We start from the raw sequence: 98,397 nt of genomic DNA on the forward strand, positions 1-98,397 counted from the left end.
CCCTTCGGGCGGGGTGGCGGTCCGGGGTGTGGACCCGGGCTGGGCGTCGAGGCGGTCAGACATTGCGAGCCTCCGCGATCCGGAGTTTGCGGGCGGATCTGACACCGGCGATACGGTCGATGACGACGGCGGCGAGGATCAGGACGCCGACGATGGCCTGCTGCCAGAACTTGTCCACGCGCAGCGCCGTCAGTGCGCTCGTGATGGTGGTCAGGAGGAGTGCCCCGATCGCGGCGCCGAGCACGGTGCCGCTGCCGCCGAAGATCGCCACCCCGCCCACCACCGCGGCGGCGACGACGTCGAGCTCCAGGCCCGTTCCCGTCGTCGCTCCCACCGAGTTGAAGCGGCTGGCGTACAGGACGCCGGCGAGTCCGGCCAACAGCCCGTTCACGACGAAGGCGAGCAGGACGCGGCGGGTCACGGGGATGCCGAACAGGTGGGCGGCGTCGGGGTCGGATCCTATGGCGTACAGGTCGCGCCCCTGGCGGGTGCCGAGCATGTAGACCGCGACGATCGCGACGACGCCCACCGCGATGAGCGTGATGAGGGGGAACCCGAGGAAGGTGTCCACGGACAGGTCGCCGAACGCCTGCGGCCGGTCACCGGCGAAGTACTGGGTACCACCGGCCCAGGCGTTGTTGATGCCTCGATAGATGTAGAGCGTGCCGAGCGTGATGACGAGGGCCGGGACCTTTGCGATGGTGATGAGGAGACCGTTGAACGCCCCGAGCGCCGCGCCGAGGAGCATCCCGAGGACGAAGACCACGACGATCGGCAGATCGGGCGCGGCGGCGAACAGGCTGCCGGTCCCGAAGGCGACGAGTCCGAGGATGGACCCGACGGAGAGGTCGATGTTCCGGGTGATGATCACGAGGGTCTGACCGACAGCCAGGATCATCAGGATGGTCGCATTCAGCAGCAGATCCTTGATGCCCTGCTCGCTGAGGAACAACGGATTCAGGGCGGCGGTCACGGCGACGAGCACCACGAGGGCGAGGATCACCGGGAGCTCGCGGAGCTTCAGGAGCGAGGCGAGGACCGAGGTCCTCTCGTGTCCGGCGGCCGGGTGTGGGGGCGCGTTCCTGCTGTCGAGGCTCATCGGGAGGACCCCACGGATGCGGTGGCGGCGTGCATGACGGTTTCAGCCGTGGCGTCCGCGCGGTCGAGCCGGCCGGTGATCCGGCCCTCCCGCATGACCAACACGCGGTCGGCCATGCCGAGCACTTCGGGCAGCTCGGACGAGATCATGAGGATCGCGATGCCTCGTCCTGCCAGTTCGGAGATCAGGCGGTGCACCTCGGCCTTGGTGCCGACGTCGATGCCGCGCGTCGGCTCGTCGACGATCAGGAGCTTCGGGTCGGTGGCCAGCCACTTGGCGAGGACGACCTTCTGCTGGTTGCCGCCGGAGAGGGTGGAGACGGCGTGTTCCGGGGAACCGGCCTTCACCTGCAGCCGCTTGCCCCAGGTCGAGGCGGCCTCCCGCTCGGCGCGGCCGCTGATGATGCCGAACCGCGCCAGGGAGTGACGGAGCGTCAGGGCCGTGTTGCGCTCGACCGACAGATCCATGACGAGCCCCTGCTTGCGGCGGTCCTCCGGGACGAAGCCGATCCCGGCGTCGATGGCGGCTCGCGGGTCCTTGCCCCGCAAGGGCCTCCCGAACATCTCCACGGAGCCCGACTCGTAGCGGTCGATCCCGAACACGGCGCGCGCTACCTCGGTGCGTCCGGCTCCCACCAGGCCCGACAGTGCGACGATCTCGCCCGCCCGTACCTCGAAGCCGACGTCGTGGAAGACACCGGGCCGGGTCAGCCCCTCGACCTTCAGGACGACGTCGCCCGGCTCCGTCTCGGTCTTCGGGAACAGTGCGTCGATGTCGCGTCCCACCATCTCCCGGACGATGGCCTCGACCGACGTCGACCGCGTCTCGTGAGTCGCGATGTAGGCGCCGTCCCGCATGACCGTGATGCGGTCGCACAAACCGAAGACCTCGTCGAAGCGGTGGGAGATGAAGAGGATGCCGCTGCCGGCGTCCCGCAGCCGGCGGGCGACGGCGAACAGGCGGTCCACCTCGACGCCGCTGAGTGCCGCGGTGGGCTCGTCCATGACGAGGATGCGCGCGTCGAGGGAGATGGCCTTGGCGATCTCGATGATCTGCTGGTCGGCGATGGACAGTCCTTCGGCCACGCGGTCGGGGTCGATTGGGACGCCCAGCTGGCTGAAGAGCTCACGGGCGCGTCGCCGCATCTCGACCCGGCTGATGAGGCCGAAGCGGCCCCGCGGGTGGCGCCCGATGAAGATGTTCTCGGCGACGGTGAGGTCGGGGAAGAGCGTGGGCTCCTGGTAGATGACGGAGATTCCGGCGGCCTTGCTGTCGGCGACATTGCGGAAACTGACGTGCTGCCCGTCGACGAGGAAATCTCCGGCATCCGGGTGGTGGACCCCGGCCAGGATCTTCACAAGCGTGGACTTCCCCGCGCCGTTCTCGCCGACCAGCGCGTGGATCTCACCGGCCGCCAGGTCGATGGTCCCGTCGGCGAGCGCGACGACCGGGCCGAAGGTCTTCAGTGCCCCGCGAAGCGCCAGCACGGGAGTCCGCCCCGGTGCGGACGGGTCCGTGGCAGCACTGCCAGGGCCATCAGGTTGCGTCACTGCAACTCCTCGAGAAGAAATGAATCGTTTCAGATTCGATGTCCTCGAATAGTAGGCGCGACCCACAGGGCCGTCAACAGCCCGAGATCGGACTGTGACCCCGGCGCGGCGGGGGTCGAACCGTCAGCCGGTAGCGTGCACCCGGGCCTGCGTGCTGCGGCGCTCCACGAGCTCGGGATCGAAGATCACCTGGCGGCGGCGAGCGGCGGGCCCCTCGATCTCCTCGAGGAGCAGCTCGACGGCGGTGCGTCCCATGAGTTCGGTCGGCTTGCGGACGCTCGTCAGCGGGACCACGGTTGAGGCGGAGAAATCGATGTCGTCGTACCCGATGAGGGCGAGATCCTCGGGGATCCTGAGGCCGCGGATGAGCAGGACCGCCTGCATGACGCCGATCGCGAGGAGGTCGTTGGCGCAGAAGATGCCGTCCGGCAGCTCCTCGTGCCGGCGCCGGGCGATCCCCTCCCCGACATCCCGGCCGGCCAGGACCGTCATGGCCTCGGCTTCGAGGACCTCGAGCACGGCGCCGTCGTGCTCGGCGATCGCCTGACGGGCACCGGTCAGGCGATCGGCGACCTGGCGGTAGTCGGCCCTGGTCCCCACGAACGCGATCCGCCGCCGGCCCGCCTCGAGCAGGTGCCGGACGGCGATGTAGCCGCCGGCGACGTCGTCGACGGACACCGAGCTGCAGCGCCGCTGCGGATCCACGCGGTCCACCAGCACCACGGGCATGCCACGCTGACGCAGCGCCTCGACGCGTGGCCCCACATCCCCGACCGGCGAGATGAGCATGCCCTGCACCCGCTGCTGCTCGAAGACATCGATGTACCGGGCCTCGCGCTCGGCGTCCTGTCCGCTGTCGCCGAGCACGACGGTGCTCCCGTTCTCGGCAGCGCAGTCCTCCGCCGCACGGGCGAGGGATGCGAAGAAGGGGTTTGCCACGTCGAGCACGACCAGGCCGATGGTGCGACTCTGACCCGCCCGCAACTGCCGGGCAGCATCGTTCCGGACGAAACCGAGCTCGTCGATCGCGCCCTGCACCCGCTCGCGGGTCACCGGCGACACGCGTGAGGGATGGTTGAGCACGTTCGAGACCGTCCCGACCGCCACTCCTGCCCTGTCCGCGACGTCCTTGATGCTGACTGGTCGGTTGTTCATGGGGACTCCGGGCCGTCTCGGAGAGTCTGGTCCCGCAGACGGGGTGCCCACAGGACCATTGACACTCGGTCTTCAGCAAGGATAACTTTGAAACGTACTAATGAAACGATTCAACTACATGGCTTATCAACTCCCGTGCCCGAGCCCTTCCGCGCGGGCACTCGATCCCAAGATCATCGCCGGAGAAGTACCCGGCCCGCACGCTGGAGAAAGTACATGACTGTCATCGACGACATCGCAGCAGAGTTGGACCGGCTCGCCATCGAGGTACCGTCCTGGGCCTACGGCAATTCCGGAACCCGGTTCAAGGTCTTCGCAACCCCCGGGACCCCCCGCACGGTCCAGGAGAAGATCGCGGACGCCGGCATGGTCAACAAGCTGACCGGCCTCGCCCCGAGCGTCGCCCTCCACATCCCGTGGGACCGGGTGGACGACTACGGGAACCTGGCGTCCTTCGCGGGAGAGCACGGCGTGAAGCTCGGCACCATCAACAGCAACACGTTCCAGGACGACGACTACAAGTTCGGCAGCCTCACGCACAGCGACGCCGCGGTGCGGAACAAGGCGATCGATCACATGTACGAGTGCATCGAGGTCATGAACGTCACCGGCTCACGGGATCTCAAGATCTGGCTCGCGGACGGATCCAACTATCCCGGGCAGGCGGACATGCGATCCCGCCAGGACTGGCTGCAGGACTCCCTGCGGAAGGTCTACGACCGCCTCGGCGAGGACCAGCGCCTGGTCCTGGAGTACAAGTTCTTCGAGCCGGCGTTCTACCACACGGATGTCCCCGACTGGGGTACCTCCTACGCCCACTGCCTGCAGCTCGGCGAGAAGGCCCTGGTCTGCCTCGACACCGGACACCACGCGCCCGGGACCAACATCGAGTTCATCGTCGCGCAGCTGATCCGCCTCGGGAAGCTCGGCTCCTTCGACTTCAACTCCCGTTTCTACGCGGACGACGACCTGATCGTCGGGGCGGCGGACCCGTTCCAGCTCTTCCGCATCATGGCGGAGGTGATCCGCGGAGGCGGCCTGGACCCGTCCAGCGGCATCGCGCTCATGCTCGACCAGTGCCACAACCTCGAGGAGAAGATCCCCGGGCAGATCCGCTCGGTGCTGAACGTGCAGGAGATGACGGCCCGCGCGCTGCTCATCGACCGTGCCGCACTGACCGCGGCGCAGGAGTCCGGCGACGTCCTGGCCGCGAACGCCATCCTGATGGATGCCTTCTACACGGACGTCCGGCCGGGCCTCGCGGCATGGCGCGAGTCGAAGGGGCTCCCCGCGGACCCGATGAACGCGTACCGCGACAGTGGATACCAGGACCGGATCAACGCCGAACGGCAGGGCGGCCAGCAGGCCGGATGGGGAGCATGACAGTGACGACGACGACAGGGCAGGCATCGGCCTCCACGAACGGCCCGACCGACACATCGGTCAACCCGACAGTCAGCGACCTCATCGGACGCTCCAACCGGCTCGGCGCCGACAAGCGCAACACGAACTACGCCGGCGGCAACACCTCGGCGAAGGGCACGGGCTTCGACCCGGTCACGGGCGAGGACGTCGAACTCCTCTGGGTCAAGGGCTCCGGCGGTGACCTCGGGACGCTGAAGGAGTCCGGGCTCGCCGTGCTTCGCCTGGACCGGATGCAGGCCCTGCGCTCCGTGTACCCGGGGGTGGAGCGCGAGGACGAGATGGTCGCGGCCTTCGACTACACGCTGCACGGCAAGGGCGGCGCCGCGCCGTCCATCGATACCGCCATGCACGGGCTCGTCGATGCCGCTCATGTGGACCATCTGCACCCCGACTCCGGCATCGCGATCGCGACGGCGACCGACGGCGAGGCACTGACCTCCACGATCTTCGGGTCGAGGGTCGTGTGGGTGCCCTGGCGCCGGCCCGGCTTCCAGCTCGGACTCGACATCGCGGCCATCAAGGAGGCCAACCCGCAGGCCATCGGCACCATCCTCGGTGGGCACGGTATCACCGCCTGGGGCGACACCTCCGCGGAGGCCGAGGCCAACTCGCTGGAGATCATCGAGACCGCCGAACGCTACATCGCCGAGCACGGCCGGGCCGAGCCCTTCGGTCCCGCCCTTAAAGGCTACGCGGCCCTGCCGGAGGAGGAGCGCCGGGCCAAGGCCGCAGCGCTGGCCCCGACCATCCGCGGGCTCGCCTCCACCGACAGGGCGCAGGTTGGCCACTTCACCGACGACCCCCGCGTCCTGGACTTCCTCGCGTCGGCGAACCACCCCCGCCTCGGTGCGCTCGGGACGAGCTGCCCGGACCACTTCCTGCGCACCAAGGTCAAGCCGCTGATCCTCGACCTCCCGGCGGATGCCGACGTGGAGAGCTGCCTGCTGCGCCTCCGGGAACTGCACGCCGAGTACCGGGCGGACTACGCCGCGTACTACGACCGCCACGCCACGGCCGATTCGCCTGCGATGCGCGGCGCGGACCCCGCGATCGTGCTGGTGCCCGGCGTCGGCATGTTCTCCTTCGGAGCCAACAAGCAGACCGCCCGCGTCGCCGGGGAGTTCTACCTGAACGCGATCAACGTGATGCGCGGTGCCGAGGCCATCTCGACCTACTCCCCCATCGAGGAGAGCGAGAAGTTCCGCATCGAGTACTGGGCACTCGAGGAGGCCAAGCTCGCGCGGATGCCGAAGCCCAAGTCCCACGCCGGACGCATCGCCCTGGTCACAGGTGCTGCGTCGGGGATCGGCAAGGCCATCGCCACGCGCCTTGCCGCCGAAGGCGCCTGCGTGGTCATCGCGGACCTGAATATCGAGAGCGCGAGCACGGTCGCCGAGGAGCTCGGTGGCCCCGACGTCGCCATCGGCGTGCGGGCCGACGTCACCGACCCTGCCCAGGTGCAGGAGGCCGTGAAGGCGGCCGTGCTGGCCTTCGGCGGACTCGACCTCGTGGTCAACAACGCGGGCCTGTCCATCTCCAAGCCGCTCCTGGAGACCACCGAGAAGGACTGGGACCTGCAGCACAACGTCATGGCGAAGGGGTCCTTCCTCATGTCACAGGCCGCCGCGAAGGTGCTCATCGAACAGGACATGGGCGGGGACATCATCTACATCTCCTCGAAGAACTCCGTGTTCGCCGGCCCCAACAACATCGCCTACAGCGCCACGAAGGCGGACCAGGCCCATCAGGTCCGGCTCCTCGCCGCCGAGCTCGGGGGCTACGGGGTGCGCGTCAACGGCATCAACCCCGACGGTGTGGTCCGCGGCTCCGGCATCTTCGCCGGCGGCTGGGGTGCCAAACGGGCTGCGGTGTACGGCGTGGAGGAGGACAAGCTGGGCGAGTACTACGCGCAGCGGACCCTGCTCAAGCGCGAGGTGCTGCCGGAGAACGTGGCGAACGCCGTGGCGGTCCTGACCTCCGCCGAGCTCTCGCACACCACGGGACTGCACATCCCCGTCGACGCGGGCGTCGCCGCCGCGTTCCTGCGCTGACATGGCTGCTGGCTCGACGCCGGTGTTCGTGGCCGTCGACATCGGGGCGTCCTCCGGACGGGTGATCCTTGGAAAGCTCACGGACGCCGGTCCGCACCTCACCACCGTGCACCGCTTCCCCAACGGTGCGCAGTTCCTCGGGGGCGCCCTGCGCTGGGATGTCGAGGGCCTGTTCGCCGAGGTGTTGACCGGTCTGCGGTTGGCCGGTGAGGCCGCGGCGCGGACAGGTGACACCGTGGCGAGCATCGGCATCGACACGTGGGCCGTGGACTACGGGCTCGTCGACGACGCCGGCACGCTCCGCCACCTGCCCTTCAGCTACCGGGACGGGCGCACGGAGGATGCGGTCGACGTCGTGCACCGGGCCGTGCCTCCCGAGCGGCTGTACGCGCGGACCGGTCTGCAGTTCCTGCCCTTCAACACGGTCTACCAATTGGCGGCCGAGAAGTCCCTCGACGGCGTGCAGGCGCTGCTCATCCCCGACCTGCTCGCCTACCGCTTGACCGGCGAGCGCCGCACCGAGTCGACGAACGCCTCCACCACCGGGCTGCTCGACGCGACGACCGGCACCTGGGCCGCTGACCTCTTCGCTCCGCTCGGCCTGTCCCCAGATCTGTTCCCGCCGCTCATCGAACCCGGCACGGTGATCGGCCACCTGCTGCCGGCCGTCGCGTCAGCGACGGGCCTCCCGGCGGACGTCGTCGTCGTCGCCGTCGGATCGCACGACACCGCCTCCGCCGTCGCCGCGGTCCCCGCGACCTCGGGTTCCTTCGCGTACATCTCCTCGGGCACATGGTCCCTTGTGGGTGTCGAACTCGACGCCCCCATCCTCACCGAGGAGAGCCGCACCGCGAACTTCACCAACGAGCGAGGCGTCGACGGGACCATCCGCTACCTCCGCAATACCGGCGGCCTCTGGCTGCTGCAGGAGTGCCTGCGCCACTGGAGTGTCGAAGGGCCGGAGCCGGACCTCGCCGCGTTGTTGGCGGCCGCGGCGGCCCTGCCGCCCGGTGGGCCCACGGTCAACCCGGACGACCCCTCGTTCATCGCGCCCGACACCATGCCCCGGCGCCTCGTGTCCGCCGTCGCGCGCGCGGGCTCCGAGCTGTCGATCGAGCGGGCCGCGATCGTCCGCTGCATCCTCGACAGCCTGGCCGCCGGGTACGCCCGCACGATCGCCGACGCCGAGAGGCTCACCGGGACGACCGCCGAGGTCATCCACGTCGTCGGGGGCGGCTCGCAGAACGGCCTGCTCTGCCAGCTGACAGCCGACGCGACCGGACGGAACGTGCTGGCGGGCCCGGTGGAAGCCACGGCACTCGGCAACATCCTCGTGCAGGCGCGTGCAGCAGGCCACCTGGTGGGCGGGCTGTCGGAACTCCGCCGGCTCGTCGCGGCGGGAACAGTACCTGCGGTGTACGAACCGAGCCGTCCCGGTAGTTCCATCACCGTTCCCGCAGTCGAAAGGATCACCCCGTGACCAAACGCCAACTTCCGGTCCCCGCGGAAATGCTCGAGCTGATGCAGTTCAAGAAGTTCGAGCTCAACGGCAAGAAACGCCGCCTCGACTCCGCGCTCACCATCGCGGACCTGCGAACCATCGCCAAACGCCGCACCCCCAAGGCCGCCTTCGACTACACCGACGGTGCTGCGGAGGGCGAACTGTCCCTGCACCGTGCGCGGCAGGCCTTCGAGGACATCGAATTCCATCCATCGGTCCTCCGCCCCGCGGAACACGTGGACACTTCGGTGGAAATCCTCGGCGGACCGAGCGCCCTGCCCTTCGGCATCGCTCCCACCGGCTTCACCCGCCTCATGCAGACCGAGGGCGAGACGGCAGGTGCCGGCGCGGCGGCAGCCGCCGGGATTCCCTTCACGCTCTCAACCCTCGGGACCACGTCCATCGAGAACGTCAAGGCGGCCAACCCGACCGGACGCAACTGGTTCCAGCTGTACGTGATGCGGCAACGGGACATCTCCTACGAACTCGCACGCCGCGCAGGCGAAGCGGGCTTCGACACGCTCATGTTCACCGTCGACACCCCCGTTGCCGGTGCCCGCCTGCGGGACAAGCGCAATGGATTCTCCATCCCGCCGCAGCTCTCCATCGGCACCGTTCTCAACGCCGTTCCCCGCCCCTGGTGGTGGATCGACTTCCTGACCACCCCGAAGCTCGAATTCGCGTCCCTGACCGACACCGGCGGAACCGTGGGCGATCTGCTGAACGCTGCCATGGACCCCACCATCGGTTACGACGATCTCGCGGTGATCCGCGACCTCTGGCCCGGAAAGATCGTCATCAAGGGTGTCCAGAACGTCGAGGACTCCGTGCGCCTCGTCAACTTGGGCGTGGACGGAATCATCCTGTCCAACCACGGCGGCCGGCAGCTGGACCGCGCGCCCGTCCCGTTCCACCTCCTGCCGAAGGTGGTCCGCGAGGTCGGCAGCGACGCCACGGTCATGGTGGACACCGGCATTATGAACGGAGCCGACATCGTTGCGTCCATGGCCATGGGTGCGAAGTTCACCCTCATCGGCCGCGCCTACCTGTACGGGCTGATGGCCGGAGGGCGCGACGGCGTCGACAAAGCCATCGCGATCCTCCGGGACGAGATCGAACGCACCATGCGCCTGCTCGGCGTCTCCTCCATCGGCGAGCTCGAACCGCGGCACGTCACCCAACTCACACGTCTAACTCCGGTCAGCCTCGAGCAGCGGGACGCCATGGCGCCGCACTGAGGCCGACTTCGATCCCTTGGACGGCGAAGTACCTAAGCCCGATGTCAGGTCCACGATTTCATGCTTTCGATTCGGCTGCAGAGCCTGCATCCTTGACTGGATTGGTGCAGGCCTTTAGGTTGAAATCTGAGACGCAGATCACACAAGTCACGACTCTTCCCACCATCCGCTAAAGAAAGTCAATGCGGCGGCGAAATTGAAGCGCTTCAATTATTTTGAGTGTCAAGGAGGACATATGCAAAAGTCGTATCAGAAACAAGGCAGGATGCTTACGGTCGTAGCGTTGGCGGGGCTGTTGGCATCACTGCCACTTGCACCCCTAGCTCAACCCGCCAGTGCGGACAGCCGGCCAACCTACCCCCCTGAGTGCCCCTGGATGGACACTTCGCGGTCGCCTGACGAGCGCGCACGTATCTTGCTGGATGCCAGTTCGCTCGGGCAGAAGTACCGCTGGCTTGTAGAGCAGCCCGCGAACGATCCGGGTACGACGACGTTCAGTGGAGTTCAGTACGAAGCTCAGCTCCCCTGCACTCCGAAGGTCGTCTACACCGACGGACCGGACGGCGTTCGTTTCACCTCCGGCGTGACAGCGTTCCCTGCACCCATCGCCTTCGGGGCGACCTGGAACCGCGACCTTGTCTTCGACAAGAGTGCCGCACAGGCGGCCGAGGCTTTCGACAAGGGCAAGAACGTCGTCCTCGGCCCTGGCATTGCCAGCGGTCGCACCCCGCTCTCCGGCCGCACCGCGGAGTACTTCGGCGAAGACTCCCTCCTGAGCGGCACCCTCGCCGGAGCGGCGATCCGCGGAATCGAGGAAGGTAATCCCGACAAGCCCGTCCTGTCGAACGTCAAGCACTACGTCGCCAACGAGCAGGAAGTGTCCAGGAACGCGAGCTCCTCGAACATCGACGAGCGAACCTTGCGTCAGGCCTACGATCTGCCGTTCGAGATCACCATCGCCGAGGGCGAACCCGAAAGCATCATGTGCTCCTACAACCAGATCAACGGAGTTTACGCTTGCGAGAACCCGCTGCTGAAGGACACCCTGCGGGACAAGCTCGGCTTTGACGGGTACGTCATGTCCGATTTCGGGGCAGTGCACTCAACCGGGCCTTCCCTGAACGCGGGGCTGGACCAGGAACTCAACCGACCGATCTACTACACACCTGAACGTCTCAATCAGGCGCTGGCTGCCGGCGAGATTACTGAGCAGACCGTCGACGGTGCGGCATTCAACGTGGTGCGTTCCTACATTCGAGGCGGATTGTTCGACACTCCGCTTCCCGCGCCGGCCGCAGGCTCGGTCTCGACCACCGCGCACAAGGACCTCGCGCGGCGGGCAGTCGAGGAGGGCTCGGTCCTTCTGAAGAATGATGGGATCCTTCCACTGTCCTCGAAGCCCAAGAGCATCGCAATCATCGGCCCGACGGCATCCTCGACGCCGACCAACGGCATAGACGCAAAGTCGACCTGCAGTATGGTCTGGCCATTCGGCTCCCCCAATACGCTCACCTGCGAAAGCATCGTCACCATCGAGGACGCAGTGCGAGAGCGCGCCGCAGCAGAAGGTTCCACCGTCGTCTTCGACAACGGGGCCGACCCGCAGCGCGCGGCTGCCGTCGCAGCGAAGGCCGACATCACCATCGTCGTCGGCTACTACAAGTCCGGTGAATTCAATGACTTGCCGAACCTCCGTCTCGCCGGAAACGGCGACGCCCTGATCGACGCCGTTGCCTCCGCCAGCGAAAGGACCGTGGCGATCCTACAAACAGGAAGTGCCGTGGAAATGCCCTGGCTTGGAAAGACCGAAGCTGTCCTCGAAAGCTGGTACCCCGGTGAACAGCAGGGGCCGGCCCTGGTGAACCTCCTGTGGGGGGACGTGAATCCGTCGGGCAAGCTCCCGATGACCTTCCCGGCGTCCCTTGCTGACACTCCGACCAACTCCCCTGAGCAGTACCCCGGCGTCTTCTCAAACGGCTCTACGACCGCTCCGGCAGGTTCGCAGGAGATCCGGCAGGTCAACTACACCGAAGGCCTTGCTATCGGTTACAAGTGGTACGAGTCCCAGGGCATCAAGCCCCTGTTCGGTTTCGGTCACGGCCTGTCCTACACCGACTTCGAGTACCGGAACCTCCGTGTGAAGCCCGTGGTAGACAAGAAAACCGGCACCACCATCCTGGACGTGAAGTTCCAGATCAAAAACACCGGCAAGACAGCAGGAGCCGAAGTGGGGCAGGTCTACCTGACCCTGCCCGGTGCCGCCGGCGAACCTGGGAAGCGTCTCGTCGGATTCGAGAAAGTCAGTCTCAAGCCGAATCAGACAACGCAGGTGCACCTGGTTATCGACGCCAACGGACCGGATCACCCGCTGTCGATCTGGGACGCAGAACGCGATGCCTGGACGACGCCGACGGGTGAGTTCATCCTCGAGGTCGGCACCTCGTCGCAGGCATTGCCGCTCAGCTCCACAGTGACCGTGCGCTAGCCCAGCACTACCGACAGAGCGCTGAAGACAGAGGGTCCGCCCCACCAGGAGGGGCGGGCCCTTCGTCATGTTCGACCCCTCTGACGACGCTTATCGGCCGTGATGAGGCCCGAGATGGGAGAAGCACGATCGGCATCTGATGTGACTGTTGACACAGGTTCTTTCGACCCCTACCCTCAGTAATTGAAACGCTTCAAAAATGGGGCGCACACTTTCAAGGAGGAAACGTGGCCACCACGGGTAACAAGTACCGGATGCTGCTCCTGGGCGTAGGGCTCAGCACTGTATCGCTCCTGCTGGCAGGCTGTGGAGCCGGCAGTTCGAACGACGGCGGCAGCGAGGGTGACGCCGGCGAGTTCACGACCCTGTCCGTGGTCGAGAACACCACCATCCCCGCTGTCCTGGAGACCCTGGCGGGGGATCAGTGCAAGACCGCCGCGGATGCGATGCCACTGAAGGTGGACACCGTCCCGCAGACCAACCTGGACCAGCAGCTTCAGCTGCAAGCCGGCCAGGGCGCACTGCCGTCCCAGTTCGCCGCAGGATCGGCTCCGGCCCTGACGAAGGAACTCGCTGAGTCCGGCAACGTTCTCGACCTCGAGGCCACGCTGACCGACCTGGGCGTCATCGACCAGGTGGAACCTGCAGCCATCGATACCGTCAAGGCGCTCTACGGTGGCTTCAACGTGCTGCCCTACGAGTACAACGTCGAGGGCATCTGGTACAACAAGCAGCTCTTCGCCGACAACAACATTGAGGTACCCGCGACCTGGGACGAATTCACGGCGGCCGCCGAGACCCTCAACTCCTCGGGCGTCACTCCTCTCTCCGCGTCCGGTGAGCAGGGCTGGCCTCTGACACGCCTTATCAGCGGATACCTCTTCAGCGACCTCGGCAAGGACGCCCTGCAGAAGGTCGCGGATGGTGAAGCCGAGCTCACCGATCCCGAGTACGTCGAGGCAGCCGCGGCGGTCGCCGACCTCGGTGCGAAGGGCTACTTCGGTGAAGGCGTCGGTTCGATCGACTACGACACCGCCGTCAACCAATTCCTCACCGGGGAAGCCGGCATGCTCTACATGGGCAGCTGGGTCCTCGCAAACTTCAATGACGAGGCCGCCAATCAGATCGGCGCCGAGAACATCGGCTTCATGCCCTTCCCGAAGGTCGACGGCGGCGCGGGCATCGACAATCAGTACGCAGCGAACGTCGGCCTGCCCATGGCGATCTCCGAAAAGGCGTACAACGACCAGACCGGCGAATGGCTGAGCTGCATCACCGAGAACTACGGAAGCGTCGGCCTGTCCGAAAAGGGCGCCATCTCCGGTTTCAAGGTCAACGAGGAAGTCGACGTCGATCCCCTGACCCAGACCGTCCAGGACACCATCGCCGACACCAGCGAAAGCGTTCTGTGGTTCGAGGCTCTCTTCGGTACGCAGGCAACCACTGCAAGCCAGACCAACGCCGCTCCCCTGGTGACCGGCAGCATGAGCCCGGAGCAGTTCATGGAGACGGTGCAGTCCGCCCTCAAGTAGGGTACGAGCGCGCCGGGGAAGGAAGGAGACGGCTTCCTTCCCCGACGTTCACCCCGTCCTGGGCCACCGACTGGCCCACAGGCCAGACGTAGACAAAAGGACCTACCATGCAGTCAGTACTGGGCGATAAGAAAGCCCTCATCATCCTCCTCGGCCCAGCTCTGCTGGTGTACACCCTGGTGATGCTGGTGCCCATCATCTGGTCCATGGGGTACACCTTCTTCTCCGGCAACGCGATCTCCGGCTTCACCTTCGCGGGGACGGACAACTTCACGCGGCTGTTCACAGACCCTGAAGTCCGTACCGCGCTCTCCTTCACCGTCCGCTACGCGATCGTGATCACGATCGGCCAGATCCTCATGGGCTATGCCCTGGCGCTCATGTACGTCTTCATCCTGAAGAAGTCCTCGAACATCATTCGCACGCTGGTGTTCTTCCCGGTCGTGCTCCCCACGGTGGCCGTCGCCCTCCTCTTCCAGAAGATGTTCGAGATCGCCCCGCAGAACGGACTCGTCAACAGCCTCCTCAACGGAGTCGGCGTCGAATCGGTCGACTGGTTCGGCAGCGCCTCCAGCTCGTTCTGGGTCATCGTCCTCATGGACATCTGGCGATCCATGGGCTTCTACGCCGTCCTGCTGTACGCCGGCCTCGTAGACATCCCCGAAGACATGCTCGAATCCGCACGTCTCGACGGTGCCACCGGATGGCGGCTCATCAAGAACATCGTCCTGCCCCTGTCCATGCCCGTCCTGCTGTCCTCGATCATCTTCAGCATCAACGGCACCCTCAAGGTCTTCGATTCCATCGTCGCTCTTACCAACGGCGGACCCGGATCCTCCACCACGCCGCTGACGCTCTACATGTTCCGCACCTCCTTCGCCTTCGGCGACTACGGGTACGGCAGCTCGATCGCACTGCTACTCACACTGCTGTGCCTGATCGTGACCATCTTCATCTTCCGGTCCTCACGCCGCGACCTCACCAAGGACTGACGCCATGAGCACACAGGCACCCGAACAGAAAATGCCCCTCAAGGCGCTGAAACGTCAGGAACCGCGCCGCGCACGGTCCCGCGCAGCGAAACGCTGGGCGAAACTTCCCGTCCACCTGCTGATCGCCCTCCTGCTCGTCGTCGTGCTCTACCCCCTGCTGTGGCTGGTACTCGGGTCGTTCAAGACACAGCAGGAATTCCTCAATGACCCCGTGTGGTCGTTGCCGGGATCGTTCAACTTCGACAACTACGTCGAGGCCTGGACCACAGGCAACCTCGCGGTGTTCGTCGCCAATTCACTGATGGCCACACTTCCGTCGCTGGCCCTGATCATCGTCTTCGGAGTTGCCGCCGGATTCGCGCTCGAGGTCATGGTCTGGAAGGGACGCAACGGCGTCCTGCTGATCTTCCTGACCGGCATCATGGTGCCCGGTCAGATGATCCTGCTCCCCCTGTTCTCCGCCTACTTCAACACCGGCCTCACCGGAACGCTGTGGCCGCTGATCATCACCTACACCGCCACCGGCCTACCCCTGACGGTGTTCATGATGGCCACCTACTTCCGTGCCGTCCCCCGCGAGGTGTTCGAGGCCTCCACCCTCGACGGCGCCAGCATCATCCGGTCCTTTATCTCCATCGGCTTCCCCATGGTCCGCAATGCCGTCTTCACCGTGGCCCTCGTCCAGTTCTTCTTCATCTGGAACGACCTCCTGATCGCCCTGACCTTCGCCAACAACAGTGAACTCAGCACCATCCAGGTCGGACTCCTCAACTTCACCGGACAGTTCGGAGCAGTTCAGTACGGCCCGCTCTTCGCAGCCATCTGCCTCAACGTCTTCGGGACCCTAGCCATCTACCTTTTCCTCAACCAGCGCATCATGAAAGGCCTCGCCGCCGGCTCCGTGAAGGGCTGACAACCCCGCCCTTTCTTGCCCCACCGCTTGTCCTCCGCTTCCGCGGCTCCACACTAGAAGGACCTCAATGCCGATCACCGTCAACCCCGTCACGTTCGAACACCACCGGGAACCCCTCGGAATCGGTGAGCGTCGACCCCGGCTGAGCTGGAAGACCACGGCGGACCCCGGGTGGACACAGGAACGGTACGAGATCGAGGTGACGGAGGCGTCCGGTGCAGGATTCTCGCGAGTCATCTTCTCCCCTGACTCGGTTCTCGTCCCCTGGCCGGGAGAGGACCTCGTCTCACAGAGCGTCGTCTCTGTGCGGGTCCGGGTCTGGGGGGCCGGCACGGAGATACCGAGTGACTGGAGCCCGGCCACTACCGCGGAGACCGGGCTCCTCGGATCCTCCGACTGGCAGGCACAGGCTATCGCCCCCGCTTGGGACGAGGATCCGGAAGCCCTCCGCCGTCCCCCGCTCGTCCGTCGTGAGTTTGACCTGACCCGCCCCGTCCACGCTGCGCGCCTCTACGTCACCGCACACGGGCTCTACGAGGTGGAGATCAACGGGCGACGCATCGGTCGCGAGGCACTCGCCCCGGGCTGGACCGTGTACGGGGAGCGGCTGCGCTATGCCACCTACGACGTGACCGAGAACCTCGGCCCTGGCGCGAACGCCATCGGTAGCTGGCTCGCTGACGGTTGGTACCGGGGCCGGCTCGGCTTCCATGGGGGCCACCAGAACCTGTACGGAACGGACGTGGCACTGCTGGCCCAGCTGCACGTCACCCACGACGACGGATCCACCACGGTGATCGCGACCGACGGATCGTGGCGGGCCGGTTTCGGGCCGATCCTGACCACGGGCCTGTACGAGGGCGAGCACTACGACGCCCGCCAGGAGGATCTCGGGTGGTCCTCGCCCGAATTTGACGACTCCGAGTGGACGCCCGTGCGCACGGTTCCCCGCGACCCCGCCACGCTGGTTGCCCCCGACGGTCCGCCCGTGCGCTGCACGGAGGAACTCGCGCCCGTCTCCGTCACCACGTCGCCAACTGGCAGGACCATCCTCGACTTCGGCCAGAACCTGGTGGGCCGGCTCCGGCTGCGCCTGGCCGGGCTCGAGCGTGGCCAGGAGATCACGCTGCGTCACGCAGAAGTTCTCGAGGACGGCGAACTGTGCACCCGTCCGCTCCGAGGAGCGGCATCCACCGATGTGTACATCGCAGCGGGCAGGGATGACGTCGAATGGGAGCCACGCTTCACCGTCCACGGCTTCCGGTACGCCGAGATTTCGGGGTGGGACGGCATGGATCCCACCACGGACATCAAGGCACGGGTCTATCACACCGATATGGAACGCACCGGCTGGTTCGAATCCTCCGACGACGACGTGAACCGGCTGCACGAGAACGTCCGGTGGAGCATGCGCGGCAACTTCGTGGACATCCCCACCGACTGCCCCCAGCGTGACGAGCGCCTGGGCTGGACCGGGGACCTCCAGGTGTTCGCCCCGACAGCCACGTTCCTGTACGACTGCTCCGGCATGCTCGGCTCGTGGCTGAAGGATGTCGCCATCGAACAGCTCGACGACGGAACTGTCCCCTGGTACGTGCCCGTCATACCCGGTGGGGAGGAGTGGACCCCGATTCAGCCCGGCGCCGTCTGGGGGGACGTCGCCGTCCTGACGCCATGGACGCTGTACGAGCGGTTCGGTGACACCGGCGTGCTCGCCACCCAGTACAGGAGCGCGAAGGCCTGGGTGGACCTCATGGCCGCCCGGTCCGGGGACTCGCACCTCTGGAACACGGGCATGCAGCTCGGGGACTGGCTCGATCCCGCCGCACCGCCGCACGACCCGGCCGACGCCACCACCGACCGCTACCTCGTCTCTACTGCGTACTTCGCGTGGTCCGCCCAGCACCTCGCCGACATGGCGAGCATCCTCGGACACACCGCGGATGAACTGCACTACCGGGAACTGGCGCGCAAGGTACGGGAGGCCTTCGCCCGGGAATTCATGTCCCCCTCGGGCCGCGTGGTCAGCGATGCACAGACGGCCTACGCCCTGGTCCTCGTCTTCGGCCTCGCAGCGACCGAGGAGCAGAGGAAGCGCAGTGGGGCACGGCTCGCCGAGTTGGTGCGCGGCGCGGGCAATCGCATCGCCACCGGTTTCGCCGGCACGCCGCTCGTGACGGATGCCCTCACGAGCGTCGGAGAGATCGAGACCGCGTACGCGCTCCTGATGGAGAAGGAATGCCCGTCCTGGCTCTACGCGGTGGGACAGGGCGCCACCACCATCTGGGAGCGCTGGGACAGCATGCTGCCGGACGGTTCCATCAATCCCGGGGAGATGACTTCCTTCAATCACTACGCCCTCGGAGCTGTCGCGGACTGGATGCACCGCGTCGTGGCAGGGATAGCTCCCGCCGCTCCCGGCTATCGGTCCATCCTCTTCCGTCCTCGCCCCGGCGGCGGACTCACATCGGCCGAGGCACGTCACGAGACACCCTACGGTCCTACGTCCATCTCGTGGACGCTGGAGACCGGTGCTCTGTCGGTCGAGGTCACCGTCCCCACGGGGTGCGCTGCCGTCGTCGACCTCCCCGGCCGGCCTCCGGTCACCGTCTCCTCCGGCACGCACACCTTCACGCAGGTATCCGTTGCATCCTGAGGGTCGCTTAGCATGAGGGATGCCCTGCGAAGGTGCCGCCCCGCCCAGGGCGGTGTCCTGCGCCGAACCCCGATCGAGGTGCCGTGACAGCCGTCCATCCAACGAGCGATGCTTCCTCCGTCGCCCCCAGCATGAACGATGTCGCGCGCCTCGCGGGCGTCTCGCTCGGCACGGTGTCGCATGTCCTCAACAAGCCGGAAATCGTGTCGGCGAAGACCATCGCGCGTGTCACCGCGGCGATCGACGAGCTCGGCTTCGTCCGCAACGATGCCGCGCGATCACTGGCCGCTGGTAGGAGCAACACGATAGGGCTGATCCTCACCGACGTGGGGAACTCCCTCTTCGTCGACATCGCACGCGGGGCGGAGGGCGCTGCGAGCTCCACCGGAAGGTCCCTGCTGCTTGCGAACAGCGACGTCACCTTCGAGAAGCAGGAGTCCTACCTCGACATCTTCGACGAGGCGCGCGTGGCGGGTATCATCCTCGCCCCGCTCGACGCCGGGCTCGGCGGTGTGGACCGCGTGCGGCGCCACGGACGCAACATCGTGCTCGTCAACTACGCGGGCGATCGGACCGACTGCTGCAGCGTTGTGGTCGACGAGGAGCACGGCGGTTATCTCGCCGCCCAGCACCTCATGGATATCGGCCGGACGCGCCTGCTGTTCGCCGGGGGCCCCGAGGACCTGCACGCCGTCAACGCCCGACGCGAAGGGGCACGGCGCGCAGTACGGGAGCGGGGCGACGGAGTGAGTCTCGACGTGATCGTCAGCAAGAACCTGAAGAGCACCAGCGGGCGATCGATCGCGCGGAACCTGCTTGGCGCGGGTCCGCTGCCCGACGGAATCCTCGCCCCGGCCGACCAGCTGGCGGCCGGGCTCATCCACGAACTGACGGATGCAGGCGTCTCCGTGCCGGGCGACGTCGCCGTCATCGGATATGACAACAACCAGTTCGCCTCCGAGGCTGCCATCCCCATGTCCACCGTGAGCCAGCCAGGCCACGAGATGGGCGAAGAGGCCCTGCGACTGCTGATCGACGAGATCGACAACCCGCGGACACACGAACACCAGCGCATCGTCCTCGAGCCGACACTGATCGTCCGCAGAAGCACGAGCGATCCACACGTCTCCGACCCCTAGTTCATGCCAGAGCCCGATCGCTACCTTGCCTCAGCTTGGCTTGTCGTAGCATCCATTATCGGCACTTAGTCGGCGTGCCAAAAGCTCACTCCGATACCTCGCGCGGTTTCTTCAGAATCTGCTGGTGTACCCGGTTGATGCCACCGCTGTTGAAAATATCGGTGACCAGTCCTTTCAGCTGAGCGAGTAGTACGTCGGGATCCTCTGCAACAGTGAAGACAGCGTCGATCGGCTCAGGATTGACGAGGGGCAGCAGCTCATTCTTGTCCATCGCGAAGCCTCCCCGCGGCTGCCGGATCCACATTCCGCTGAATGGTTCGACGGGCTTCAGGCCCCGCTCGGAGTGCAGCCCCAGCTCGATCAAACCGAACTGCTTCTCGAGGTTCCGGGCGGTTGTCTGTGCCTTCGGGAAGTCTGACCAGTCGCTCCACTTCGTGCCGTCTTCACGGACGCGTGAGGCGACGATGTGGATGTGGTCGTTGCCGTCGGTGCTGGTGCCGTGGTGTACAGCGACCCATTGGCACGCTGTCTTGCCGCTTGTCTCGGTGAAGCCCATGTCGTCCATGGACTTCTCTGCCATGTCCGCCCACTCGCGGTCACAAACAGGCCGCTCGTCGGCCCGGAGCGACAGGGAACAGTGCCAATCGTGCTGGTCCAGCTCGACGTCGTTGATGCGCTTGTTCAGGTCGATCTCGTCCACGACCAAAACCGCGGACTGGTCATTAAGCTGTGAATCATCGAACCACGACAAAATGATCGGACTGCCCGTCACGAGGTGCGGGTCGGTGTGCCCGTTGCGCTTGCCAGGACCGACCAGGTACTTCATCAGACCCACGGTGCGGGAGCCCTGGCGGAGGGGATGAACTGGTTCGTCTTGCGCTGTGCCGGGACCCTTCTCGGGTTGACTGTTCTGGGTGTGGTGTTCGATGTGGTGGCGCCGCTGCCCAGTGCTGCGGGTTCCTCGGTGGGCGGGTTCATTGATGTGCTGGGCGGCGGCGCGAATTTTGTGGCGGAAATCGCAGCGCAAATCGGATGGTTGATCCTGCCGGTCGCGGCGGTGTGGCTGTTGATACGCGCTCTTCAGGGGCTGGCGGTATATGTGGCCACCGTTGCGGTGGGGCTGGCCGTCCTCGCCGGCGGCGGGATGCTCCTGATGACACTCGATCCCCTGACGAGCGGTGCGAGTTCGGGAGGCGGAAGCGTGTTTTCCGCCGGGTCTATACAGCTCACTGTTACGTGCGGGGTCCTGCTGCTGGTCTTCCTACCCGTCGTCCCGGCGAAGGGACGGGTCTTGGCACTGGTCGGCGCGGCAGCCGCTGTAGGCGGCTTCGACGTTGTTCGGGTCCTTGCAGGGATTGTCCCATTGGGACCGGTGCTCGGTGGCTGGCTGCTAGGGCTAGCCTGGCTGGCGGCTACCGTGTGGGCCTTCCGGAGGTGGCAGCAGGCCCCTGGGTTGAGCTCGCGGTGGTGGTTCGTGCTGCCGGTCCAGGACCGGGCCGCGTTGGCCCTGGCACCAGCAGACGAACGACCGCTACCTGGCGGACGGCGCAGCGCCCTGAAACTCGCGGCTCTCTGGGTGCTCATTGCCGCCGGTGTGACCGGTGCGGGATTCCTCATCACCAGGGTCCTTACCCCTATTTCACGCATGGATGAGGCAGCGGTGCGCTGGTTCGCCGAGCACCGCACAGACACGTTGAACGCTCTGGCAACGGCCGCCGGGTCATTTGGCACCACCACCGGAATCATTGGGGTTCTGCTGATCACCGCAGCACTCGCCCTGGCCATTACCAGGCGCACCGCTCCGGCGGTGTTCCTGCTCGTCCTCGTGATCGGCGAGACCGCGTTGTATCTGATCACTGGAATGATCGTCGGCCGACCCCGGCCCGAGGTTGATCACCTGTCCGAAGGGCTGCCACCGACCTCATCGTTCCCTTCCGGGCATGTGGCGGCCGCGGTCGTTATGTACAGCGGCCTAGCGCTCCTGGTCGGAGCATGGTCACAGTCCCGGCTACGCAACCTCGGCTTCATCCTCGCCCCACTCATCGTGCTGAGCGTCGGCATCTCCCGCGTGTACTGGGGCGTTCATTACCCGACCGACACAATGATCAGCGTGATCTTCGCCGTTCTGTGGGTCTATATCTGTTGGCGGTACTTCCAACCAGCGCGCGGATCGCACCCCGGCGCCGAAGAAACACCTACGCCCGTCTCCCAACCCGCTGCGCGGCAAACCGGAAGGTAACCGCCCATGACCAATCCCATGAGAAATGCACGACGAAATCGGACCACCGGCAAGTATCAGGCAAGGCATAGGCCGCGACCCTCGACAATGGTGTTGTCCTCCTACGACGCCGCAAGGGCACCGTCCAGCAGCCGCTCCGCACCACCAAACGAATCATCGGTGCCTGGCCGTGCGCACCTGGGAAACTGCTGAGGGCTCGATAGCCGGCCGACTGCAGCAGTGGTGGTGGGGACTCCTGAGGGCGGGCTGACGGCCAAGGCGGGCGCCGACCAACACTCGACCTTCGAGCTCGGGTCGATCTCGAAGGCACTCACCGGCATCGTTTTACCAGGACGCGCTCGAGCGCGGGCTCGTCTCGCCGACACAACCCTTTGCGAGGTGCTTCAATTCGAGTGTTACGGGGAGGTCGGAACGGTCAGCGTGGAATCTCTGGCCACACCTTTCTGGCAGGGCGAGATCAGGCTACTGGCAGTCGCACGACGGCGTGATCCGATACCGCGGGCACTCCCTTCAGCGAGGTGAGCGGAGAGCCACCGGCCCTTTCGCCGTCGACGGGTCGACGACGGCGCCGCGCTGCACCATCTCCGCGAGGCCACGGTTCACGAGACGGCGAGCAGCATTCCGGGCGGGTTCGTGCAGGAGGTCTCCGGCGTCGTCGGCGAGCGCCCGCGCGGCGTCCGCCGGGTCGACGCCCTGTCCGCGCGGCGCGCTCCGGAGACGCGTCAGGAGCCAGTCCTCGAGGGCCGCGTCGATCGGCCTCACCTTGCGCGCCCGGCATGCGTCGCTGCAGTAGAGCACCGAGTCCCACGTCCGCTCCCACTTCTTCCGCCACTCCATGCGGCGGCCGCACGACCTGCAGTACTTCGGCTCGCGTCCCGCAGCAGGCCCCTCGCGCGGCGTCACCTGCGTCGGGATGCGGCGCGGAAGGTGGCGGACCGTATCAACCCAGCGCTATCCGGGGAGCGTGTGTCAGAGGCCCACTCGTCGACGTCGTCCGCTCGACCCACCCTGCGCTGTTCGTCCGCGCTGATGCCCATTATCACGGCGTCCTTCCTGTCATCCCTGCCGGTCCTGCGGAGAACCGACGCGGGGAAGGGCCGCAACTCCGTGGTGCGTCAAGCATAGGAGACGCGGTCGCACCCACCCCGGTGCTGTTCGCGCTGTCCGACGCATCGAAACCCGTGGGCCGGGACTCTTGAGGTGATGCCCTCAGCACGGCAGACTGAGCACACCAGCCTCATCCGTCACATCAGCGCACCACCATGGTCTCGTTCACGCTCCACGGTCAGCAGGACAGCGCTGCCCCGACCCCTGGAGCCACACCATGAATGACGCCGTGATCGAGAGCGGTTCCCTCCGCCTCGCGCAGGAGAGCGACCTCATCGCCACCCTCGAGACCGTCGAGGTCAGCGCGGATCTCCCCCGCGCGGTGGCGGACGCCGCCGAGATCAGGGCCTTCGCGGAGACACTCGGGCGGCTCGACGTCGCGTTCTGGGCGGAGGTGACCGGGCTCGACGCGCTGGCCCGCACCGATGGCGCGCCCGGCGCGAGGACACGCGGCCAGGAGATCCTCGAATGGGCCACGGAGCAGGGCGATGCTCGGCTCGCCAGCCGCTGCCATGCGCTGATCGCGATGATGGACCTCATCGCAGGCCACTCCGGGTCCGGCGCGGAGCAGGCGACGATCGCCGTCACCCTGCTGGACGGCACCGAGCTGCCCCGGCTCCGGGCGAATTTCCTGACACGCCAGGCGCTCGGCCTCCTGGTCGCCGGGCTCCTGCAGCACGGCTTCGACGTATCCCGGCGGGCGCTCGCCCTCGCGGACCAGCTGGCCGACCCCGAACTCCTGGCCCGGATCGCATCGAACGCGTTCCACTCAGCACTCGACGAGTCGATGCCGGACGAGGCCCGCTTCTGGATGCGGCGGCTGGAAGCCGTGATCGCCACCTCCCCCGACCTCGAAGCCGAGCTCTCGGATGTCCTCGCGCGCGGCCATCTGGCGGACAACCGTCCCTGGGACGCCCTCGACGTGCTGGAGCGGGCCGGGGACGACGACGCCGCAACGTCCCAACCGGAGACACGGGCCACCCGGATGCTCCTGCTCGCGCAGGCCCACCACGGGGTCGGCAACCTGCCCGCGGCGCGGCGCGCCCTCGACCGGGCGGAGCAGATCACCGTGCGCCATGCGCTCGAGGAGGTCGCCTCCACCGTTCTCGAGGAGCGCGCCGCGATCGCGGCGTCCGCGGCCGACTTCCGGCTCGCCTACGAACTTCACCGGCAGTTCCACCAGGCGGCGCGGAGCCGGTGGATCGAGGCCCGCCGTTCCCGGGTGGACCACCTGTTCGCGGAACAGAACGTCACCGAGGCGCTCGAGCGCGCGGAGCAGGCGGAGGCGGCCGTCGCCGTGGACCCTTTGACGAAGGTCCGCAACCGGCGGTGGGTGGAGGACACGCTGCCCGACGTCGTCCGGACCTGGCAGGTCGGAGGACCGTGGACCGCGTCCCTGGCCATCCTCGACCTCGACCACTTCAAGCTGGTCAACGACCGCCACGGCCATGCCGCGGGCGACGACGTGCTGGTCGCCGTGGCCGCGGCCCTGCAGACGTGTGGCGGGATCCAGCACGTGGCCCGGATCGGGGGCGAGGAGTTCCTGCTGGTCCTGCAGCAGGACGCCGATCAGGAGCACGTGGCGGAGCGGGTGCTGTCCGCCGTCCGGGCGCTCCGGTGGCCCACGATCGACGGCGACCTCCGCCTCACGGCGAGCATCGGCTTCGCCGGCTGCGAACCGGGCACGACGACGTCCGAGTTGCTGCAGGAGGCGGACCGCCGCCTGTACAGCGCGAAGCGCGCTGGCCGGAACAGGTCGGTGGGCCCCTGGTCGGGGTGAGCGTGCACTCCGCGGCACCGACGAGGGTTCATGGTTCGGCTGCGCCCGGAGGTGGAGACCGAACGTCACGCTTCGTGGTCACGCCGCAGCCGGCAGGGCCGATGTCGATGTCACCTCGGTGCCCACATACCCCGGGCCCGCGTCAGGGCGCGTGCTCGTCCTTCGTGGCCTGTTCCTTCTTGAGGAGGCCGCCGGCGATGACGCTCGCCCGGGCAAGAACGTCGAGCTGTGCCGGGTTGTACAGAGCCGTGAGCGATTCGACGACCGTGTTCTGGGTGACCTCCAGGCTCTTCGAAAGGTGCTCCTTCGGGTCCAGGAGCCACGGATAGTCCCTGAGTGCGTGTGCAATGGTGGGTGCGTAGCGTTCTGCGAGGTCGGCGCGGGCGGTCTCGTCGGCGTCAGGGGGCAAGTCGTCGAATTCCTTGGTCACCGACTCCGGCTCCGCCCTGACCATGTCCCGCAGATCCTGCATCGCGTCGTCGTCGTACAGCTGGGAGTAGATCAACATCAGCGACTGGTCCTGCTTGGACAGGCGGGGTGCCACGTCCTCGAATCCTGCCGGGACGCCCGTCACCGAGGACCCCTGCAGGATTGCCTGGATCTCCGCCCTGGCCCGCTGCAACCTCTCGATGCTCACCGCGAGGTCCGCGTCGATCACCTTCAGCGCCTCGAACGATGAATCACCCTCGAGGGTCACTTCGTCGATCTGGTCGAGCGGGACGCCGAGATCCCGCAGACGGCGTATCTTCAGGAGACGGACGAGGTGCCGGACCTGGTACTGCTTGTAGCCGTTGGACATCCTGTCCGGCTGCTCGAGAAGTCCGACCCGGTGATAATGGCGAACGGTGTTTACCGTCGTCCCGGCCAGCTCGGCGATTCCTTGGGTGCTCCAGGTCATGCTCATCGGTCCTTCGTCATTTCTCGTCACCGGTCCCGTCGCGACGCGTACGTCATGCGCCGGCGATCCGGAAGCCACCGTTACCAGCCGAGAGCTCCGACCAGCCCGGTCGCGAGCACCGAGATGACGACGGTCCACACCACGATGGCGATCGCCTGCCAGAACAGGACCCGCTCCGTCCTGACGCCGGACGCCGCGAAGAACGTGGCCGTGAGCTGTGTGGGAAGGGCAAGTGGGGCCAGGAGGCTCGCGCCTGGCACACCGAACCGGGAGAGCCAGCCCTGCAGACGCCGCTGCCCCTTCGCGCGCCTGGCCGACGGCGCTGCGGCTGCAGAACCTGCCGACCCATCCCCGCCTCCTCGACCGGCTACGACCTTCTCGCGGACACGTGAACTGATGGTGACGACGGCGAGCACGCTCAGGAAGTTGCCGATTATGGCAGCAACGGCCGCCATGACCGGGTTGATTCCGAGGAGGATACCGATACCGGCAGCACCCTCGCCTTCGACGTAGGGGATCATGCCGGCGACGGCAACGCCCAACGGCTGCACGATCTCGGGTAACTCCTGCACCCACTCCTGCACTCCCTCATAGGGGTTGTTCATTGTGCTCTGTTCTCCTTCGTGGTCCCGGCGGGGAGCACTGGTTGCCCCACCGCCCCATAGCACTTTATTAGTGCGGCGTCAAGAGCGTCTTGCCGGGTTGGATTATTCCATGTGCTGACCATTGAAGAGCCTGTTCCGAGAACAGAGTCAAGACCTCCTGCTCCTCAGGGTGACCGTCAGGGGGCCCGGACGGCCAGCCTGAGAAGTCGATCGTCCTCATCGGAGGGGTCTCCGCGCCCGTCAGTGTTGCCGGTGAGGATCCAGAGGTCGCCGTCGGGTCCGACGGCGACGTCGCGAAGCCTGCCGTAGTCGCCAGTGAAGTAGTCCATCGATCGTCCGGGCTCGGAGGCCGGCACGGTGCGCAGCACCTCCCCGCGGAGGTTGGCGATGTACAGGGTGCCGTCGAGGGAGGTCATGCCACTGGGGCTCGCGATTCCGGGGGCCCACTGCTGGACGGGGTCGGTGAAGCCCGCTTCGCCGGCCCTGCCCTCGACGGCGGGCCAGCCATAGTTGGCACCGGGCGTGATGACGTTCAGTTCGTCCCAGGTGTTCTGCCCGAACTCGGTGGCGAACATCGTGCCGTCGTCCGACCAGGCCAGACCCTGGGGGTTGCGGTGCCCGTAACTGTAGGTGAGCGAGCCGGGGAACGGGTTGTCGTCCGGGGCGTCGCCATCAGGAGTCATGCGGAGGATCTTCCCCCCGAGCGAGGCGCGGTCCTGGGCGGTGTCGGGCCGGCCTGCGTCGCCGGTCGTGGCATACAGCATTCCGTCCGGGCCGAAGGCGAGACGGCCGCCGTTGTGGTAGCTCGCCACCGGAATGCCGTCGAGGAGTGTCTCCGGCTCCCCCAGTTCGAGGCCGCCGGGAGTCCCGCCGAGGGCGAAGCGCTGGATCCGGTTGCCGTCCGCGGCCGTGGAGTAGACATAGAGCTGCCGGCCGTCGTCGACCGCCAACCCGAGCAGGCCACCTTCCCCCGCTCCGGCGACGCCCTCGACCGTTCCTGCGACGCGGCTCGACCCGTCGTCGAGGACCTCGAGGATCCTGGCGCTGTCCCGCTCGCTCACAAGGATCGCCTTGCCGGCGAACACCACCGACCATGGCGCGTCGAGACCCCGGACGACGGTGGCCGGCGCCGCCGTCGTCCGGCCCTGGGAGGGGGTCCCGCCCCCCGGGACCGGCTGGTTCGGGGTGCCGGGTCCACTGCAGGAGGTGATGAGCACCGCAGCGCTGAGACCGACCACGGCGAGGACCCTCCGGTGCGTGCAGTGGATGGTCACGGTGGTCCTCCTGCCGGGGTGGATGGAACTCGTACGGCGGACGGGGGGGCCGGTCCTGCGCGCCACGGGTCGATCGTAACGGGCCGGCCGGCCGCTGAGGGACCCGCCGTCTCGTCCCGGGTCAGGAGACGCGGGCGAGCCAGGCCTCGAGCGCGGCCCGGACGAATTCCGCGCCGCCCTGTCCGCCGTAGTTCGCGGCGAACCGTGGGTCCTGGACGTACATGTCCCCGAGTCCCCTGATGTACTCGGGCAGGAGCGCGCCGTCCTCGTCCTGCGGAAGTCCCGGCATCGCGGACAGCCAGGCGACATGACGCCCGGCCAGCTTCTGGGCCTCGTCCGCGCTCGGGGGGACACCGCGGGCCGCGGCATCGGTCCAGCCTGCGTTGAGCTCGGCAACTTCCCTCCCGAACGCTTCCCTCTCCGCGTCGCTCCTACTCCGCCACCAGGTATCGCCCCGGGCGTAGGCGTCGTGGCCCCACCGCTCCTCGACCTCCTCCCGATAGCGCGTGTGGTCGAATCCGTCGAACATCTTCTCGGGCATGGGTTCCTCTCCCCTTTCCAGCGCCTCAACCGTCGTGAGGACCGCGTCGATCTGGCGGTCGAGCCGTTGCTGCTCACCGCGGAGGTGGTCGAGGTGCGCCCGCAGGGCGGATGCCGGGGCAGCCTCGTCGCCGTCGTCGAGCACCGCCCGGATGGCCGGTATCGGCAGTCCGAGGGAGCGCAGCAGCAGGATTCGCTGCAGCCTGACGAGCGCCGGGGCGTCGTAGAACCGGTACCCGTTGGCGCCCACGCGGGACGGTTCCAGCAGGCCGACGTCACCGTAGTGGCGCAGTGTCCGGCTCGTGGTGCCGGCAAGCCGTGCCACGGTGGTGATCGGGTAGTCCACGTCGTCCTCCTCCCGCCTCCTCCCGCCGCACGGTGCGCCGGGTGGATTCAACAGTAGGAATTGACGTTGCGGAAGGGTCAAGCGGACCCTGGTGAGCGGCGGGGCGGGACGGGTCGCTCAGCTGTACCAGAACCATTGCGGCGGTCGCCACGACTCCGGGACGGCGTGCGCGTTGAAGGTGCCGCACTCGGAGCACGTGTAGCTCGCGCTCGCGGGGAGGAGATCGCTGGTGCTGTCGGCCTGACGTGCCGGCACGAACTCTTCGAAGATCAGGTAGTCGTCCGTACGGCACAGGGGGCAGCAAGGTGTTTCTTCGCTGGTCGGGGTGGCTGTGGCGGAGGTAGTGGTACGCAGGCTCCGCCCGTGATCGATAGTTGTCATGAGGTTCACCGTTTCCGTACCTGCAACCGACGCTGGGTGCAGATACCTGGGGTACGTATACGCCGAGGATAGACCTCTACTACTCGATGGGGAACCCTCCAACCCTACGTAATCACGCGGATGGCGGGAACGGCTGGCACAATGGCCGCATGACCATCAGGGCCCCCAGATCCGCGGCGGCGCTTCCGCCGGAGCAGGCCGCACCCCTGCGCCGGGCGCTCAGCGGGAGCGCGGATGTCACCGTGTTCGTGGACGGCACCGCGCACCGGCTTCCCGGGGAGGCCCAGGCCGCCGTCGTCGACCTTCTCGCCCGCCTGTCCGACGGCGACGCCGTCCAGGTGACCTCCGTCGCCGAACTGCTCACCACCTCCCAGGCGGCCGAGCTCGCCGGCATCTCGCACAGCTACCTGCGCAAGCTCACCGACGCCGGCACGCTCCCCGTGGAGTACCGCGGATCCCACCGACGCCTGCGCCGCGCCGACGTCGAGGACTGGCTGCGCAGCCAACTGCGCCGGACGGACCCACCGGCCGAGGCGCGTAGCGACGCGTAGCAGTGTCGCCAGGGGGATCCTAGGACTGCTCGAAGCGGGGTCGTGAGCGCCACCTGCCGGCCTTGAGCGCAAGGTGCAGTTCCAGGCGTACCGGTCCTGCGAGCGGGTCCGCGCCGATGATCGAGCGGATCTTCGTCAGCCGGTTGTAGACGCTGCTGCGGTGCAGGTGGAGCTGTTCGGCGACCTCCTGCACCGAGCCGTTCTTGTCGTACAGCAGTTCGAGGACCGGCAGGAGTTCCTCGAGGCGGTCCGCATCGCACAACTCGTCGAACCGCACGCTGCCGTGCGCCGGGGCCTGCCAGCCCACGGCGCCCAGGAACTGGTAGACGCCAATCTCGGCGAACGCCGACACCCGGCCCAACTGGGGATCCACCGCGCCGGCCTGGGCCGCGTGCTGGGCCTGACGGAAGGCGCCGGCGAAGTCCCGCGGGTCTGCGGCGGGCTCGCTGAGGCCGAGGACGAACCGGCCCGCGGGACGCCCCGCCCGCTTGGCCACCCCGACCCGGCACCGGTCCACCACCTGTTGCAGCGCGCTGCGGCCCACGCCTGCCTCGCACAACAGGACGAAGTGGGTGGACGCGCCGGCGCTGAACAGGACGGGCTCGACGCCGACCGTCGCCTGCAGAGCAACGGTGCGCTGGAGCAGGGCGGCCTCCTGGGGGTCCTCCCTCCCGGCGCGGGCCGACGACTCGGACAGCTCGTGGACGAGGGCCACCCGCCACGGCCCGTGCCCCCCGAGCTCACGCCAGCCGCGCAGATCCTCCACCGCGGCGGCGACCCCACGGCACGCGGCGAGGAACGTGGCTTCCCGCTGCGTACGCCGCTCGGAGGACGCCGTATCCGTCTCGAGCAGCCGTTCCGCGAGGCGGTCGATGGTCGGCCGGACCGCGGGCAGGGCGGCAAGGATGCCCCGAGCGGGATCCTCGCTCGAGTGCTGCTGCACCCACAGGTAGCCCACGCGGAAGCCCCGCACGAGGAGGGGGACGCACACCCGCCCCAGCATCCCGAGGTCCTCGTTCGCGGGCACGACGACCGGGCGGACGGCCTGGGCGATCCCGTGGCGGAGCTGCCATTCGCTCACGTCGGCCGGCACCTTCTTGCTCAGCAGGAAATTGACCCGGACGCGGTCGGCGGAGGTCTGGTGGCTGCTGTACGCGAGGAGGACGCCGTCGGGATCCTCGAGGGACAGCCCGCGCCCGAGGGTCTGCGCGAGCGACTCGACGAGGTCCTCGATCTGCTGGTTCTGCACAGCCCAACAGTAGGTGGAGCCGGTCACCCCGGGCGACATTTGCCGCTTCCGAACTCGACATTTGTCGATAGCCGCTTCGGGTCCGATCTGCTAGTGGTCCAGCTCACATTCGACTGCACGCCCGCGGTGATGGGCTTCCGCAGCCGTACACCCCGCACCGGTGCGCGTACGACCCGCTGGACCACCGGAAGAGCCCGTGGGCCCGCCCGCGCCGGTTCCCTATTCTGGAGCTACCCAGTCCGCCCGATCGAACCCGTGGAGAACCCAATGATCATCGGCGTCCCCAAAGAAGTGAAGAACAACGAGTTCCGCGTCGCCATCACGGCGTCCGGCGTGCACGAGTTCCGGGCCCATGGACACACCGTGCTCGTGGAACGCGGCGCCGGCGTCGGTTCGAACATCACGGACACGGAATACGAGGCGGCGGGCGCCGAGCTCGTCGACGCCGCCGACGACGTGTGGGGCCGCGCGGACATGGTGCTGAAGGTCAAGGAGCCCATCGCCGCCGAGTACCACCGCTTCCGCCAGGGACTCATCCTGTTCACCTACCTCCACCTCGCGGCGGAGCCCGAACTGACCCGCGCACTGGTGGACGCCGGCGTCGTCGCGATCGCCTACGAGACGGTCCAGGACGGCCGCGCCCTGCCCCTGCTCGCCCCGATGTCCGAGGTGGCCGGCCGCCTCTCCGTCCAGGTCGGCGCGCAGGTGATGACCGCCCCCGCCGGGGGGCCCGGGCTGCTGCTCGGCGGCGTCGCCGGTGTCCGCCCCGCCAAGGTCGTGGTCCTCGGGGCCGGCGTCGCGGGCACCAACGCGACGGCGATGGCGGTCGGCACGGGAGCCGAGGTCACCATCCTCGACATCAACATCGCGCGCCTGCGGGAAATCGACGCCCTCTACGCCGGACGCGTCAAGACGGTTGCCTCCAACTCCCTGGAGATCGAGACGTCCGTCCTCGACGCGGACCTGGTGATCGGCTCCGTCCTGATCCCCGGCGCCCGGGCCCCGAAGCTCGTCACGAACGAGCTCGTCGCCCGGATGAAGCCGGGCAGCGTCCTCGTGGACATCGCGGTGGACCAGGGCGGGTGCTTCGAGGACTCCCGCGTGACCACGCACGAGGACCCCACCTTCACGGTGCACGGATCGCTCTTCTACTGTGTGGGCAACATGCCCGGCGCCGTCCCGAACACGTCGACCTACGCGCTGACCAATGTCACGCTGCGGTACGCGGTGGCCCTCGCCGACCGGGGGGTGCGTGCAGCCTTCGAAGCGGACCCCTCGCTGGCCCGTGGGCTTAACGTCGCGTCGGGGCGGGTGGCGCACCACTCGGTGTCCGAGGCGCACGGCCTGGAGCTGGCGACGGACTGGTCGGCCCTGGTCTAGGACTGCCAGGCATCGCTGCGGGCGCCCGCCCGGTCAGGTGCCTCGGGGCGGGTACGCGGCGTGGACCTGTTCGATCATCCGCACGACGTCGAGGGCCTCCTCCGCCGGGACGGGCGGTGGCGCGTCCCCGTGGATGGCCGCGACGAGCCCGGCGTAGAAGTCCGGGTACCGGCCGGGGCCGACATCGAGCGCCCGGGCATCCCCGTCGCGCCCCGCCCGGCCCCGGATCGGTACCACCTGGGCGTCGGCCGCGTCCGCGACGCCGTCCGGCGGCACGCCCGCCGCGAGCAGTTCCTCCTGCGGGTCCGTGCCTGTGATCTCCAGTCCGCCTTGCGCCCCTATGACGCGGAAACGGGGCCGGGCGAGCGGCGCGAGGGTCCCCGCGTGCAGATGACTGCTGACCCCGCCGTCGTGCCGCAGGACGAGGAACGCCGCGTCCTCGGCCGCGCCCCCGCGGTCGTTGCGCAGTTCGGCATGCACGAGGGACGCCGGCCCGAAGAGGGTGAGCGCCTGGTCGATCAGATGCGAGCCGAGGTCGTAGAGCACGCCCCCGCCGTCGGCCGGGCCGGCGTCGCGCTTCCACGGCTTCCCACTCGAGGGCTTCCATGCTTCCATCGCCGACTCGAACACGCGGATGTCGCCGAGGGACCCCGATGCGACCGCTTCCTGCACCGCCAGGAAATCCCCGTCCCACCGTCGGTTGTGGAACGGGACGAGGAGCCTGCCGGCGGAGCGCGCTGCGACGATGAGCCGCTCGCCGTCGTCGGCGTGCACCACGAGGGGCTTGTCGACCACCACGTGCAGGCCCCGCCCGAGGGCCTCCATGGCCAGCCGCGCGTGGGTGGCATGGGGCGTGGCGATGACGGCCAGGTCAAGATCGGGAACGGCTCGGAGCGCGTCGTCGAGGGTTGCTGCCACCGGGACACCGGGGTAGGCGTCCCGTGCGGCCTCCCGACGTTCGGGGCTCGGCGTGACGACGACGGCGAGGTCCAGTCCGGGGTCGTGCCGGATCAGCGGTGCGTGGAAGACGGTGCCGCCGTGGCCGAGGCCGATCAGCACCGTACGGATGGGCCGGCGCGGCATCGGACCCATGTGCGTCAGGACGGGTCGAAGTGGGCGCGGGGCACGATGCCGTTCAGCCCGGCGACCATCCCCGCAGCGAGCACGCGGAGCTTCACGTTGCGGGAGTTCGAGGCCCGGCGCATCTTGTCGAACGCGTCCTTCTGCGAGCAGTTGTCCTGGCCCATGATGATCCCGACGGCGAGGTCGATCTCGGTGCGCGTCTGCAGCACGGCATGAAGGTCCTCCGCGGTCGCGGCATGCTGCGCCACGCGCACGGAGAGCTTCAGGGCCCGCGACGCCTGGACCGCGAAGGCGCGGGCCACCCGCCGGTAGTCCTCGGTGAACACTGAGGCATCCTCGGCGTACAGGTTGAGGGCCGCCCGGGCCTGCCCCTCGAGGTCCAGAGGCAGGCAGAACATGGCACCGACCCCGTTCCGCGTGATGTGTTCCATGAACTCCGGCCAGCGCGCCTCGGCGCGGGCATCGGCGATGAACACCTCGTCCTGCACGCGCAGGGCATGCAGGCACGGGCCGTCATCGTGGTCGTACTGCACCTCGTCCATGGCCCTGGCCTTCGCCCCGCTGCTGCCGACGGTGAACTGCTCGTGGGCGGAGCGCTGCAGGGTGATGCCGCAGTAGGTGTCACCGTCCGTGCCGAGCGTCTCGGCGGTGAACTCTGCCAGTTCCTGCAGGAAAGACTGGACGTCCGGGTGGTCCACGAGCAGGTCCTGGAGCCGCGCGGCGGCCGCCTCGGACGGAAGGGGATCGACGACGTCGGCCACGACATGGAGGCGCAGGTCGGGCGCGGTCTCGTTGTCGACGGCCTCACGGGAGTCGGACATCTCCTCGGACACCTCCTCCACGCTCCCCCAGATTCGCTCGACCGCCGGCGGACACCGGCACTTGCCAGTCTACAAGGGCCCGGACGCGGTACGGCTGTGATCGGCGTCCGCCGCCAGGGCGGAGACGAGCACACGCCACGACGCGGCCAGGCGGGCGTTCGACATGCCCCGGTGCTCCTGCAGGTACAGCAGCAGTCCCGCATTGAGGAACGCGGACAGCTGGTACGCGCCCAGCTCCGGATCCGGCACCTGCAGGCCACGCAACAGGACGGACAGGTGCAGGCGCGTGAGCTGCTGCGTCGGGTGGTCGAGGTCCGGGCCGCCCCGCTGCTCGGCCGCCCGGAGGATCTGCCCGTCGAGTCGCATGCGCTCGATGCTCGCATCGCCGAAGGCGATCAGCCGCTCGAGCGGTGGCGCCCCCGGGCCCAGGGGAGGAGGGCCGGCCATGAAGGCGTGCTGGAAGGATCGCCCGGCCTCGTCCGCGAGCGCCTGCATGAGGCCTGCCCTGTTGCCGAACCTCCGGAAGACGGTGCCCTTGCCCACCCCCGCGCGTCGCGCCACGGCGTCCGTGGTCAAGCGGTCGGGGCCGCAGGTCGCGACGATCTCGGCCGCGGCCTCGAGGATGAGACGGCGGTTGCGGGCCGCGTCGGTCCGCTCTCCGTCGTCGCCGGTGACCCGGAGCACATCCTCGCCCTGCATGCCGCAAGTATAGCGGCGGAATAAAACGGACCGCAGTCCGCTTGACGAGGGAGAAGCGCTTGTCGTAGTACCGAACGCCCGGCCGAAAGGCCCCAGAGTACTTGGGAGAAACCATGTCCACCACGATCCTCACCCTCATCGGCAGCCTGCGCGAAGGGTCCATCAACCGCCGGCTCGCGGAGGCCGCCGCTGCTCACGCCCCCGAGTCAGTCGACGTCGTCACGTTCGATGCCCTGAACGACATCCCGTTCTACAACGAGGACATCGACAACGACGCCGACCGCCCCCAGGCCGCCGACGCCCTGCGCGCCGCGGCAGCCGACGCTGACGCCGTCCTGCTCGTCTCCCCCGAGTACAACGGCAGCATGCCCGCGGTGCTGAAGAACGCCATCGACTGGCTCTCGCGCCCCTACGGCGCCGGCGCCCTCTCGGGCAAGCCCTCCGCCGTGATCGGGTCCGCGTTCGGCCAGTACGGCGGGGTGTGGGCCCACGACGAGGCCCGCCGCGCCCTCGGTGTCGCCGGCGCCACGGTGCTCGACGACGCCAGGCTCTCCATCGGCAGCTCGATCACGCGCTTCGCCGAGATCCACCCGAAGGACGACGCCGAGGTCTCCGGCCTCGTCACCGGCGTGCTGTTGGCCCTCGCCGGCGCAGCCACCCCTGTCGCGGCCTGACCTGACGCACCCCGAAGACGACAGGACGTCGGCGCATCGCGCACCGGCGTCCTGTCGTGTCCCTGCTGGGGCCCCTCAGTGCCAGAGGCTGTCCGCCCAGGCGGCATCCCTCAGGTAGTCCCGCGCCGGCCCGATCTCCCAGAGCTGGCCCTGCGGCGCGAGGACGCCGTCGTTCTGCATCGCCTCGACCTCCTCCGACGAACAGCCGAGGGCCGCGGAGAGGTCGGCGTCGTCCCGGGCCAGCACGATGGTGTCCCTTGCGTTCATGGTGCAGTCCTTCGGTCGATGGGCGGGCCGGGTTACGGAGCGGTGCGCGAGGCGCGGGCCGGGAGGGCCAGCGGCTTCCAGCTCCGGGCGTACAGGCCCAATGCCGCCTCCTCGCGGGCGACGAAGCCGAGGCGGTTCAGCGTCATGTGCGCCTGATACACGGTCAGGTGCTGGGCGCTGCGGCTGACGCGCACCCTGTCCGCCCGGTAGAGGTAGGTGTCGAGTGCGCGGAACCAGCGCCGTCGCCAGTTCTGCACCGCGGATTCGGATGCCGTGGCGGCCATGAGGGCGTGGAAGCCGGGCGCCTTCGCAGCGACCTGCGCGGTCATCGCCTCGCGGACCCCCGGGGCACGCGGGCCGACGTCGGCCGTGCACGTGCGGAGGTGGCTGTCCCAGTAGAAGTCCCACGAGAGTCGCCGCCGGTCCGGCCATCCTGCGGAGCGGGGGCCGCGCATCATGCTCTGCGCGGAGTCGAAGAGGATCAAGGCCCCGAGCGCCGAACGGCTCTGCATGCGGGGGAAACGGTGGTTGGCCCAGAGCGCGAGTTCCGACCCGAGTTCGAAGACCTCTTCGGCGAGGTGCAGGCCCTCGACCCCGCCATATTTGACGAGGTTGGCCTCGAGCTGCGGGTCGGCCATCTCGCGGCCGCCGGAGTAGTAGGTGTTGCCGGTGGGAGCGGTGAAGTGCTGACGGACCACCAGCCGGGGCATGCTTCTCGCGTTGCGCGCCTGGAGCGACCGCTGGAAGGTGCGCAGGGGCTCCAGGACTCTTGGGTGGGCGTGGATGCTGAGTTTGATCTGGCCCACGATGCCCGTCGACGGGTCCTCGTACCGCGTGAAGTACCAGCGCTTGGCGCCGAGCGCCTGGGCCTGCGCCACCAGCGGGGTGACCAGTTCTTCGATGATGCCGTCCGCTGCATCGAAGCCACCCGTCGAGAGGGAGAGATGCCACCACTGAGTGCTGAGAGCTGTCCGTGAGGCGGTACGAACGGCGGTCAACTGGCTCATGGCTCTCTCCTTCAGGGTCTGCGATCATCCCCGCTGGGGCGGGCTCCGGGGTGCCTTCCGGGCATCGGCCCGGGGCTCCTCCTATTTCGGCCAGTCCCAGCTGCTCGCTGTCGGCTGACCCTTCGGCCAGTCCCAACTAGCTGCGCTGATGGTCTGGCCTGCCGGCAGGACAGCTCCCACGACGATCAACAGGCCTGCAGTTGCGCCGAATACCTTTTTCATGGCGATCCTTCCTTGCCCGTGTCCCGGGTGGTCGAGCTGTCCCCACACTGCCGATCGGCAGTGCCCGATCCATTGCGGAAGGCCCCCTCGGGACCTCCGGTGAACCGGCCTCATCAGAATGTCCGTCATCGGCGGGTAGTGTCCAGCAGTAGGAGTGGCCGTTTGCGGACATGGCGCGATCAGGACGCGGGGGCGCTCCGCCAGGATCCGGATCACCGGCATTCCGGCCCTGAAGCCGCGGAATCCCGGGGAAACCGGGGCTCCCGGGCGGACCGGATTGCCTGCTTCCCGGCTCTGTCATTAACTGGACATGTCATGTTTTTTGCACGCGATTTCACCGCTGGGGCAAGCGGTCGGGACAAGGAGCTCTCATGCTGGGTGCGACGTCGCTCGAGGTGTACCGGTACGCCGTCGGACACCCAGGCTGGACGCGCTCCGAGGCCTCCGAGGCCCTCGGGCTGACGCTGCGCCGTATCGACGACGCCGTCGGCGAGCTGTCCGACCGCCGGCTGCTCAGCCCGCAGGCCGGCAGCTCGGACGGGCTCATCGCGGTCTCCCCTGATGTCGCCCTCGCCGACCTGGTCGACGCGGACGAACGCGAGATGCAGGAGCTCAAGGCGCGCATCAGTGCCCAACGGCGTGAACTGTCCAGCCTGCTGCCCACCTTCCTCGACGCCCGCAAGCACGTCCTGGACAGCACGTCGGTGGAGACCCTCGAGGACCCGCACCTCATCCACCGGGTCCTCATCGATTACGGGCGCGACGTCACGGAAAAGGTCTACATCGCCCAGCCCGGCCAGGGGTCCACGGCGGACGTCCACGAGGAGAGCGTCCGGAAGGATCTCGAGCTCCTGGGGCACGGGGTCCGGCGCCGCACCCTGTACGACATCAGTACGCGCGACCACGTCCCGACCCGCAAGGCGGTCGGGGCGATCGCCGCGGGGGGCGGGGAGTTCGGCGTCCTTCCGTTCATCCCCCTGCGGATGCTCATCTTCGACGAGAAGCTGGCCCTGGTGGGCCGTCAGCTCACGCGGGATGACAAGGCCGCCCTGGTCATCAGGGACCACAGCCTGATCAACATCTTCACGCACCTGTTCGACATCGCATGGGAGCTCAGCGAATCGTTCCTCTGCCCGCAGGAGGTGGGGTCACCCCTGAGCGCGCTGCAGCGCTCCATCCTCCAGGGCCTCGCGAACGGGCTGTCCGACGAGTCGATCGCGCGGCGCCTGGACATCAACGTGCGGACCTGCCGCCGCCATATCGCGTGGATGCTGGAGACGCTGCGGGCGGACAGCCGCTTCCAGGCAGCCCTGAAAGCACGCGACGCCGGCTGGATCTGAGGTATTTTCACCTCCGGCAACACCTGTTGCCTGAGGGTGAACACCCCGCCTAGACTCTGGGCGTGACGTCCTCCAGCGAAACCCCGACCGATTTCCTGCCCGCAGAAACCGAAGCAGCCCTCGAACGCGCCGTCGATTCCGCCGCGCGCCATGACCGGCTCTTCTCGCTGCGCGCCGCCAACATCAAGCAGTCGGCGGTCCGCGACGTCTTCGACATCTCCATCCGCCCGGGCCTCGTGTCCCTCGCGGGCGGGAGCCCGTACCTGAAGTCCCTGCCCCTCGAGGACCTCGGCCGCACCGCCCAGACGATCATCGCCGAGCACGGGCTCGAGGCGCTGCAGTACGGCGGCGGCCAGGGCATGGACGAGCTCCGGCGGCTCGTCTGCGACGTGATGGCGGCCGAGGGCATCGAGGGTGCGAGTCCCGAAGACATCGTGATCACCACGGGCTCGCAGTCCGCGCAGGACGTCGCGGCGAAGGTCTTCTGCGATCCCGGGGACGTGATCCTCTGCGAGGACCCCACCTACGTGGGCGCCCTCAACACCTTCGAGGCGTACGAGGTCGACGTCGTCACCATCCCGATGGACGGCGCCGGGCTCATCCCGGACGAGCTCGAGCGCGTCATCACCGACCTCGAGTCGCAGGGACGATCCATCAAGCTGCTGTACACGATCCCCAGCTTCAACAACCCGAGCGGCATCACGATGGCCGCCGATCGCCGCCAGCGGGTCGTCGACATCTGCCGCGACCACAACATCCTCGTCCTCGAGGACAACCCCTACGGCATGCTGCGCTTCGACGGTGAGCCGTTGAAGCCCATGCGCGCGGACAACCCCGACGACGTCATCTACCTCGGCTCGTTCTCGAAGATCTTCGCGCCCGGTGTGCGGCTCGGCTGGGCCCTGGTGCCCAGACACCTCTACCGCCGGTTCTACCTCGCCTGCGAGGCCGTGGTGCTGTGCCCCTCCCCGCTCACCCAGATGCTCGTGAGCGCCTACCTCACCGAGTACGACTGGCGGGGGCACCTGGGCTCGATGCGCAGCCTCTACCGCGAGCGGTGCGACGCCATGCTGGGCGCGCTCGCCGAGGAGTTCCCGGACGGCGTCCACTGGACCACCCCGGACGGCGGCTTCTTCGTGTGGGTGACCCTCCCGGAGGGCATCGACACCTACCCCCTGCTCTACACGGCGATCGATGCCGGCGTCGTCTTCATCCCCGGCGCCGCGTTCACGCCCTCGGACGAGCCGTCGAACAAGCTCCGGCTGGCCTTCAGTGCCGTCTCCCCGGAGGACATCGTCGAGGGTGTCCGTCGCCTGGCGCCCATCCTGCGCGAGGCGATCGAGCAGAACAGGTAGGCCACGGCCCGGGTGGGCCTACCGGGGCGGGCGCCTCTGCTGGCGGAACGTCACGGCGAGGGAGATGAGGGCGGCGACGATCACGAGGATCGACAGCCGTGCCACGGCGCCGAGATCGGGGAAGATCCACTGCAGGACGCTCGACGCGAGGAAACCGATGAACACCACGAGCAGGAGCCGGCTCAGGGGGTAGCGGGCGCGCGGGCTCCTGCGCGGTTCCCCGCCGGGTAGCTGCTGGTCCATGGCCCCCACCCTAGTCCAGCAGGAGTGCCGGCTCCTCGAGGATGGACGCGACATCGGCCATGAAGCGTGCGCTCAGGTCGCCGTCCACCACGCGGTGGTCGAAGGATCCGCCGAGCGTGGTGATCCAGCGCGGGATCACCTCGCCGTCGAGCACCCAGGGCTTCTGCTTGATCGTGCCGAATGCCACGATCGCCACCTCACCCGGATTGATGATGGGCGTACCGGTGTCGATCCCCAGCGCCCCGATGTTGGTGATCGTCAGCGTCCCGCCCTGCATCTGGGCCGGCTGGGTCCTGCCGGCCCGGGCCGTCGTCGCCAGGTCGTTGAGCGCGAGGGCCAACTCCTTCAGCGAGAGGTCCTGCGCGTCCTTGATGTTCGGGACCATGAGTCCTCGCGGTGTCGCGGCAGCGATTCCGAGGTTCATGAAGTGCTTCACGAGGATCTCGTCCTCGGCCCAGGTCGCGTTGACGGACGGGTTCCGCGCCGCAGCCCAGATGACCGCCTTCGCCAGGATCAGCAGCGGCGAGACCCGGATGCCCTCGAAGTCCCGGGACGCCTTGAGCCGCTTCACGAACTCCATGGTCCGGGAGGCGTCGACATCCACGAAGATGCTCACGTGCGGTGCCGTGAATGCACTCTGCACCATGGCTTTCGCGGTCGCCTTGCGCACGCCCTTGACCGGAATGCGTTCGATGCGGCCGCCCCCGAGGATCTTGCGGTCCGACCAGAAGGAGTCCGCGCCGTCCTGCTCGGCCTCGCGCTGGGACTGATAGCTCATGAGGTCATGCTTGGTGACCTCGCCCGCGGAGCCTGTGGCCGGGACATCCGCGAGATTGATCCCGAGGTCCCGTGCGGCTTTTCGGACCGGCGGCTTCGCGAGGACGCGGGTGATGAGCTGGTTCAGTGGGTTGGTCCGGCCGGGCGCCGCGACGGGCCGGTCCGGGCTCTCCCCGGTCGGTGCGCCGGAGACCGTCGGCGCGGCGGCTGGTGCTACCTCTGGCGCGGGGAGTGTCGTGTGCGCGGCCGGCGTCCTGCGCGGCCGGCGCTTCACGGCGTCGGCCTTCGGTCCGGTTCCTACCAGCGGACCGGGCGTGGGCTCGGGGTCCGCTGCCCCGGGCGCGGTGGTATCGACGCCGTCCTGCTGCACGCCGGCGAGCTCCCCGGGCATCTCGGGCGCGGGGACCGGCCCGTCGTCGGCTACGGCGGACGGGGTCGACGCACTGCCGTCCCCGTCCCCGGCCCGGGTGACGGCGTCGTCGACGGCGAAGATCGGCGTGCCGACCTCGACGGTCTCGCCCTCCGCGACGAGCAGTTCGGACACGGTTCCGGAGAAGGGGGAGGACAGTTCCACGAGCGACTTGGCGGTCTCGATCTCGCAGATGATGTCGTTGACCTCGACCGGCGCCCCGGGAGCCACCTTCCACTGCACGATCTCTGCCTCGGTGAGGCCTTCACCGACGTCGGGCAGGTTGAACGTCTTGAGCGTCATGTTGGTCCTTCAGTACGCGAAGGCACGGTCGAGTGCCTCGAGGATGCGGTCGATGTCCGGCAGGTAGTGCTCCTCCACGCGGGCTACGGGGTAGGGCATGTGGAACCCGCCGACCCGGATGACGGGGGCCTCGAGCGAGAGGAACGCGCGTTCCGAGACCCGGGCCGCGATCTCCCCGCCGATCCCGCCGAACGTCGGCGCCTCGTGGGCGACGATCAGGCGACCGGTGCGGGTCACCGATTCGGTGACGGTGTCGAAGTCGATCGGCGAGATGGAGCGCAGGTCGATCACCTCGACGCTGCGTCCGTCCTCCTCCGCCGCCGCCGCTGCGGCGAGGGCGACCGGTACCAGCGGTCCGTAGGCGACGACGGTCGCGTCCGTGCCCGTGCGCAGGACATGGGCGGAGAACGGGTCACCGGCAGGCGCCGAGGTGTCCACCTCGCCCTTGAGCCAGTAGCGGCGTTTCGGCTCGAACACGATGACAGGGTCCTCGCAGTCGACCGCCTGCTGGATCATCCAGTAGGCGTCCTGCGGGTTGGAGGGCGTGATGATCCGGAGCCCTGCGGTATGCGCGAAGAGAGCCTCCGGCGACTCCGAGTGGTGCTCGACGCTGCCGATACCACCGCCGTAGGGGATCCGGATCACCACGGGAGCACTCAGCATGCCGTCGCTGCGCGTGCGCAGCTTGGCCAGCTGGGTGGTGATCTGGTTGAACCCGGGGAAGACGAAGCCGTCGAACTGGATCTCGCAGACGGGCCGGTAGCCGCGGAGGGCGAGCCCGATCGCGGTGCCGATGATGCCCGATTCGGCGAGCGGGGAGTCGACGACGCGCATCGACCCGAAGTCCCTCTTGAGGCCGTCCGTCACCCGATAGACACCTCCGAGCTCACCGATGTCCTCGCCCATGAGCAGCGTCTTCGGATCGTGCGTGAGGGAGGCGCGGAGCCCCTCGTTGATCGCCTTCGCGATGGTCATCGTCACCATCAGGCATGGTTCCCATCGTCGGCGAACCCGGCTTCGTACTGCTGGAAGAAGCGGAGCTCCTCCTGCACCAGCGGGTGCGGCTCCGCGTACACGGCCGCGAAGCGGCTCTCCAGGTCCGGCACCGTCATGGCCAGCACGGCGTCGCGGAGATCCGCGGCCATGGCCCGGGCCTCGGCGGTGAGCTCCTCGAAGAACGCATCGTCGGCCAGGCCCTGCGAGCGCAGGTGGGCCTCCAGGCGGACCAGCGGATCGCGCGGCTGCCACTCCTGCTCGTCGCCGGACAGCCGGTACTTCGTGGGGTCGTCAGCCGTCGTGTGCGCGCTCATCCGGTAGGTGTAGGCCTCGATGAGGACGGGACCCTTCCCGGACCTGGCGTGATCGAGGGCCCAGCGTGTGACGGCTTCCACGGCGACGACGTCGTTGCCGTCCACGCGGACGCCCGGGAATCCGTATCCCTCGGCGCGCCGCGCGAGGGGCACCCTCGTCTGGACGGCCGCGGGGACGGAGATGGCCCACTGGTTGTTCTGGCAGAAGAACACCACGGGCGCATCGAAGGAAGCCGCGAACACCATGGACTCGTGGATGTCTCCCTCGGAGCTTGCGCCGTCCCCGAAGTAGGCGACGGAGGCGGCTTTCGGAAGCGAGGGATCGGCGAGCTGGTCCCGCTGGATGCCCATCGCGTATCCGACGGCGTGCAGGGACTGCGCCGCGAGGACGAGCGTGTAGAGGTGGAAGCTCCGCTTGCGCGGATCCCACCCGCCGTTCGTCACGCCCCGGAAGAGGCGGAGGATCTCCGCCGGCTCGACGCCCCGGGTCAGGGCGACACCGTGCTCCCGGTAGGTGGGAAAGGCGTAGTCCTGGGGCTGCAGGGCGCGTCCGGAGCCGATCTGCGCGGCTTCCTGGCCCGTCAGGGGCACCCAGAGCGCCAGCTGCCCCTGACGCTGCAGGGCGGTGGACTCCTGGTCGAAGCGCCGGACCAGGAACATCTCCCGGTAGAGCGATCGCAGGTGGGCGGGATCCGCGGCGAGGTAGGGCGCGAGGTCGACGGCCTCGCCGGCGATCTCCGCCGTCAGGCCGCCGGCCATCGTCCCGTCAGGGGCGAGGACCTGCAGCATGTCCACCGCGGCCTCCTGCCCGTCGCCGGTCGCGGAGTGGGCGGCGCGCAGGACCTCCTCGACCTCGAACTCCGCTGCAGGCACACGACTGCCGCTCATACTCGCTCCTCACATGACGCACTACATTCCATCAAGGGAATGTTTTTCGTAAGTCATACACGGGAAAACATATGATCCCGGCACACCGTGATCAAGACTAGTCAGGGCGGGCCGAAGGGCCTATTTTGTGTCTGCCCCGCGCAGTCAGGGTCGATGTGTGTATTCGCGGCACAACTCGAGGAACCGGGTGTTGGCTGCCTCCTCGCCGATCGAGACACGGACACCCTCCGAGCCGAAGGCCCGCACGGACAGGGCCCGCTCCCCCGCCTTCGCCGCGAAGTCCTGGGCGTGATCACCGAGCGCCAGCCAGACGAAGTTGCCCTCGGCCTCCGGGATGCGCCAGCCCAGCTCACGCAGCCCCTCGACGACGCGGGTCCGCTCGTCGACGATCGACTGGACGCGGGCCTCGACCTCCCCGATGTGGTGCAGCGACGTCACCGCCGCGTGCTCGGCGATCTGCGAGACGGCGAACGGGACGGCACTGACGCGCAGGTGCTCGGTGAGGACCTGCTGGGAGACCGAATAGCCCACGCGGAGGCCGGCGAGGCCGTGGGCCTTGGAGAAGGTTCGCAGCACGATCACGTTCTCGTGGTCACGGTACAGCTCGATGCCGTCGACCGCGTCCGGACGCCGCACGAACTCCTGGTACGCCTCGTCGATGACCACCACCACGTGCGGCGGCACCTTCGCCAGGAAGCCCGTCACCTCGTCCCTCGTGAGGATGGGCCCGGTGGGGTTGTTGGGTGTACACAGCATGACGACGCGCGTGCGGTCGGTGACGGCGGCTGCCATGGCGTCCAGGTCGTGGGTGCCGTCCTCCCGCACCGGTACCTGCACGCCCGCAGCCCCCGCAAGGCCCACGCAGATCGGATAGGCCTCGAAGGAGCGCCACGCGTAGATCACCTCGTCGGGTGCGTCGAAGTCGTTCTGTCCCGCGAAGGTCGCCAGGACCTGGTTCAGGGCGCCGAGGCTGCCCGCACCCGTGACGATGTCCGTGGCGGGAACCCCGAGATAGCCCGCGAGTTCGGTCCGCAGCGCCGTCGTCATCGGATCGGGGTACCGGTTGATCGAGGTCTCGGAGGCGATCGCGGCGAGGACCGCGGGAAGGGGCGGCAGCGGATTCTCGTTCGAGGACAGCTTGAAGCTCTCCAGCCCCTCGACCACAGCGGGCGGCTTCCCGGCCGCGTAGCGCGGAAGTCTCCCGAGGACTCCGCGCGGGCGGATCCCGGCTGCCTCGGGTGCTGCGGCCGCAGGGCCTGACGGTGGTGCAGGACGGTCCTCGATCGAAGTCATGGCCATAGCCTAGACCGGCTGTCGGTCTCCCGGCGCGTGCTCCCGGACGGTGGAGTGCCGCCGGCGGGCGGTCGACGGGTGGCCGCGAAGGAGTAGCGGCGTGCCGTGCCGCCGGCTCCGGCGGTGGCCAGCAGTGCGGATGCGGGCGCGAGCGACGGTGCGTCGCCCGCGTCGACGAGACGGGCGCCCAGCGCATAGCTCCCCAGTTTGTGGGCGGGACCGAGGCCCCACGGTTCGGTGGAGCCGTCGCTCCGCACACCCAGCTCCGGCACCGGGGTGGCCAGGGTGACGGTGGTCCGATGGCGGCCGTCGCTGTTCGGTGCGGAGTCGAGGCCCGGGACGATGTCCGCCAGGTGTTCCAGGTGAAGGTACTCCGTCGCGCCGGTCCCGGACCATCCCGTGGGCGAGCCCACGGTCACGACCAGGCGGATGTCGTAGCGGTCGCCCACACCGTCCGACTCCGCGAGATTGACCGCGTGCAGGCCGCCCTGGCTGTAGCCCGAGACCACGAGGGCGTCCCCCGTCCGCGCGCCGGCCCGTTCGAGGGCCTGCAGGACGGCCTCCTCGGTGAAGCGGCTGTCCTCCGCCAGGGCTTCGGCGATGCCCGCCGCGTCGAAGGGATTGCTCCCCGCCCGACCAGCGGGGCTCGCCGCCTGCGTGCCGGGCAGGACGACGACGTAGACCGGGTCCTCCTCCGTCCCTGACCTCAGCACCTCGAAGGTCCCGGGCTCGTCCCCTTCCACTGCGGCCAGCCGTTCCAGCACGCCGCTGACAGTGCCGTCGAACCGCACGGCCGCTCCCGCCTCGACAGCCTTCAGGTCGACAGGGCCGACGGCCAGGACACCGGAGTCGAGCGCCACCTGCGCGAGGTTCCGGGCCGCGCCCTCGGACGCCCGGCGCGCGGCTTCGGTCGCGGCGAGCGCGACGTCGTCGGCCAGGCGGTAGGCGAAGAGGCCGGCGCGGAGCCGCGCCTCCGTGGCAGCGAGCGCGCGGGCGTTCGCCAGACAAGCACTCCAGGCCGTGTGGAGCTGCTCCCGGGCTGCCTGGTACGGGGATCCGGCCACGCCGCCGGGAAGGTGGAGGTGCAGCATCCGCCACGGGAGTTCACTGACGTCGCGGTTCAGGAACGCGAGGCCGACGGCGACATCCTCCGTGTCCGCGGCGAGCAGCGCCAGCACGCGGGCGGCGTCCTCCAGCTCCTCCCACTGGAAGCGGATCCCACCGACGCCGCCGCGGACGACCATCCGACCGTCGTCGCCCAGGACGGGGCGCAGCCCGTCCGTCACAGCCCCGTCCGTCACTGCCCCGTCCGTCACAGCCCCGCCCCGCGCTGCCATTCCTCGGCGTCGCGCACCAGGCTGGCCAGGACCCCCAGTTCGCGGGCGGCATCCTCGAGCAGGTCCACGGTGCGGCCCAGTTCCTCGCAGCGTTCCGCGAGGTAGGCACGGAAGTTGGTGCCCGCGGGTGATTCCCAGGAGAGCAGGCCCACCGACAGGGCGTGCCTGCGGACATCTCCCAGCTGCCCCGCATGCCGGCCGAGACGGGCGGCCATCGCGGATATCTCGGCACCCACGACCACCCCCGCCCCGGATGACGCTTCGCGATGCATCCCGCCAGCCATTCCACTCCCCTTCCCTGTTCGTCCGTCAACGCTAGGAGCGCGAGAAAGCCGTCCGGGCCGCGGGGCCGGTATGTGGACAGGAAGCGAAAGTGACACCCGCCGTCGACGCCGTGAAAGGATGGAGGAATGGCTGACTCCGCGCTCCCCCGGGTTGAATTCGCTGCTCTGTCCCGAGGGGAGCGGGCTTCCCTGACGCTCGGCCCGCTCGACGGCCGGTATCGCGAGGCCGTCGCCCCACTCGTCGACTTCCTCTCGGAGCCGGCGCTCAACCGGGACCGCGTCCACGTCGAGGTCGAATGGCTGATCCACCTGACACGGCACGCCGTCCTGCCCGGGACGAACCCCCTCGACGCCGACCAGGAGGCACGGCTGCGCGAGATCGTCACGTCCTTCGACGCGGAGTCCGTGGCGGAGCTCGGCGAGATCGAGGCCGTCACCGTGCACGACGTCAAGGCGGTGGAGTACTTCATCGGGCGGCGGCTCGACGGGATCGGGATCGGCCACCTGAAGCCCCTGGTCCACTTCGGCTGCACGTCGGAGGACATCAACAATCTCTCCTACGCCCTCTGCGTGAAGGGCGCCGTCCTGGAGGTCTGGCTGCCGGCCGCGCGGGCGCTCGTCGCGTCGATCGCGGAGCTGGCACGCACCGCACGGGACACCCCCATGCTCTCGCGCACGCACGGCCAGCCCGCCACCCCCACCACGCTGGGGAAGGAGATGGCCGTCGTCGCGCACCGCCTGACGCGGCAGCTCGACCGCATCACGGCCACGGAGTTCCTCGGGAAGATCAACGGGGCCACCGGCACGTACGCCGCGCACTACGCGTCCGCCCCGCAGGCGGACTGGCAGCACGTCGCGCGGTCCTTCGTGGAGGGCCTCGGCCTGACCTGGAACCCCCTCACCACCCAGATCGAATCGCACGACTGGCAGGCGGAGCTGTACTCCGACGTCGCCCGCTTCAACCGGATCCTCCACAACTTCTGCACGGACGTGTGGAGCTACATCTCCATCGGCTACTTCGCCCAGATCCCGGTGGCGGGCGCCACCGGGTCCTCGACCATGCCGCACAAGGTCAATCCGATCCGCTTCGAGAACGCGGAAGCCAACCTGGAGATCTCCTCCGGCCTGCTCGACGTCCTGGCATCGACGCTCGTGACCTCCCGTTGGCAGCGCGACCTGACGGACTCGTCGAGCCAGCGCAACATCGGCGTCGCCCTCGGGCACTCCCTGCTGGCCATCTCGAACGTCGCGAAGGGCCTCGCCCGGCTCGACGTCGCCGAGGAGGTCCTCGCGGCGGACCTCGACGGCAACTGGGAGGTCCTCGGGGAGGCCGTGCAGATGGTCATGCGCGCCGAGGCCATCGCCGGCGTGCCCGGCCTCGACGACCCGTACGAGCGGCTCAAGGACCTGACCCGCGGGCAACGCGTGGACGCCGGCCGCATGCGCGAGTTCGTCAGTGGCCTCGGGCTCAGCGCGGAGGCCGAGCAGCGGCTCCTCGCCCTGACCCCCGCCCGCTACACGGGGATCGCCGCGGACCTCGTGGACCACCTGCGCTGACCGGACACCGGCGTAGCGCCGGGCAGCAGCCGCCTCGCACGTGCCGCATCGGAAGGTCTCATGCCTCGAACACCCGCACCACCGTCGTCCCCCGCCCTGATCGGGGCCAGCCGCTCCTATCTCCACGTCATGAGTTTCAACATCCGGTACGACCGCCCGGCCACGCGGCCCGACGAGGTGGACTACTGGCCGGACCGCATTGCTCCCCTGCAGGACCTGCTGCGCCGGGAGGTCCCGGCCGTTCTCGGGGTCCAGGAGGCCCTTCATCACCAGCTGCAGGTGATCCAGGCGGCCCTGCCGCCGAGCTACCGCATGATCGGGGCCGGAAGGGACGGTGGGAGCCGTGGCGAGTACGCCGCCATCTTCTACGACGCGGAGCGGCTGCGGCTCATCGAATGGGACCAGTTCTGGCTCTCGGACAGCCCGAAACTCATCGGTTCGTCCACCTGGGGCAACGGCGTCACGCGCATCGTGACATGGGGCCGTTTCCACGACAGCGGATCCGACCGGGAGATCCTGCTCGTGAACACGCATTTCGACCACGAGTCCGAGCACGCGCGGATGCGCAGCGTCGCTGCGGTGCTCGACCTCGTGAGGTTCTTCCGCCCGGGACTGCCCACCATCGTGATGGGTGACTTCAACTCCGACGCCGGATCGTCCGCGTACCGGAGCTTCCTCGACTCGGACGTCCTCGTCGATACCTGGACCCGGGCGGACGAGCGCCTCACGCCCGCTTACGGCACCTTTCCCCGCTATGGCCGTCCCGTGGACGGTGGAGCCCGGATCGACTGGATCCTCACCACCCCGGACGTGCTGGTCCGCCAGGTGGCGGTGAACACGTCCACCCTGGACGGCAGGTACCCCAGCGACCACGCGGCCGTCCAGGCCCTCGTCGATCTCCCGCGCCGCCGGCACGAGCAAGGCGACGCCCACCCGGCCCGTTAGGCCCCGGTCCCGCAGCCCCGCGGGCCGGACGCCCTTGACGCTCCGTCCGCGTCGCCGGACGCTGTGATGATGGAATGGATCGCTGCCGTCCTCACCGCAGAGGACTACGAGGTCGGGCGGCAGATCGCGCAGCGCGGCGTCGCGGCCGTCTACCTCGTCGCGTTCCTGTCCGCCGTCGCCCAGTTCCCCGCCCTCCTCGGTGAGAGGGGCCTTCTTCCGGTCCACGCGTTCCTTGCACGGGCCGGCCGGCGCGCCGGCCCGTCACTCTTCCACCGTGGCTACTCCGACCGCCGGTTGCGCGTCGTCGCGTGGACGGGCGTGGCACTCTCCGCGCTGCTCGTGCTCGGCGTCCCGCAGGCCGGACCGCCGTGGGTGCCCCTGAGCGCGTTCCTCCTCGTCTGGTGGCTGTACCTGTCCATCGTGAACGTGGGTCAGGCGTTCTACGGGTTCGGCTGGGAGAGCCTCCTGCTGGAGGCGGGCTTCATCGTCGCGTTCCTCGGGTCGACGGAGATCGCGCCACCGTTCCTGGTGCTGCTGATGATTCGGTGGCTCGTCTTCCGGCTCGAATTCGGGGCCGGGATGATCAAGATGCGCGGCGACCGCTCCTGGCGGGACCTGACCGCCCTGTACTACCACCACGAGACCCAGCCCATGCCGAACCCGGCCAGCCGGTTCTTCCACCTGCTGCCGAAGCCGCTGCACCGCATGGAGGTGGCGGGCAACCACGTCACACAGCTGGCCGTCCCGTTCCTGCTCTTCACACCGCAGCCGGTGGCGGGCTTCGCCGCGCTGGTCATCATCGTCACCCAGGCCTGGCTGGTGCTCTCCGGCAACTTCGCCTGGCTCAACATCCTGACGATCATCCTGGTCTTCTCCGCGGTACCCAATTCCTTCTACGCGGCAGCGCTCCCGGCGCTCGACCTGTCCGACACCTACCGGGCGACGCCCTTGTACATGAGCGTCGTCGTCACCCTCGCGATGCTGGGCCTCGCCTGTCTGAGCTGGCCGGCGCTGCTGAACCTGTTCGCGCGCCGGCAGCTCATGAACGCGAGCTTCAACCGGTGGCACCTCGGCAACGCCTACGGGGCGTTCGGGAGCGTGACGAAGGTGCGGTACGAGGTGGTCGTGGAGGGGACGCTCGACGCGGTGGGCCCCGGCGCGCGCTGGCGCGAGTACGAGTTCAGGGGCAAACCCGGAGACCCGGCGCGGATGCCGCGCCAGTTCGCCCCCTACCACCTGCGGCTGGACTGGATGATGTGGTTCCTCGCCCTGGGGTCGGAGCGTGGTTGGTTCACACCCTTCCTGATCAAGCTCCTGCAGGCGGACCCGCTGATCCTGAAGCTGCTCCGCACAGACCCCTTCGACGGCGAACCGCCCCGCTACGTGCGTGCCCGGATCTTCATCTACCGCTTCTCCACCCGGGAGGAGAAGCGGGCCACCGGGCTGTGGTGGATCCGCGAACCACAGGGCGTCCTGGTCCACCCGGCCTCACTGCGCGCCGACATCTCCTGAACCCGGGCCGTCATGTCATCGACCGGCTGTTCTCCCAGGCCCGCTGTGCAGCCCGAAGCTGCTTCGGTTGCCCCTCTTCCTCGCCTGTCCTCGTCAGGGATGTGAAGCCCTGTCCGGCTCATCTCAGGCGACGTTGGCCCACGCCTCCCCGGAGGGCCTTGCGGTTTCGACCTCCCGTGCCGCGCTGATGACGATGACGTCGAGTTCCGGGGCCGCTGAGCGCCGGTGACATCTCCGGGCTGTGGAGTTAGCCCATCGCCGTCGGCACCTACGTCATCATCCTGCTCATCCTGGTGTGGCCCCCGATCGCCAGACTGTGGAGGCGGTCGCACCCTCAGCAATGGGATCAGCTTCGAGCTGGTCCAGCCCCTGCGCGGTCACGACGCGGCAGAGGAAGTCCTGACGGCCGCCGAGGAACAACGGGCGGACCTCATCGTCATCGGACTGCGGAAACGCACTCCCGTGGGCAAGATGATCATGGGAAGCACGGCCCAGCGCATCCTCCTCCAGGCGACGTGTGATGTGCTGGCCGTCAAAGTCCGACAGGACTGAGTGCGACAGGACGAACTGCGTCAACCCTCCGGATCGAGCGAAGGAACCAAACATGGACTTCACAACAGCAGACCTCGTCGACGACCATGCTGATGCCGTCGACAGCTGCGACCTTCAGATGCGCCAGATGGGCGGCAAACGCCGGTTCGCGGGACCGATCCGGACGATTCGGTGCGAGCGTGACAACGGACTCGTCAAACAGACACTCGCCGGACCGGGCAACGGTTGTGTCTTGGTGATCGATGGCAATGGCTCGCTGAGTAGTGCCCTCGTCGGTGACCTCATTGCCGGCAGTGCCGTCAGCAACGGCTGGGCAGGCCTGGTGGTCAACGGAGTCGTTCGCGATTCGGAAGCACTGGCAGGGCTGGAACTCGGCATCAAGGCCCTGGGTACCAACCCCCGCAAGAGCTCGAAGGATGGGGTGGGCGAGGTCGATGTGGACGTCAGCTTCGGCGGTGTGACCTTCTCCCCCGGGCACACGCTGTGGAGCGATGATGACGGAATCCTCGTGGGAGCGCCCGGGCTTGCCTCCTGACCGGACAGCGAAGACTCCACGCACGAACTGCTCCATCGGCCAACCGGCACAGACGTCACCGACATGCCCATGCGCCACGAGGAGGAACACCCATGGCCCTGCGCCTCGCGATCCTTGACGACTACCAATCGGTCGCCGGGTGGTTCGCCCCCTGGCACGAGCTGGTCGACCACGGGGTAGAAGTCACCAACTACTCGCAGCACTTCGGATCAGATGACGACGTCGTGCAGGAGTTCGCGGGATACGAGATCCTCGTCGTGATGCGGGAACGCACTGCATTCCCGCGTACGGTCCTCGAACGCCTGCCCAACCTGAGACTCCTCGTGACGACCGGCATGGCCAACAGTTCCATCGACCTTGCCGCTGCCCACGACCTCGGCATCGAGGTCCGCGGAACAGGCGGATCCGCGGCAGCGGCACCCGAGCTCACGTGGGCGTTGCTCATGGCGCTGCTTCGGAACATCCCGGCCGAGGACCGGAACCTGCGCGCGGGCCGATGGCAGCAGAGCGTGGGACTCGAGCTGTCGGGGAGAACCCTCGGAGTCCTGGGCCTGGGTCGCATCGGACGCATCGTCACCCGGTATGCACCAGCCTTCGAGATGAACGTCGTCGCATGGAGCCCCAATCTCACAGCTGACAGTGCCGAGGCAGCAGGAGCACGGCTGGTCACCAAGGAGGACCTTTTCCGTGAGTCCGATGTGGTGAGCGTGCATGTCCGGCTCTCCGAGCGTTCACGGAACATCATCGGCGCGGAGGAACTTCGCCTTCTCGGACCGGACGGCTACCTCATCAACACCGCACGGGGGCCCCTCGTGGACGAGGAAGCCCTTCTCGACGCGCTCGAAACCGGTCGGATTGCCGGAGCAGGTCTTGACGTGTTCAACGAGGAACCGCTTCCGCCCGACAACAGGTGGGCGACGTCGCCCCGCACGGTCCTCACCCCTCACCTCGGGTACGGCACCAAGGAGAGCTACGAGAGGTACTACCGGGAAGCGTTCGAGGACATCCGTGCCTGGTTGCAGGGGACTCCTCTGAGGGTCCTCTGACGACGCCTCGACCGGCGATACCGCCGGGATGCTGCACGGCGCGGCAGGATGTCGGCCCACTCGGTCTCACTGCGCGCCGACATCTCCTGACGCTGCGGCCGGTGCCTCGTCGCCGCCCCCGAGCAGGATGAGCCGTTTCCCGTGCGCGTCCCACCGGCGGACGGCGCCGGCGCGGAGACGTTCGGGAGCGCGGTCCCGCAGGATGCCGAGGGCGGCGGCCAGCTGGTCGGCCGTCAGTCCATGCCCGAGGGTGATGTGCGGGGTCCAGGTCCCGGGGACGGTCGTGGGCACCGGCTCGTCGACGCCGTCCAGGGCGGTCCAGATCCGGTGGTGCAGGGCGGTCAGGTCGTCGGCGGCGACGACCTGCCGGGCGAGTACGTACTTCCGCCGGGTCGGGAAGACGAGGAACCCGGCGGTGGCTAGATCGGTGGGGCCGTCCTGCGCGGCGTCCGCGAGGAGGGCGTCGTAGCGGTCGTCGATCCGCCCGGCCGCCGCGAGGGTGACGTGCGGGCTGTTGCTGAAGGACTGGTGGCGCGACTGGTTCGGAAGCCCCGCGGCCTCGAGCACGGCCCAGTCCTCGAGCAGGACGAGTTCCGAGGGCGGGTCCAGCAGGAGTTCGACGCTATCGGCCATGCCGCACCGGTCCTCCTCCACGTCCCGCCCGTCGGTCTCCCTGCCGCACCGGGGTCAGCGACGCTTCCGTCGGAAGTCCCCGACCCCGGCGGAACCGTCCACCTCCGTGACTCCCGTCCGGGGGTTGCGCTGCGGACGCTGGTAGGCGAGTTCGCCGCCGCTGCGGCCGCCGAACGGCCGTCCGTGGTCGGCGTACTCCTCCCGGAAGAACGCGAGCGCCCACCCCCCGAACTGGATGCGGGCACCCGTCCGAAGGATGGACGGTTCCCGGGCGTTGACGCTGCCCGTGATGACGCCGTGCGGCACCAGCAGGTACTCGTCGTCCTCCGTGTGGAGCACCTCGGCGTGCAGGTCGTCGAGGCCGGTGAGCCTGAGCATCGCGTCCTCGCCGCTGCCGATCGTGGTGCGTTCGGCGACCAGCTCGAACTCGCGCGGCACCTGACCGGACCACGTCGACGAGTTCTGCACGAAGATGAGGCGCGGGCGCCCCGACCCCCGCTCGTAATGGGTCGTCGTGATGGTGCGGCGGATCCGTCGGTTCACCGTCGGGACGAGCGGGAACGGCGTGGACGGGGGGATGAGCGATGGCGCATCGCCCTTCTCGAGGACGCGACGGCCGACCCCGAGCAGGGGCGCGAGCGTACCTGGTGAGCCGAGGCGGATATGGGGAGAGCGCGTGATGAGCCGCTGGGCCAGGGAGGTCTTTACGGCTCCGATGCTCACCAGCAGTCCTTTGGGTCCGGAGACCGAGACCGCGAGGTCGCGCTGCGCCAGCTGCCGGGCGACGTCCCGCACCTGCCCGAGGCTAGGGAGGTTGTCGCCGCGGAAGGAGCCGGGGTTGTCGACGAAGATCTCGACGGTGGAGCCGGCCGCCTTCACGGTGCCGGAAAGCCCTGCTTCAGGCTTCCCGTCGATGGCCGGCTCCCCCAGCGAGAAATCGATGTCAATGTCGAACCTGAGTGCTGAGGCCATGATGCGCGGGGCGCGTCAGCTGGTGTGCGGGTCGGAGCCGCCGGATGCGTTGTCGCTCGTCGTGATCCGCAGGGTTCCGTTGAACTTCCAGGTGGCGCGGGGGGCGTCGGGGCCGATGTCGCGCGGGACCTCGATGGTCATGTCTTCCAGCGTGTAGTTGATCGCGGCGCCGCGCCCGGTCAGGTAGGCCCACATCTCTTCCGCGAGGTCCGTCCAGTCGCGGATGGTGTGTGATTCGCCCGCATTGACGCCTGAGGTGTTTTCGGTCATGTCGATTCCTTCGTCGGTAATTCAACAATGACAGACGTCCTCTAACTCCGTCTGACGTGATACCGCCCACCCTAGCCGAGCGTCCGGCCGTGCGGAACCCGCCCGCGGTGGGGTGGGTTCCGCACGGCGGTTCACCAGCGTGGGTGCACGGCAGCCCGGAACCGGCGGTCGTAGATGTCAGCCACGGCGTCGTTCATCCCGGCGCCGACATCCTTGTGCCCCGCCGCGGCCGCATTGGCCCTGGCCTGCTCCGGGTTGCGGGCCCCGGGGATCACGGTGCTGACTCCTTCCTGGGCGACGATCCAGGCGAGGGCCGCCTGGGCCGTCGTCACGCCGTCGGGCACCAGGTCCGCGAATTCGCGGGCGGCCTCGACGCCGGTCGCGTAGTCGACGCCCGAGAAGGTCTCCCCGACGTCGAACGCGGCGCCGTCGCGGTTGTAGGTGCGGTGATCGTCGTCGGCGAAGGCGGTGTCCGTCGTGTACTTGCCGGACAGGAGGCCGGAGGCCAGCGGGACGCGTGCGATGATCCCGACACCGGCGGCCTGTGCAGCGGGCAGGACCTCGTCGAGCGGCTTGAGGCGGAACGCGTTCAGGATGATCTGCACGCTGGCCGTGGTGCCGCGCGCGATGGCCGCGAGCGCCTCGTCGGTACGCTCCACGCTGACGCCGTAGTTCCTGATGGCGCCCTCGTCGACGAGGGTGTCGAGGGCGTCGTAGACCTCGTCGGAGCTGTAGACGGCGGTCGGCGGGCAGTGGAGCTGGACGAGGTCCAGGGCGTCGACGCCGAGGTTGGTCCGCGACCGGTCGATCCACTGGCGGAAGTTGGCCAGCGTGTAGTTCTCGGGGGTCTGCTCGACGCGGCGGCCCATCTTCGTACCGACGAGGACGTCGAGGTCGGGGTTGTTCCTGAGGAAGGACCCGATGGTCGATTCGCTCCGTCCGTCGCCGTAGACGTCCGCGGTGTCGAAGAAGGTCACGCCGGCTTCGACCGCCGCCTCGAGGACGGCGACGGCGTCCTTGTCCTCCACCTCGCCCCAGTCCGCGCCGAGCTGCCAGGTGCCGAGACCGACGACGGAGACGGGGCGGCCGGTTCTTCCAAGAGTTCTCTGTTCCATGCTTCCGACTATAGGCCGGGCAGCGTAGCCTCCTGCGCCTGCATGGCCGGTGACGGGCCGACCGGGTCCGGCCTGACCGTCACCGTCCCCTCGCCGGGAAGCCACCGCGCCGCCTCGAGATGGAGGGCCGCCCGCCGCTCGGCGTCCATGCGGTCGAGGAGCACGACGCTCATCCGGGATCGGGGATTGCGGGCGAACAGCTCGCGGTGGTCGCCCACGAACTCCCAGTAGAGTGCGTCCCAGCTGAACCGCCAGGGACCGTCCTTGAAGTCGCTCATCTTCTTGATGTAGTTGCTGCCGCTGACGTACGGCTTGGTGGTGATCATTGTCCCGGCCGCGAACTGGCTCATGGCGTACACATTGGGCACCATCACCCAGTCGTAGGCGTCGATGAACATCTCCATGAACCACTCGTAGACGGCGTCCGGCTTCGCCCGCATGAGTAGGGTCGCGTTGCCCAGCACCATGAGCCGCTCGATGTGGTGGGCGTAGGCGGTATCGAGCACGCGGGTGATGACGGAGTCCACGGGTGCGAGGCCCGTCCCGCCGGTCCACCAGCCGGCGTCGAGGTCCGCCGTGAACCCGAGGGTGTTCCCCGTCCGCATCTCCCGCCCACGGATCACGTAGGACGCCCGGATGTATTCGCGCCAGCCGATGACCTGGCGGATGAATCCCTCGACGCTGGCGATGGGTGTGTCGTGGCGCTCGGCGAAGTCCAGGGCGAGGTCCACGACGTCGGCGGGACTGAGGAGCCCGGTGTTCATGCTGGAGCTCAGGGCTGAGTGGAAGAGGTACGTCTGGCCCTCCGCGATGGCGTCCTCGTACGGTCCGAACAGCTCGAAGCGCTCGGTGAGGAACGCCTCGAGGGCGTCGGAGGCCTGCCGGTGGGTGACGGGCCAGTTGAAGGACTCCGCGGTGCCCGGGTTGTCCGGGAACGCGCCCTGCACCCAGCCGATCGCCTCCTCGACCTCCGGCTGCCGGTCGAACCCCGGAAGGTCCGGGAGCTCGATCTCCTTCGGCAACTTCTTGCGGTTGTCGGCGTCGAAACTCCACCTCCCGCCCGTCGGGGAGCCGTCGGCCTCCACCATGATCCCGAGCCGCTTGCGCTGCCACTCGTAGAAGGTCTGCATTCGCCAACTGTGCGAGGAGAAGTAGGTGCCGAGGACGTCACGCGAGGTGAGGAACTGCGGGGTCTCGAGGACGCGCCCCGCCACGCCGGCGTCCGCAAGGGTCCGTGTGAGCCGCCGGTCCAGCCAGTCGTCGACGACGTCGTAGTAGCTCACGTGCGTGGCACCCCGGTCCGCGAGCACGGCCGCCAGCCTCTGCTGGCTGGTGTCCTCCGCGGAGGTCTCCACATAGTCGACGGCATAGCCCGCGTCCCGGATCCGCCGTGCGAAGACGGTCATGGACGCGCGGTGCAGGACGAGCTTCTGCTGGTGGAACCGCAGGCTGCGGAACATCAGGTCGTCCTCGAGGACGACGAAGCGGGTGTCCGGGGACGCCTCGAGATGTTCCTCGAACAGCTGATGCGGAAGGACGAGCTGGACGTGCACGGAGGTGCCTTCCTGCGGGGGGACGGTCGTCGGCCAACCCTAGCGCCCGCCGCCCACAGGCCCCGGAGGCTTGACCGCGACCGGGCTTGGTGGTTCGGTGGGGACCACCGACCGGCTCCCGAAGGACCTCCATGAGATCGCTCTGGCTCGACACCGCCCCGCACATCCCGGCCGACACCCTGCCGGCCGGCGCCGCCTACGATTCCGTCGTGGTCGGGGCCGGACTGACCGGGCTGACGACGGGGCTCCTGCTGGCCCGGGCCGGCCACCGCGTGGCTGTCCTCGAGGCACGGACCACCGGAGCGGTGACCACGGGCAACACCACGGCGAAGCTCTCGCTGCTGCAGGGGACGACCATGTCGGCGATCCTGAAACATCATGACGCCGAACTCGCCCGGGCCTACGTCCTCGGGAACCGCGAGGGACAGAGCTGGCTGCTGCGCTTCTGCGACGAGAACGGCATCGGGTACCAGACCCGGGACGCCGTCGAGTACGCCACCACCGACACCGGCGCGCGGAAACTCACCGCCGAGCACGAGGCGTGCGTCGCTGCAGGACTCGCCACCGAGCTCGGCAGCGCTGCCACCCTCCCCTTCCCGGTCCGGAAGACGCTGCGCCTGAAGGACCAGGCCCAGTTCCATCCGCTCGAGGTGCTGGCCGGGCTGGCCGCCGAGTTCAGGCGCCACGGCGGCACGCTGGTCGAGGGCGTCCGGGTGCAGGGCGTCGCGAAGGCCCGCGAGGGGGCGGACGGCGTGGAGCTCAGGACCGGGACCGGCCCGGTGACGGCGTCGAACGTCGTCCTCGCCACGGGCATCCCCATCCTCGACCGCGGCGGCTACTTCGCCGTGCTGCAGCCCATGCGCTCGTACTGCGTGGCACTGACCGTGGAGGACGACGTCCCGGAGGACATGTACCTCAGCGCGGACTCCCCCACGCGGTCGCTGCGCACCGCCGTCGTCGACGGTACCCGGTACCTGATCGTCGGCGGCAACGGCCACAAGGTGGGGCACAGCTCCAACACGCAGTCCAGGGTGGACGGCCTCACGCGGTGGGCGCAGGAGTACTTCCCGACGGCGCGCCCTGCGTACGCCTGGTCGGCCCAGGACTACGCACCCGCTGCCGCCGTCCCCTACGTGGGCAAGGTGCCCGCCGGCGGCGGCCACATCTACGCGGCCACCGGCTACAACAAGTGGGGCATGACGAACGCGGTCGCGGCGTCGCTGGCCCTCGCGAGCGAGATCCTCGGCGGCAACATGCCCTGGGCCGACACGCTGTACCGGACCAGGGTCAGCCCTTCCGACGCGCTCCAGGCCGCGCAGGCGAACGCCGCCGTCGGCATGGAGATGGTCACCGGCTGGCTGGGCGGCCTCGCACGATCCTCGTCCTCCACACCGGGAGAGGGCGAGGGGCGCGTGATCCGCGAAGGCGCGCGCCCCATCGGGGTGTGCACGGTGGACGGCGTGCAGCACCGCGTATCGGCCGTATGCCCCCACCTGAAGGGGATTCTCTCCTGGAACGACGCCGAACGGTCCTGGGACTGTCCGCTGCACGGATCACGCTTCACCGCGGACGGGACGCTGCTCGAGGGGCCGGCGACGTCGGACCTCGCGGACACGCGGCGCTAGGAGGGCGCCGCCGGATCAGCGCGGCGCATCCCGCGACGCCAGGTCCTTCAGGAGGTCACGCATCTCCGTGAGGAGGGCGGTGTCGACCGGGATCGGCACCTCCTCGGGATCCTCCGGTGCGGCGAGCGCACTCAACCGTGCTCGGGCCCGGTTCATGGGCACGACGAACACGAAGTAGACCACGGCGGCCGTGATGAGGAAGGTGACCACGGCCGTGAGCACGGCACCCACGTCGACGAAGGTGGCATCGTTGCCCGGCCGGATCGGGAAACCGAGACCGGCCGCGTCGATCCCGCCGGCGGAGGCGATGACCGGGTTGATGATGTTCGCCGTGAAGGCGCTGACGAGGGCCGTGAACGCACTGCCGATGACGACGGCGATCGCCAGCTCGATCACGTTGCCGCGCAGCACGAAATCCCTGAAACCCTTGATCATCGTGTTGTCTCCTCGCTGAGTGCCTCCGTGCCGCCCCGGCCGACGATGACATCCACGACGCGGAGGAGCTCGTCGATCTCCGCGCCGGTGGTACGGCCGGACCCGGCCGAGGCGAAGAACGCGGCGTCGTAGTAGAGGCCGTCGCCGAGAAGCTTGACGGCGTGGGCCGTCGTGCGGTCGCCGAGTTGGGCGGCGAGCGCGTCGAGCCATCGCTCCTGGATCTCCGCGAGGGAGGCCTTCGCCGTTGGATGCCCCTGCTGGGCCAGGCGCGCCATGGACACCAGCGCCCGATCGAGCGGGCTGTCCTCGAAGACGGATGTCCGCACGTAGTAGCGGGCCGCCCCGTCCGGCGCCGCCGTCATCGTCTCGCGGTCCTTCTCGGCGAGGCCGCGGAGGCGGTCGGCCAGGCCGTCGACGAGCGCCTCCTTGGAGGGGAAGTGATAGAGCAGTCCGCCCTTGGAGACGTCGGCGGCCGCGGCCACCGCTTCCATGGTGGCGGCCCTCTCGCCGTCGCGGATCAGGGCCTTCTCGAAGCTGTCGAGGATGCGCTCGCGGGAACTGGACACTCCCTGATGATACCCGTCACGATTGTTGTACTGTACCGGCTGGACGGTATAGCTTAAATGAATGACCACCACACCTTCCTCCGTCGCACGTGCATCCGGGGTGAACCCGCGTGCCGTTCAGTCCCCCGATCCCCTGGCAGGCCGCCGCGAATGGTTCGCCCTCGCCGTGCTGATGCTGCCGGTGCTGCTGGTCTCGGTGGACAACACCGTACTGAGCTTCGCCCTGCCCGAGATCTCCCGGCACTTCGCCACGAGCGGGACCACCTTGCTCTGGATCGTCGACAGCTACCCCCTCGTGCTCGCCGGCCTGCTGGTGGCGATGGGCAGCTTCGGCGACCGCTTCGGCCGCCGCCGCCTGCTCATGATCGGTGCCGTGGGGTTCGCCGTCTTCTCGGTGGTCGCGGCGTTCGCCCCGACGGCGGCGTTCCTGGTCGCCGCCCGCGTGGGTCTCGGCGTGTTCGGCGCCATGCTCATGCCCTCGACGCTGTCGCTCATCCGCAACATCTTCCTGGACCGCAACCAGCGCCGGATCGCCATCGCGGTCTGGGCCGCGGGCTTCTCTGCCGGCGCGGCCCTCGGCCCCCTGCTCGGCGGCGTCCTGCTCGAGCACTTCTGGTGGGGTTCCGTGTTCCTCCTCGCGGTGCCCGTCCTGCTGCTCATGCTCGCGCTGACCCCCGTCCTGGTGCCCGAGTCGAAGGATTCCCACCCGGGCCGCGTGGACTACGCCAGTATCGTCCTGTCCATCGGGACCATGCTGCCGGTCGTCTACGCCATCAAGAACCTGGCGAAGGGGGGCCCGCTGCTCATCTCCGTGACGGCCGCCGTCATCGGCATCGCTGCGGGCATCGCCTTCGTCGCCCGCCAGTTGCAACGCCGCAATCCCATGCTCGACGTCCGCCTGTTCACGGTGCGCGCGTTCAGCGGCGCCGTCCTGGTGAACCTCTTCGCGATCTTCTCGCTCGTGGGCTTCCTGTTCTTCGTCTCGCAGCACCTCCAGCTGGTGCTCGGGCTCAGCCCGCTCGACGCCGGGCTCGTCCTGCTGCCGGGCCTCCTCGCGACGATCATCGCGGGCCTCGCCGTCGTGCCACTGGCCCGCCGGGGTGCGCCGCACGTGGTCGTCCCGATCGCCCTGACGTTCTCCGCCGTCGCGTACGCGATGATCGCCCTGCTCGGGGAGGGCGGATCCGCGGGCTTGCTCATGGCCGCCTTCGTGATCCTCGGGATCGGCGTCGGCGCCTCCGAAACCGTCTCCAACGACCTCATCCTGTCCTCCGTCCCGGCCGCCAAGGCGGGCGCGGCGTCCGCCGTGTCCGAAACGGCCTACGAGGTGGGCTCCGTCCTCGGGACCGCCGTGCTCGGCAGCATCCTGCTGGCCTCCTATCAGCGGAACCTGCTGCTGCCCGCGGGGCTCAGTGACGGCCAGGCGGAGACGTCCGTCGAGACCCTCGGCGGCGCGGTCCAGGTCGCGACCGAGGTCGGTCCGACCACCGCGGCCCTGCTCCGGGACTCCGCATTCCATGCCTTCGACAGCGGCATCACCCTGACCTCCGGCATCGCTGCGCTGCTCATGGCCGGCGCGTCCGTTCTGGCCGCCTGGAGCCTGCGGAGCACGACGTCGGAGCGCGTCGACCACTGAGCACGGACCGTTGTCCGCCCGGCCCCCGGGTGGAACAGTGGGGCCATGGTGATCGAGGTGCGGCCGGCCACGGCATTCGAGGACGTGGCGACGATGGTGGGGCCGAAACGCGCCGACGCCAATGTCTGCTGGTGCCTGAGCTACCGCGTCCCGGCGAAACAGAATGCCGCGCTGCTCCGGCAGGAGCGCGGCGACCTCGTGCAGCGCCTGTGCCGTCAGGAGCCACCGCCCGGAGTGCTCGCCTACGAGGGCGACGACGTCGTCGGCTGGGCGGCCGTCCACCCCCGGGCCGGGACGGCCTTCGCCCGCAGCCGCACGATTCCCCGCGTCGATGACGCCGACGTGTGGTCGGTGTGGTGCATCCGGGTCAGGCCGGGCCATCGCGGCAGGGGCATCTCGCATCGACTGCTCTCGGGCGCGGTGGACTTCGCGAACAGCCATGGAGCCCCGGCCGTGGAGGGGTACCCGGTGGACAACAAGGGACGGAAGGTCGACCCGACCATGGCATATGTCGGTACGCGCCGGCTCTTCGAGGCAGCAGGCTTCAGCAAGGCGGCCGACACCACGTCCGTGGTGAACGGATTCCCCCGGATCCTCATGCGGCTCGAGCTGCGCTGAGGCCGCGTCCGCACCAGCCAACGGGGTGGGCTTCGCCCTGCGCGTCCGGAGCCTACGGATCACGACGCCGGAGCGCGTCGACCACGGGGCTGCGACGCCAGGACAGACGAAAAGGGTCCATCCCGGAGGGAATGGACCCTTCTGCAGCCGGGTCGGCGAAGGCTGCGCGTCGACCCGGTGCCTGGATCAGTGGCCGGTGCGGTCCGGGTCGTTGACCCTCGTGGCGCCGTTGGCGCGGTGATCGACGTGCTCCTTCTTGTTCTTCTTCAGCAGGCCGGCCAGGCCGAGAAGTCCGAGGAGGCCCCACAGGCCTGCGTCGCCGTTGCCCTCGTCGGTTTCCTGGGTCTGCTCGGTGGCCGGAGCCGTCGACTGGGCCACGGACGGCGCTGCCATCCCGGTCAGGATAGCGAGGGAAAGGGCTGCGGTAGCTGCGGTCTTGCGAATCATGGCGCTCCTTGAGAAAGGGAAGGGACCCTGCTGGGACTCCTTTCATCAGCATACTTACTATTTGCTGATCCATCCGGATGACGCGGAATCGGTGGTTGGTTGCCAGAGGCACAAAGTCTGAGGTATGCGGATCCACGGGGCGCTGCGGGGACGACCCCATGGGCCCGTGTCCAGGCGCACAAGGGCCCAGCGCACTCCCAGACAGGTATCCCGCCCACATCGGGGACAATGGGAGGGTGGCCCTGCTAACCGAAACCCCCGTCCTCGACGCCGATGCCGTCCGCCGCGAAGCCGGACGCCGTCGTACCTTCGCCGTCATCTCCCACCCTGACGCCGGGAAGTCGACCCTCACGGAGGCGCTGGCGCTCCTCGCCCGCGCCATCCAGGACGCCGGCGTGACGCACGGCAAGTCGAGCCGTCACGCGACGGTGTCGGACTGGATGGGCATCGAGCAGGAGCGCGGCATCTCGATCAGCTCCGCCGCCCTCCAGCTGACCTACCGCGACACCATTCTCAACGTGGTCGACACCCCGGGCCACGCGGACTTCTCCGAGGACACCTACCGCGTCCTCGCCGCCGTCGACTCCGCCGTGATGCTGATCGACGCCGCCAAGGGCTTCGAGCCGCAGACTGTCAAGCTGCTCGCTGTATGCAAGGCACGGAACATCCCGATCATCACCGTCATCAACAAGTGGGACCGCCCGGGCCTGGATGCCCTCGGCCTGATCGACGACGTCGGGGAGCGCACCGGGATGACCCCCGTGCCGCTCACCTGGCCGGCCGGGATCGCCGGGGAATTCAGGGGACTCATCGACCTCCGGGCGGAGCGGGCGATCGCCCTGACGGCCGTGGAGGCCGGGGCCCAGGCCGCCACGGAAATCGAGGTGGACATCGACGCCCTCGATCCGAGTGATGCCGGCGCCTGGCACGACGCACGCGAGGAGTCGGGGCTCGTCGAATCCTCGCACGGCTCCTTCGACCGCGAGGAGTTCGAGGCGGCCCGCCAGACGCCCGTCCTCTTCGCTGCCGCGGCCAAGAACTTCGGCGTCTCCCAGCTCCTGGACATCCTCGTCGATGTGGCACCCTCCCCCTCCCCGCGCCCTTCGAAGGACGACGAGCCGCGCCCCATCGACGCGCCGATGTCCGGTTTCGTGTTCAAGGTGCAGGCCGGCCAGGACAGCGCCCACCGCGACCACATCGCGTACCTGCGCATCTGTTCCGGCACGTTCGAGCGCGGCATGGTCATCACCAACCAGCGCACCGGGAAGCCCTTCGCCACCAAGTACGCGCACCGCGTCCTCGGGCGTAGTCGCGAGGTGGTGGACACGGCGTGGCCGGGCGACGTCGTCGGGCTCGTGAACGCGACGAGCCTCCGCGTGGGCGACAGCCTGTTCTCCGAGGAGCCCGTGCAGTTCCCCGACATCCCTCGCTTCTCCCCCGAGCTGTTCGCCGTCGCCCGCGCCAAGGACCCGGGACGGTACAAGCAGTTCCGCCGCGGCATCGAGCAGCTCGAGCACGAAGGCGTGGTGCAGGTGCTGCGCTCGGACCTCCGCGGAGACCAGGCCCCCGTGCTCGCCGCGGTCGGGGCCCTGCAGTTCGAGGTCGCCGCCCAGCGACTCGGCACCGAGTTCAACGCCCCGACCTCGCTGGACAACCTCTCCTACACACTCGCCATGCGCGTCGCACCGGAAAGCCAGGGCGTCCCTGCAACGTTCCGCGGCGGTGAGATCCTCTTCCGGTCCGACGGCGAGATCGTTGCCGTGTTCGGCGACAAGTGGAAGGTGGGGCACTTCAGGAAGGACTTCCCCGACGTCGTGCTCGAGCCGATCGGCGCCGCCGTCGACCAGTAGCACGGCGGCGCAGGCCATCCGCGAGCGGGCAACCAGGCTCTACCGACCCATCGAGCCACCACGCGCGACGCAGCTGGTCGAGGTCCCGCACCCGCGTGCACGATGCTTGCTCAGGCGTGCGTCGGCCCCTTAGGTTCGACGGGGGGGGAGAATCGGTCGATACGAAGGAGTACCACCCGTGAAATTCCGCATCCCGTCCCTGATCGCTGCCGCTGCCCTCGCGGCGGGCCTCATCACCACCCCAGCCGCGTCTGCGGATGTCACTGATGTCGGTGGGGTTCTGAGCGTCTCGCCCGCGGGGGCCAATGACTGGTCCTGCACGCCCTCCTCCGAGCACCCTGAGCCCGTGATCCTGGTGCCCGGCACGTTCGAGAGCATGGCGAAGAACTGGTCCACCCTCTCGCCAGTGCTCAAGAAGGCCGGATACTGCGTCTTCGCGCTCGACTACGGCATCACCAATGGTGTTCCCGCCACCGGACCCGTGCGCGAATCGGCAGCCGAACTCGGTGAGTTCGTCGATCGCGTACTCGCTGCTACCGGAGCCCGGAAGGTGGACCTCGTAGGCCATAGCCAGGGTGGCATGATGCCTCGCTACTATCTCGGCTTCCTGGGAGGGGCGAAGAAGGTGGACCACCTCATCGGACTCGCGCCGTCGAACCACGGCACCGAAGGTGTCATCAGCCCCGCCACAGGAGATCTCACGGCAGGTGGCAACTCGGGCATGCTGTGCCAGGCGTGTGATGACCAGGCCGCGGGTTCACCGTTCATGCAGGAGTTGAACTCGATCGGGGACCTCGTCAACGGCCCCGTGTACACGGTCGTCTCTACCAGGTACGACGAAGTGGTCACCCCCTATCAGGGCCAGTTCCTCGCCGGCTCCCCACGCCGCGTCACGAACATCACCCTGCAGGACCTGTGCCCGCTCGATCCCATCGAGCACGACCAGCTCCCCAACGATCCGGCCGCCCACCAGCTCGTCCTGCACGCTCTCGGCCGCACCGGCGCCCCTGCCGACCCCGCCTACAGGCCGGCCTGCCTCTGACGACAAAACCGGCACCGCCGGCGGATTCGAGATCGACGCCTACCTGAAGTAGTGCCCGGAGAGGCGACCGGTGCGGTGGGACGTCAGACTTGGTCCCCTTCGCGGCGAGCCTCACGGAGGGCACCGGGAGCACTCGGCGTGCCGTCAACAGCGCAGTGCGTCGGGTGGTCGCTGTCCGGAAGAGCGGGGTTCCGGATGGTGACTGCAGCAAGAACGCCGCCGAGCACCAGGACCACCGCGCCGATCACACAGGCGGCGTCGAACCCTTCCTCGAAGACCTGCGGGTCACTGTAGGCGTCGCCCGTCAGTCCCACGGCGGCCGGCAGGACAGCGATCGCGATCAAGCCGGCCGCCCGCGCCACAGCGTTGTTCACACCGGAGGCCAATCCGGCCTGCCGTTCCGGCACGGCGGACAGCGCGGTAGATGTCAGGGGAGCAACGAGCAGTGACAGGCCCAGGCCGAGCACGATCACCGACGGCAGCACGTCGACAAGGTAGGACGCGCCTGGCCCGATTCGTAGCATGAGGACAAGTGCCACAGCGCACAGCAACGGTCCGACCGTCATCGGTGTCCTGGGCCCGATCCGCGAGCTGAGCGCACCTGCGCGGGGAGACAGGACGAGCATCAGGGCTGTGATGGGGAGCATCGCGATCCCCGACGCCAGCGGGCTGAATCCCGCCACGACCTGGAGGTGGACGACGAGCAGGAAGAAGATGCCGCCGAAGACGGCGTAGATGAGGAACGTGACGGCGTTCGCGGCGCTGAACTGACGGTTAGCGAATATCCGCAACGGAAGCATGGGGTGCTCGGTCCGCCATTCGACCACGAGGAAAGCGATCACCGCGGCGAGACACAGGGCTCCTGACACGGAAACGGCCGGAGAGCCGGCCTCCTGGGTCGGCGCCGCGATCAGGGCGTACGTCGTTCCAGCGAGTGCCACCGCCCCGAGGAGAGCTCCGGCGACATCGAGTCGACCGGTTGCATCGGCGTCGCGCGATTCAGGGACGTGCCGCGCCGCGATCCAGATGACGGTGGCGGCAAGAGGGATGTTGATGAGGAAGATCCAGCGCCAGGAGGCGCTCTCGACGAGCCATCCGCCGAGGAAGGGGCCGATGGCCGTGGCTACCCCGCCCAGCCCGGACCAGGCGCCGATGGCCCGCGCGCGGTCCTCACCGGCGAAGCTGGACTGGATGATGGCAAGACTGCCTGGCGTGAGCAGCGCGCCTCCGACGCCCTGCAATGCGCGTGCCGCAATGAGCCAGCCGGCATTCGGGGCCAGCCCACACAGCAGGGAAGCCACCGCGAACCAGACCACACCGACGATGAAGATACGCCGCCGCCCGAACCTGTCGCCCAAGGAACCGCCGAGGAGGATGAACGAGGCAAGCGTCAGGGTGTAGCCGGTGACCATCCACTGAAGGGCTGCGAAATCGGCGTTTAGGTCCAGGCCGATCGTCGGCAGCGCGATGTTCACGACCGTGGCGTCGATCCCCGCCATGCCCGAGCCGAGCACTGTTGCCAACAGGATCCACCGTCCGGACGCCGTCTTCACGTGGATCTCGCTCATCACTCACCATCCGTATCGGTCTCGCTGTCCCGCGGGCACGAGGAAAGCGTGGCACCGTTATTGTGGCCGCGCTATGGCCCGGCGATCCTCGGGGCTTTCAAAAGGTATCGGTACATTGCCATCGGGGACAGCCGGACCGGGCTCTGAGCAGAGCTGCGCGAGCGATGAGGCGCGTATCGCTGGCCGGCCCTGCGTCGTCGTCGCAGCAGGCACCCTCGATGCGTCTCTTGACGACATCGGACTTGTAAAGCAGACTTGACCATGTAAAGCAAGGTTTACATATAGGGGGTTACCATGTCGGATCAGAACACGCGCACACGGTGGGGACGGGCGACCGTTGCCGGGGGACGTTTTCCTGCCATGACCGTCGCCGCTCCAGGTGGAGTGCTGATTGGCGCCCTGCTGGGCTGGCTCGCCGCCTCGCTCGGCGTCGGCGGGACCTCCCCGATCCTGACCGGCGTAGTGTTCGCGCTTTGCCTCAGCTTCCCCTCGACGATGCTGGTCTACGTCCTCCTCGTTGACCGGTCGACCCTTGCAGGGGCAACCGAACGACCGGAGGAATCCGTGGAGTCCGGCTGGTACGACAAGGCCGCAGCCGGCGCCGTGACCGACATCGTCCTGGTCGCCGGCGTGACGGCGACCGTGCTCGCCTTCATACCCACGAAGTTCGCGGTCGACCCGGGACTCCTGCTCTCAGGCGTAGTCGGCCTGGCTTTCATCTCCGTTGCAGTTCGTTACCTGCTCCAGCGACACCGGGGCTGAGGTGCGGAACATGGTCAATGACTTCCGCGCTCGGCTCGGGTGGTCACAGCAGAAACTGGCCGAAGAGCTCGGCGTCTCACGCCAGACGATCATCTCCATCGAACGCGGACGCTTCGATCCCTCACTGCCGCTGGCCTTCAGGCTCGCGGCGATCTTCGACACCACCCTCGAGGAACTCTTCTTCCCGGACGCCACAGCACTCTCTCAGGATGCCGAAGGTACACCGGGCACCTCGCTGGACTCACGGCCATGACCGGAGGGACCCACGGACACGACCGAACACGCTCACCCACAGGAACAGGGGCCACCGACCGTGACCTGCGGCCGACGTCCGTCCGCACCCGACCTGGTGGGAGACTGGTGTTCATGGGGGATTCATCAGGTGGGCCCGGGCCCGAAGAGTATGTCCAGGCCATTGAACGGGCGTTCGAGCGGTGCCCGAATCTCAGCGGCCTCAGGCTCCTGTCCGCGGAAGCTCGACTCGGTTTCGCGACCGTCAGGTTCGAGGGCCCGGCCGGCGACTTCCGGGGGCCCTACGGCGCGATGGTGCGTCTTCCCGCAGGAGAGCACGACGAGTTGTGGACCAAGCACGTCGACCCTGCGACGGGAACCGTCGAGGACTGGGCACACGCTCGTATAGCCATGCGGGCAGTCACCGCCCATGAGGCCAGCCGTGACCTGGAACGGGGCTACAACCTGGACGGCGTGTGGTGGATCGTCAATGACGCGATCACCACTCAGTAGCCAGCGCGTCATCCGCCGGGCCGCGGGTCCCACCATTCGAGCGCCCGCGCCGCGTAAAGCAGCAGCCGTCGCAGGAGGTATTCCTCGGCCGCATCCCGTGCGGCGGCGCGGGGTGAGCTCTCGCAGCGCGCCGGATCAGGGGACGAAGTACGTCTCGGGGGGTCGTTGGCCGATCGAGCTGACCACTGCGGCGGCAACCGCAGCCAGTTTGACGTTCCGCCCGCTGGACGCGGCCTTGAGGATGGTGATCGCCGCCTCGTGGCTGCACCGGTTCTGACCCATGATGATGCCCGCGGCCACGTCGATCGTCGTGCGTGAACTCATCGCGGCGCGCAGGTGCTCGCCGGTGTCGGTGAGGTGGGCCACCCTGACCGCCACGCGGAGGAACTTCGAGGCATCCGTGGCGAACTGCACGGCGGCGGCGATGGCTGCGTCGTCGAACGCGTGCGGCTGCGTCGAGTACAGGTTCAGTCCGGCGGCCGCAAGGCCGTCGAGCGGGATCGGCGTGCCGACGGCGGACCGTATGCCGTGCCCGGCGATGGCTGCCGTGTAGTCCCCGAAGCGCTGTTCCTCGAAGAAGTCACCGACGCTGTAGACCTGCCCGTCCCGGGCCGCCCGGATGCAGGGTCCGTCGTCGAACGCGTACTGGACCTCGTCCATGAGCTGCGCCTGCTCGCTGCTGCTGGCCACCGTTCCCTTGAAGCGACTCCGCAGGAGGGTGACGCCGCACATCACATTCCTGTCCGGGGTGGAGAGGGTGTCCGCGGCGAGCCGTACGAGTCCGTCGAGGAATTCATTGATGTCCGAGCTGTCCAGGACCATGTCCTGCAGCATGCCTGGCAGGGACAGCTCTCCCAGAATCTGCTGGTCGCTCACGACAGGGGTTCCTTCCGATCCGTCGGGCCCGCGATGCACGGGCCCACCCGGCAACGGTACCGGAGCGTTCACCCCCGACGGGCAACGAAGCCGGCGGCCGCGACAGCGTGGCACCGCCGTCCGTGGATCGTGCCTAGGAGGCGAGACCGGCGGGCGTGAGGCCGCCGGAGCAGGCCGCCCCCGGTTCGCGGGTCTGCTCGCCCTGGATGTACTTCGTCAGGAAGGTGGCCAGGCGAGGGTCGTCGGCGGAATCGACCTGGAGTTGGAGGCCCCACGCGCTGGCGGCGACGGGTGACTCGAGATCGGGGTAGGGGCTGAGCAGCACGTAGGAGCGCGTTCCCACGAGCTCGGTGAGCTTGTCGATCTCGGCCTGGCCGATGTCCGGGTTGTAGGCGACCCAGACGGCACCGTGCTCGAGCGAGTGGACGGTGTTCTCGTTCGGAAGGGGCTCGGTGTAGACGCCGCAGTTGGTCCAGAGGGGACTGTGGTCCCCGCCGACGGGCGGCGACTGCTCGTACTCCACGGGCCCGTCCACGTGCTCGAATGTCACGTCGGGATACTCCTGGACGCCCTCGATGGGCTGGGACGCCAGGGCTTCACGCTCCCGGTTGTCCTGGACCTGGTTCACGATGACGAGGGTCACCGCAATGATGATCGCCAGGATCACCGCCCCGATCCCACCGAAGATGAGCGCGTTGCGCTTGCGTTCACTCGCCCGCTGCTGGGCTTGGATGGCGGCCAGGCGCGCCTGGCGGTCCTGGTTCTCCTGAGACCGTTTCTTGTTCAACGAGGTGTCCTTCGGTGCTGGGGTGGCTGCGGCGGTCGCCGCTGGTCGGTGAGCGCCGGAACCAAATGTACCGGCGTGGGCCGTCCGTCCCTGAACCACCCGGCCGGGCGGCGGGGCGGGGCGGCTCTACAGGGTGTCGAGCATGTTCTGCATGAGATTGATCTCTGCCTGCTGGCCGGACTGGATCTTCGTGGACAACGTGCGCACCTGGTCCGTCTCCGCGAGTTCGGCGCCCGCCGCGGCCATGTCCACGCCCGCCTCGTGATGAGTGATCATGAGCGTCAGGTACAGCCGCTCGGCGTCCTCCCCGCGCGCTGCACGCAGCTCGTCGAGCTGCGCCTCGGTCGCCATGCCGGGCATGAGCCCGTCCGGAGTGAGCATGGATCCGGCGTCGGCCCCCGACCCCATGTCCATTCCCGCGTGGTCCTCCGCTCCGGCCATCCACTCCATGCGTGGCTGCGGGTCGCTCTGCGGAAGCCCCCACTCCTCGAGCCAGGCGTACATCTGCCCCGCCTGCTGCTGCTGGGTGAGCGCGATGTCGTAGGCGATGGAGCGGAGGGTCTCGTCCTCCGTGTTGTCCCGCACGATCATGGACATCTCCACGGCCTGGTTGTGGTGCACCTGCATGTCCCGGGCGAACCCCGCATCAGCGCTGCCCGCGTCGGGGTAGGTGGGGCCGGCGGACACGCGGCCGGCGGTGAAGGCGAGAGCGAACAGCGCGACGACGGCGATCCCGGCGAGGATCAGGAGAACTCGCTTCTGCCAGCCCGACAGCGAGAGGGTCATGGACGTCCTTGGGTCGAGAGTGTGCCGGTTAGCCAACCTACGGCATCCCGCTGGGTGTTCCCTCCATGGAGGAATAACGACCGGACTTGGCCGGTTATACCCCCCAAGGGTATCGTGGGCCGTATGCGAGGAGTGACTTCATGACCGGCGGGACGAACGCGGAGAACACCGTGCAGCACGGCTACACGGCCGACAAGGACGCGTACCTGAAACGGTTGCGACGCGTCGAGGGCCAGGTGCGCGGCATTGCGCGGATGGTCGAGGAGGACAAGTACTGCATCGACATCCTCACGCAGGTCGCAGCCGTCAACAAGGCGCTGCACGCCGTCTCGATGGGACTGCTCGAGGAGCACATCGCGCACTGCGTCGTCGGCGCCGCTCAGGACTCCCAGGCGTCCGGCACCAACGATGCCGTGCAGGAAAAGGTCCAGGAGGCCACGGCGGCCATCGGCCGCCTCCTCCGCTAGAACGAGTCAACCACCCACCAAGGAGAACACCATGAGCACCACCACCGTCAACATCACCGGCATGACCTGCGGACACTGCGTCAGCGCCGTGAAGAGCGAACTGTCCGGACTGCCCGGCGTCGAGACCGTCGACGTCGACCTCGTCAACGGGGGCACCTCCACCGCCACCATTTCCTCCTCCACACCGCTGGATGCCGCCTCGATCGACGACGCCGTCGCCGAAGCCGGCTACACCGTGGTGCCCGCCGGTTCCTGACATGGTCACCCGGCAGGCCCCGGCACGGGGCACCGATCAGGAGCACCGCGTCGTCGAACTCTCGATCCAGGGCATGACCTGCGCATCGTGCGTCGGGCGGGTCGAGCGGAAGCTCGGCAAGCTCGACGGCGTCGAGGCGAGTGTCAATCTGCCCCTCGAGAGCGCCGTGGTCCGGGTCCCCGCCACCGTCAGCGACCAGGACTTGATCGACACCGTCGTGGCCACCGGTTACGGCGCGCATGTGGTGCATCCCGAGCACCCGGGCGGAGACGCCCACGATCACACACCGTCGCTCCTCCGGGCGCGCCTGGTCCTGGCCGCCGTCCTGTCCGTGCCGGTGCTGCTGATCTCCATGGTCCCCGGCCTCCAGTTCGCGAACTGGGGCTGGGTGGTCCTCGCACTGTCCCTGCCGGTGGTGACGTGGTCCGCGTGGCCGTTCCACCGCGCGGCGGCCATCAATGCACGCCACTTCTCCTCCACCATGGACACCCTCGTCTCCATCGGCGTCACCGCGGCGTTCCTGTTCTCGGCAGGGCAGCTCCTCGCGAATCCCGCCCTGACGCAGCATGCGGGTATGACCGGCATGGACATGACCGAGCACTCCCTCTACTTCGAGGTGGCCGCCGTCGTCGTCACCTTCCTGCTGCTCGGCCGCTTCCTGGAGGCGTCGGCGAAGCAGCGCGCCGGCGACGCCCTGAAGTCCCTCCTGAGTCTCGGCGCGAAGGAGGCCCACGTGCTGCGCACCGTCGACGGCGAGCGCACCGAGGTCACGTTGCCCGCCGACGCGCTGATCCCCGGGGACGAATTCGTCGTCCGCCCGGGCGAGAAGATCGCGACCGACGGCACGGTCACCGAAGGCCACAGCGCGGTGGACACCGCCCTGCTGACGGGTGAGAGCATCCCCGTCGAGGTGGGCCCCGGCGACACCGTGACGGGTGCGACCATCAACACGTCGGGCCGGCTCGTGGTCCAGGCGACGCGCGTCGGGTCCGATACCGTGCTGTCCCAGATGGGCCGTCTCGTGAGCCAGGCACAGAGCGGGAAGGCGCGCATCGCACGGCTCGCCGACCGCATCAGCGCGGTCTTCGTCCCCGTGGTCCTCGTGATCGCCATCCTCACGTTCGTGCTGTGGGTCGTGCTGACCGGCGACCTCGACGCGGCCTTCACGGCGTCCGTGACCGTGCTGGTGATTGCCTGCCCGTGCGCGCTCGGCCTCGCCACGCCCACCGCGCTCCTGACCGGCACCGGCCGCGGCGCGCAGCTGGGCATCCTCATCCGTGGCCCGCAGGTCCTCGAGGACACCCGCACGGTGGACACCATCGTGCTGGACAAGACCGGTACCGTCACCACGGGCACCATGGCCGTGGGCGACGTCGTCGCGCTCGCTGCGGTCCCGACGCGGGACGTACTGCGCCTCGCCGGCGCCGTGGAGTCGGCGAGCGAGCACCCCATCGCGCAGGCCATCGCCCGGCACGCTGCCGCCGGTGGCCGACTGCCTGAGGCGCACGCCTTCTCCAGCGTGCCCGGGGGTGGGGTGCGCGGGCAGGTCGACGGCACCGTCGTCACCGTGGGGCGCGCCGGGTGGCTCGAGCGCCACGGGATCCGGCCGTCCAAGGGACAGCTGTCCACGTTCTCGGCTGCGGAGGATGCCGGGCGGACGGCAATCTGGGTCGCGGTCGGGGACGACGTCGCCGGCCTCATCACGCTCTCCGACACCGTCAAGGACGGCTCGGCGGTCGCTGTCGGGCGGCTGCGCGAGCTCGGGCTGCGGCCCGTCCTGCTCACCGGCGACAACCGGGCGGTCGCCCTGCAGGTCGCCGCCGCCGTCGGGATCGACGCCGCCGACGTGCGCGCCGGGGTCTCACCCGAGGGCAAGGTGGACGCCATCCGGGAACTGCAGGCCGGCGGGGCCACCGTCGCCATGGCGGGAGACGGGGTCAACGACGCCGCAGCACTCGCCCAGGCGGACCTGGGCATCGCCATGGGATCGGGCACGGACGTCGCGATCGAGGCGGCCGACCTCACGGTGATGGGCAACAGCCTGGAACAAGTGGCGCAGGCCATCGAACTGTCGCGCCGCACGCTCCGCACCATCAAGGGGAACCTGTTCTGGGCCTTCTTCTACAACGCCGTCGGCATCCCCGTCGCCGCGCTCGGCCTGCTCAACCCGATGCTGGCGGGGGCGGCGATGGCCGCGAGTTCGGTGCTCGTCGTCGCGAACTCGCTGCGCTTGCGGCGATTCGGGCGGTAACCCCTCCCGGCATGGTTCCGCATGTCCGGGGCCGGGCAGGACCTCGCGTCAGGGTGCCGCGGACGCCGGGGTGTCCTCCGCCGCTGCGTGGGCGTAGGACGCCGACACCCGACGGTAGACCGGTGTGAGGAAGGCCAGCACGGCGGCGGCGATGATGACGATGCCCGCCACCAGGAACACGAGGGCGATCCCGCGGGAGGTGCCCTCGCCCAGCAGCGGGGCCAGCTGGGCGGAGCCCTCTGCCGAGCGTGCGTAGGGGATGATCCAGAACTGCGCGATCGGCGCGATGAGGAACGCGGTGATCGGCGCCGCCGCCGACTCGAACGCCATGGCGAAGCCGAACACGCGTCCCTGCCGGGGCAGCGGGACCACCCGCTGGATGACGGTCTGCTCCGCGGCTTCGACGAACGGCACAAGGACGAGGTAGAGCCAGATACCGAGGACGTACAGCCATCCCCATTCCCGGAGCGTGAACACCGCCCCGACGACCCCCATCACGATCACGGCGATGAGCATGGTGCGCAGCGGGTTGGACCCGAGGCCGAACTTGCCGATCAGGGCGCCACCCACGATGAATCCGGTGGCACCGAGCGCGAAGTACATCCCCCACAGCTCCACGCTGAACAGTTCGAGACCATAGGGGTCCATCAGCGCCAGATAGACGCCACCCACGAAATTGTTGAACGTGGAGAAGAGAATCAGCGCGAACAGCCCCGAGATCGCGAGGACCGCGGTGACGGAGCCGCGCAGGTCGAACCCGCCCTGCGCGTCCGACGCCGCCGCGCGCACCTCCTCGGGCATGCGCAGCGTGAGCAGGTGGGCGAAGGCGAGCGCTGTCAGCACGAGGGCGACGACGATGGTCCAGCCCATGCCGAGAAGCCCGATCGACAGCCCGGACAGCACCGACGTGATGATGAACATCAGGCCCTGCACCAGGCCGACCAGCCCGTTTGCGTTGGCCCTCCGGTCCGGTTCGATGAGGATGGTGACCGTCGTGGACAGCGCGATGTTGCGCATGTTCTCCACGACGGCGCCGATCAGGATGATCAGGGTGAAGACCCAGAACCACGGCTGGTGCAGGTCGAGGAGGAGGGCTGCCGGCGTCACGAGGAACACGCCACCGGCCAGCAGGAACATTCCCAGGGTGACGCCGGCCGCGAAGCGCATGACGGCGAGCTTGCGGTAGCGGTCCACGAAGGTGCCGAAGCTGATGCTCGAGAGGGCGATCAGCAGCATGTACGCGCCGCCGATCACCCCCGTGGCGATCACGTTCCGCGTCTGGAGGTAGGCCCAGAACGTCAGGGCGAACCAGAGGTAACTGGTGGTGATGTTCGCGAGCCCGGTGTTCACGAGGATGCCGAGGAAGGTGCGGTTCCGTTCAGCCGGGCTGCGCGGAGGCGTGGCCTGCTGTGGGGGCCCTATCGCCTCCTCGTGAGGTCCCGCGCCGCCCTGGGAAACCGTAGCGGCCCCCTGCGGGGCCGGATCCTGCCCGGTCATGGGGCCCAGTGTACTGAGGGTCGGCGACGGTCTGAAGGATGCGGACTACGCGCTTCATCCGCCCGTCAGTCGCCCCCGCGGTGCACGTCCACGTGCACGTGGTCGAGATGCCGGAGGATCTCGTTGGCCGGCTCGGGGGCGTCGTAGTTCCCCCACTGCGCCCTGGAGCTGTGGTCGCTCCAGAACCGGTCGTCAAAGATGACGTACTGGATGTGGAGGTCCTCGGCGTGGGCGACGAGCCAGTGGGCCACCAGCCACCCGGCGCGTCGGTTCTCCTCCGTCACCGGGCGGAAGAAGACGTCGATGGCCCGGCCGTCGTAGTGCGTGGACTCCGCCCCGTGTCCCTGCCCGACGCCGCCGGGGGCGAACCCGCCCAGGCTCTGGTCGCCGAACACCCCCGCCAGCGCGTCGCGGACATCCTGGGCGCGGGGCGTGAGACCGGTGGCCGTCAGCTCCTGCACCGGGAGGTCGGCGGCCCCCGAGCCGCGGCAGGCCAGACCGGGTCCGGCGTCGTCGGCCGGACCCTCGGCGAGCCGCTCGAGGACCTCCGCGTCGATCCCGGCGGTGTCCGGAGCCGGCATCCCACGGGCCAGGAGCGCCACCGCCGTCGTCGCCCGCTGCGCCTCGTCCCGGGTGAGCCCCACCTCACCCTCGGGCATCGTCACGGTGCATTCCGCTCCCCCGAGCGCCGGTCCGCCCCCGGCACGCAGTCCGCCCACCAGACCGGGACCCAGGAACGCGAGCGTGGCCGCGAGGACCCCGATGAGGAGCAGGCCCAGGAGCATTCGACGCGTCCCGCCACGGTGTCCCCGGCCCCGCCTGGTTGTGCTGTCCACGTTGTGCGCGTCCTCCCGTTGGCTGGCAGCGCCGGAAGAGACGGCGCTACTGAAGGTTCAACCGACCACGGCGGGATGGGAGTTCCCGACACACCTACGGGCGCGGCACCGGCTCCACGGGGTTGGGCTGGTCGAGGGCGGCCTCGAGCTCGCCCTCGGGCGCCGACCGCAGCTCGTCCACCCGGACGCACACCACGCCGGCGACGATCAGCAGCCCACCGATTAGCTGGACGGGCCGGGGCAGCTCGCCGAGGATCAGCCACGCCGCGAGCACCGCGAACATCACCTCGGTGAGGGCCACGAAACTCGCGACCTTCGAGCCGAGGCGTTGCGCCGCGACGATGCCCGTCACGTAGGCGGCGACCGTCGCGACGAGGACGAGGACGACCACGGGGACGATCCAGCTGTAGGTGCCCCCGGCCAGCCGGACGTCCGAGAACACGAACCGGAACGGCATGATGTTCGTCAGCCCCAGCACCAGGATGGTGCCCGCTGCCACCACCATGCCCCCGCCTGCCATGACGATCGGCGGCAGGGTCTCGTCGACTCTCGCGGACATCAGGAAGAACACCATGAGGCAGACGGCGGCGGCGAGCCCGAACAGCACGCCGACGGGATCCAGCCGGGCATCGCCCGCGAGATCCAGGACCAGCAGGAGCCCGAGGATCGCGGTTCCGGAGCCGATGATCGTCAGTGCGTGCGGGGCCGTCCGCGAGCGCAGCCAGAGGTATCCGACCAGCAGCACGGGCGCCAGGTACTCGAGCAGCAGCGACACCCCGACGGACATGCGCTGCACGGCGCTGAAGTAGAAGAGCTGGCAGAGCGCGATCGCCGTAATCCCGTAGATCGCGATCGTCAGCGCGTTTCCGCGCAGCGTGGACCAGCGGCCGTGCAGGGCGATCAGCGCCGGAACGAGCAGCACGACGGCGGCGCCCCCGATGCGCAGCCCGACGGCGGCGCCGGGACTCCAGCCGATCTCGAGCAGGGACTTCGCGAACGGACCCGAGACGCCGAACGTCGCAGCGGAGACGAGCGCTATCCAGAGGCCGGCGGTAGGGCGCAGGGTCACAGCCCCTCCCTTCGGGTCGATGATTGGTGTCAGGGGTGACGAGTGGTTATGGTCGTGACACTAGAGGAACGTGATGTCAGGAGTCAACATGTCTTTCACCTATGACACGGAGGTTGCGCTCTCGTCCGCGGCGGCCCTGATCAACACCGCGAAGGACGACCTCGACCCCCTGGCGACACCCGAGGGGCTCGACCGGTTCCTCGAGGAGCAGCGGTTCAGTGGCTCCCGCACCCATACGGACACCGAGCTCCGGTCGGTGCGCGCGCTGCGTGCCGAACTCGAGGTCATCTGGTTCGCGGAGGAGGGCGACGCCGTCGGGCTCGTCAATGCGATCCTCCGCCGGGCCAATGCGCTCCCCCAGCTGGTCCGGCACGACGAATGGGACTGGCACTTCCACGCCACCGCGCCGGATGCGCCGCTCGAGGAGCGGATGGCGACGGAGGCGGCCATGGCCCTCGCCGATGTCATTCGAGGGCACGAGCTGGACCGCTTGCGTTCGTGCGCGGCCGAGGACTGCGACGGCGTGGTGCTCGATCTCACCCGCAATCGCTCGAAGCGCTTCTGCGACACCGGCAACTGCGCGAACCGCACGCACGTGAAGGCGTACCGCGCGCGGAAGGCACGGACCGCCTGACCGGAACCTCGCAGGCGGTCACCTCCCTGCGGTCAGGCCCTGCCCCCGACGCCGCCGATGTCCTCCACGCCGTCATCCGGGAAGCCGTCCTCCGAGTAGCCGCCGTCGGCGAAGCCCGGTCCCGGCACGGGTGAGGGGACCGCCGCGTAGGACGCCGCGCCCGGGCCCCACCCGAACGACGCCGCGCGCGACGGCGGGATGTCCAGCGCCGGCTCCGGGCCGCCGCTGCCGAGCAGGCTCCGGGTCAGGGACGCGTCATCGGCCATGAGCCCGTCCACGGCGGCGAGCAGGTGCGTGTCCGCCACCGGGACGCCCTGTAGCGCAGCGGCGAGGACGGCCCGGCGCACCAGCTCCCGCGTGAAGGACGCCGTGGTGCCGGCGGTGCTGCCCGCGGCGGATCCGATGGCGTCCGCACTGAATGGCAGGTCCCGCGCGTACAGCCGCAGCAGTTCGGCGCGCTCGTGCTCGGCCGGCAGGGGCACCTCGATGGCCAGGTCGACGCGCCCCGGACGCTGCGCGAGCGCCCGCTCCAGCATGTCCACGCGGTTGGTGGTCAGGACGAACGTGACGTCGGCGTCGTCGTCGAGCCCGTCCATGGCGTCGAGCACCTCGAACAGCAGGGGCTGCGGCCCGTGACCGAAGCTGCGGTCCTCGGCGACGAGGTCACAGTCCTCGAGGACGACGATCGACGGCTGCAGGGCGCGTGCCGTCCGGGCCGCCTCGGCGATGTGGGCGAGGGTTCCCCCCGAGAGCAGGATCGCCGTGGTGCCCTCGCTCGCGCTCAACAGGTAACGGACCGTGTGCGTCTTGCCGGTGCCCGGAGGGCCGTAGAGCAGGATGCCGCGCTTGAGGTGCTGGCCGGCCGCGACGAGCGCCTCCCGGTGCGACGCGATGCCGAGCGCGTGATCGCTGACGCGTTCCAGCAGTCCGTCGGGAAGGATGACGTCGGCAGCCACCAGCGTGGGGCGCCGATGGAAGGTGATCCCCGCGGCGCTCGGCCCGAAGTCCTCCGTGGTCAGCGACAGGACCTGCCCCTTCATCACGCTCTCGCGCTGCATCCGCCGTCGGAACTCGGTCAGCAGACCGGCGACGACGCCGGCATCCGCGCACAGGACTTCCAGCGACGCCACCTGCCGGCCGTACCGGGGCTCTGCCCTGCGCTGCAGGAGGGCGACGGGAACGCCGTCGCGATGGAACAGGCGGAGGCCGAGCGCGATCGCCTGCCGCTGCTCGTCCGGGCCGACGGGTAGATTCGCGTAGTCGGGTTGCGTCAGCGGGAAGTTCGGGTACAGCTCCGACTGCTGGATCATGTCGCCGACGGACATGTGGTGCCGCTGGTCGCCGCCGCCCACCCCCACGCACCGTCCCTGCCGGGTCAGCGACGCGAGGATGATGTCGGCGTCCACGAACCGGTGCGCCGGGACCTCCTCGACCACGACAGGGAGGCTTCCCGGGTCAGCATCGAAGTGCGCGGCGAGGGCCTCGACGAGCTCCCTCCCGCGGGCGTGGTGCGGCTGCGCTTCCTGTGCGAGGCGCACCATCGCGCCGAAGTCCCTGATGAATGCCTGCAGATCGTCGCCCATGGGGGCAGGCTAACAGCGCCGTCAAGCAGGTACGGGAGACCTGACTGTCAGGAATCCTGCGTCGGCCGGCGTTCCCCGTACCGGGGCTCGCTGTCGCGCTCCGGAGCCGCCGCCGCTTTCGCATCAGCCGCTTTCGCGTCCGGCCGCGCGGAGGACCGGTTCACGCCGGAGCCCTTGCTGAGGTGTTCGGCGTTCGGCGTCTCGGCCATCATGAGCATCGCGCAGATCACGAGGGAGACGATGAAGGCGATCCCCGCGGCGGTCAGCCCGAGGTCGGCACGTAGTTCCTGGGATCCGCCACCCGTGGCGAAGATCGACGTCGCGACCCCGGCCACCAAGGCGAGGGCCGCCGAGAAGACGAGGGGCGCCTTGATGCCGTAGCGGAACCGTCCCTGGGTGGGTTTCCCCGGCTGGCGCTTGACCACGGGCACTCCTCTCGGTGATGCGAATCTTCTACGAGGCGTAGAGCCTCTAGTTTACGGCGTCCTGGTCGCCCCGGGCGCCGTGCCCCCGGGGTGCGCTGAGGGCTGAATCGTGCCGGTAGCTCAGGGCCGCGATGCCCAGCACGACGGCGGTGAGCAGCGCCCCGCCGCCCGTGACCCCGAGCAGCGCATGGGCGCCGAGCGGTTCGACGAACGGCAGGATGGCGCCCGTGCCGAGCCCGACGGCGCCGACGACGACGAGGTCCCGCGCCGCGACGTGGCCGCGCGCGACAAGCCCACGGACGAGCTCGGCGGCGCCCGCGACGACGAGCGCGGCTGCGCCGGCGAACGCGAATCCCTCATTCGTCCGGAGGACGAGACTGACCACACCCGCCCCGAACAGCGCCGCGGCGCCGATCATCGCGGGCGCCCTCGACACCGGGCCCCAGTGCGCCATCCGGTGCGTCCAGAGATAAGTGACGCCGAGCAACAGGAAGTACACCCCGCCGACGATGCACATCACGAGGGTGGAGGGCTCGAGCCAGAAGATCGTCACGAGCCCGAACACGCCGCTGACGACGGCGCGCATCAGGAACGGCGTCCATATTGTGAACTCGGCGGGGTCCGGCCCGGCGCCCTGCGCAGGCGATGCGGCAGCCATCGAGGGCCTTTCTGGAGGAGTGCGGGGCCGGGCAGTCTCCGACGTGTCCCCAGTTTAGTCCGGCACGCCATCGACGCTCTGCCGGCCCGGCGGGCGGAGATGCCTACCAGTATCCACAGGGATAAACACAGCGGATCTTGAGGCGGGTTCGAGGCCTCCCCGCTGCGGGGAGGCGCATACTTGGATCACCCCTAACGATGTCCCCGGATCCGTCCGCGGGCCTCAGCCGGACTACACCGACGAGCCTCGTGCACGAACGTGGGAACCCTCCGGTCGTCAAGCAGCCGGCCTCCGGAGGGAATTCGACACTTCGTCCTAGGGATCGTGGACGCAGCAGATGCCGGCCGGAGCGGCGGCGATTTGGCCCCTCTTGCTACTCTGCTCCTTGACGTCGGGGTTAAGACGCTAGCCCGGACCAGAGCGCGTCGAATGGCCCTCGCATGACCTCCACCCTTGAACCTTCCGTCCCCCTGTCCGGGGCCGTGAGTAGTGTCGACTGCTTCATCGAGTGCCCGACCGGCACCGTGGAGCACTACTTCGCCGACGATACCTACAACTGGTCGGACGAGGTGTACCGGATCCACGGCTACGAGCGTGGCGACGTCGTTCCCACCCTGGAACTCGGCATGTCCCACCTGGACCCCGCGGACCGGGACGCCGTCCGGGCGTTCTGGGCGAAGGTCACCACGAACGGCGGACCATCATCGGTCTACGCCTCGCTCCGCGACCTCCACGGCACCACCCGCAAGATCCTGATCTCGGCCGACCTCATCGTCGAGGACACCGAAACCATCGGGGTGTGGGCGCTGGTCGTGGACCTCACCCGGTCCATCCACGTCGACCGGCACCAGCTCGCCAATGAAGCCGTCGCCGCGTCCGCCCTCCGCCGAGCCGTCATCGAGCAGGCCAAGGGCATCCTCATGGGCCGCGCAGGCATCACCGCGACGGAGGCGTTCGCCCACCTCACCACCCGCAGTCAGCACACGAACCGCAAGGTCGTCGTCATCGCCCAGGAGATCATCGACCGGGCCGTGGCACTCACCCGCCAGAACCAGCACCAGGACACCGAAAGCGCTCTGCAGGACCTCTTCCGGGCCCTGTGACCCGCTCGTCCAGGGCCGCCTCTCGGCGGTCACCTGGTGCGGCTCAGGCGTCGTCGGACGATCCACTCTCCGCCGGTATGACGAGGAGTTCCGCGATGCGCCGCCGGTCGATGCTCGTGACCTGGAGCGTGACGCCGTCGACCTCGACCATGTCCCCCTCCAACGCCAGCCGGCCGAGGCGGTCCAGGACGAACCCGGCGACCGTGTCCCACGTCCCGCGCGGGAGGTCGATGCCGGTGGCCTCCGCGAAATCCTGCAGATTGAGCCGCCCGTCGACGACGCCCCCGCCCTCCGTCAGCTTCAGGGGAGCGGCGTCGGTGTCGTACTCGTCGAAGATCTCCCCGACGACCTCCTCGACGAGGTCCTCCAGGGTGACGATCCCGTCCGTGCCGCCGTACTCGTCGATTACCACCGCGATATGGGTGTTGCGTGCGCGGAGCTTCGTGAGCGTCGGCAGGACCCGCGCCGTCGCGGGCAGGTACAGGATCGGCCGGATGACCTGGGCGAGGGGCGCGCCCGGGTCGTCAGACGCGGCGTCGTACAGATCGCGGACGTGCACGAACCCGGTGATGTCGTCCATGGACTGATCCACGACCGGGTACCGGGAGAACGGCAACTCCTCGATGTGCGCGATGGCCGCACCGACGGAATCACCGCTGTTGACGGCGACGACCTCCGGCCGGGGACGCATCACCTCACTGATCTGCCGGCCCCGCAGCGAGAGCACGTCGTCGAGGATGCGGCGCTCGTCCTCCGGCAGCCCTTCGTGGGTGGTCACGATGTCGCGGAGCTCCTCCTCGGACAGGCCCTCACTCGTCTGGTTCGGGTCCCCGCCCAGGAGGCGCACCACCACGTTCGTCGACACGGACAGCAACCAGATCACCGGCCGCATGAGGTGCGCGAAACCGTTCAGCACCGGCGCTACCGCGTACGCGAACTGCGCATTGCGTTGGATCGCGAGCCGCTTCGGTGCCAACTCGCCGAGCACGAGCGACAGGTAGGCGACCACCAGGGTGAGCAGGATCGTGGCAACCGTGAGTGCGGCCGCCGCGCTCAGTCCGAGCGGCACCAGCAGCGGCGCGACGGACGGTGCGATCGACGCAGCGCCGTAGGCGGCCGAGGCGAAGCCGGCGACCGTCACGCCGATCTGCACCGCGGACAGGAACCTGTTCGGATTACGGGCGAGTGCGGCGACCTTCTCGCCCCGCTTGCCCCGCTGGGCTATCGCGTTGACCTGGCTGTCGCGCAGCGTCACCAGCGCCATCTCGGTCGCCGCGAAGACGCCACCGATGAGAACGAATACGACGACCAGGGCGATGTTGAGCAGCAACTCCCCGTTCATCGGAGGTTCCCGGGAGTGCCCGGCCTCCGCCGGGCACCAGGTCTGTCGCAGTCGGACGAGGTCTCAGAAGAGCGAGTCATGCGTCCACTCTAGGAAAGAACACGCAGGACGGTCGACTCGCCGGGCCTCAGCGGGTGGGGCCGACCCAGATCTCGATCTGGAGATCCAGCGCCATGCGCTGCAGGTCCAGCGCGTCGTCGTCACTGAAGGAACGCGGGCGGTCGTCGATGAGGCACAGTGTGCCGATCCGCCATCCCTCTGCGGTCGTGATCGGGTAGCCGGCGTAGAAACGGATGTGGGGACCGTCGACGACGAGCGGGTGGTCGCGGAATTCGGGGTCGGTCCTGGCATCCGTGATGACGAAAGCATCGGAGGCTTCGATGGTGCGCGCACAGAGCGCGACGTCCCGCGGGAGATCCTGCCCGATCGGGCCGGCGACGGACTTGATGACCTGGCGGTCCTCGGTGATCAGGGCGATCGACGAGGAGCTCACGTTGAAATGCTCGCGGGCCCGCTTCGTGTACCGGTCGAAACGTTCTTCCGCTCCTGTGTCCAGGAGCCCGGTCTCGTACAGGGCGTGGCATCGCCGGTACTCGTCGTCGTCGTCCTGCTCGGAGATGTCGTCGATCTCGGCACCGTCACCGGCGATCCCGTATGGCGCCGTCGCGGCGGGCCGGTCGAACCTGTGCGCAGCGGGATCCAGGTCCAGGGCACGGAGGTTGTCCCCGAAACCGGACCCGTCAGCGACCTCGTCCGAGCTGTAGTGGGCACCGTCCACCGCAAGTCCGCCGTCGTCGATCATCTCGTTCAGCGCATGAGCCACCAGGTCACGATCCGGGGCAGGCAGCTTCCCCCCGCTCTCGAGGTAGGTGGTGACGTCCTGGAGGTCGCCCGTGCCACCGAGACTCGCATAGGTGACCCACACCGACACAGCATCGAAATGGGTGGTCCGAAGAGTCTGGACAGCCATCCACTGCTGTACGTCCTCGCTGATCATGATGCCGCTTCCTGAAATCTCCGTGTAATGCCGTCGCGCGCGACGAAAGCCCGTCCACCCATGACGTTAGCCTGCGCAACGATCTCGCGGGCGTTCCCCCCACCCTGCGGGCCGAAGTGGACATCCCCCGCCCGGGGACGTAGGGCAGCTTCTCGCTACTGCGTCCAGTCCGATCACCGGCGACTTCCGCACCCGTGGCGTCACCGGGTCGCTGTAGAGTGAGTTGCCGCTTCGCCGTCGGGGAACGGCGTTGCAGTCAAGCATGGAACACCTCCTCACCGACGACTGGGATCTCCGGAACGACAGCACGCGAGCAAGGATGAGGGGTAGCCATGACGCTTTCCGTCGGCGGCCGGGTCGGTGTGGCCGGAGCGGCGGTGGTCGGGGTCGCCTTCGGCATGGCCCGCTACGGCTACGGCCTGACACTGCCCGGAATACGCGAGGACCTGGGGCTCTCGGAGCTGGTGCTCGGGCTGGTCGCCAGCGCGACGTTCGCGGGTTATCTGGCCGGGCTACTGCTCGCCGGGCCGCTCGCGGCCCGCCGTGGTGCGCGCGCGCCGACAACCGTGGGCGGAGTGTGCGGCGTCCTCGGAGCGACGATCGTGACGATCGCCCAGTCTCCGTGGCTGCTCGCCCTCGGTGTGATCCTGGCCGGCAGCGCGGGCGGCTGGGTATGGGCGCCCTACTCCGACATCGTGACCCGCTCGGTGCCCCTGCGGCAGCAGCCGAGGACGCTGGCGGTCATCACGACCGGCACCAGCGGCGGACTCGTCCTGCTGGGCGGTCTGGCCGTCCTCGCCGCACTCGGCTCGTGGCGACTGGTCTGGGCCGGGATCGCAGTGGCCGCCGTGGCGGCCGCGGTCGTCAATCTCCGGTTGGTACCGCGCGACGGACCGGACCGCGACCAGGAGAGGCGGACCGGCACTTCCTCCCTGGCGAAGGCCCTTCGGGTCCCGGGTGCCTACTCCATCGTCTACTTCGCGGTCGTCGTCATCTACTTCACGTACGCTGCGGACATTCTGGACAGCGGCACCCTCCCCGCGGCCGCCGTCCCGGCGTTCTACGCGGCCATCGGTCTCAGCGGCACGGTGGGCATCGTGACCGGCTCCGCTGCGCATCGCGTGGGCACTTCACGGATCGCCGCCCTGTGCCTCGTGACCGTCGGCGCGGCCCTCGCGCTCCTCGGCCTGGCCAGCGACTCCCTGGCCGCGATGGCGGTCTCGGCGTGCATCTTCGGCGTGGGGTACATGATGGGGTCGGCGGTACTCGCGGTCTGGACGGCGGAACTCGTGCCCGACCGGGCCGGCGCGGCCTTCACGGGCTGCCTGGTGGTCGGTGCCTTCAGCTCGGTGGCGGCGCCCGCGCTGGCCGGTGCGGTGATCCCCGGCCTGGGTCTGGGGCCGCTCCTCGTCCTCACCGCCGCGGTGTCGCTGCTCAGCGGAGCGGCCTTGATGCTGCACCAGTCGCTGCGGGGAAGGACCACCTGACGGCCCACCTCGCGGGCGGGGCGGCTAGACCTTCCGCGCCACCGCCCTGCGCGTCGCCCCGGTCACCATCCAGCGGTCATCACGGATCCGCCACCCCAGGGTGGCCGCGCGTACCAGCATGTATCCGCCGAAAGCGGTCCACAGCCAGACGATGCCGGCCCCGCCCGTCAGGGCCGCTGTCCCGACGAGGCCGAGCATCGGCAGGTACACCGCCAGGTTGACGACACCGGCGATCGCAAGGTACCGCGCGTCGCCCGCCCCGATGAGGACGCCGTCGAGCACGAAGACGAGTCCGCAGACCGGTTGGAAGGCGGCGAGCACCCACAGGCCGGCAGCGAACGCGGCCTGGACCGCCGGGTCCGGTGTGAAGATCCACCCCACGAAGGGCGCCACGGCGGCGAGCGCGCACCCTGTGACAACACCGAACGCCACGCCCCACGTGATCATGCGCCGCGTGAGCGCCGCCGCGAGCGGCCGATCTCCCGACCCGAGTTCCTTGCCGATCAGGGCCTGGGCGGCGATGGCCAGGGCGTCGAGGGCGAAGGCGAGGAACGTGAAGACGGTCATGACGAGCTGGTGCGAGGCGAGGCTGAGCGGCCCCTGCGCGGTCGCGACGAACACGGTCGCGAGGATCGCCACCCGTAGCGACAGCGTCCGCAACATGAGCCACGACCCCACACGGGCCGTGCGCCGGATGCCGCGCAGGGACGGCCTCAGGGGCACCCGCTGCCCCCTCGATGCACGGACGAGCATCACGAGGTAGACCGCTGCCATGCCGCACTGGGCGATGCTCGTCCCCAGCGCGGAGCCGGCAACGGACATGCCGGCGCCGTACACGAGCAGGTAATTGAGCACGATGTTGACGCCGAACCCCGCGACCGCGACGATCAGCGGCGTGCGCGTGTCCTGCAACCCGCGCAGCACACCGGTCGCAGCGAGCACCACCAGCATGGCGGTCAGCCCCGGCATCGACCAGCGAAGGTAGTCGACGGCGAAGGCGTGCACCGCCCCCTCGGCGCCCATCAGCGACGCCAGCTGTGGAGCGGTGGCCCAGCCGAGGGCGGACAGGAGGATCCCGAGCACGACGGCGAGGCCCACGCCGTCGCGCCCGGCCGCGAGCGCCTCCGGCAGGCGTCCGGCGCCGAGCAGGCGCGCGACGGCGGGCGTGGTGGAGTAGGCGAGGAATACCATGAGGCCGACGGCGGTCTGCAGCACCGTGGCGGCGAGCCCCACCCCGGCGAGCTCCTCGACACCGAGGTGTCCCACGATCGCCGAGTCGGCGAGCAGGAAGAGCGGCTCCGCGATCAGGGCGCCCAGTGCCGGGACGGCGAGCCGGAGGATACTGCCGCTGAGCCGGCGGTTGCTGGGCAGGGTTCGATCCACCAGTCCAGCGTAGGGGTGCGCGCGTCAGGGCATAAGCTGGGGTGACCCCCGATCCGACCGCGAGGACACCCAGGGAAGTCATGAAACTCGGCGTCAAGCAGTACCTGGCAGGCCTCGGCCTGCTGTTCGTCAGCACCCTCTTCGTCCCGCAGGCGGTCTCTGACTTCGCCCGGGCCGACTCGACGGGCACGCCGGCGCCGGCGGAGGCGCCGCTCCTCCTGGCCATCGGGTTCCTGATCATCCTCGCCGCCGCGGCCTGCATCGGGTGGGGGTACTGGCTCAACCACCGGACGGGCGCACCCCGGAGGGCGCATGCTGAGGACGACCCCGACGAGCCGCTGCTGCGCCCCGGATACGGCCCGGATCCCTCCGACCGCGGGGACTGGCGTGAGAACCCGCTCCGCCGACGCGATCAGGGCACCGACGGGCGCTCCTGAGCCGAGGCTCGGCTCTGCGGCAGGGAGCCCGGACGCGAACGGTCACGTGACGCTCGCGGATCGTCCGCCGGAGCCCTGACCGCCCGCTGCGCCCGGCTCAGAGGAGTTGCCAGGCTTTCCACCCCGGATAGACCTCGTGCTGCATCTCCTGCGCGAGGGCCTCGAGGTCCCGGTGATCCGCCGGGGTGAACGTGCGGGGTGAGAGCGACATGACGCAGATCGTCCCGACCAGCCAACCCCCCGGCCCCCGCAGCGGGTACCCGGCGTAGAAGCGGATGTGCGGTGCGCCGGCGACGAAAGGGTGGCTCCGGAACCGCTCGTCCTCGAGGGTGTCGGTGATGACGAGTGCGCCGGTCGACCGGATGGTCGCGTTGCAGAACACCTGCGTCCGATCGAGGTTCTGGCGCGACTCGCCCACCGCCGACTTGATGAACTGCCGGTGCCGGGCGATCAGGGCCAGTGTCGCGATCTCGCACCCGAATCGTTCCGCCGCCCGGCGGACGATCGCGTCGAATCGCTCCTCGTCGGGCGTATCGAGGAGGTGCAGCCGCTCCAGTGCTTCGAGGCGCCCCCGCTCTGCTGCCTCCGCATCGAGGAAGACGGAGCCGGCTGCGCCCAGGGCCCGGATGAACGGCGCAGTGGCGGCGTCGGCTTCGGGATCAACCCGGGGCGGGTGGATGTGCGGGCCCTCCCGCACCGCCTCGGCGAGGATCTCCCGTTCGAGCGGAGCGAGGTCGGCGGTCCCCTGGAGGTAAGCCTCCACCTCGAGTTCCGACAACGATCCGCCCAGCGCGAAGTACCGGATCCAGGTCTCGCCGGTGGACAGGCCGGACCGACGCATCGCGTCGCCGATGGGTTCGCGCTCGTTCATGCTCCTCCTCCCTGCCGTCCGCCTACTGGAAGTGCATCTTCGCCGGCCCCTGACCCAAGGACTGCAGGACCGAGGCGGCGACGTCGCGGAGCTTGATGTTCCGGGCGCTGGAGGCCGCCTTCAGGATGGACATCGCGGCATCCTGGGAACACCGGTTCTGACCCATGATCACGCCGACGGCGAGGTCGATCGTGGTGCGGCTCTGCATCGCGGCGCGCATGTCGGCGGTGGACTGGGTCAGCTCGGCGATGCGCACCGCGAGGCGGAGCGACGTCGAGACCTCCTCGGCGAAGGCGCGCGCGGCTGCGACGGATTCCTCGCTGAAGGCATCGACCCGGGGTGAGTAGAAGTTGAGGGCCGCCTTCGCGTCGCCCTCGAGCGGAATGGGCACGCCCAGCGCGGACCTGATCCCGTGACCGGCGATCGCCCGGCTGTACTCCGGGAAGCGGTCATCGGCCTCGAAGTCACAGACGTACTGCACGGCGCCCCCGCGAGCGGCGCGAAGGCACGGGCCGTCGTCGTACTCGTACTGGACCTCGTCCAGCTTCTGGGCCTCCGCGCCGTTGCTCGCGACAGTGGTCTTCGTCCGTGCCCGCAGCAGGGTGACGCCGCACAGGACCTCGTCGTCAGCCGACAGGCTGTGGCCGGCGACCGTGACGAGTTTCGTCAGGAACTCCTCGACGTCATCGCTGTCCAGGACCATGTCCTGCAGCATGCCCGGTACTCCGGGGACGTTGTCTTTCTGATAACCAACCAACAGGCAAACCTTTGCATCAACCCCCTGCCGGGCACGCGTGATGCCGGGCATGAGGAAGGTGAGGAGCCGCCTGCTGCTAAACGACCAGAAGAATAGTACCCAAAGAAAACCGGTTCGGGCATCGTCGCAGCCGACGCCGTCCGCGCGTGGGAGTGCCTGCAGGACGGAGACCCCCGAACACCGCTAACGGGGGGCCGGCGCCGTCAGCGGTCCCGGCGGAGGGGCGGCAGCGACGATGACCCCTGGGGCCGGCGTCCGGCCGGCGCGGCGGGACGGCCGGGCGTGGTGATCGGCTGTCGCCACCGGCCGCGCACGGACACCCTGCACGACGGGTAGGCGAGGGCGCCGCGCGCCGTCGTGTCGTCGTCGACGGCGCCGTAGGGCGCGCGGCAGCAGGCGCGGTGGCCTGCCGCTTCCAGATCGTCGAGCAACTCGTTCACAGCCTGCGTCACCGCGTTGCGATCGCGGGTCGGCAACGTCATCAGCCCGTGGAGGTAGGCGTCGACCTCGAGGTGGCCGACGGCGCCACCCAGGTTCTGGAGGTGGTCGAAGACCAGAGGCAGAGGGAGATCCGCGTGCCTCATCGCGGTATGGGTGTGCAGACCTTGCATTGGCAGATTCCTTCGGGTGGCCCGGACGGGGGCTGGGACGGTGCCGACATGCGATGCCGATCATCGTCGATCAATTGATGGTGGCATCGGGCGGCCGGCCGGAGAAGCTGTTTCCATCTGCTGCACGGGGTTGCGCCCCGGATCGGAACCCTGCTACGAGCCTCGAGCTCGAGGCCCCGAAGGCGCATGATCTCCCGGATCGGAAGCCCTCGAGCTGCGGCGCCGCGGCGTCGATCACGGTCGGGGTACCGCTGTTGTCCTGACAGGGCCCAAGGAGCGGGATCACAGCGACGCGAGCTCGTGCGCCAGATTCTCGCGCGCCCGCCCCGTCCATTCAGCCTGCGCCCGCGGGGTCCGGTACAGCGGCTCGAGCGTCAGGAGGCGCTGCAGGACGGCCCGCCGCCCGTCGGTGAATGCGTCCCGGGGTACATCCCGGTACTCGGCGCGGATCGCCGCGGAGTAGCGGGCGTACTCCGCCGGGGAACCTGCGAGCACCGCGAGATCGGCGTCGCACAGGAGGTGGCCCGCGCGATCCTCCGGCGCCGGGTCGTGCGTCGCGGTCAGGAGGACCAGACGCTCGACGTCCCGCACGGCGTTATCTGGCATGATGCCGCCGAGGCGCTGCACAGCGAGTGCCGCGGACGCGCGCTCGTCCTCGCCGGCCCGTCCCTCGTACACGGTGTCGTGGAACCACCCTGCCAGGAGCACGACGCCGCGCAGGGAGTCGTCGGACGGTTCCAGCAACAGGTCCAGGGCCTCGAGGACCGCCAGCAGGTGGGTGGGCGTGTGGTACTCGCGATGCGCCTCGGCCCAGCGGTCGAGCAGTTCCCTGCCGAGGCCGGGAGCCTGCGGCAGGAGCGCCTCCCAGCGCGTCATCAGCGCGGCGCGGAGCCTGGGAGCACGCCGTCGGGCCGGGACCCTGAGGCCACTGGCGATCAGCGCGCGCACCAGATCCGCCCCGGCGACCTCCTGTGCACCCTGCGTCACGAGGTCGCGGTACCGCCTGGCGGGGACGTCGTAGTGGTCCTCGTCGAAGGCGCGCCGCGGGATACCCGCGGCCGCCGCGAACGCATGGAGTTCCGCCAGTGACGACGTCGAGATCAGATGGGAGAACACGGTTCCGTGCGCGGGCCAGATGGGAGGATCGATCAGGACGGCCATGACCAGCAGTCTAGGACCGTCCCGGCCCGGTCAGGGCGCCACGGCCCCCGGCTTCGTCGCTGTGCCGTCCAGCCACAATTCGGCCGACGCGTCGCTGTGCGATCCGCCGGTCGCCACATGCTTGTCGCTGATCGTCGTCCCGTTCTTCAGGACGTGGACCAATGCCATGGCATGGCCGCGGCCGAGGTCGTAGTCATCCTTGAGCCACGCGACGATCGCCGCCGCCTTCGTTCCGGGCGCGTCCAGCCCGCGCTCCTTCGCCCGGTCGACGAGCTGGCGCGGCGTGAGCCCCGTCTTCGCCTCGATGGCGTCGAGATATGCCTGAAAGGACATGAGGGTCCCTTTCTAGTCGGTGCGCAGGCCGTAGGAGGCCAGGACATTGCCCTTGCTGGTCACGGTCGTCTCCTGCAGGGCCAGCCGGGTGACGGGGTCGGACGGTTCGAACAAACGGCGGCCTGCGCCTGCGACCACCGGATGGATCATGAGCATCAGCGAGTCGAGCAGCCCCGCGAAGAGGAGCTGCCGGACCAGGGAGATGCTGGCGCAGACGGCGATGTCCCCGCCCTCGGTCTCCTTCAGCCCGGCGGCGAACTGCTCGAGAGGCGTCGGCATGAGGGAGGCGTTCGTCCAGTCCAGCTCGCCACTGAGGGTGCGCGATGCCACGAATTTCTGCACCGGGTTGATGAAGCTCCCGAACGGATCGGTGTCGCCGGCCTGTGGCCAATACTCGGCCCACTCCTGATAGCCCTGCCGGCCCAGCAGAACGGTGTCCACCCTCTCGATCATCGCGCCCAGGCCTGCACCGAGTTCCGGGTCGAAGCTGTCGAATTGCCACAGGTGGGGGGATTCGACGACGCCGTCGACGGAGGAGAAAAGGCCTGCTGTGAGTCTGCGCATGAAGTACTCCTGATCGGGGATGCTGAAGGACCTGCCCACAGGGTAGACGGCATGGACGGTCCGGATTCATCGACTGCGGGAGGAATTCCGTACTGGTCCCTCCCGCTCGCGGGTGGCCGTGGCTAGGCTCGGGGCATGCAGCAACCCATCTCGCCTCCGGTGCAGGACGCGGCTCCCGGAACAGTGCCGTTCGAGCAGCTCCTGGAAGCGTCGCGCCGCGAACTGACGGGGTACTGCTACCGGATGCTCGGGGCGGCTTCCGAGGCCGAGGACGCGGTGCAGGAGACGATGCTCAAGGCCTGGTCGCGCAGGGATTCGTTCGCGGGGCGGTCCGCGCTGCGCACCTGGCTCTACCGGATCGCCCACAACGTCTGCGTCGATATGCTCCGCAGTCCCCAGCGCCGCGCCCGGCCCATGGACCTCGGCCCGTCCACGCGCACCGCCGACGCAGTGCTGGGGGCTCCCCTCACCGAGAGCGTCTTCGTGCAGCCGATCCCCGATGAACGGGTGATCGACACCTCGGGTGACCCTGCCGACGTCGCCGAGGTCCGCGACACCGTGCGTCTCGCCTTCGTGGCAGCCCTGCAGCATCTACCGCCGCTCCAGCGCAGCGCCCTGATCCTGTGCGAGGTGCTGCGCTGGTCGGCAGCCGAGGTCGCGGAGCTGCTCGAGGTCACCCCTGCGTCCGTCAACAGCGCGCTCCAGCGTGCGCGCAGGACGATGTCCGAGCAGGCTCCCGCGCCCCGGATGCCCCTCGAGGACCCCGCCCACAAGCTCCTGCTCACCCGGTACCTGAGGGCCTTCGAGGCCTACGACATGGACGGGCTCGTCGCGCTGCTGCGGGACGACGTGGTGCTCTCCATGCCGCCGTTCGGCCTCTGGCTCTCCGGGCCCGCGGATGTCCGCGCCTGGTTCGTGGGGGAGGGCAGCGTCTGCAGGGGTGGACGCCTGATCCCCCTGGACATCAACGGTGCCGGCGGGTTCGGCAATTACCACGTCGTGGAGCCCGGCCTGTGGAAGCCGTGGGCCATCCAGGTCATCGAGACCGACGGAGGGCGCATCATCGGGCACCACAATTTTCTCTACCCGGACCTGTTCGAGGCCTTCGGTCTGCCCGCCGTCATCGACGAGCGCCCGGCCGCCGGGGAGTAGGAGACCGCCGGGCCACGCAGCACGATCACGGCTTACTGGATCCGGCGGAGCGGGACGACGAGGTGGTGGATGAGCAGGATGCACGCCGCAGCGGTCGGGATGGCGACGAGGGCTCCCGGCAGACCCAGCAGGGCGCCCCCTGCGGTGGCTGCGATCAGCACCCAGGCGCCGGGCACCTGGACGGCCCTGCCCATGACCCGCGGAGTCAGGACATATGCCTCAAGCTGCATGTAGATGAGCATCGCGATCAGCACGATGATGGCGGCGGGCAGCGAGTACAGCAGCGCCGCAAGCGTCATGGCGATGGTCGTGACAATGGTCCCGATGAGGGGGATCAGGGTGATGAAGAAGGCCGCGATGGAGATGAGCGCGGCGAACGGCACCCCGGCGAGGGAGAGAAGGATCAGGCTGTACGTGGCGTTCAGGAGCGCCAGGACCACCATTCCGCCCAGGTACTTGCCGACCGAATCGGCGATCCTTTCGGTGAGGAAGACCGCGGTCCTGAGCCGGGAGGCCGGCAGGAGGGCATAGAAACCGTGCTTGATGCGCGGCAGTCCCGCCAGGAAGTAGAGGGTGAGGATGGCGATGAAGACCATCGACGCGATGACGTTCGCTGCTCCCACCCCGGCCCCCACCACGCCGTTGGCGATGTCGGTGAGGACGTCGGGGCTGACGAGCGCCGCGGCTGCGGACCCCAGCGCATCCGTCAGGGCTCCGCCTGTCCTGTCGTCGACCCGCTGGAACCACTCGTCCTCGGTCATGGCGCGGATCCTTGCCGGCAGCGCCTGGACGAAGGCTGCCACCTGTGTGACGACGAACGGGACGACGAGTGCCACCAGGCCCGCAGCGAGGACGGCGACGGCCACACCGACCACGGCCACCGCGCGGTCCCGGCGCATCCCGGCACGGCGGAGTCTGCGTACCAGTGGATTCAGGCCGAGTGCGAGGAACAGGGCGGCACAGACGGCCAGGACGACCGAACGCAGGGAGACCAGCACGACGGCCAGGAGGATCGCCGTGAGGACCCCGCCGGTCACCCGGAGCCCCATCCCGAAGAGCGTCGGGGGCCGCGCCCGCACCGGGGCCGGAGCAGGCGATTCCGCCTTCACCGCGGCCGTACCGACCGGGCCGGCACGCGAGGCGCCGGCGGGTCCCACGGCCTCTCCGGCCGGAGGGCGGTCAGCCGTCCCGTGTGCCCGGCGCTGCATCGGTCGAGGGGGTCCCGGCTGCCTGCTGGAGGGAGTGTCGCTTCAGGCGCTCGTATTCTTCCTGCGTGATGGCACCCTGGCGCATCAGTTCATGCGCCGAGGCGACCTGCGTCGTCGGATCGCGTGGCGCGGGGGCTGCGGTGGTGGCGAAGTCGGGCCGATACCCCCGGGCATTGCGCAGTGCCATCGTCTGGCCATGGGCGAACAGGTAGGCGAGCGAGCCCAGAAACGGAAGGAGCACCAGCAGGACCACCCAGGCGATGCGCGACCAGCCGGAGAGCGACTCGTTCCTGAAGATGTCGATGAGCACGATGACGAGGAAGGCCAGATAGGCGGCGAACAGGGCTGTCGCGAACACGACCCACATGATGTCCCAGAGGTTGATGTCCACGGTACGTCCCGTCCTCGGCCCCGATGTCCCTGCATGGTACGCAGGGCCTCGCCCGGGGTGGCTCGGCCTCGGCGGACCTCACCCCCCATGGGTGAGGTCCCCGGTTCACCGCGCCGACGCACTCCGTAGGACGCGCAGCGGCGCGGGCATGGGCGCCAGGAGTCCGAGTTTGTCGGCCGCCGCGATGGCTTCCCGCCGTGTCCCGACCCCCAGCTTGCGATAGATGCCGCGCAGGTGCGTCTTGACCGTGTTCGTGGAGATCTGCAGATCCAGCGCCAACTCGTCGACGGTCGCGAAGGTCGGCAGGAGCGCGACCAGTTCGACCTCCCGCGGGGTGAGGGGCGGGCCGGCGATCTCCAGGACCGGCCGACGCCGCTGGTTGACGATCAGGTCCACCTCCCGGGCGAAGCGGGGGTAGTGATGCCGGTCCCGTTCGAGCGCACTCCGCACGGTCTCACCGGCCAGACGGATCCCCCGCACCGACCCCCGCTCCGCGGCCAGCGTGAGGGCGCGGTCCAGCGCCTCCCTGGCCTTGAACGGGCGGTTCTCGAGCAGCTCCAGCCGGGCGAGCATCGCGAGGGCCGCCATCATCCCGACCTTGCTCTGGCACTTCACGTACTCGGAGGTCACCGGGATCAACAGCTGCCGCGACCGGTTCAGCTGTCCGGCCAGCAGGTGCTCCCAGACGGAGATGATCTGCAGCTCCCCGCTGATGCCGTGGAATCTGCGCAGATCCACCTTGAGCATCGAGAGGTCGTCCACCCGGCGCAGGGACAGCATCATCTCGGCGACCTGCAGCGAGCACAGGGCCAGGTCCTGCGGCAGCGCGCCGTGCGCGAGGTCGAAGCGGATCCGGTCGAGCAGCGCCCCGGCCACGTCGACCGGTCTCGCCGACGAGGCGAAGGACAGCATGAGCCTGAGCTTCGCGGCGGAGTGCGCCACTATCGGCGGGGTCGACGCCGCCCTGACCACGAAGGCGTTGTGGAAGCGTGCGGTGGTGTCGTCGAGCCGGTGGTATGCGCTCCAGGCGATGACGAGGTGGGCCGGCCGGAGTCGCGGGCTGTAGCGCAGCCCCTGCAGTTCCCCCTCCCGGACGGCGGCCCGGGCATCGCGGGCCGCGGGGGTGAAATCCTCCTTCGCCGCGGCGAGCGCCGCACGCGTGATGTGGGCGTCCATCCGGGCCCCCGGGTTGTCACGTTCGTCGGCGGTCGCGACGCAGGCCTGCGCGGCGTCGGCGGCTTCGTCCAGACGTGCGGCTGCGATCAGCGCGACCGCGAGGGCATTCGACACGAAGAGCCCGACGTCGGGTGGTAGAGCCGCCACGCCCACCCCCCGGAGATGCTCGACGGCGTCCTCCGGGCGCCCCCGGGCGAGCATGAGGTGTGCCTCGAGCCCGGTCCGCAGCGCACTGAACGGCGCGGTGAGGGCGCCCTGCCGATCCATCAGGTCGACGTGTTCGAGCTTGAGGCGGGCGCCATTCGGGTCGCCCTTGGCGAGGGACAGCAGACTGTCGAGCAACCCGAGCTCCGCCGATCCGACGGAGGTCAGATCGTGCAGGACCGACTCCAGGGCGGTGAGGTCGTTGCTCCACAACAGGTGCAGGCCCGAGACGGCGGCGACGTCACGCAGCACTCCGGCGTCACCCGCCCGTCCCGCGTGGGCGAGCGCCTTCGCGTGCCGCGACTGACGGAGGCGACGGCGCGCCATCCGGGCGTGCACCAGGGGACGGTCGATCGCGGCCGCGCCCGATCCACCGCCCAGCAGCCATCGCGACAGCAGGCGATGCAGCCGGAAGGATCCGGGGGTGTTCGCGGGGACGACGAGTCCGGATGCCCCGACGGCGGCGTCGAACATCCGCGGGGCGTCCGTACTCGCGAGCGCGGTGCACAGGTCGTCCACGGTGAAGGGTTCGATCAACGCCATGACGGAGAGGGTCGTGCGGGCCTCCTCCGGGAAGGACGGGAAGAGCTGCCCGCACAGCCGATCGAGGTAACCCGGGTCGCCCGTGACGGCGGCAGCCTGGGCATCGCGCCCTCCCATCGCGTGGGCGAGGACCACGGCTGCGGGCCAGCCCTCGGTCGCCTCGAGAAGCAGGCCCACGTCGGGGCACGCGGGGGCGAACAGCCGTGCGATCTCCCGCCGCCGCAGCATCAGCTCCTCCTGCCCTACCCGACCCAGGGCGCCGTCGAGGTCCAGCCGGTAGAACGAGGGCAGCTCCGGCAGCTGCCGTCCACAGAGGACCACCGTGAATCCCTGCTGCGCGTGCCGGACCGCGTAGTCCACCTCCAGGAGCAGCGCGGGGTCACGCAGGTACTCACAGTTGTCGAGGACCAGCACGGAATTCACGGTGTCCCCGCCTGCACGATCCAGTACGGCATCGAGCCACCCGATCCGCGCGGCGGGTGCTGCCGGTGGGGGTGAGGTCCAGGAACCCCGTGCCGGTCCGCCGGAGGGTTGGAGCGCTTCGGTCACGAGGCCCCAGAAACGCTCCGGGGCGTCGTCGGAGGGGTCGAGGGAGACCCAGGCGACGTGGTCCCCGGAGGCCTTCCGCCGCCGTGCCCATTGCGCTGCGAGTGTCGTCTTCCCTGAGCCCGCAGCAGCACCGACGGTGACGGCCCCACACCCGGCCTCCATGAAGGAGTCCAGGCGCGCATTCAGCCGGGGGCGATCGAGCTCGTGTGCACCGGCTTCGGGAATGCTCGTCTTCGCCCTGATGATGCGGTTCATTCCTGCCACCTGTCCGGCGTCGTACCCCTACCGCGACCTCACCCATGCAGGCGGGTGAGGCATCGTCGACCTGAGGGCGCCCACCTCCAAGGTTTCACCCCGGAAGGGAGTCCGGCCTGAGTCCAAAGTCCCCGGTCTGCCGGATGGTCACCCCACGCGGGTGACGATCCGCCCCACCCTCCGACGGACCATTGCCTTGTCTGCGGCGGTGGCGAGTGACGGACCCGCTGCCGCGACGACCACGAATCGGCCGGGTGGGAAGGGGAGTCATGAGGGTTGGCCCCGTCGACGTCCTGGTCTTCTCCGCGCCGACCCTCGACGGCACTCCCTGGGTGGTGGACGCCCTCCACGAAGCCCTGGACAGCGGCGCCGTGGCCCTGATCGACATCGTGCTGATTGCCCGCGCGAGCGACGGCACCGTGACCTTCGCGGATGTCGACGAGGGCCTGCCGGCCACGCTGCAGGACCTCCTGGCTCACCCGTCGCCGATGACCCTGCTCAGCGACCGGGACGTCGCCCTCGCCGCCGGGTCCGTCGACAACGGGGAGGTCGGCCTGCTGCTCGTGCTCGAGCACCGTTGGGCGCGTCGACTGTCCGAGCGCATCCAGGACCAGGGCGGCGTCACCCGTCTTCACGAGCGCGTGCAGTTGTGCCCCGCATAGTGGTGTAGCGCGGTTGCCGGGTTCATCATCGTGATGGACATGAAGGCGGCCACCGCGTGATCCTTCGAGGAATCTCCTACAACCCTCTCGAACGGAATCAACACGATGACCGCACCCCACATTCTCGACCCTGCCCGCCTATTGACTGAAGCCCTCGCCGAAGCTTCCCCGGATCTGATGCGTAGCTTGCTGCAAACCATGATCAACGCCCTGCTCTCCGCTGACGCCGACGCCGTCGTGGGCGCCGAGTGGGGCAAACCCAGCCCCGACCGTCTGGCCCAGCGCAACGGCTACCGGCACCGCGACCTCGACACCCGCGTCGGAACCGTTGATGTCGCCGTCCCGAAACTCCGGACCGGCACCTACTTCCCGGACTGGCTCCTCGAGCGTAGGAAGCGGGCGGAGTCCGCACTGATCACGGTGGTCGCGGACTGCTACCTCGCCGGCGTTTCGACGCGCCGGATGGACAAGCTCGTGAGAACCCTCGGGATCAATAGCTTGTCGAAGTCGCAAGTCTCCCGCATGGCAGCGGAGCTCGATGAGCACGTCAACGAGTTCCGCCACCGACCCCTGGGCGAAGCCGGCCCGTTCACATTCGTCGCCGCGGACGCGCTCACCATGAAAGTCCGTGAAGGCGGGCGGGTCATCAACGCCGTCGTCCTCGTCGCAACCGGGGTGAACGCCGACGGGCGTAGGGAAGTCCTC

95 protein-coding genes and 1 pseudogene (1 of these 96 running past the window's edge) are annotated in these 98,397 nt (G+C 68.9%); 41 read left to right on the forward strand and 55 right to left on the reverse strand.

Annotated features, from left to right (window positions below):
- The 4 genes from ACX80F_RS09910 to ACX80F_RS09925 form a co-directional block, all read right to left on the reverse strand.
- Window positions 1-63: the 5' portion of an ABC transporter permease gene (locus tag ACX80F_RS09910; protein ID WP_459336219.1), read on the reverse strand. 1,134 nt of this gene lie to the left of the window's left edge; only the first 63 of its 1,197 coding nucleotides appear in the window; it begins with the start codon at window positions 61-63; its stop codon lies beyond the left edge, outside the window.
- A complete protein-coding gene (locus tag ACX80F_RS09915; protein WP_459336220.1) occupies window positions 56-1,099 on the reverse strand; it encodes an ABC transporter permease in 1,044 nt (347 codons plus the stop codon). The genes ACX80F_RS09910 and ACX80F_RS09915 overlap by 8 nt, the downstream gene beginning before the upstream one ends.
- Window positions 1,096-2,649: a sugar ABC transporter ATP-binding protein gene (locus ACX80F_RS09920; RefSeq protein ID WP_459336221.1), complete on the reverse strand. Its 1,554-nt coding sequence runs from the start codon at window positions 2,647-2,649 to the stop codon at window positions 1,096-1,098. Before ACX80F_RS09920 ends, ACX80F_RS09915 begins: the two co-directional genes overlap by 4 nt.
- A 123-nt stretch (window positions 2,650-2,772) precedes the next feature.
- A complete protein-coding gene (locus tag ACX80F_RS09925; protein WP_459336222.1) occupies window positions 2,773-3,804 on the reverse strand; it encodes a LacI family DNA-binding transcriptional regulator in 1,032 nt (343 codons plus the stop codon).
- A gap of 216 nt (window positions 3,805-4,020) precedes the next feature.
- On the opposite strand from ACX80F_RS09925, the gene rhaI reads away from it, so the two are divergent.
- The 10 genes from rhaI to ACX80F_RS09975 all read left to right on the forward strand — a co-directional run bounded on the left by rhaI (window position 4,021) and on the right by ACX80F_RS09975 (window position 19,736).
- Window positions 4,021-5,187: an L-rhamnose isomerase gene (rhaI, locus tag ACX80F_RS09930; RefSeq protein WP_459336223.1), complete on the forward strand. Its 1,167-nt coding sequence runs from the start codon at window positions 4,021-4,023 to the stop codon at window positions 5,185-5,187.
- An 83-nt stretch (window positions 5,188-5,270) separates the two neighbouring features.
- Complete coding sequence (locus tag ACX80F_RS09935) at window positions 5,271-7,280, forward strand: bifunctional aldolase/short-chain dehydrogenase (RefSeq protein WP_459336315.1); 2,010 nt, start codon at window positions 5,271-5,273, stop codon at window positions 7,278-7,280.
- A 1-nt stretch (window position 7,281) separates the two neighbouring features.
- Window positions 7,282-8,760 (forward strand): rhamnulokinase, encoded by a 1,479-nt coding sequence (locus ACX80F_RS09940; RefSeq protein ID WP_459336224.1) that lies wholly within the window; start codon window positions 7,282-7,284, stop codon window positions 8,758-8,760.
- On the forward strand, window positions 8,757-10,019 hold the full coding sequence (locus ACX80F_RS09945) for an alpha-hydroxy acid oxidase (protein ID WP_459336225.1): 1,263 nt from the start codon (window positions 8,757-8,759) through the stop codon (window positions 10,017-10,019). The genes ACX80F_RS09940 and ACX80F_RS09945 overlap by 4 nt, the downstream gene beginning before the upstream one ends.
- A 376-nt stretch (window positions 10,020-10,395) precedes the next feature.
- Window positions 10,396-12,504, forward strand: a complete 2,109-nt coding sequence (locus ACX80F_RS09950; RefSeq protein WP_459336226.1) for a beta-glucosidase — start codon at window positions 10,396-10,398, stop codon at window positions 12,502-12,504.
- 227 nt (window positions 12,505-12,731) lie between these two features.
- Complete coding sequence (locus ACX80F_RS09955) at window positions 12,732-14,036, forward strand: ABC transporter substrate-binding protein (protein ID WP_459336227.1); 1,305 nt, start codon at window positions 12,732-12,734, stop codon at window positions 14,034-14,036.
- A 107-nt stretch (window positions 14,037-14,143) separates the two neighbouring features.
- Window positions 14,144-15,028, forward strand: a complete 885-nt coding sequence (locus tag ACX80F_RS09960) for a carbohydrate ABC transporter permease (protein ID WP_459336228.1) — start codon at window positions 14,144-14,146, stop codon at window positions 15,026-15,028.
- A 4-nt stretch (window positions 15,029-15,032) separates the two neighbouring features.
- A complete protein-coding gene (locus tag ACX80F_RS09965) occupies window positions 15,033-15,941 on the forward strand; it encodes a carbohydrate ABC transporter permease (RefSeq protein ID WP_459336229.1) in 909 nt (302 codons plus the stop codon).
- Between the two features lie 67 nt (window positions 15,942-16,008).
- Entirely contained in the window at window positions 16,009-18,597 is a 2,589-nt protein-coding gene (locus tag ACX80F_RS09970; protein WP_459336230.1) for a family 78 glycoside hydrolase catalytic domain, read from the forward strand.
- A gap of 83 nt (window positions 18,598-18,680) precedes the next feature.
- Window positions 18,681-19,736: a LacI family DNA-binding transcriptional regulator gene (locus ACX80F_RS09975; RefSeq protein WP_459336231.1), complete on the forward strand. Its 1,056-nt coding sequence runs from the start codon at window positions 18,681-18,683 to the stop codon at window positions 19,734-19,736.
- A gap of 85 nt (window positions 19,737-19,821) precedes the next feature.
- Here ACX80F_RS09975 and ACX80F_RS09980 read toward each other — a convergent pair whose 3' ends face one another.
- Window positions 19,822-20,562, reverse strand: coding sequence for a relaxase/mobilization nuclease domain-containing protein (locus tag ACX80F_RS09980; RefSeq protein WP_459336232.1), 741 nt, complete (start codon window positions 20,560-20,562; stop codon window positions 19,822-19,824).
- 33 nt (window positions 20,563-20,595) lie between these two features.
- Between ACX80F_RS09980 and ACX80F_RS09985 the strand changes: the two genes are divergently transcribed.
- The gene (locus ACX80F_RS09985; RefSeq protein ID WP_459336233.1) at window positions 20,596-21,975 is read left to right on the forward strand and encodes a phosphatase PAP2 family protein; all 1,380 of its coding nucleotides are present in this window, start codon (window positions 20,596-20,598) and stop codon (window positions 21,973-21,975) included.
- A 510-nt stretch (window positions 21,976-22,485) separates the two neighbouring features.
- On the opposite strand, the gene ACX80F_RS09990 is transcribed toward ACX80F_RS09985, so the two are convergent.
- Window positions 22,486-22,878 carry a DUF2256 domain-containing protein gene (locus ACX80F_RS09990; RefSeq protein WP_459336234.1) on the reverse strand — a complete coding sequence of 131 codons (393 nt, stop codon included), beginning with the start codon at window positions 22,876-22,878 and terminating at the stop codon, window positions 22,486-22,488.
- A gap of 421 nt (window positions 22,879-23,299) precedes the next feature.
- Between ACX80F_RS09990 and ACX80F_RS09995 the strand changes: the two genes are divergently transcribed.
- Window positions 23,300-24,862, forward strand: a complete 1,563-nt coding sequence (locus ACX80F_RS09995; RefSeq protein ID WP_459336235.1) for a GGDEF domain-containing protein — start codon at window positions 23,300-23,302, stop codon at window positions 24,860-24,862.
- Window positions 24,863-25,004: 142 nt separating this feature from the next.
- Here the strand turns inward: ACX80F_RS09995 and ACX80F_RS10000 are convergent, their stop codons facing one another.
- The 5 genes from ACX80F_RS10000 to ACX80F_RS10020 all read right to left on the reverse strand — a co-directional run bounded on the left by ACX80F_RS10000 (window position 25,005) and on the right by ACX80F_RS10020 (window position 28,906).
- Window positions 25,005-25,760 (reverse strand): MerR family transcriptional regulator, encoded by a 756-nt coding sequence (locus ACX80F_RS10000; RefSeq protein WP_459336236.1) that lies wholly within the window; start codon window positions 25,758-25,760, stop codon window positions 25,005-25,007.
- An 80-nt stretch (window positions 25,761-25,840) separates the two neighbouring features.
- Window positions 25,841-26,365, reverse strand: a complete 525-nt coding sequence (locus ACX80F_RS10005) for a small multidrug efflux protein (RefSeq protein ID WP_459336237.1) — start codon at window positions 26,363-26,365, stop codon at window positions 25,841-25,843.
- A 176-nt stretch (window positions 26,366-26,541) separates the two neighbouring features.
- Window positions 26,542-27,639 (reverse strand): PQQ-dependent sugar dehydrogenase, encoded by a 1,098-nt coding sequence (locus ACX80F_RS10010; RefSeq protein WP_459336238.1) that lies wholly within the window; start codon window positions 27,637-27,639, stop codon window positions 26,542-26,544.
- A 121-nt stretch (window positions 27,640-27,760) separates the two neighbouring features.
- Entirely contained in the window at window positions 27,761-28,525 is a 765-nt protein-coding gene (locus ACX80F_RS10015) for a MerR family transcriptional regulator (RefSeq protein WP_459336239.1), read from the reverse strand.
- A 117-nt stretch (window positions 28,526-28,642) separates the two neighbouring features.
- A complete protein-coding gene (locus tag ACX80F_RS10020; RefSeq protein WP_459336240.1) occupies window positions 28,643-28,906 on the reverse strand; it encodes a hypothetical protein in 264 nt (87 codons plus the stop codon).
- 149 nt (window positions 28,907-29,055) lie between these two features.
- On the opposite strand from ACX80F_RS10020, the gene ACX80F_RS10025 reads away from it, so the two are divergent.
- Window positions 29,056-29,457, forward strand: coding sequence for a helix-turn-helix domain-containing protein (locus ACX80F_RS10025; protein WP_459336241.1), 402 nt, complete (start codon window positions 29,056-29,058; stop codon window positions 29,455-29,457).
- A 19-nt stretch (window positions 29,458-29,476) separates the two neighbouring features.
- Here ACX80F_RS10025 and ACX80F_RS10030 read toward each other — a convergent pair whose 3' ends face one another.
- Complete coding sequence (locus ACX80F_RS10030; RefSeq protein WP_459336242.1) at window positions 29,477-30,706, reverse strand: PucR family transcriptional regulator; 1,230 nt, start codon at window positions 30,704-30,706, stop codon at window positions 29,477-29,479.
- Window positions 30,707-30,973: 267 nt separating this feature from the next.
- Here ACX80F_RS10030 and ald point away from each other — a divergent pair, with 267 nt between their 5' ends.
- A complete protein-coding gene (gene ald / locus ACX80F_RS10035; protein ID WP_459336316.1) occupies window positions 30,974-32,086 on the forward strand; it encodes an alanine dehydrogenase in 1,113 nt (370 codons plus the stop codon).
- A gap of 33 nt (window positions 32,087-32,119) precedes the next feature.
- Here ald and ACX80F_RS10040 read toward each other — a convergent pair whose 3' ends face one another.
- The 3 genes from ACX80F_RS10040 to ACX80F_RS10050 form a co-directional block, all read right to left on the reverse strand.
- Complete coding sequence (locus ACX80F_RS10040; RefSeq protein ID WP_459336243.1) at window positions 32,120-33,169, reverse strand: Gfo/Idh/MocA family protein; 1,050 nt, start codon at window positions 33,167-33,169, stop codon at window positions 32,120-32,122.
- Between the two features lie 14 nt (window positions 33,170-33,183).
- Window positions 33,184-33,990 carry a GAF and ANTAR domain-containing protein gene (locus ACX80F_RS10045; protein WP_459336244.1) on the reverse strand — a complete coding sequence of 269 codons (807 nt, stop codon included), beginning with the start codon at window positions 33,988-33,990 and terminating at the stop codon, window positions 33,184-33,186.
- A gap of 69 nt (window positions 33,991-34,059) precedes the next feature.
- The gene (locus tag ACX80F_RS10050; protein WP_459336245.1) at window positions 34,060-34,689 is read right to left on the reverse strand and encodes a TetR/AcrR family transcriptional regulator; all 630 of its coding nucleotides are present in this window, start codon (window positions 34,687-34,689) and stop codon (window positions 34,060-34,062) included.
- Window positions 34,690-34,802: 113 nt separating this feature from the next.
- Here ACX80F_RS10050 and ACX80F_RS10055 point away from each other — a divergent pair, with 113 nt between their 5' ends.
- The gene (locus ACX80F_RS10055; RefSeq protein ID WP_459336246.1) at window positions 34,803-35,363 is read left to right on the forward strand and encodes an NAD(P)H-dependent oxidoreductase; all 561 of its coding nucleotides are present in this window, start codon (window positions 34,803-34,805) and stop codon (window positions 35,361-35,363) included.
- Between the two features lie 75 nt (window positions 35,364-35,438).
- Here ACX80F_RS10055 and ACX80F_RS10060 read toward each other — a convergent pair whose 3' ends face one another.
- The 3 genes from ACX80F_RS10060 to ACX80F_RS10070 all read right to left on the reverse strand — a co-directional run bounded on the left by ACX80F_RS10060 (window position 35,439) and on the right by ACX80F_RS10070 (window position 36,859).
- Window positions 35,439-35,630, reverse strand: a complete 192-nt coding sequence (locus tag ACX80F_RS10060; protein WP_459336247.1) for a hypothetical protein — start codon at window positions 35,628-35,630, stop codon at window positions 35,439-35,441.
- 32 nt (window positions 35,631-35,662) lie between these two features.
- Window positions 35,663-36,637: a lantibiotic dehydratase C-terminal domain-containing protein gene (locus tag ACX80F_RS10065; protein WP_459336248.1), complete on the reverse strand. Its 975-nt coding sequence runs from the start codon at window positions 36,635-36,637 to the stop codon at window positions 35,663-35,665.
- An 81-nt stretch (window positions 36,638-36,718) separates the two neighbouring features.
- Window positions 36,719-36,859 carry a hypothetical protein gene (locus ACX80F_RS10070; protein ID WP_459336249.1) on the reverse strand — a complete coding sequence of 47 codons (141 nt, stop codon included), beginning with the start codon at window positions 36,857-36,859 and terminating at the stop codon, window positions 36,719-36,721.
- 371 nt (window positions 36,860-37,230) lie between these two features.
- Between ACX80F_RS10070 and ACX80F_RS10075 the strand changes: the two genes are divergently transcribed.
- Window positions 37,231-38,199, forward strand: a complete 969-nt coding sequence (locus tag ACX80F_RS10075; RefSeq protein WP_459336250.1) for a helix-turn-helix transcriptional regulator — start codon at window positions 37,231-37,233, stop codon at window positions 38,197-38,199.
- Between the two features lie 62 nt (window positions 38,200-38,261).
- Window positions 38,262-39,554 carry an aminotransferase-like domain-containing protein gene (locus tag ACX80F_RS10080; RefSeq protein ID WP_459336251.1) on the forward strand — a complete coding sequence of 431 codons (1,293 nt, stop codon included), beginning with the start codon at window positions 38,262-38,264 and terminating at the stop codon, window positions 39,552-39,554.
- Window positions 39,555-39,572: 18 nt separating this feature from the next.
- On the opposite strand, the gene ACX80F_RS10085 is transcribed toward ACX80F_RS10080, so the two are convergent.
- The 7 genes from ACX80F_RS10085 to ACX80F_RS10115 form a co-directional block, all read right to left on the reverse strand.
- Window positions 39,573-39,797 carry a hypothetical protein gene (locus tag ACX80F_RS10085; RefSeq protein ID WP_459336252.1) on the reverse strand — a complete coding sequence of 75 codons (225 nt, stop codon included), beginning with the start codon at window positions 39,795-39,797 and terminating at the stop codon, window positions 39,573-39,575.
- A gap of 10 nt (window positions 39,798-39,807) precedes the next feature.
- On the reverse strand, window positions 39,808-41,286 hold the full coding sequence (locus tag ACX80F_RS10090; RefSeq protein ID WP_459336253.1) for a dihydrolipoamide acetyltransferase family protein: 1,479 nt from the start codon (window positions 41,284-41,286) through the stop codon (window positions 39,808-39,810).
- Window positions 41,287-41,295: 9 nt separating this feature from the next.
- Window positions 41,296-42,270 carry an alpha-ketoacid dehydrogenase subunit beta gene (locus ACX80F_RS10095; RefSeq protein ID WP_459336254.1) on the reverse strand — a complete coding sequence of 325 codons (975 nt, stop codon included), beginning with the start codon at window positions 42,268-42,270 and terminating at the stop codon, window positions 41,296-41,298.
- Window positions 42,270-43,484, reverse strand: coding sequence for a pyruvate dehydrogenase (acetyl-transferring) E1 component subunit alpha (gene pdhA, locus ACX80F_RS10100; RefSeq protein ID WP_459336255.1), 1,215 nt, complete (start codon window positions 43,482-43,484; stop codon window positions 42,270-42,272). Before pdhA ends, ACX80F_RS10095 begins: the two co-directional genes overlap by 1 nt.
- Window positions 43,485-43,628: 144 nt before the next feature.
- Entirely contained in the window at window positions 43,629-44,777 is a 1,149-nt protein-coding gene (locus ACX80F_RS10105; RefSeq protein ID WP_459336256.1) for a histidinol-phosphate transaminase, read from the reverse strand.
- Window positions 44,774-46,078, reverse strand: coding sequence for a hypothetical protein (locus tag ACX80F_RS10110; protein ID WP_459336257.1), 1,305 nt, complete (start codon window positions 46,076-46,078; stop codon window positions 44,774-44,776). The genes ACX80F_RS10105 and ACX80F_RS10110 overlap by 4 nt, the downstream gene beginning before the upstream one ends.
- 11 nt (window positions 46,079-46,089) lie before the next feature.
- Entirely contained in the window at window positions 46,090-46,329 is a 240-nt protein-coding gene (locus ACX80F_RS10115) for a WXG100 family type VII secretion target (protein ID WP_459336258.1), read from the reverse strand.
- 195 nt (window positions 46,330-46,524) lie between these two features.
- On the opposite strand from ACX80F_RS10115, the gene purB reads away from it, so the two are divergent.
- From purB to ACX80F_RS10145, 6 genes and pseudogenes are all read left to right on the forward strand, one after another.
- Window positions 46,525-47,955 (forward strand): adenylosuccinate lyase, encoded by a 1,431-nt coding sequence (purB, locus tag ACX80F_RS10120; protein WP_459336259.1) that lies wholly within the window; start codon window positions 46,525-46,527, stop codon window positions 47,953-47,955.
- A 60-nt stretch (window positions 47,956-48,015) separates the two neighbouring features.
- A complete protein-coding gene (locus ACX80F_RS10125; protein WP_459336260.1) occupies window positions 48,016-48,900 on the forward strand; it encodes an endonuclease/exonuclease/phosphatase family protein in 885 nt (294 codons plus the stop codon).
- Window positions 48,901-48,969: 69 nt separating this feature from the next.
- A complete protein-coding gene (locus ACX80F_RS10130) occupies window positions 48,970-50,412 on the forward strand; it encodes a lipase maturation factor family protein (RefSeq protein ID WP_459336261.1) in 1,443 nt (480 codons plus the stop codon).
- Window positions 50,413-50,775: 363 nt separating this feature from the next.
- Window positions 50,776-50,964 (forward strand): annotated as a pseudogene (locus ACX80F_RS10135) (universal stress protein); the annotation flags it as partial.
- Between the two features lie 52 nt (window positions 50,965-51,016).
- Window positions 51,017-51,499 (forward strand): ribonuclease E activity regulator RraA, encoded by a 483-nt coding sequence (gene rraA / locus ACX80F_RS10140; protein WP_459336262.1) that lies wholly within the window; start codon window positions 51,017-51,019, stop codon window positions 51,497-51,499.
- A gap of 92 nt (window positions 51,500-51,591) precedes the next feature.
- Window positions 51,592-52,545, forward strand: a complete 954-nt coding sequence (locus ACX80F_RS10145) for a D-2-hydroxyacid dehydrogenase family protein (RefSeq protein WP_459336263.1) — start codon at window positions 51,592-51,594, stop codon at window positions 52,543-52,545.
- Window positions 52,546-52,611: 66 nt separating this feature from the next.
- On the opposite strand, the gene ACX80F_RS10150 is transcribed toward ACX80F_RS10145, so the two are convergent.
- From ACX80F_RS10150 to ACX80F_RS10170, 5 genes are all read right to left on the reverse strand, one after another.
- Window positions 52,612-53,178, reverse strand: a complete 567-nt coding sequence (locus tag ACX80F_RS10150) for a 2'-5' RNA ligase family protein (protein ID WP_459336264.1) — start codon at window positions 53,176-53,178, stop codon at window positions 52,612-52,614.
- Window positions 53,179-53,232: 54 nt separating this feature from the next.
- Window positions 53,233-54,150, reverse strand: coding sequence for an FHA domain-containing protein (locus ACX80F_RS10155; protein WP_459336265.1), 918 nt, complete (start codon window positions 54,148-54,150; stop codon window positions 53,233-53,235).
- A gap of 15 nt (window positions 54,151-54,165) precedes the next feature.
- The gene (locus tag ACX80F_RS10160; protein WP_459336266.1) at window positions 54,166-54,420 is read right to left on the reverse strand and encodes a hypothetical protein; all 255 of its coding nucleotides are present in this window, start codon (window positions 54,418-54,420) and stop codon (window positions 54,166-54,168) included.
- A 131-nt stretch (window positions 54,421-54,551) separates the two neighbouring features.
- Window positions 54,552-55,535: an aldo/keto reductase gene (locus tag ACX80F_RS10165; protein WP_459336267.1), complete on the reverse strand. Its 984-nt coding sequence runs from the start codon at window positions 55,533-55,535 to the stop codon at window positions 54,552-54,554.
- Window positions 55,536-55,543: 8 nt separating this feature from the next.
- Window positions 55,544-57,088, reverse strand: coding sequence for a cryptochrome/photolyase family protein (locus ACX80F_RS10170; RefSeq protein ID WP_459336268.1), 1,545 nt, complete (start codon window positions 57,086-57,088; stop codon window positions 55,544-55,546).
- Window positions 57,089-57,219: 131 nt separating this feature from the next.
- Here ACX80F_RS10170 and ACX80F_RS10175 point away from each other — a divergent pair, with 131 nt between their 5' ends.
- Window positions 57,220-58,713 carry an FAD-dependent oxidoreductase gene (locus ACX80F_RS10175; RefSeq protein ID WP_459336269.1) on the forward strand — a complete coding sequence of 498 codons (1,494 nt, stop codon included), beginning with the start codon at window positions 57,220-57,222 and terminating at the stop codon, window positions 58,711-58,713.
- A 15-nt stretch (window positions 58,714-58,728) separates the two neighbouring features.
- Here ACX80F_RS10175 and mscL read toward each other — a convergent pair whose 3' ends face one another.
- On the reverse strand, window positions 58,729-59,148 hold the full coding sequence (gene mscL, locus ACX80F_RS10180) for a large conductance mechanosensitive channel protein MscL (protein WP_459336270.1): 420 nt from the start codon (window positions 59,146-59,148) through the stop codon (window positions 58,729-58,731).
- Window positions 59,145-59,714 carry a TetR/AcrR family transcriptional regulator gene (locus tag ACX80F_RS10185; RefSeq protein ID WP_459336271.1) on the reverse strand — a complete coding sequence of 190 codons (570 nt, stop codon included), beginning with the start codon at window positions 59,712-59,714 and terminating at the stop codon, window positions 59,145-59,147. Before ACX80F_RS10185 ends, mscL begins: the two co-directional genes overlap by 4 nt.
- 61 nt (window positions 59,715-59,775) lie before the next feature.
- Here ACX80F_RS10185 and ACX80F_RS10190 point away from each other — a divergent pair, with 61 nt between their 5' ends.
- Complete coding sequence (locus ACX80F_RS10190; protein WP_459336272.1) at window positions 59,776-61,350, forward strand: MFS transporter; 1,575 nt, start codon at window positions 59,776-59,778, stop codon at window positions 61,348-61,350.
- A 45-nt stretch (window positions 61,351-61,395) separates the two neighbouring features.
- Window positions 61,396-61,968: a GNAT family N-acetyltransferase gene (locus ACX80F_RS10195; protein WP_459336273.1), complete on the forward strand. Its 573-nt coding sequence runs from the start codon at window positions 61,396-61,398 to the stop codon at window positions 61,966-61,968.
- A 186-nt stretch (window positions 61,969-62,154) separates the two neighbouring features.
- Here the strand turns inward: ACX80F_RS10195 and ACX80F_RS10200 are convergent, their stop codons facing one another.
- A complete protein-coding gene (locus ACX80F_RS10200; protein WP_459336274.1) occupies window positions 62,155-62,415 on the reverse strand; it encodes a WGxxGxxG family protein in 261 nt (86 codons plus the stop codon).
- Between the two features lie 236 nt (window positions 62,416-62,651).
- Between ACX80F_RS10200 and ACX80F_RS10205 the strand changes: the two genes are divergently transcribed.
- The gene (locus tag ACX80F_RS10205) at window positions 62,652-64,265 is read left to right on the forward strand and encodes a peptide chain release factor 3 (protein WP_459336275.1); all 1,614 of its coding nucleotides are present in this window, start codon (window positions 62,652-62,654) and stop codon (window positions 64,263-64,265) included.
- 178 nt (window positions 64,266-64,443) lie between these two features.
- Window positions 64,444-65,307, forward strand: a complete 864-nt coding sequence (locus tag ACX80F_RS10210) for an esterase/lipase family protein (RefSeq protein ID WP_459336276.1) — start codon at window positions 64,444-64,446, stop codon at window positions 65,305-65,307.
- An 83-nt stretch (window positions 65,308-65,390) separates the two neighbouring features.
- On the opposite strand, the gene ACX80F_RS10215 is transcribed toward ACX80F_RS10210, so the two are convergent.
- Entirely contained in the window at window positions 65,391-66,875 is a 1,485-nt protein-coding gene (locus ACX80F_RS10215; RefSeq protein WP_459336277.1) for an MFS transporter, read from the reverse strand.
- A 294-nt stretch (window positions 66,876-67,169) separates the two neighbouring features.
- Between ACX80F_RS10215 and ACX80F_RS10220 the strand changes: the two genes are divergently transcribed.
- The 3 genes from ACX80F_RS10220 (at window position 67,170) to ACX80F_RS10230 (ending at window position 68,381) form a co-directional block, all read left to right on the forward strand.
- Complete coding sequence (locus ACX80F_RS10220) at window positions 67,170-67,637, forward strand: hypothetical protein (protein WP_459336278.1); 468 nt, start codon at window positions 67,170-67,172, stop codon at window positions 67,635-67,637.
- 10 nt (window positions 67,638-67,647) lie between these two features.
- Window positions 67,648-67,890: a helix-turn-helix transcriptional regulator gene (locus ACX80F_RS10225; protein ID WP_459336279.1), complete on the forward strand. Its 243-nt coding sequence runs from the start codon at window positions 67,648-67,650 to the stop codon at window positions 67,888-67,890.
- Window positions 67,891-68,003: 113 nt separating this feature from the next.
- Complete coding sequence (locus tag ACX80F_RS10230) at window positions 68,004-68,381, forward strand: hypothetical protein (protein ID WP_459336280.1); 378 nt, start codon at window positions 68,004-68,006, stop codon at window positions 68,379-68,381.
- A 135-nt stretch (window positions 68,382-68,516) separates the two neighbouring features.
- On the opposite strand, the gene ACX80F_RS10235 is transcribed toward ACX80F_RS10230, so the two are convergent.
- The 3 genes from ACX80F_RS10235 to ACX80F_RS10245 all read right to left on the reverse strand — a co-directional run bounded on the left by ACX80F_RS10235 (window position 68,517) and on the right by ACX80F_RS10245 (window position 70,830).
- Window positions 68,517-69,257, reverse strand: a complete 741-nt coding sequence (locus ACX80F_RS10235; RefSeq protein ID WP_459336281.1) for a GAF and ANTAR domain-containing protein — start codon at window positions 69,255-69,257, stop codon at window positions 68,517-68,519.
- Window positions 69,258-69,390: 133 nt separating this feature from the next.
- A complete protein-coding gene (locus ACX80F_RS10240) occupies window positions 69,391-70,044 on the reverse strand; it encodes a DUF3105 domain-containing protein (RefSeq protein ID WP_459336282.1) in 654 nt (217 codons plus the stop codon).
- Between the two features lie 126 nt (window positions 70,045-70,170).
- Window positions 70,171-70,830: a DUF305 domain-containing protein gene (locus ACX80F_RS10245; protein ID WP_459336283.1), complete on the reverse strand. Its 660-nt coding sequence runs from the start codon at window positions 70,828-70,830 to the stop codon at window positions 70,171-70,173.
- 140 nt (window positions 70,831-70,970) lie between these two features.
- On the opposite strand from ACX80F_RS10245, the gene ACX80F_RS10250 reads away from it, so the two are divergent.
- The 3 genes from ACX80F_RS10250 to ACX80F_RS10260 are packed head-to-tail and all read left to right on the forward strand — an operon-like array spanning window position 70,971 to window position 73,804.
- Window positions 70,971-71,297, forward strand: a complete 327-nt coding sequence (locus tag ACX80F_RS10250; protein WP_459336284.1) for a metal-sensitive transcriptional regulator — start codon at window positions 70,971-70,973, stop codon at window positions 71,295-71,297.
- Window positions 71,298-71,328: 31 nt separating this feature from the next.
- On the forward strand, window positions 71,329-71,553 hold the full coding sequence (locus ACX80F_RS10255; RefSeq protein ID WP_459336285.1) for a heavy-metal-associated domain-containing protein: 225 nt from the start codon (window positions 71,329-71,331) through the stop codon (window positions 71,551-71,553).
- A 1-nt stretch (window position 71,554) separates the two neighbouring features.
- Window positions 71,555-73,804: a heavy metal translocating P-type ATPase gene (locus ACX80F_RS10260; protein WP_459336286.1), complete on the forward strand. Its 2,250-nt coding sequence runs from the start codon at window positions 71,555-71,557 to the stop codon at window positions 73,802-73,804.
- Between the two features lie 48 nt (window positions 73,805-73,852).
- Here ACX80F_RS10260 and ACX80F_RS10265 read toward each other — a convergent pair whose 3' ends face one another.
- The 3 genes from ACX80F_RS10265 to ACX80F_RS10275 form a co-directional block, all read right to left on the reverse strand.
- Window positions 73,853-75,301, reverse strand: coding sequence for an MFS transporter (locus ACX80F_RS10265; protein ID WP_459336287.1), 1,449 nt, complete (start codon window positions 75,299-75,301; stop codon window positions 73,853-73,855).
- A 65-nt stretch (window positions 75,302-75,366) separates the two neighbouring features.
- Entirely contained in the window at window positions 75,367-76,137 is a 771-nt protein-coding gene (locus ACX80F_RS10270) for a hypothetical protein (RefSeq protein ID WP_459336288.1), read from the reverse strand.
- A gap of 94 nt (window positions 76,138-76,231) precedes the next feature.
- Window positions 76,232-77,206 carry an EamA family transporter gene (locus tag ACX80F_RS10275; RefSeq protein ID WP_459336289.1) on the reverse strand — a complete coding sequence of 325 codons (975 nt, stop codon included), beginning with the start codon at window positions 77,204-77,206 and terminating at the stop codon, window positions 76,232-76,234.
- Between the two features lie 88 nt (window positions 77,207-77,294).
- Between ACX80F_RS10275 and ACX80F_RS10280 the strand changes: the two genes are divergently transcribed.
- Window positions 77,295-77,840 (forward strand): CGNR zinc finger domain-containing protein, encoded by a 546-nt coding sequence (locus ACX80F_RS10280; RefSeq protein WP_459336290.1) that lies wholly within the window; start codon window positions 77,295-77,297, stop codon window positions 77,838-77,840.
- A 32-nt stretch (window positions 77,841-77,872) separates the two neighbouring features.
- Here ACX80F_RS10280 and ACX80F_RS10285 read toward each other — a convergent pair whose 3' ends face one another.
- The 3 genes from ACX80F_RS10285 to ACX80F_RS10295 are packed head-to-tail and all read right to left on the reverse strand — an operon-like array spanning window position 77,873 to window position 80,506.
- Complete coding sequence (locus tag ACX80F_RS10285) at window positions 77,873-79,423, reverse strand: AAA family ATPase (RefSeq protein ID WP_459336291.1); 1,551 nt, start codon at window positions 79,421-79,423, stop codon at window positions 77,873-77,875.
- Window positions 79,424-79,470: 47 nt separating this feature from the next.
- Window positions 79,471-79,848 (reverse strand): hypothetical protein, encoded by a 378-nt coding sequence (locus ACX80F_RS10290; RefSeq protein ID WP_459336292.1) that lies wholly within the window; start codon window positions 79,846-79,848, stop codon window positions 79,471-79,473.
- A gap of 46 nt (window positions 79,849-79,894) precedes the next feature.
- A complete protein-coding gene (locus ACX80F_RS10295; RefSeq protein WP_459336293.1) occupies window positions 79,895-80,506 on the reverse strand; it encodes a hypothetical protein in 612 nt (203 codons plus the stop codon).
- Window positions 80,507-80,946: 440 nt separating this feature from the next.
- On the opposite strand from ACX80F_RS10295, the gene ACX80F_RS10300 reads away from it, so the two are divergent.
- Complete coding sequence (locus ACX80F_RS10300) at window positions 80,947-81,609, forward strand: PAS and ANTAR domain-containing protein (protein ID WP_459336294.1); 663 nt, start codon at window positions 80,947-80,949, stop codon at window positions 81,607-81,609.
- A 43-nt stretch (window positions 81,610-81,652) separates the two neighbouring features.
- Here ACX80F_RS10300 and ACX80F_RS10305 read toward each other — a convergent pair whose 3' ends face one another.
- Together ACX80F_RS10305 and ACX80F_RS10310 are read right to left on the reverse strand one after the other, a co-directional pair.
- Complete coding sequence (locus ACX80F_RS10305; RefSeq protein WP_459336295.1) at window positions 81,653-82,951, reverse strand: hemolysin family protein; 1,299 nt, start codon at window positions 82,949-82,951, stop codon at window positions 81,653-81,655.
- A gap of 127 nt (window positions 82,952-83,078) precedes the next feature.
- Window positions 83,079-83,948 carry a GAF domain-containing protein gene (locus ACX80F_RS10310; RefSeq protein ID WP_459336296.1) on the reverse strand — a complete coding sequence of 290 codons (870 nt, stop codon included), beginning with the start codon at window positions 83,946-83,948 and terminating at the stop codon, window positions 83,079-83,081.
- A gap of 332 nt (window positions 83,949-84,280) precedes the next feature.
- Here ACX80F_RS10310 and ACX80F_RS10315 point away from each other — a divergent pair, with 332 nt between their 5' ends.
- Window positions 84,281-85,435, forward strand: a complete 1,155-nt coding sequence (locus ACX80F_RS10315) for an MFS transporter (protein WP_459336297.1) — start codon at window positions 84,281-84,283, stop codon at window positions 85,433-85,435.
- Window positions 85,436-85,459: 24 nt separating this feature from the next.
- On the opposite strand, the gene ACX80F_RS10320 is transcribed toward ACX80F_RS10315, so the two are convergent.
- Window positions 85,460-86,818 carry an MATE family efflux transporter gene (locus ACX80F_RS10320; RefSeq protein ID WP_459336298.1) on the reverse strand — a complete coding sequence of 453 codons (1,359 nt, stop codon included), beginning with the start codon at window positions 86,816-86,818 and terminating at the stop codon, window positions 85,460-85,462.
- An 80-nt stretch (window positions 86,819-86,898) separates the two neighbouring features.
- Between ACX80F_RS10320 and ACX80F_RS10325 the strand changes: the two genes are divergently transcribed.
- Window positions 86,899-87,255: a hypothetical protein gene (locus tag ACX80F_RS10325; protein WP_459336299.1), complete on the forward strand. Its 357-nt coding sequence runs from the start codon at window positions 86,899-86,901 to the stop codon at window positions 87,253-87,255.
- 97 nt (window positions 87,256-87,352) lie between these two features.
- Here the strand turns inward: ACX80F_RS10325 and ACX80F_RS10330 are convergent, their stop codons facing one another.
- The 6 genes from ACX80F_RS10330 to ACX80F_RS10355 all read right to left on the reverse strand — a co-directional run bounded on the left by ACX80F_RS10330 (window position 87,353) and on the right by ACX80F_RS10355 (window position 91,552).
- Window positions 87,353-88,126 (reverse strand): GAF domain-containing protein, encoded by a 774-nt coding sequence (locus ACX80F_RS10330; RefSeq protein WP_459336300.1) that lies wholly within the window; start codon window positions 88,124-88,126, stop codon window positions 87,353-87,355.
- A gap of 22 nt (window positions 88,127-88,148) precedes the next feature.
- Window positions 88,149-88,841, reverse strand: coding sequence for an ANTAR domain-containing protein (locus tag ACX80F_RS10335; RefSeq protein WP_459336301.1), 693 nt, complete (start codon window positions 88,839-88,841; stop codon window positions 88,149-88,151).
- 245 nt (window positions 88,842-89,086) lie between these two features.
- Window positions 89,087-89,494 carry a hypothetical protein gene (locus ACX80F_RS10340; RefSeq protein ID WP_459336302.1) on the reverse strand — a complete coding sequence of 136 codons (408 nt, stop codon included), beginning with the start codon at window positions 89,492-89,494 and terminating at the stop codon, window positions 89,087-89,089.
- Window positions 89,495-89,776: 282 nt separating this feature from the next.
- Window positions 89,777-90,655, reverse strand: coding sequence for a DUF4031 domain-containing protein (locus tag ACX80F_RS10345; protein WP_459336303.1), 879 nt, complete (start codon window positions 90,653-90,655; stop codon window positions 89,777-89,779).
- A gap of 30 nt (window positions 90,656-90,685) precedes the next feature.
- Window positions 90,686-90,988 (reverse strand): DUF4287 domain-containing protein, encoded by a 303-nt coding sequence (locus ACX80F_RS10350; protein ID WP_459336304.1) that lies wholly within the window; start codon window positions 90,986-90,988, stop codon window positions 90,686-90,688.
- A gap of 12 nt (window positions 90,989-91,000) precedes the next feature.
- Window positions 91,001-91,552, reverse strand: a complete 552-nt coding sequence (locus ACX80F_RS10355) for a dihydrofolate reductase family protein (RefSeq protein ID WP_459336305.1) — start codon at window positions 91,550-91,552, stop codon at window positions 91,001-91,003.
- Between the two features lie 135 nt (window positions 91,553-91,687).
- Here ACX80F_RS10355 and ACX80F_RS10360 point away from each other — a divergent pair, with 135 nt between their 5' ends.
- A complete protein-coding gene (locus ACX80F_RS10360; protein WP_459336306.1) occupies window positions 91,688-92,704 on the forward strand; it encodes a sigma-70 family RNA polymerase sigma factor in 1,017 nt (338 codons plus the stop codon).
- Between the two features lie 32 nt (window positions 92,705-92,736).
- Here ACX80F_RS10360 and ACX80F_RS10365 read toward each other — a convergent pair whose 3' ends face one another.
- From ACX80F_RS10365 to ACX80F_RS10375, 3 genes are all read right to left on the reverse strand, one after another.
- Complete coding sequence (locus ACX80F_RS10365; RefSeq protein ID WP_459336307.1) at window positions 92,737-93,861, reverse strand: AI-2E family transporter; 1,125 nt, start codon at window positions 93,859-93,861, stop codon at window positions 92,737-92,739.
- A gap of 22 nt (window positions 93,862-93,883) precedes the next feature.
- On the reverse strand, window positions 93,884-94,303 hold the full coding sequence (locus ACX80F_RS10370) for an SHOCT domain-containing protein (RefSeq protein ID WP_459336308.1): 420 nt from the start codon (window positions 94,301-94,303) through the stop codon (window positions 93,884-93,886).
- 105 nt (window positions 94,304-94,408) lie between these two features.
- Window positions 94,409-97,030, reverse strand: a complete 2,622-nt coding sequence (locus ACX80F_RS10375) for a LuxR C-terminal-related transcriptional regulator (protein WP_459336309.1) — start codon at window positions 97,028-97,030, stop codon at window positions 94,409-94,411.
- A gap of 269 nt (window positions 97,031-97,299) precedes the next feature.
- Here ACX80F_RS10375 and ACX80F_RS10380 point away from each other — a divergent pair, with 269 nt between their 5' ends.
- Window positions 97,300-97,692: a DUF6325 family protein gene (locus tag ACX80F_RS10380; protein WP_459336310.1), complete on the forward strand. Its 393-nt coding sequence runs from the start codon at window positions 97,300-97,302 to the stop codon at window positions 97,690-97,692.
- A 105-nt stretch (window positions 97,693-97,797) separates the two neighbouring features.
- Window positions 97,798-98,397: transposase (locus ACX80F_RS10385; protein ID WP_459336311.1), on the forward strand; the 600-nt coding region annotated here is incomplete at its 3' end.

Source organism: Arthrobacter sp. TMS2-4, from assembly GCF_054511075.1.

What these genes read in the sequence shown, in the direction of transcription:
- ACX80F_RS09915 (WP_459336220.1), bottom strand. Translation starts at nt 1,099, where the DNA reads ATGAGCCTCGACAGCAGGAACGCGCCCCCACACCCGGCCGCCGGACAC.
- ACX80F_RS09925 (WP_459336222.1), bottom strand. Translation starts at nt 3,804, where the DNA reads ATGAACAACCGACCAGTCAGCATCAAGGACGTCGCGGACAGGGCAGGA.
- rhaI (WP_459336223.1), top strand. Translation starts at nt 4,021, where the DNA reads ATGACTGTCATCGACGACATCGCAGCAGAGTTGGACCGGCTCGCCATC.
- ACX80F_RS09940 (WP_459336224.1), top strand. Translation starts at nt 7,282, where the DNA reads ATGGCTGCTGGCTCGACGCCGGTGTTCGTGGCCGTCGACATCGGGGCG.
- ACX80F_RS09950 (WP_459336226.1), top strand. Translation starts at nt 10,396, where the DNA reads ATGGACACTTCGCGGTCGCCTGACGAGCGCGCACGTATCTTGCTGGAT.
- ACX80F_RS09960 (WP_459336228.1), top strand. Translation starts at nt 14,144, where the DNA reads ATGCAGTCAGTACTGGGCGATAAGAAAGCCCTCATCATCCTCCTCGGC.
- ACX80F_RS09965 (WP_459336229.1), top strand. Translation starts at nt 15,033, where the DNA reads ATGAGCACACAGGCACCCGAACAGAAAATGCCCCTCAAGGCGCTGAAA.
- ACX80F_RS09970 (WP_459336230.1), top strand. Translation starts at nt 16,009, where the DNA reads ATGCCGATCACCGTCAACCCCGTCACGTTCGAACACCACCGGGAACCC.
- ACX80F_RS09980 (WP_459336232.1), bottom strand. Translation starts at nt 20,562, where the DNA reads ATGAAGTACCTGGTCGGTCCTGGCAAGCGCAACGGGCACACCGACCCG.
- ACX80F_RS09985 (WP_459336233.1), top strand. Translation starts at nt 20,596, where the DNA reads ATGAACTGGTTCGTCTTGCGCTGTGCCGGGACCCTTCTCGGGTTGACT.
- ACX80F_RS09995 (WP_459336235.1), top strand. Translation starts at nt 23,300, where the DNA reads ATGAATGACGCCGTGATCGAGAGCGGTTCCCTCCGCCTCGCGCAGGAG.
- ACX80F_RS10000 (WP_459336236.1), bottom strand. Translation starts at nt 25,760, where the DNA reads ATGACCTGGAGCACCCAAGGAATCGCCGAGCTGGCCGGGACGACGGTA.
- ACX80F_RS10005 (WP_459336237.1), bottom strand. Translation starts at nt 26,365, where the DNA reads ATGAACAACCCCTATGAGGGAGTGCAGGAGTGGGTGCAGGAGTTACCC.
- ACX80F_RS10020 (WP_459336240.1), bottom strand. Translation starts at nt 28,906, where the DNA reads ATGACAACTATCGATCACGGGCGGAGCCTGCGTACCACTACCTCCGCC.
- ACX80F_RS10025 (WP_459336241.1), top strand. Translation starts at nt 29,056, where the DNA reads ATGACCATCAGGGCCCCCAGATCCGCGGCGGCGCTTCCGCCGGAGCAG.
- ald (WP_459336316.1), top strand. Translation starts at nt 30,974, where the DNA reads ATGATCATCGGCGTCCCCAAAGAAGTGAAGAACAACGAGTTCCGCGTC.
- ACX80F_RS10040 (WP_459336243.1), bottom strand. Translation starts at nt 33,169, where the DNA reads ATGCCGCGCCGGCCCATCCGTACGGTGCTGATCGGCCTCGGCCACGGC.
- ACX80F_RS10045 (WP_459336244.1), bottom strand. Translation starts at nt 33,990, where the DNA reads ATGTCCGACTCCCGTGAGGCCGTCGACAACGAGACCGCGCCCGACCTG.
- ACX80F_RS10050 (WP_459336245.1), bottom strand. Translation starts at nt 34,689, where the DNA reads ATGCAGGGCGAGGATGTGCTCCGGGTCACCGGCGACGACGGAGAGCGG.
- ACX80F_RS10055 (WP_459336246.1), top strand. Translation starts at nt 34,803, where the DNA reads ATGTCCACCACGATCCTCACCCTCATCGGCAGCCTGCGCGAAGGGTCC.
- ACX80F_RS10060 (WP_459336247.1), bottom strand. Translation starts at nt 35,630, where the DNA reads ATGAACGCAAGGGACACCATCGTGCTGGCCCGGGACGACGCCGACCTC.
- ACX80F_RS10065 (WP_459336248.1), bottom strand. Translation starts at nt 36,637, where the DNA reads ATGAGCCAGTTGACCGCCGTTCGTACCGCCTCACGGACAGCTCTCAGC.
- ACX80F_RS10070 (WP_459336249.1), bottom strand. Translation starts at nt 36,859, where the DNA reads ATGAAAAAGGTATTCGGCGCAACTGCAGGCCTGTTGATCGTCGTGGGA.
- ACX80F_RS10075 (WP_459336250.1), top strand. Translation starts at nt 37,231, where the DNA reads ATGCTGGGTGCGACGTCGCTCGAGGTGTACCGGTACGCCGTCGGACAC.
- ACX80F_RS10085 (WP_459336252.1), bottom strand. Translation starts at nt 39,797, where the DNA reads ATGGACCAGCAGCTACCCGGCGGGGAACCGCGCAGGAGCCCGCGCGCC.
- ACX80F_RS10090 (WP_459336253.1), bottom strand. Translation starts at nt 41,286, where the DNA reads ATGACGCTCAAGACGTTCAACCTGCCCGACGTCGGTGAAGGCCTCACC.
- ACX80F_RS10095 (WP_459336254.1), bottom strand. Translation starts at nt 42,270, where the DNA reads ATGGTGACGATGACCATCGCGAAGGCGATCAACGAGGGGCTCCGCGCC.
- pdhA (WP_459336255.1), bottom strand. Translation starts at nt 43,484, where the DNA reads ATGAGCGGCAGTCGTGTGCCTGCAGCGGAGTTCGAGGTCGAGGAGGTC.
- ACX80F_RS10105 (WP_459336256.1), bottom strand. Translation starts at nt 44,777, where the DNA reads ATGACTTCGATCGAGGACCGTCCTGCACCACCGTCAGGCCCTGCGGCC.
- ACX80F_RS10115 (WP_459336258.1), bottom strand. Translation starts at nt 46,329, where the DNA reads ATGGCCGCCCGTCTCGGCCGGCATGCGGGGCAGCTGGGAGATGTCCGC.
- purB (WP_459336259.1), top strand. Translation starts at nt 46,525, where the DNA reads ATGGCTGACTCCGCGCTCCCCCGGGTTGAATTCGCTGCTCTGTCCCGA.
- ACX80F_RS10125 (WP_459336260.1), top strand. Translation starts at nt 48,016, where the DNA reads ATGCCTCGAACACCCGCACCACCGTCGTCCCCCGCCCTGATCGGGGCC.
- ACX80F_RS10130 (WP_459336261.1), top strand. Translation starts at nt 48,970, where the DNA reads ATGGAATGGATCGCTGCCGTCCTCACCGCAGAGGACTACGAGGTCGGG.
- rraA (WP_459336262.1), top strand. Translation starts at nt 51,017, where the DNA reads ATGGACTTCACAACAGCAGACCTCGTCGACGACCATGCTGATGCCGTC.
- ACX80F_RS10145 (WP_459336263.1), top strand. Translation starts at nt 51,592, where the DNA reads ATGGCCCTGCGCCTCGCGATCCTTGACGACTACCAATCGGTCGCCGGG.
- ACX80F_RS10150 (WP_459336264.1), bottom strand. Translation starts at nt 53,178, where the DNA reads ATGGCCGATAGCGTCGAACTCCTGCTGGACCCGCCCTCGGAACTCGTC.
- ACX80F_RS10155 (WP_459336265.1), bottom strand. Translation starts at nt 54,150, where the DNA reads ATGGCCTCAGCACTCAGGTTCGACATTGACATCGATTTCTCGCTGGGG.
- ACX80F_RS10160 (WP_459336266.1), bottom strand. Translation starts at nt 54,420, where the DNA reads ATGACCGAAAACACCTCAGGCGTCAATGCGGGCGAATCACACACCATC.
- ACX80F_RS10165 (WP_459336267.1), bottom strand. Translation starts at nt 55,535, where the DNA reads ATGGAACAGAGAACTCTTGGAAGAACCGGCCGCCCCGTCTCCGTCGTC.
- ACX80F_RS10175 (WP_459336269.1), top strand. Translation starts at nt 57,220, where the DNA reads ATGAGATCGCTCTGGCTCGACACCGCCCCGCACATCCCGGCCGACACC.
- mscL (WP_459336270.1), bottom strand. Translation starts at nt 59,148, where the DNA reads ATGATCAAGGGTTTCAGGGATTTCGTGCTGCGCGGCAACGTGATCGAG.
- ACX80F_RS10190 (WP_459336272.1), top strand. Translation starts at nt 59,776, where the DNA reads ATGACCACCACACCTTCCTCCGTCGCACGTGCATCCGGGGTGAACCCG.
- ACX80F_RS10195 (WP_459336273.1), top strand. Translation starts at nt 61,396, where the DNA reads ATGGTGATCGAGGTGCGGCCGGCCACGGCATTCGAGGACGTGGCGACG.
- ACX80F_RS10200 (WP_459336274.1), bottom strand. Translation starts at nt 62,415, where the DNA reads ATGATTCGCAAGACCGCAGCTACCGCAGCCCTTTCCCTCGCTATCCTG.
- ACX80F_RS10215 (WP_459336277.1), bottom strand. Translation starts at nt 66,875, where the DNA reads ATGAGCGAGATCCACGTGAAGACGGCGTCCGGACGGTGGATCCTGTTG.
- ACX80F_RS10220 (WP_459336278.1), top strand. Translation starts at nt 67,170, where the DNA reads ATGTCGGATCAGAACACGCGCACACGGTGGGGACGGGCGACCGTTGCC.
- ACX80F_RS10225 (WP_459336279.1), top strand. Translation starts at nt 67,648, where the DNA reads ATGGTCAATGACTTCCGCGCTCGGCTCGGGTGGTCACAGCAGAAACTG.
- ACX80F_RS10230 (WP_459336280.1), top strand. Translation starts at nt 68,004, where the DNA reads ATGGGGGATTCATCAGGTGGGCCCGGGCCCGAAGAGTATGTCCAGGCC.
- ACX80F_RS10245 (WP_459336283.1), bottom strand. Translation starts at nt 70,830, where the DNA reads ATGACCCTCTCGCTGTCGGGCTGGCAGAAGCGAGTTCTCCTGATCCTC.
- ACX80F_RS10250 (WP_459336284.1), top strand. Translation starts at nt 70,971, where the DNA reads ATGACCGGCGGGACGAACGCGGAGAACACCGTGCAGCACGGCTACACG.
- ACX80F_RS10255 (WP_459336285.1), top strand. Translation starts at nt 71,329, where the DNA reads ATGAGCACCACCACCGTCAACATCACCGGCATGACCTGCGGACACTGC.
- ACX80F_RS10260 (WP_459336286.1), top strand. Translation starts at nt 71,555, where the DNA reads ATGGTCACCCGGCAGGCCCCGGCACGGGGCACCGATCAGGAGCACCGC.
- ACX80F_RS10265 (WP_459336287.1), bottom strand. Translation starts at nt 75,301, where the DNA reads ATGACCGGGCAGGATCCGGCCCCGCAGGGGGCCGCTACGGTTTCCCAG.
- ACX80F_RS10280 (WP_459336290.1), top strand. Translation starts at nt 77,295, where the DNA reads ATGTCTTTCACCTATGACACGGAGGTTGCGCTCTCGTCCGCGGCGGCC.
- ACX80F_RS10285 (WP_459336291.1), bottom strand. Translation starts at nt 79,423, where the DNA reads ATGGGCGACGATCTGCAGGCATTCATCAGGGACTTCGGCGCGATGGTG.
- ACX80F_RS10295 (WP_459336293.1), bottom strand. Translation starts at nt 80,506, where the DNA reads ATGGCTGCCGCATCGCCTGCGCAGGGCGCCGGGCCGGACCCCGCCGAG.
- ACX80F_RS10300 (WP_459336294.1), top strand. Translation starts at nt 80,947, where the DNA reads ATGACCTCCACCCTTGAACCTTCCGTCCCCCTGTCCGGGGCCGTGAGT.
- ACX80F_RS10305 (WP_459336295.1), bottom strand. Translation starts at nt 82,951, where the DNA reads ATGAACGGGGAGTTGCTGCTCAACATCGCCCTGGTCGTCGTATTCGTT.
- ACX80F_RS10310 (WP_459336296.1), bottom strand. Translation starts at nt 83,948, where the DNA reads ATGATCAGCGAGGACGTACAGCAGTGGATGGCTGTCCAGACTCTTCGG.
- ACX80F_RS10315 (WP_459336297.1), top strand. Translation starts at nt 84,281, where the DNA reads ATGACGCTTTCCGTCGGCGGCCGGGTCGGTGTGGCCGGAGCGGCGGTG.
- ACX80F_RS10325 (WP_459336299.1), top strand. Translation starts at nt 86,899, where the DNA reads ATGAAACTCGGCGTCAAGCAGTACCTGGCAGGCCTCGGCCTGCTGTTC.
- ACX80F_RS10330 (WP_459336300.1), bottom strand. Translation starts at nt 88,126, where the DNA reads ATGAACGAGCGCGAACCCATCGGCGACGCGATGCGTCGGTCCGGCCTG.
- ACX80F_RS10335 (WP_459336301.1), bottom strand. Translation starts at nt 88,841, where the DNA reads ATGCTGCAGGACATGGTCCTGGACAGCGATGACGTCGAGGAGTTCCTG.
- ACX80F_RS10340 (WP_459336302.1), bottom strand. Translation starts at nt 89,494, where the DNA reads ATGCAAGGTCTGCACACCCATACCGCGATGAGGCACGCGGATCTCCCT.
- ACX80F_RS10345 (WP_459336303.1), bottom strand. Translation starts at nt 90,655, where the DNA reads ATGGCCGTCCTGATCGATCCTCCCATCTGGCCCGCGCACGGAACCGTG.
- ACX80F_RS10350 (WP_459336304.1), bottom strand. Translation starts at nt 90,988, where the DNA reads ATGTCCTTTCAGGCATATCTCGACGCCATCGAGGCGAAGACGGGGCTC.
- ACX80F_RS10355 (WP_459336305.1), bottom strand. Translation starts at nt 91,552, where the DNA reads ATGCGCAGACTCACAGCAGGCCTTTTCTCCTCCGTCGACGGCGTCGTC.
- ACX80F_RS10360 (WP_459336306.1), top strand. Translation starts at nt 91,688, where the DNA reads ATGCAGCAACCCATCTCGCCTCCGGTGCAGGACGCGGCTCCCGGAACA.
- ACX80F_RS10375 (WP_459336309.1), bottom strand. Translation starts at nt 97,030, where the DNA reads ATGAACCGCATCATCAGGGCGAAGACGAGCATTCCCGAAGCCGGTGCA.
- ACX80F_RS10380 (WP_459336310.1), top strand. Translation starts at nt 97,300, where the DNA reads ATGAGGGTTGGCCCCGTCGACGTCCTGGTCTTCTCCGCGCCGACCCTC.